Annotated in this window: 82 protein-coding genes, 1 tRNA gene, 1 other RNA gene and 1 pseudogene (1 of these 85 only partly in view); 56 read left to right on the top strand and 29 right to left on the bottom strand. The window is 44.4% G+C overall.

Translation table 11 applies throughout. The annotated features are described in order from the left end of the window. Positions 1-119 precede the first annotated feature (119 nt). The gene (locus EGV92_RS06220) at positions 120-2,096 is read left to right on the top strand and encodes a M61 family metallopeptidase (RefSeq protein ID WP_131668366.1); all 1,977 of its coding nucleotides are present in this window, start codon (positions 120-122) and stop codon (positions 2,094-2,096) included. A 449-nt stretch (positions 2,097-2,545) separates the two neighbouring features. On the opposite strand, the gene EGV92_RS06215 is transcribed toward EGV92_RS06220, so the two are convergent. Together EGV92_RS06215 and EGV92_RS06210 are read right to left on the bottom strand one after the other, a co-directional pair. Then, a complete protein-coding gene (locus tag EGV92_RS06215) occupies positions 2,546-3,427 on the bottom strand; it encodes a DUF305 domain-containing protein (protein ID WP_131668365.1) in 882 nt (293 codons plus the stop codon). A 251-nt stretch (positions 3,428-3,678) separates the two neighbouring features. Then, positions 3,679-4,287: a pseudouridine synthase gene (locus EGV92_RS06210; RefSeq protein WP_423227894.1), complete on the bottom strand. Its 609-nt coding sequence runs from the start codon at positions 4,285-4,287 to the stop codon at positions 3,679-3,681. 618 nt (positions 4,288-4,905) lie between these two features. Here EGV92_RS06210 and icd point away from each other — a divergent pair. Continuing rightward, complete coding sequence (icd, locus tag EGV92_RS06205) at positions 4,906-6,165, top strand: NADP-dependent isocitrate dehydrogenase (RefSeq protein WP_131668364.1); 1,260 nt, start codon at positions 4,906-4,908, stop codon at positions 6,163-6,165. A gap of 264 nt (positions 6,166-6,429) precedes the next feature. On the opposite strand, the gene EGV92_RS06200 is transcribed toward icd, so the two are convergent. Then, entirely contained in the window at positions 6,430-8,649 is a 2,220-nt protein-coding gene (locus EGV92_RS06200; RefSeq protein WP_131668363.1) for an NADP-dependent isocitrate dehydrogenase, read from the bottom strand. A 939-nt stretch (positions 8,650-9,588) separates the two neighbouring features. Here EGV92_RS06200 and EGV92_RS06195 point away from each other — a divergent pair. The 4 genes from EGV92_RS06195 to glyA all read left to right on the top strand — a co-directional run bounded on the left by EGV92_RS06195 (position 9,589) and on the right by glyA (position 14,034). Continuing rightward, positions 9,589-10,896 carry a GNAT family N-acetyltransferase gene (locus EGV92_RS06195; RefSeq protein ID WP_131668779.1) on the top strand — a complete coding sequence of 436 codons (1,308 nt, stop codon included), beginning with the start codon at positions 9,589-9,591 and terminating at the stop codon, positions 10,894-10,896. Positions 10,897-11,049: 153 nt separating this feature from the next. Continuing rightward, positions 11,050-11,547: a chorismate--pyruvate lyase family protein gene (locus tag EGV92_RS06190; RefSeq protein ID WP_131668778.1), complete on the top strand. Its 498-nt coding sequence runs from the start codon at positions 11,050-11,052 to the stop codon at positions 11,545-11,547. A gap of 412 nt (positions 11,548-11,959) precedes the next feature. Further along, positions 11,960-12,439 carry an SH3 domain-containing protein gene (locus tag EGV92_RS06185; RefSeq protein ID WP_131668362.1) on the top strand — a complete coding sequence of 160 codons (480 nt, stop codon included), beginning with the start codon at positions 11,960-11,962 and terminating at the stop codon, positions 12,437-12,439. 338 nt (positions 12,440-12,777) lie between these two features. Further along, positions 12,778-14,034, top strand: coding sequence for a serine hydroxymethyltransferase (gene glyA, locus EGV92_RS06180; RefSeq protein WP_131668361.1), 1,257 nt, complete (start codon positions 12,778-12,780; stop codon positions 14,032-14,034). Positions 14,035-14,403: 369 nt separating this feature from the next. Here glyA and EGV92_RS06175 read toward each other — a convergent pair whose 3' ends face one another. Then, a complete protein-coding gene (locus EGV92_RS06175) occupies positions 14,404-15,102 on the bottom strand; it encodes a ZIP family metal transporter (RefSeq protein ID WP_131668360.1) in 699 nt (232 codons plus the stop codon). Between the two features lie 301 nt (positions 15,103-15,403). Continuing rightward, positions 15,404-16,705 carry a glutamate-5-semialdehyde dehydrogenase gene (locus EGV92_RS06170; RefSeq protein ID WP_131668359.1) on the bottom strand — a complete coding sequence of 434 codons (1,302 nt, stop codon included), beginning with the start codon at positions 16,703-16,705 and terminating at the stop codon, positions 15,404-15,406. A 489-nt stretch (positions 16,706-17,194) separates the two neighbouring features. Here EGV92_RS06170 and EGV92_RS06165 point away from each other — a divergent pair, with 489 nt between their 5' ends. The 10 genes and pseudogenes from EGV92_RS06165 to EGV92_RS06120 all read left to right on the top strand — a co-directional run bounded on the left by EGV92_RS06165 (position 17,195) and on the right by EGV92_RS06120 (position 28,432). Beyond that, entirely contained in the window at positions 17,195-17,602 is a 408-nt protein-coding gene (locus EGV92_RS06165) for a hypothetical protein (protein WP_131668358.1), read from the top strand. A 435-nt stretch (positions 17,603-18,037) separates the two neighbouring features. Then, positions 18,038-18,820 carry an ABC transporter ATP-binding protein gene (locus EGV92_RS06160; RefSeq protein WP_131668357.1) on the top strand — a complete coding sequence of 261 codons (783 nt, stop codon included), beginning with the start codon at positions 18,038-18,040 and terminating at the stop codon, positions 18,818-18,820. Between the two features lie 442 nt (positions 18,821-19,262). Next, positions 19,263-20,060: a transporter substrate-binding domain-containing protein gene (locus EGV92_RS06155; protein ID WP_131668356.1), complete on the top strand. Its 798-nt coding sequence runs from the start codon at positions 19,263-19,265 to the stop codon at positions 20,058-20,060. 168 nt (positions 20,061-20,228) lie between these two features. Continuing rightward, complete coding sequence (locus tag EGV92_RS06150; protein ID WP_242678636.1) at positions 20,229-21,182, top strand: transporter substrate-binding domain-containing protein; 954 nt, start codon at positions 20,229-20,231, stop codon at positions 21,180-21,182. A gap of 168 nt (positions 21,183-21,350) precedes the next feature. Continuing rightward, a pseudogene (locus EGV92_RS14345) lies at positions 21,351-21,539 on the top strand (hypothetical protein); the annotation flags it as partial. Positions 21,540-21,943: 404 nt separating this feature from the next. Then, positions 21,944-22,663 (top strand): ABC transporter permease, encoded by a 720-nt coding sequence (locus EGV92_RS06140; RefSeq protein WP_131668355.1) that lies wholly within the window; start codon positions 21,944-21,946, stop codon positions 22,661-22,663. Positions 22,664-22,671: 8 nt separating this feature from the next. Then, the gene (locus tag EGV92_RS06135) at positions 22,672-23,397 is read left to right on the top strand and encodes an ABC transporter permease (protein WP_131668354.1); all 726 of its coding nucleotides are present in this window, start codon (positions 22,672-22,674) and stop codon (positions 23,395-23,397) included. A gap of 155 nt (positions 23,398-23,552) precedes the next feature. Continuing rightward, positions 23,553-24,245, top strand: a complete 693-nt coding sequence (locus EGV92_RS06130; RefSeq protein WP_131668353.1) for a fumarylacetoacetate hydrolase family protein — start codon at positions 23,553-23,555, stop codon at positions 24,243-24,245. Between the two features lie 232 nt (positions 24,246-24,477). Beyond that, positions 24,478-26,670: a PhoX family protein gene (locus EGV92_RS06125; protein WP_131668352.1), complete on the top strand. Its 2,193-nt coding sequence runs from the start codon at positions 24,478-24,480 to the stop codon at positions 26,668-26,670. Between the two features lie 295 nt (positions 26,671-26,965). Then, on the top strand, positions 26,966-28,432 hold the full coding sequence (locus EGV92_RS06120; RefSeq protein ID WP_131668351.1) for an alpha/beta fold hydrolase: 1,467 nt from the start codon (positions 26,966-26,968) through the stop codon (positions 28,430-28,432). 310 nt (positions 28,433-28,742) lie between these two features. Here EGV92_RS06120 and EGV92_RS06115 read toward each other — a convergent pair whose 3' ends face one another. The 5 genes from EGV92_RS06115 to hslO all read right to left on the bottom strand — a co-directional run bounded on the left by EGV92_RS06115 (position 28,743) and on the right by hslO (position 36,001). Then, positions 28,743-29,966 carry an alpha/beta hydrolase gene (locus EGV92_RS06115; protein WP_131668350.1) on the bottom strand — a complete coding sequence of 408 codons (1,224 nt, stop codon included), beginning with the start codon at positions 29,964-29,966 and terminating at the stop codon, positions 28,743-28,745. 308 nt (positions 29,967-30,274) lie between these two features. Then, complete coding sequence (locus EGV92_RS06110) at positions 30,275-31,000, bottom strand: hypothetical protein (RefSeq protein WP_131668349.1); 726 nt, start codon at positions 30,998-31,000, stop codon at positions 30,275-30,277. A gap of 127 nt (positions 31,001-31,127) precedes the next feature. Next, positions 31,128-32,858 (bottom strand): alkaline phosphatase family protein, encoded by a 1,731-nt coding sequence (locus EGV92_RS06105; protein ID WP_131668348.1) that lies wholly within the window; start codon positions 32,856-32,858, stop codon positions 31,128-31,130. A gap of 193 nt (positions 32,859-33,051) precedes the next feature. After that, positions 33,052-34,647 (bottom strand): alkaline phosphatase, encoded by a 1,596-nt coding sequence (locus tag EGV92_RS06100; protein ID WP_131668347.1) that lies wholly within the window; start codon positions 34,645-34,647, stop codon positions 33,052-33,054. A 421-nt stretch (positions 34,648-35,068) separates the two neighbouring features. Next, positions 35,069-36,001, bottom strand: coding sequence for an Hsp33 family molecular chaperone HslO (gene hslO / locus EGV92_RS06095; RefSeq protein ID WP_131668346.1), 933 nt, complete (start codon positions 35,999-36,001; stop codon positions 35,069-35,071). A 603-nt stretch (positions 36,002-36,604) separates the two neighbouring features. On the opposite strand from hslO, the gene EGV92_RS06090 reads away from it, so the two are divergent. Then, on the top strand, positions 36,605-37,870 hold the full coding sequence (locus EGV92_RS06090; RefSeq protein ID WP_131668345.1) for an FAD-dependent oxidoreductase: 1,266 nt from the start codon (positions 36,605-36,607) through the stop codon (positions 37,868-37,870). 29 nt (positions 37,871-37,899) lie between these two features. Here EGV92_RS06090 and EGV92_RS06085 read toward each other — a convergent pair whose 3' ends face one another. After that, on the bottom strand, positions 37,900-38,361 hold the full coding sequence (locus EGV92_RS06085; protein ID WP_131668344.1) for a hypothetical protein: 462 nt from the start codon (positions 38,359-38,361) through the stop codon (positions 37,900-37,902). A gap of 487 nt (positions 38,362-38,848) precedes the next feature. Here EGV92_RS06085 and EGV92_RS06080 point away from each other — a divergent pair, with 487 nt between their 5' ends. After that, a complete protein-coding gene (locus EGV92_RS06080; protein ID WP_131668343.1) occupies positions 38,849-39,313 on the top strand; it encodes an energy transducer TonB in 465 nt (154 codons plus the stop codon). 15 nt (positions 39,314-39,328) lie between these two features. On the opposite strand, the gene EGV92_RS06075 is transcribed toward EGV92_RS06080, so the two are convergent. The 3 genes from EGV92_RS06075 to EGV92_RS06065 form a co-directional block, all read right to left on the bottom strand. Then, complete coding sequence (locus EGV92_RS06075) at positions 39,329-40,105, bottom strand: 2-keto-4-pentenoate hydratase (protein WP_131668342.1); 777 nt, start codon at positions 40,103-40,105, stop codon at positions 39,329-39,331. A gap of 82 nt (positions 40,106-40,187) precedes the next feature. After that, positions 40,188-40,922 (bottom strand): pantothenate kinase, encoded by a 735-nt coding sequence (locus EGV92_RS06070; protein ID WP_131668341.1) that lies wholly within the window; start codon positions 40,920-40,922, stop codon positions 40,188-40,190. A gap of 116 nt (positions 40,923-41,038) precedes the next feature. Beyond that, the gene (locus EGV92_RS06065; protein ID WP_131668340.1) at positions 41,039-41,950 is read right to left on the bottom strand and encodes a biotin--[acetyl-CoA-carboxylase] ligase; all 912 of its coding nucleotides are present in this window, start codon (positions 41,948-41,950) and stop codon (positions 41,039-41,041) included. A gap of 349 nt (positions 41,951-42,299) precedes the next feature. Here EGV92_RS06065 and EGV92_RS06060 point away from each other — a divergent pair, with 349 nt between their 5' ends. The 6 genes from EGV92_RS06060 (at position 42,300) to EGV92_RS06035 (ending at position 53,598) form a co-directional block, all read left to right on the top strand. Continuing rightward, positions 42,300-43,115, top strand: a complete 816-nt coding sequence (locus tag EGV92_RS06060; RefSeq protein WP_131668339.1) for a sulfite exporter TauE/SafE family protein — start codon at positions 42,300-42,302, stop codon at positions 43,113-43,115. A 154-nt stretch (positions 43,116-43,269) separates the two neighbouring features. Continuing rightward, the gene (locus EGV92_RS06055) at positions 43,270-45,447 is read left to right on the top strand and encodes a type I restriction-modification system subunit M (protein WP_131668338.1); all 2,178 of its coding nucleotides are present in this window, start codon (positions 43,270-43,272) and stop codon (positions 45,445-45,447) included. Then, positions 45,440-46,810, top strand: coding sequence for a restriction endonuclease subunit S (locus EGV92_RS06050; protein ID WP_131668337.1), 1,371 nt, complete (start codon positions 45,440-45,442; stop codon positions 46,808-46,810). Before EGV92_RS06055 ends, EGV92_RS06050 begins: the two co-directional genes overlap by 8 nt. Before the next feature lies 1 nt (position 46,811). Continuing rightward, complete coding sequence (locus tag EGV92_RS06045; protein ID WP_131668336.1) at positions 46,812-48,314, top strand: hypothetical protein; 1,503 nt, start codon at positions 46,812-46,814, stop codon at positions 48,312-48,314. Positions 48,315-48,435: 121 nt separating this feature from the next. Further along, positions 48,436-52,188 (top strand): chromosome segregation protein SMC, encoded by a 3,753-nt coding sequence (gene smc, locus EGV92_RS06040; protein ID WP_131668335.1) that lies wholly within the window; start codon positions 48,436-48,438, stop codon positions 52,186-52,188. Between the two features lie 375 nt (positions 52,189-52,563). Further along, positions 52,564-53,598, top strand: coding sequence for a cell division protein ZipA C-terminal FtsZ-binding domain-containing protein (locus tag EGV92_RS06035; RefSeq protein WP_131668334.1), 1,035 nt, complete (start codon positions 52,564-52,566; stop codon positions 53,596-53,598). Positions 53,599-53,659: 61 nt separating this feature from the next. Here the strand turns inward: EGV92_RS06035 and EGV92_RS06030 are convergent, their stop codons facing one another. Together EGV92_RS06030 and EGV92_RS06025 are read right to left on the bottom strand one after the other, a co-directional pair. Beyond that, positions 53,660-53,866, bottom strand: a complete 207-nt coding sequence (locus EGV92_RS06030; RefSeq protein ID WP_131668333.1) for a hypothetical protein — start codon at positions 53,864-53,866, stop codon at positions 53,660-53,662. 367 nt (positions 53,867-54,233) lie between these two features. Beyond that, positions 54,234-57,701 (bottom strand): autotransporter domain-containing protein, encoded by a 3,468-nt coding sequence (locus EGV92_RS06025; protein ID WP_131668332.1) that lies wholly within the window; start codon positions 57,699-57,701, stop codon positions 54,234-54,236. 1,443 nt (positions 57,702-59,144) lie between these two features. Here EGV92_RS06025 and ligA point away from each other — a divergent pair. Beyond that, positions 59,145-61,136, top strand: a complete 1,992-nt coding sequence (gene ligA, locus EGV92_RS06020) for an NAD-dependent DNA ligase LigA (RefSeq protein WP_423227902.1) — start codon at positions 59,145-59,147, stop codon at positions 61,134-61,136. A 59-nt stretch (positions 61,137-61,195) separates the two neighbouring features. On the opposite strand, the gene EGV92_RS06015 is transcribed toward ligA, so the two are convergent. From EGV92_RS06015 to EGV92_RS06000, 4 genes are all read right to left on the bottom strand, one after another. Next, the gene (locus EGV92_RS06015; RefSeq protein ID WP_131668330.1) at positions 61,196-62,461 is read right to left on the bottom strand and encodes a DNA cytosine methyltransferase; all 1,266 of its coding nucleotides are present in this window, start codon (positions 62,459-62,461) and stop codon (positions 61,196-61,198) included. Continuing rightward, a complete protein-coding gene (locus tag EGV92_RS06010; protein ID WP_131668329.1) occupies positions 62,461-63,477 on the bottom strand; it encodes a hypothetical protein in 1,017 nt (338 codons plus the stop codon). The genes EGV92_RS06015 and EGV92_RS06010 overlap by 1 nt, the downstream gene beginning before the upstream one ends. Before the next feature lie 357 nt (positions 63,478-63,834). Continuing rightward, positions 63,835-64,053 (bottom strand): hypothetical protein, encoded by a 219-nt coding sequence (locus EGV92_RS06005; RefSeq protein WP_131668328.1) that lies wholly within the window; start codon positions 64,051-64,053, stop codon positions 63,835-63,837. 44 nt (positions 64,054-64,097) lie between these two features. Continuing rightward, positions 64,098-64,661, bottom strand: a complete 564-nt coding sequence (locus EGV92_RS06000) for a hypothetical protein (protein ID WP_131668327.1) — start codon at positions 64,659-64,661, stop codon at positions 64,098-64,100. Positions 64,662-65,723: 1,062 nt separating this feature from the next. On the opposite strand from EGV92_RS06000, the gene EGV92_RS05995 reads away from it, so the two are divergent. Further along, positions 65,724-66,212, top strand: coding sequence for a GNAT family N-acetyltransferase (locus EGV92_RS05995; RefSeq protein ID WP_131668326.1), 489 nt, complete (start codon positions 65,724-65,726; stop codon positions 66,210-66,212). Between the two features lie 121 nt (positions 66,213-66,333). Here the strand turns inward: EGV92_RS05995 and EGV92_RS05990 are convergent, their stop codons facing one another. Continuing rightward, on the bottom strand, positions 66,334-66,801 hold the full coding sequence (locus tag EGV92_RS05990; protein WP_131668325.1) for an Lrp/AsnC family transcriptional regulator: 468 nt from the start codon (positions 66,799-66,801) through the stop codon (positions 66,334-66,336). A 282-nt stretch (positions 66,802-67,083) separates the two neighbouring features. Here EGV92_RS05990 and rarD point away from each other — a divergent pair, with 282 nt between their 5' ends. Next, complete coding sequence (rarD, locus tag EGV92_RS05985) at positions 67,084-68,115, top strand: EamA family transporter RarD (protein WP_131668324.1); 1,032 nt, start codon at positions 67,084-67,086, stop codon at positions 68,113-68,115. 137 nt (positions 68,116-68,252) lie between these two features. Here rarD and smpB read toward each other — a convergent pair whose 3' ends face one another. Next, the gene (smpB, locus tag EGV92_RS05980; protein ID WP_131668323.1) at positions 68,253-68,726 is read right to left on the bottom strand and encodes an SsrA-binding protein SmpB; all 474 of its coding nucleotides are present in this window, start codon (positions 68,724-68,726) and stop codon (positions 68,253-68,255) included. A 362-nt stretch (positions 68,727-69,088) separates the two neighbouring features. On the opposite strand from smpB, the gene coaD reads away from it, so the two are divergent. From coaD to pdxJ, 17 genes are all read left to right on the top strand, one after another. Continuing rightward, entirely contained in the window at positions 69,089-69,601 is a 513-nt protein-coding gene (gene coaD / locus EGV92_RS05975) for a pantetheine-phosphate adenylyltransferase (RefSeq protein ID WP_131668322.1), read from the top strand. A gap of 341 nt (positions 69,602-69,942) precedes the next feature. After that, the gene (locus EGV92_RS05970; protein WP_131668321.1) at positions 69,943-70,203 is read left to right on the top strand and encodes a YfhL family 4Fe-4S dicluster ferredoxin; all 261 of its coding nucleotides are present in this window, start codon (positions 69,943-69,945) and stop codon (positions 70,201-70,203) included. Between the two features lie 107 nt (positions 70,204-70,310). Beyond that, positions 70,311-70,689, top strand: an RNA gene (rnpB, locus tag EGV92_RS05965) — RNase P RNA component class A. A gap of 93 nt (positions 70,690-70,782) precedes the next feature. Next, positions 70,783-70,859: transfer RNA gene (locus EGV92_RS05960), tRNA-Met, on the top strand. 243 nt (positions 70,860-71,102) lie between these two features. Next, positions 71,103-71,918, top strand: coding sequence for an ABC transporter permease (locus EGV92_RS05955; RefSeq protein WP_131668320.1), 816 nt, complete (start codon positions 71,103-71,105; stop codon positions 71,916-71,918). 12 nt (positions 71,919-71,930) lie between these two features. Beyond that, the gene (locus tag EGV92_RS05950) at positions 71,931-72,602 is read left to right on the top strand and encodes an ABC transporter ATP-binding protein (RefSeq protein ID WP_131668319.1); all 672 of its coding nucleotides are present in this window, start codon (positions 71,931-71,933) and stop codon (positions 72,600-72,602) included. After that, positions 72,580-73,686 (top strand): KpsE/RkpR family capsule polysaccharide export protein, encoded by a 1,107-nt coding sequence (locus EGV92_RS05945; protein WP_165525572.1) that lies wholly within the window; start codon positions 72,580-72,582, stop codon positions 73,684-73,686. Before EGV92_RS05950 ends, EGV92_RS05945 begins: the two co-directional genes overlap by 23 nt. A gap of 225 nt (positions 73,687-73,911) precedes the next feature. Further along, positions 73,912-75,684, top strand: a complete 1,773-nt coding sequence (locus tag EGV92_RS05940; RefSeq protein ID WP_131668318.1) for a polysaccharide biosynthesis/export family protein — start codon at positions 73,912-73,914, stop codon at positions 75,682-75,684. Between the two features lie 20 nt (positions 75,685-75,704). Beyond that, positions 75,705-78,134, top strand: coding sequence for a capsular polysaccharide biosynthesis protein (locus EGV92_RS05935; protein ID WP_242678635.1), 2,430 nt, complete (start codon positions 75,705-75,707; stop codon positions 78,132-78,134). Between the two features lie 421 nt (positions 78,135-78,555). Then, a complete protein-coding gene (locus EGV92_RS05930) occupies positions 78,556-79,758 on the top strand; it encodes a capsule biosynthesis protein (protein WP_242678634.1) in 1,203 nt (400 codons plus the stop codon). A 482-nt stretch (positions 79,759-80,240) separates the two neighbouring features. Then, positions 80,241-82,040: a translation elongation factor 4 gene (gene lepA, locus EGV92_RS05925; RefSeq protein ID WP_131668317.1), complete on the top strand. Its 1,800-nt coding sequence runs from the start codon at positions 80,241-80,243 to the stop codon at positions 82,038-82,040. Between the two features lie 230 nt (positions 82,041-82,270). Continuing rightward, positions 82,271-83,173, top strand: coding sequence for a signal peptidase I (lepB, locus tag EGV92_RS05920; protein ID WP_131668316.1), 903 nt, complete (start codon positions 82,271-82,273; stop codon positions 83,171-83,173). A 446-nt stretch (positions 83,174-83,619) separates the two neighbouring features. After that, the gene (locus EGV92_RS05915) at positions 83,620-84,015 is read left to right on the top strand and encodes a DUF4845 domain-containing protein (RefSeq protein ID WP_131668315.1); all 396 of its coding nucleotides are present in this window, start codon (positions 83,620-83,622) and stop codon (positions 84,013-84,015) included. Positions 84,016-84,099: 84 nt separating this feature from the next. Then, complete coding sequence (gene rnc / locus EGV92_RS05910; RefSeq protein WP_131668314.1) at positions 84,100-84,885, top strand: ribonuclease III; 786 nt, start codon at positions 84,100-84,102, stop codon at positions 84,883-84,885. Between the two features lie 361 nt (positions 84,886-85,246). Further along, complete coding sequence (gene era, locus EGV92_RS05905) at positions 85,247-86,284, top strand: GTPase Era (protein ID WP_423227901.1); 1,038 nt, start codon at positions 85,247-85,249, stop codon at positions 86,282-86,284. A gap of 39 nt (positions 86,285-86,323) precedes the next feature. Beyond that, a complete protein-coding gene (recO, locus tag EGV92_RS05900) occupies positions 86,324-87,040 on the top strand; it encodes a DNA repair protein RecO (protein WP_131668313.1) in 717 nt (238 codons plus the stop codon). Positions 87,041-87,092: 52 nt separating this feature from the next. Next, positions 87,093-87,839 (top strand): pyridoxine 5'-phosphate synthase, encoded by a 747-nt coding sequence (gene pdxJ / locus EGV92_RS05895; protein ID WP_131668312.1) that lies wholly within the window; start codon positions 87,093-87,095, stop codon positions 87,837-87,839. A 49-nt stretch (positions 87,840-87,888) separates the two neighbouring features. Here pdxJ and EGV92_RS05890 read toward each other — a convergent pair whose 3' ends face one another. Next, positions 87,889-88,434 (bottom strand): pilus assembly FimT family protein, encoded by a 546-nt coding sequence (locus EGV92_RS05890; RefSeq protein ID WP_131668311.1) that lies wholly within the window; start codon positions 88,432-88,434, stop codon positions 87,889-87,891. Between the two features lie 1,000 nt (positions 88,435-89,434). Here EGV92_RS05890 and EGV92_RS05885 point away from each other — a divergent pair. The 3 genes from EGV92_RS05885 to mscL all read left to right on the top strand — a co-directional run bounded on the left by EGV92_RS05885 (position 89,435) and on the right by mscL (position 93,742). Further along, complete coding sequence (locus EGV92_RS05885; RefSeq protein WP_131668310.1) at positions 89,435-90,760, top strand: OmpA family protein; 1,326 nt, start codon at positions 89,435-89,437, stop codon at positions 90,758-90,760. A 327-nt stretch (positions 90,761-91,087) separates the two neighbouring features. Beyond that, positions 91,088-92,935: a translational GTPase TypA gene (gene typA / locus EGV92_RS05880; protein WP_131668309.1), complete on the top strand. Its 1,848-nt coding sequence runs from the start codon at positions 91,088-91,090 to the stop codon at positions 92,933-92,935. 363 nt (positions 92,936-93,298) lie between these two features. Then, positions 93,299-93,742, top strand: a complete 444-nt coding sequence (mscL, locus tag EGV92_RS05875) for a large conductance mechanosensitive channel protein MscL (RefSeq protein ID WP_131668308.1) — start codon at positions 93,299-93,301, stop codon at positions 93,740-93,742. A gap of 557 nt (positions 93,743-94,299) precedes the next feature. Here mscL and EGV92_RS05870 read toward each other — a convergent pair. From EGV92_RS05870 to cysM, 6 genes are all read right to left on the bottom strand, one after another. Beyond that, positions 94,300-94,728 carry a hypothetical protein gene (locus tag EGV92_RS05870; protein ID WP_131668307.1) on the bottom strand — a complete coding sequence of 143 codons (429 nt, stop codon included), beginning with the start codon at positions 94,726-94,728 and terminating at the stop codon, positions 94,300-94,302. Between the two features lie 131 nt (positions 94,729-94,859). Next, on the bottom strand, positions 94,860-95,819 hold the full coding sequence (gene mutM, locus EGV92_RS05865; RefSeq protein WP_131668306.1) for a bifunctional DNA-formamidopyrimidine glycosylase/DNA-(apurinic or apyrimidinic site) lyase: 960 nt from the start codon (positions 95,817-95,819) through the stop codon (positions 94,860-94,862). A gap of 114 nt (positions 95,820-95,933) precedes the next feature. Continuing rightward, the gene (locus EGV92_RS05860; protein ID WP_131668305.1) at positions 95,934-98,564 is read right to left on the bottom strand and encodes a RelA/SpoT family protein; all 2,631 of its coding nucleotides are present in this window, start codon (positions 98,562-98,564) and stop codon (positions 95,934-95,936) included. A gap of 813 nt (positions 98,565-99,377) precedes the next feature. Then, the gene (gene rlmD, locus EGV92_RS05855; protein ID WP_131668304.1) at positions 99,378-100,919 is read right to left on the bottom strand and encodes a 23S rRNA (uracil(1939)-C(5))-methyltransferase RlmD; all 1,542 of its coding nucleotides are present in this window, start codon (positions 100,917-100,919) and stop codon (positions 99,378-99,380) included. Positions 100,920-101,071: 152 nt separating this feature from the next. Continuing rightward, the gene (locus tag EGV92_RS05850) at positions 101,072-101,878 is read right to left on the bottom strand and encodes a 3'-5' exonuclease (RefSeq protein WP_131668303.1); all 807 of its coding nucleotides are present in this window, start codon (positions 101,876-101,878) and stop codon (positions 101,072-101,074) included. Between the two features lie 227 nt (positions 101,879-102,105). Further along, positions 102,106-103,053 carry a cysteine synthase CysM gene (gene cysM / locus EGV92_RS05845; RefSeq protein ID WP_131668302.1) on the bottom strand — a complete coding sequence of 316 codons (948 nt, stop codon included), beginning with the start codon at positions 103,051-103,053 and terminating at the stop codon, positions 102,106-102,108. Between the two features lie 357 nt (positions 103,054-103,410). Between cysM and EGV92_RS05840 the strand changes: the two genes are divergently transcribed. The 9 genes from EGV92_RS05840 to rpsB form a co-directional block, all read left to right on the top strand. Further along, positions 103,411-106,746 (top strand): ATP-binding protein, encoded by a 3,336-nt coding sequence (locus tag EGV92_RS05840; RefSeq protein ID WP_131668301.1) that lies wholly within the window; start codon positions 103,411-103,413, stop codon positions 106,744-106,746. Positions 106,747-106,755: 9 nt separating this feature from the next. Further along, positions 106,756-107,568, top strand: a complete 813-nt coding sequence (locus tag EGV92_RS05835) for a crotonase/enoyl-CoA hydratase family protein (protein WP_131668300.1) — start codon at positions 106,756-106,758, stop codon at positions 107,566-107,568. 280 nt (positions 107,569-107,848) lie between these two features. Continuing rightward, positions 107,849-109,024, top strand: coding sequence for a multidrug effflux MFS transporter (locus tag EGV92_RS05830; RefSeq protein WP_207401762.1), 1,176 nt, complete (start codon positions 107,849-107,851; stop codon positions 109,022-109,024). Positions 109,025-110,117: 1,093 nt separating this feature from the next. Next, positions 110,118-111,014: a substrate-binding periplasmic protein gene (locus EGV92_RS05825; protein WP_131668298.1), complete on the top strand. Its 897-nt coding sequence runs from the start codon at positions 110,118-110,120 to the stop codon at positions 111,012-111,014. 63 nt (positions 111,015-111,077) lie between these two features. Next, positions 111,078-113,258, top strand: a complete 2,181-nt coding sequence (locus EGV92_RS05820) for an ATP-binding protein (RefSeq protein ID WP_131668297.1) — start codon at positions 111,078-111,080, stop codon at positions 113,256-113,258. A gap of 53 nt (positions 113,259-113,311) precedes the next feature. Then, a complete protein-coding gene (locus tag EGV92_RS05815; protein WP_131668296.1) occupies positions 113,312-113,674 on the top strand; it encodes a response regulator in 363 nt (120 codons plus the stop codon). 2 nt (positions 113,675-113,676) lie between these two features. Further along, complete coding sequence (locus EGV92_RS05810; protein WP_131668295.1) at positions 113,677-114,126, top strand: chemotaxis protein CheX; 450 nt, start codon at positions 113,677-113,679, stop codon at positions 114,124-114,126. Between the two features lie 31 nt (positions 114,127-114,157). Next, complete coding sequence (locus EGV92_RS05805; protein WP_131668294.1) at positions 114,158-114,607, top strand: chemotaxis protein CheX; 450 nt, start codon at positions 114,158-114,160, stop codon at positions 114,605-114,607. A gap of 452 nt (positions 114,608-115,059) precedes the next feature. Further along, positions 115,060-115,343, top strand: the 5' portion of a protein-coding gene (rpsB, locus tag EGV92_RS05800) for a 30S ribosomal protein S2 (RefSeq protein WP_131668293.1). It continues 535 nt past the right edge of the window; the window shows 284 of its 819 coding nt (coding positions 1-284); its start codon is at positions 115,060-115,062; its stop codon lies beyond the right edge, outside the window.

The raw sequence follows: 115,343 nt of genomic DNA, 5'->3' as shown, positions 1-115,343 counted from the left end.
TGGCTTAAGCTCATAAGTGATACCAGCAGAGTAGGCTATTTGACAGTCTTATTACTGGCTTGGCACTATTATAATCATAGCTATTTTCTTATATTTTTACCTGACATTAAGATACTATTATGACTACTACCTCCTTAACCGCCGCATCCAAATCTACTGATAATGCTAGCCGAGAGGCGACACTAAGTGCCGCAGCGATTCACTACCATTTAGATTTTGAGCGCTATACTCAGCATCTGGTGAACGTTCAGATCACCTTTGTGGCTCAATCGGCCGCGCCTATATTCTGGCTGCCTTCATGGATTCCGGGCAGCTATCTGATGCGCGAGTTTGCGAGGAATATTACGGCGGTTCAATATACGATTAGTGCGCCAGAACAAGAGTCAGCAGAACAAGATGTAGTTATAGAAATAGAAGATGCGGTAGAAGAAGACTTTGATATCGCGCTTTGCCGTGGTCAAAAAATCAGCAAAAACGAATGGCAATTGACGGAGGTCAAAGAAGGCGACCACGTCTGCGTCACCTATGAGGTGTATTGCTATGACCTATCTGTGCGTACCGCTTACGTCGATCAGTATCGACTGTACGGCAACTTTACCTCATTGGCCCTAACTATCGAGGGTCAAAGCCAGCAGCCCGTGCAAGTTACTCTTAGTGTGCCAGTGAGATTTTATCAAGATAAAGTAGCTGATAAGGTGACGCTGGCTTGTGGCCTAGCCGCGACTCACTTGCAGATGGATGATACTCACTATTATCAGCTACAGGCGGACAGCTATGAGATGCTGATTGACTATCCTTTTGAGCTTAGCGAGCAGCTAGAAGGCACGTTTATCGTCCATGATGCGCAGCAGAAGTCGCTGGTGCATCGTCTATTTATTGCGGGCAAGCACAATACCGATATCGCAAGGCTACAGCAGGATCTGGCGACCATCTGTCAATGCTATGTCAGCTGGCTTGGCGACACGCCGTTTAGTGACTATACCTTTATGACCTATGCTAGCGGCAATGACTATGGCGGCTTAGAGCATATCAACTCAACAAGCCTCATTACGCCGCGTCGGGATCTGCCCACAAATGAGCCTGTAGAGCCGCTTGAGCCTTATCAGCGCTATTTGGGTTTGTGTAGCCATGAGTACTTCCATGCTTGGTGGGTCAAGACCGTACGCCCTGATGTCATGATGCAGGTTGATCTACGCGCCGAGGCCTATACACCGCTGCTGTGGGTGTTTGAAGGCTTCACCTCTTATATTGATGACTTTATGCTGCAAGCGTCGGGGGTGATCAGTCACAATAGCTACCTTAAGCTACTGAGCGAGCAGATTAACCGCTATACCCAAACGCATGGTCGTCAGCTGCAAAGCGTGGCAGAGTCTAGCTTTGATGCGTGGATCAAGCTGTACCGTGCTGATGAGAATACCGGCAATGCTGGTATCAGCTACTATAATAAAGGCGCTTTAGTGGCATTATGCTTAGACCTATTATTGCTCAAACATAGCGATGGGCAGTATCGGCTCTTTGATATCGTCAAAGCCTTCTACACGCTAGCCAAAGAGCAAGGCAACCGCCGTATCGGTATGACCTCAGAGCATCTGGGTGAGGTTGTCAGTGGCTTTATAGACGCTCAGATTTGGGAGGATTTCATCAGCCATTATATTAACGGCGTTGACGCCTTGCCTATCTTTGCACTGCTAGAGGCCAATGGAGTCAAGGTCAGCGGCGTCAAGAAAGACAACACTCTGCCTTGGGGTATCCGCTGTGAAGAGTCGCCAGAAGGACTGAAGGTGAGCAAAGTACTGCGTGATAGTGTTGCCGCCGCCGCCGGACTGTCCGCCAAGGACGTTATCGTTGCCATCGACGGTATTAAAGCCGACAAAGCACAGCTCCAACATATCGCGGAGACTAGCTCGGAGCAAGTCACCTGTCACGCATTCCGCCGTGATGAGTTATTGACCTTCAGCGTGCCTGCAAAATTGACTATTGAGGACGAAGAGGGGCAAAGTCATGAGCTGCTTGCCAATCCAAGCCTAGAGAAAATCAGTCTGTCATTACAAAAGTCAGGCTGGGAAGCATGGCTGAATGTCTTTAATAAACAATAACGAATGGTAGCTAATCCCGCTTTTCGCTTGTATCTGCAAGTCTGAGCGAGGTAGTGGCTAAGGTTTGCCGTGTCTCTTGCTCCGCGTAGCCACGACAAAACCAAGCCCCTACAACTCGCTCAGCCCAGCAGGATACCGCTACAATCGGGGCTAAAAAGCCTTGCTATAGCATCGATTACTATTCATTTTAAACTTGGCTTTAGGATGAGACTTCGAGACGCGTAACCTCAAAAGGTTTGCTAACAGGTAGCTTTTAATTCGCGTTTATTTGACAGCAGCTAAGTAAATGGCAAGAGTAAACCAGTACTATTTAACTAAGTCAGCTTAACATGGGCATTGTAAGAGTGCTTTAATATGAGCAGTCTTTATATGGTAATTCGTCGCATTATACCGTCAGCTAAAAATAGCCGAGCCTGTATAAGCTAGCTCTTATTGTAGTCATTAGACTATCAGCTGGCTTCTGAAGCAGCAGCCGTGTCTGTCACACCTTCTAGCGACTCTGCATGATCTACTACTGACTCAGTACCATCAGCAGGTAGTAACCCCTCTTCATCTTCAACAGCGATAGGCTCAATCAGTCGCGGATTATCCTTAATACCTTGAGTGGCAAGCCATGCTCTAAGTGCCTCTATCTCACCGAGCTGCTCATCGATAATCTGCTCCGCAAGTGCACGCATCTCTTCATTCTTACCATATTTGAGCTGGATTTTTGCCATTGATTCAGCGCCGCGGTGATGAGCTAGCATCGTCTGAGCAAAGATAATATCTGGATTTTGTGCCGTCGTCCCTGCCAGCATTCTTTGATGCATCGCTTGCAGGGCATAGTGATAAGCCTGCCGCGCTTTAGTGGTGGAAGGCCCTACATCGCGAGTGTCGGGGTGCGAGGCCAGCCACTTACGTAGAGCATCAATCTCAACTTGCTCGGTGGTCATAATATCACTGGCCAGAGCGCGTAAGCTTGGATCTGAGCCGTAGCGCTGCTCTAGTTTGGTGAGATCTGCCGCGCCGCGGTGGTGCCCAAGCATACCCCGAGCAAAGGCCACATCGACATCATTGATAAAGAAGGTCAGCTGCACCTCTTCATGCATATGAGCAATAGCTTTATTATAGTGTTGTTGCACCTCGCTGATTTTAGAGGCGCTGGTATTAGAGGGCGGTTGCTCAGCTAAGTCATCTTGATCGCTGGGCAAGCTTGGCTCAGTTTTAGTCTGTGACTGAGCCTCCGTCGTTGCAGTGCTATGGTGACTATCGGCAGTGGGCTGGCAAGCGCTGAGTGTGGCGGCAGCAATACAGAGACTAAAAACAGACAATAAATATAAAGCGGGCGGCATGATAGATCCTACAATAATGCGGGGATGACGATAATCTAAATAGCCAAAGTAGTATGGCAAAAAAGCTTATTCATTATAATACGCGATACATGGCCTTTAAACTAGGGTCGAGTTTGACCTACAGTGCTAAACATTTGGATGCGTTATGTTTTTAATGAGTATTGAGTTGTCATCATTACTCTATATCGCCAGTCACGTCAAAGGCTGTTTGGGCATCATTAAGAATGAAATCATAGTTAGTCAAGGCGAGCTTAGCGGGCGAGACCTAACTGACGAAGGCGCGCCGCGTTTAAATGCACCCGTACAAAAGCGCCCACTTCTAGCTGTCCTAGCTCGAAACCGGCGACGGACCAGCGAATAAGTCGTAAACAAGGCAGTCCTACATGAGCAGTCATACGCCTTACCTGACGGTTTTTCCCTTCAAAAATAGTCAGCATCAGCCACGATGTCGGCACACTTTTACGCTCGCGGATAGGCGGATTTCGCGGCCAAAGCGGCATCGGTAGTTCGTTGTCTTCAAGGTATCTAACCATGGCAGGTAAGGTCAGGCCATCCTTTAGTAGCACACCTTGCGCCAGCTCTGAAAGCTGATCATCATTGGCGATACCCTCGACTTGCACCAAGTAAGTCTTGCCTTGCTTATTGCCGTTATTTACCTTAGGCGGGTGCGTAATAGCTCGGTTCACCCGGCCGTCGCTCGTCAATAGCAATAGCCCCTCTGAGGTGGCATCAAGTCTACCAGCCACACGCAGCGACTTATCATTAAAGTAATCAGCCAGCGTGGCAAAGTTATTATTATCATCATGGCGAAACTGACTGAGCACACCGTACGGCTTATTAAATAAAATAACATCGGACATTGTGATTAGCGCTCCTTGAGGCATCGGTAAAAGCAAATCTGAGCGCAGTCTAGCATGTCTAAAAATGGATTAATAATGAGGGCAAAAAAGAATTTACCGCCGAGCCACAAGCTGAGGCATTGAGCAATAATTTATAACTGAAAATAACCATTATCTTATAAGGGTATTTATTATATTAATACTATCACTGAGCCTATATAAAAGAAAATTACTAATTAAGCCAGTATTTTCGTTACTATATTAGTAGACAAATTTGCAATATTTTTATCCCACAATTTCTCTATTCTCTTTTCTTATTTTGCTCAGTAGTCCGAGAGCAAGGCTTGGTAGCTTGTACTTGGTAACTTGTACATTAGTCTTATCATACTGCTATAGACATAGCAGAACTATGTTGCCATATTGACATTGGTGTGTCAGACGTAATCATGCGCAGGCTCGCTATGAGGCTTAGACGATTGCGCTGGCTCTATAAACTAGCTGTCCTACAGACTGATCACGATTGTATTGATGTAAGACCATCATAAGCGCTCAACACTGCTTTGCAGACCGTAGCTGACTATAAAGACAGCTGACTACTAAAAACGGATCTCAATTAACATCATCAAGGAGTTTGATCTCATGCCCTATGACAAGGTAACTGTGCCAAGAGACGGCGAAAAAATTACAGTTAACGCTGATCTATCATTAAACGTCCCTAATCATCCGATTATTCCCTTTATTGAAGGGGACGGTATAGGTGTTGATATCACACCAGTAATGAAAAAGGTCGTTGATGCAGCTATTGATAAAGCCTACCACGGTAAAAAGTCTATCGTTTGGATGGAGGCTTACTGCGGCGAGAAGGCGTCCAAAATCTATGAAGGCGAATATATGCCAGAGGAGACGCTGGAGATATTACGCGAATACGTCATCAGTATTAAAGGTCCACTAACCACGCCAGTAGGCGGCGGCATGCGTTCATTAAATGTGGCACTACGACAAGAGCTTGATTTATATGTCTGTCAGCGTCCTGTGCGTTGGTTCGAAGGCGTGCCAAGTCCAGTCCAGCATCCTGAACTCACTGATATGGTTATCTTCCGCGAAAACTCAGAAGATATCTATGCCGGTATTGAGTGGAAAGCGGGCAGTGATGAGGCTAAAAAAGTCATTAAATTCTTAAAAGAGGAGATGGGCGTCACTAAGATTCGCTTCCCTGATGACTGTGGTATCGGTATCAAACCAGTCTCAAAAGAAGGGACGCAGCGTCTCGTGCGCAAAGCGATTCAGCATGCTATCGATAATGACTTACCAAGTGTGACTTTGGTGCACAAAGGTAACATTATGAAGTTTACTGAAGGTGCATTTAAAGACTGGGGTTATGAGCTTGCTGCCGAGCGCTTTGCTGCCCAGCTACTAGACGGTGGTCCGTGGATGACCATGAAAAACCCAAAAACGGGCAATGAGATTATCATTAAAGATGTCATCGCTGACGCCTTTTTACAGCAGATATTGATGCGCCCTGCTGAGTATTCAGTAATCGCTACCTTAAACCTAAATGGTGACTACATCTCTGATGCGCTAGCAGCAGAAGTCGGCGGTATTGGTATTGCCCCGGGTGCTAATAAAGGCGGCTCTATCGCCGTATACGAAGCCACGCATGGTACGGCGCCTAAGTACGCAGGCCAAGATAAAGTAAACCCAGGGTCGCTAATATTGTCAGCTGAAATGATGCTTCGCGATATGGGCTGGATTGAAGCGGCGGATCTGGTCATCAAGGGTATCCAAGGCGCTATTGCAAATAAGACGGTCACTTATGACTTTGAGCGTCTCATGCCAGATGCTATTCTGTTGAGTACTTCTGAGTTTGGCAAGGCGATAATCAAGCATATGGATGACTGATTATGCATTGTAGGCGAGCAATACAGTAACTCCCTTGTACTCCTAAAATTGCGGTGCAATTGTCATACGGAGCGTGGGGGAGAGTTAATAGGTGAGGATTTATGGGCAGTGATCCCAGTAGCTTCGCTGACAACTTAGCCTGCGAAGATTTTGTCATTATAGTCGTGTCATTATAGTTTAGTCATAAAAAAACACCCCAGAGGCCTCGGCCTTTGGGGTGTTTTAATTGCTAAGCAGGCTTTAAGGGTAGCCCGCCGAGCTGGATTACAAAGAAGCTAATGCTTCATTGAATAGTTTGCTTGGACGCATGACTTGCTCAGCCACTGCTGGATCAGCAAGATAGTAGCCTTTAAGGTCCACAGACTTGCCTTGAGCTTCATTAAGCTCTTTTATAATCGCCTCTTCATTGCTCTCAAGCTTCTGAGCCAGTGGGGCAAATTTATCTTTAAGCTCGCTATCTTGGTCTTGAGCAGCAAGCTCTTGGGCCCAGTACATAGCTAGATAGAAGTGGCTACCACGGTTGTCAAGTTCTCCAGTCTTGCGAGAAGGTGACTTGTTATTTAATAGTAGCTTCTCAGTCGCTTTATCTAGCGTATCAGCCAATACTTTGGCCTTAGCATTTTGGTCATTCTCTGCTAAGTGCTCCAAAGACACGGTCAACGCTAAGAACTCACCTAGTGAATCCCAACGTAAGTGGTTCTCTTCTACAAGTTGCTCGACATGCTTTGGTGCAGAGCCACCAGCGCCAGTTTCAAACAAGCCGCCACCTTTCATTAATGGTACTACTGACAGCATTTTAGCACTGGTGCCAAGCTCTAGAATCGGGAACAAGTCTGTGAGGTAATCGCGCAGGATGTTACCAGTCGCTGAGATAGTATCGAGACCACGAGCCACACGCTCTAATGTATAGCGCATCGCACGAACCTGAGACATAATCTCAATGTGTAGACCTTCGGTATCATGATCTTTTAGGTAAGTTTTGACCTTTTTGATCAGCTCATTCTCGTGAGGACGGTATGGGTCTAACCAGAAGATAACTGGAGTGTCTGACTCACGCGCACGGCGTACGGCAAGTTTTACCCAATCTTGGATAGGCTCATCTTTGACCTGACACATGCGCCAGATATCACCCTTTTCAACGCGCTGCTCAAGTAGGACTTCACCGCTATCCACATCGACGATACGTGCCATACCAGTATCGCTAGACTCAAAAGTCTTATCATGTGAGCCATACTCTTCAGCTTTTTGCGCCATCAAGCCGACGTTAGGGACAGTACCCATAGTGGTAGGATCAAAACTGCCATGCCATTTGCAGAAGTTGATCATTTCTTGATAGATACGGGCAAAGGTAGACTCTGGCATGACCGCTTTACAGTCATAAAGCTTGCCATCAGCGCCCCACATCTTGCCGCCATTTCGAATCATAGCTGGCATAGAAGCATCGACGATAATATCGCTTGGAGAGTGGAAGTTAGTGATGCCTTTAGACGAATCAACCATAGCCAGACGTGGGCGATGCTCTTGACAGGCATGCAAGTCTTGCTCAATCTCTTCACGCTGACTGGCAGGCAGTTCGGCAATTTTTTCATATAAGTTTGCCATGCCGTTATTGACATTGACACCTAGCTCATCAAAGACAGCACCGTGCTTCTCAAAAGCTTCTTTATAATAAATTCTGACCGCATGACCAAAGACGATTGGGTGAGACACCTTCATCATCGTGGCTTTGACATGCAATGAGAATAAAATTCCGGCCTCGCGGCAGTCTTCCATTTCACGCTCATAGAAGTCAAGCAGTGCTTGTTTGCGCATGAACATCAGATCGATGATTTCTTTATCAAGCAGCTTAATCTCTGGCTTTAAGACCTGAGTTTCGCCGTCATCAGTCAATAGCTCCATACGAACGGTGCGCGCTTTGTCTAAGGTCAAAGATTGCTCGCCATCATAGAAGTCGCCACTGTGCATGTGCGAGACATGCGTCTGTGACCACTGCTTCCATTCACCCATAGTGTGGGGGTACTTGCGGGCATAGTTTTTGACCGCTTTGGGCGCGCGGCGATCTGAGTTACCTTCACGCAGGACAGGGTTAACAGAGCTGCCTAGCGCTTTACCATAACGCTTACGGATTTCTTTTTCTTCATCAGATTGTGGGTCATCTGGAAAATCTGGGATGGCGTAGCCTTTACTTTGTAGCTCTTTAATCGCCGCTTTGAGCTGCTGGACTGACGCACTGATATTTGGCAGTTTGATGATATTGGTATTTGGGTCCTGCGTGAGTCTGCCCAGCTCCGCCAGATTATCAGGAACGCGTTGTTCCTCTGTTAAGTAATCAGGGAATTCAGCCAATATGCGAGCGGCAACCGAGATGTCGCTAGTCTCGACGGAGACCCCTGCAGATTTGGTAAAGGCTTGCACAATAGGCAACAATGATAGCGTTGCTAAAGCTGGTGCTTCATCAGTTTTGGTATAAATAATTTTTGACATTATAGTAGTATGTTCCTTTAGGTTAGGGTGAATATTAAGGCTTAAGTATTATGTTGGACATATAGGTCTATAAATCCATCAAAATACGACAATGTCGCTTTATACACTTATTTGCATTGTCTGCACTTGCTTGTCTTCTAGTGACTCATAGTAAATGGACGATAGTACCGATGATACTACGCAAGAATGGACCATATGGTTAGATCAAGTACAAGCTATGTAGTCTCTTAGAAATTATCAAGACGGTTTATAGCGTATCTTTTGCATACTTTTAACTTTTGTTATCAGCAAACTTACACGACTTAAAGTGGCGCATATCTCATCGGCGCAGCCTAAAAAGGACTGTCTAGAAACGAGCAGCTGGTAGCCTATTATAGTAAATCCACTATAATTTCGCTACGATGTCAATATCGGATGATGAACTAAGTATACTATTGTCGCTCATATCCTATATATCTTAATTATATTAAGCTGATAACGCGCTTATTCTACCAGTCATCAGCCGCGATATCATCTTTTCCCTCACTTTTTCTCTCTGCAGCAGTATCTTTATCTATCCTGTTCTCTTTATAGTTATGGTCTTCATGTGACGCTGCACTTACGAGCCGCCTTTTATTGAATAGGCAGCTTCAGTCGTTCTAATATCGATATTTCAAGCTCATCGGTCAGCTTGGCTTCATTGCCTTTGCTAGTGACCTGATGGTTGGCGGCTTGCTCGGACGTAGATGAAGCGCAGGCGGATAGAGCTAGACTGACCCAGCATAAAATCGATAGGGTATGGGGCGGATAAATAATAGCTGGTTTGGCAGTAGTAACAAGCTGCTGATTGGTAAATTTCGCTATAAATTACCGGGGTTATCTTTGCAAATTGTGACAGCAATAGTTGAAAGGTTTGCTAGTCTCATTGTATGGTAATTAAAAATGACTGATGTGGCGCTTATGACCTATTGCTATTCACTAACTCGGGACTTTGATTGGCAGCTTAAGTCAGACTGGCAAGTGCCTGATACACCATTTATGAGCTTTGCTTTTTGGCAGGCATTGAGTGATTCCGGCGCTATCGGCGAGGAAGCAGGGTGGCTGCTGATATTTGTAGAGGTTCATCAATCCCAAGCTCCGGAGCTACCTGTCGCGGTTATGCCGGTCTTTATTAAAGGTCATCACCGAGGCGAGTTTGTCTTTGATCATGCATGGGCTGAAGCCTATGCTCGCTATGGTGTCGACTACTATCCACGGCTGGTCACCAGCGTGCCCTTTACCCCGATTACCGGTCAGCGCTTGTGGCTGACAGCAGGGACTGAGCTGACAGCAGATATCTTAGCTGCTGCACTGTCTGGGGTAGAAAACATTGCCGCCCAAGTCAACGCCTCAAGCTGGCACGGACTATTCGTCACCGAGCAGCTAGCAATGTGCGCTCAGCGTCTCAACTCGTCCGAACATGCTGCTGAGCATCATCCTAAAGATCATTTGGGGCACGATGTTAAATTTAATTCTGCAATCAACTCTAAGCTGCCTCTTACTTTTTTGCCGCAACTGTTTGAGCGGCAGGGTTGTCAGTTTTTATGGCAAAATCAAAACCTGATGAACGACAGCAAACCCTTTGCTAATTTTGATGAGTTTTTGATGACTCTCACGGCAAAGAGGCGTAGAACCATTCGTAGTGAGCGTAAAAAAGTCGCTAAGCAGAATATTCGTTGTGAGCTAAAGACTGGTACTGAGATAACGGCGGCAGACTGGTCAGCATTCTACCAGTGTTATGTAATGACCTATGCGGTACGCGGACAAGAGCCTTATCTAAACGCTGATTTTTTTACTCAGCTAGGTCGCACAATGTCAGAACATCTTATGCTGGCGCAAGCTTTGGACGACACTGGTGCAATTATCGCCAGTAGTTTGTTTGTGTATGACGAGCCGAATAGTCTAAACTCAACGCTTTATGGTCGCTATTGGGGCGCGCTAGATGACTATGATAGCCTGCATTTTGAGCTGTGCTATTATCAAGGGATTGAGTTTGCGATAGAAAAGGGACTGGATTATTTTGACCCCGGTACCCAAGGCGAGCATAAACTCATCCGCGGCTTTGTCCCGACAGTGACGCATTCATTGCACCGAATCTATGATCCGCGCTTTGCGCCCGCAATAGGTGACTTTTGCCAGCGTGATATAGAGCATATGCGCCACTATCGGCAGCAAGCGCATGAGGCATTGCCATTTAATGCGGATAATATGCCGACATTTAAGGGCTAATACTTAAAGCCCCAACGGTTGAAGCTAGTATAGTCTTTATAAGCTAGTATAGTCTTTATAAGTCAGCTGCGGACACGGTAAGTTATAACAATGATAATCAAGCGTCCTATGATGACCCATTTGTACCAGCAGTGTGGTGCAAATAGGGTCAATATGGTGAATCTGAGCGAGCAAGCTAAGAAGCGTTTTGAGTTGCCAGCGGCCCTGCGCTACTGGCTGCTTTGTGGCGGCTCTCTTACTGCTTTACTAGAGAGTAAAGCAGGTCAGCCATTAAGGGTTGAGCGTAGCTTTGAGGGTTACCGGCCATTGACACTTCTACAAAAGCGCCAGCTTGGCTATCGAGGGTCTAAATTGAATCGGCCGATGCAAGCTTGGGTACGTGAAGTGCTGCTGTATGGTGATAATGAAGCGCCATGGATTGCAGCGCAGAGCCTATTTCCTGTACCCAGCCTTCGCGGTGAGGCAAGGCGCTTACAACAGCTGAAAGGCACACCGATTGGCTACGTGCTGTTTAAGCGGCAGCGTACTTTGCCCAATCAGCGTTGGATTCGGATGACTAGTGAAGGCTGGCAGCGACAAACGCGGTATGACTGGCACAAGCGGCCTATTTTAATAAGTGAAACCTTTTTGCCGGCATTTTTAATCGCGTGAAATATATTGCTAGGGCGTGTTCTCAATTGGCGCATGAGGCTTAAAATGAGACAGATTTTTGTCAATGAAAGGAAATTTTGTAGAGAATATAGATATATTGTCTACAAATTTGCAAAAATTGATGGGAATATAACCTTTTTAAGTCCATCAAACGTCAGTTTCGGTAAATGAGGTCACACCCTAGTATTCAGCTTGCTGTAAAAGCCTAAAGTCGTTCATAGATCAAGCGCCGTTTATCAGAAAAACGCTTGTTGAGAATTTTGCTGATATGGTATAACTATAAACCCAACAACATTTAATTTAATACAATCTAATAAGTTAACTTTTTAATCGGTGATAGCTGGTCTGCGATTGCTAGCGGATGTCTGCTAATCCATTGTTGAAAGATAGCTTACATGACTAGGAATCTACTATGTCTATCTCAATCGATAACTTTATCCCACAGCCTTTAAAGCTAGCTGGATTAATGGCGCTTACCTCGATGGCCCTAAGTTTACCCCTTAGCGCCAACGCTGGGTTTTTGGATAGTCTGTATAACGCGCAAAACTCAATTCGCTCTATTGGCCAAACGGCAGATACCATTCGAGGAAGTAAACGTGCGGTAGAGGGCTTGGGGGAAGAAGTCGGCATCACAGCTCAACCTAAATCTAATGCTGCTACTGTTCAGGGTGCGGTAGTGACAACGGGACAGGTAGTAACTGGCGCTGTCTTAATTGGTAAGCTAAAAAATACCAGCTTATATTCTATGCCAGATAAGACCTCAAGCCCAGTTGCCAGCTTGAGCAAGCAAGACATTATGATCTACATGGGTACTGAGCAAAATGGCTATTACCATGTACAAAGTGATAAGGGTGAGGGCTGGGTTGCTAAGCCATTAGTCGCTGTTCAATAGTTAACCCATAGCGGGAGCTGGATATTAGCTGAGTAATGACGTTTTGCACATTATCCACAATAATAGCGCTAATAAGCCAGCTGGTCGCTGAATTATACTGACCTTGCTACCTTAAAAAGAGTCATCTTAGCATGACTCTTTTTTGCCATGTGGCGGGTGGATTTCATGTTACACTTAAGCTTTAGCTGACCTTATTAAGGCGAATTATCGCTTTGATAACGCTATAATAAAGCGCCAATAGAGTTTGATAAAGTTCAAGCTATTGAGTAACTTTATTTATAAGACTCTTTCCATAAGCCCTTTTTGCTAGACACTTTTTAGACCAATAGGACTCAACCATGTTTAAAGATATCTCTATTAAGGATTTTGATCCAGATCTATATGAAGCAATGACCGCTGAGAGCAGCCGTCAAGAGTCACATATCGAGCTGATCGCCTCAGAGAACTACTGCTCGCAGGCCGTAATGGAAGCGCAAGGTAGTGATCTAACCAATAAATACGCGGAAGGTTATCCAGGTAAGCGCTACTATGGCGGCTGTGAGCATGTTGATGTAATCGAGCAGCTGGCTATCGACCGTGCCAAAGAGCTATTCGGTGCTGAGTACGCTAACGTCCAGCCACATGCCGGCTCACAAGCCAACTCAGCAGTATTCTTAGCTTTATTAGACGCTAACGATACGGTACTGGGTATGAGCTTGGATGCAGGTGGTCACTTGACTCACGGCGCGCATGTCAACTTCTCAGGTATCAATTATAAAGCGGTGCAGTATGGTCTTAATAACGAGACTGGCGAGATCGACTATGAGCAAGTAGAAAGCCTAGCGCGCGAGCACAAGCCAAAGATGATCATCGCTGGTTTCTCGGCTTACTCACAAGTCGTCGATTGGGCGCGATTCCGCAAAATCGCTGATGAAATCGGCGCGTATCTGTTCGTCGACATGGCCCATGTCGCAGGTCTGGTCGCAGGTGGCGTCTATCCTAGCCCAGTACCTTTCGCTGACGTCGTTACCACCACTACGCATAAAACCTTGCGCGGTCCACGCTCTGGTCTGATTTTGTCGCGTGATGACAAGCTGGCTAAAAAGCTGAACTCTGCTGTCTTCCCAGGTAACCAAGGTGGTCCATTGATGCATGCCATCGCTGCCAAAGCTGTCTGCTTTAAAGAAGCCTTGCAAGATGACTTTAAGGCTTATCAGCAGCAAGTGGTGAAAAATGCCAAAGCTATGGCAGAAGTTATTCAAGATCGTGGTTATGACGTCGTCTCTGGCGGCACTGAAAACCATCTCATGCTAATCAGCTTAATCAAGCAAGAAATGACCGGTAAAGAAGCGGACAAATGGCTTGGCGATGCTTACATCACCGTTAATAAAAACGCCGTGCCTAACGATCCAAAATCACCGTTTGTGACCTCTGGTATCCGTATCGGTACTGCTGCTACGACCACTCGTGGCTTTAAAGAAGACGACTCACGCGAACTAGCGGGTTGGATCTGTGACGTTCTCGATAGCCGTGGTGATGAAAAAGTTATCGAAGAGACTCGTGAAAAGGTCAAAGCTATCTGCAAAAAACTGCCTGTTTATGCTAAAAATCAATAAGGTTTGATTTTATTAAACCATTTAAGTTTTTAGAGAACGTTTTTAGAGAACTTTGATTAGATCAATAAAAAACCGCCTAGCAACTGCTAGGCGGTTTTTTGTTGGTCTAGCCAGTAAATTTATCCCAGTGATGGCTCTATGTAGATGGTTCTATGTACCAGTTTTAAATAGATTGACTATATCAAGTGCCTGCTTTTTATAATTTTCAATAAGAAAATGTATGTAGAGAGGCTCTACATGTATCGCTGGTCAAACTCTAATTAATTAAGCTAGATGTAATACACAATTACTGGGTAAAAAAATCTTGCGAGTTGTACGCAAAGGCCATAAAAATCTTTCTCAGTCGGACTGTGGGGGTCTTAAAGTGACCTAGCCACCAAGTTGATTTAGCCCTAAGGCCAAGATTAAGCCGATGGCAGTACTAATTCCGGCCCAGTGGTTGCCTTCTTTAAAGGCTTGAGGAAAGATTTCAGTAGCGAGCGAGGCGATGACTGCACCAGCAGCGAAGCAATCTATCCAACTCAATATCGACTTTGGCACGCCGCTGAGTAGCATCTTGCCTGCTATCGCAGCGACGGACAGCAACACAGCGGCGCCTATCCAAAGCATGAGTATTTTTTTATTGCTACTACCGCTTTCTTTCATTTGCTTAGCGCCGCCGGCAGCTTCAGGTAGGTTAGATAACAAAATGGAGCCAGCCAATGCGGCAACCTGCATAGCGTTACCGCTGATTAATGACACGCCAAGTGCTAAGTTTTCGGGGATGCCATCAAGAGTAATGGCTGCTAAGAGACCGCCACCACCTTCGCTATCGAGCTTTTCATCAATCAGATAGTCAATGCCCGTAAAGACCGCAGCACCAAGCATGGTAAAAGCGATGGTAGACCATAAGCCTGCATGCGACAACGCCGGCTGAATCATCTCCAAAACGACAGAGAGCATCAATGCACCGCCAGCGATAGCCAATAAATTACCTTGAAGCCAACTTGGTAGCGAGCCATAGATACCCCAGAGCGCCCCTACAATTAGTGCTCCCGATACCACTAGAATAATCAAAAACACCATCATAATATTATGAGTCCATTGTAGTTATAAGAGTATTATAGTCGGCCCACAATAAAACTGTTATGGTGTCATCCTCACTAACCATACTACTGTATAGCCTGCGCTCGGATTCCTTGTACCAACATTATTATGGATTGGCTATAGCTTAACAAAAGTTTTGTTCTGGTATCGTTATTACTTGGTGTTAATTGGGCTAGAATAAAAAAACGCCAGCGATGTGCTGACGTTCATTGTAAAGGTAAACTCAGAGTAGAGGTTAGCGAGTAGTGAGGGTTGCCACTTATCGCACAGCGTAAGCATGGGGTCAGCCACGCACCTCACCATGACCGTAGACAATCCACTTCTGAGACGTTAAACCATTAAGACCAACAGGGCCACGGGCATGAATCTTGTCTGTAGAGATGCCTATTTCGGCGCCAAGGCCATACTCAAAGCCATCGGCAAAGCGGCTTGAGGCATTAATCATAACGCTAGAGGAGTCAACCTCACGCAAAAAGCGCTGAGACTTGCTGTAGTTATCGGTAATGATAACGTCGGTATGGTGACTGCCATGAGTGTTAATATGGCTTATCGCCTCATCGATACCGTCTACTACCTTAATGGCGAGGATAGGGGCCAGATATTCAGTATCCCAGTCGCTCTCGGTGGCATCGCTTAGGTGCGATTTAAGAGCGGCATCAGTGGATAGGAGCGATTTGGACTTGCTATCAACACGCAGCTGCATCGCGTCATCAGCGTCTACTATCGCAGCAGCTATCTTTGGCAGTAGCGTCTCGGCCACCGCTTGATCGATCAGTAGTGTCTCCATAGTGTTACAGGTGCCGTAGCGATGCGTCTTGGCGTTTACGCTGACCTTGATAGCGATTTCGGGGTCGGCATCGGCATCGATATAGGTGTGACAATTGCCATCTAAATGCTTGATAACGGGTACTCGGGCATCACGGCTGATGCGCTCAATCAGCCCTTTACCACCACGCGGAACAATGACGTCGACATAGTCGGTCATGGTAATCAGCTCGCCTACCGCAGCGCGATCAGTCGTCTGCAGCACTTGGACCGCATACTCGGGTAACCCCGCGCACTGTAAGCCTTTTAAGATGCAGCGAGCAATAGCCTGATTGGATTCAAAGGCTTCAGAGCCGCCACGTAGAATGATGGCATTGCCAGACTTCAAGGCCAGTGAAGCCGCCTCCAAGGTAACGTTAGGGCGCGACTCATAGATCATACCGACCACGCCGAGCGGCACACGCATCTTACCCAGCTGGATGCCAGAGGGGCGATAGGTCATATCGGTGACTTCACCGATTGGGTCTGGCAGAGCCGCCACGTCCTTTAGCCCTTGTAGCATCCCTTCAAAGCGCGCGTCATTAAGCTCTAAGCGGTCAAGAAGTGCGGCCTCAAGATCGTTCTTTGTGCCTTTGTCCATATCGATTTTATTGGCCGCTAAGATTGCCTCTTTTTCACTAACTAGGGCATCATGAATGGCCAGTAAAGCAGCGTTTTTTGTGCCAGTATTGGCGGCAGCTAGCAATCGTGAGGCTTCTTTAGCTTGCTTGCCAACTTGCTGCATATAAGTGGGGATATCGTTGATTTGCTCAGTAGTCATTATTGATACTCCTTAAGTTAAGAATACGTTCAGCTTAAAGCCAATATTAAACCTTACCTTTAATGATAACGTAGTGCTAATTTGGGACCTTGTATAATAGGAGGTATAAAACTGGATGGTCCTAAATTAAGTCAAACTGCGTAGCGGTTTGTTTTATAAGATCCTGTCACGCGCGCTGCACTGACTCAGTGGTAGTGAATAATTGATTAGTAAGGTTAAGATGTCATTAACATAGAGTAGATACTGGCTAGAGTAAAGGGCAAATTTATCTGATTAACCATAATTAGATACCTAAAAATAGCTGCCAGACACCTTATAGTGAGTCTGTCTCGACCTCACGCGCGGCTGGTAATGACAGTTACGCTTTTTAACAAAGAGATTGGATAATAGTTAACGCTCCAGCATCACTAATGGAGTAAACTAGAAGCACTGACAGTAGGCTTTAGGAGCCAATTGCATCAGAACTCTAATAATTAGAAGGTATTGAATATGAATCTATCAATGTTCTCTCTTAGCAAAAAAGCCATGTTTGTCCCTATGCTCGCCTCCGCTCTATTACTCGGCGCTTGCGCTGATAAAGAAGCCGCAACCAACGATGCGGCTCCGGCAGATACTACAGTCGATGCTCAAGCCCCTGTTGAGCAGGCAGCCACTGATGTAGATACTACTGCGACCACAGATATTGATCCTGCAACGACCGATGTAGCTGGTACTGACACAGCTCAAGACGGTGATCTTGTTGACATTGAGCAGCAAGACATGCCAACGACTGATGTCGCTACTGACGGTGCGGTTGTTGAAACACCTGATGCCGTAACCACTGATGATGTTGGTTCTAGTAATGGTGATGCCGTGTTAGATGGTACTGAGCAAGAAGAACACGTTTCAACAAATTAATAGAGACTAGAGTTAGTAGAGACTATTGGTCAAAGCCAGTGGCTTAATGTCGTTAGCTTAAGAACTGATCAGTTGCAATAGGCCCTAATAGCTGTCATTAAAACCGAGACCTCTGAGCTCGGTTTTTTGCATTTTTGCTAAAGTCAATTTATAGCCTTCACTACTTAAGTCTTCATATAGGCGCTGCTATAGCATAGCCCGTAGTTTAAAGTGGCTTTGCTCTAGAGAAAATTTGCCTTTTTACGTCTATTTAAGAGACAATATGGCACTTTAATACGTATATAATAGTCGCAGCTTGTATCTTGATCATCATAACGACTATTGATAAATCCCGTAATTACGGCATGTTAACTCTCTAATAGATATCTAGCTAGCCAATGGCCATCTGAGCTGGGCAAGACTAAATCACCTTTTATAATGGAAACTACCTTCACCATGTCCGATTCTGCTAATCGTCCGGTTGCCTTAACGCTTGAAAATATTCACAAAAGCTATGGATCGCTTGAAGTTTTAAAAGGGGTGTCACTGACCGCTTATGATGGCGACGTCATCTCTATCTTAGGCTCATCAGGATCTGGCAAGTCCACACTGCTGCGCTGTGTCAACTTATTAGAAAAACCTAATCAAGGTACCATCATGGTGGGTGATGAAAAGCTACTGTTAAAGCCTGGCAAGTCAGGCGAGCTACAAGCGGTCAGTAACCGCCAGCTTGAGCAGCTACGGGCGCGGGTAGGGTTTGTCTTTCAGAATTTCAACTTATGGCCACACCGCACTATCATTCAAAACATCACTGAGGGACCGACCCAAGTTCTGAAAATCAAAAAAGATCAGGCCATTAGTGAAGCCGAGCAGCTGCTGGATAAAGTGGGCTTGTTAGATAAAAAAGATGCCTATCCGGCTAACTTATCAGGTGGTCAGCGCCAGCGCGTTGCTATTGCGCGGGCGCTGGCTATGCGGCCGCGAGTACTATTGTTTGATGAGCCAACCTCGGCGCTTGATCCAGAGCTGGTCAATGAAGTGCTGGCGGTCATGCACGAGTTAGCAGAAGAGGGACGTACCATGCTTATCGTCACCCACGAGATGCGCTTTGCCCGTGAAGTCTCAAGTCAAGTGGTGTTCCTGCATCAAGGCCGTATCGAAGAGATAGGTAGCCCAGAGCAAGTATTTGATAATCCAAAGTCTGAGCGCGTACGTGACTTTATGTCGTCACACCGCTAGTTAATTTGCGAGATTAGGGTTAATTGGTATCTAGTATAGCCTATATATTTTTGAGCGGCCATAATGAGCAAGGCTGAGGGCATTATTGCAGCCAGCCCCCCAGCTTAGACCGCTTTATTGAAGTTTAGATAAGTTAAGAGACAGCATCGTTATGCTGTCTTTTTTGCTATAAGCCTGCAGAGTGTTAGCCACAACCAAGTGAATGAGCGGCAGTAATCAACGTCTCTGTCCCCTTATCAGGCTTATCTTATCACCGCTTGCCTCTACAAAATTCTCATGACAATAGAATGACAGCTAACACTTAAAGCGTTTGTTTTTGATAATCAGCTCAGGTATTATCACTTTGATTACATATTGCAACGCTTCGTTAGTAATCGTTATCCTCATGTTCGCTATAAATAACTGAGGGTCGACGTAGCTAGCCGCATTTAAGGAACGAAATATGCTAACTTCACGACTGCTTTGGTCTACTTTATCACTATCGGCGGCGCTTGCTCTTAGCGCTTGTAACTCCTCTACGACGGACGCTCCTGATACCGACGCTGATGCTGCAACGACTGATGCTAGCGCAAAAGTCATTCGCATTGCTACTGAGGGCGCGTACCCTCCTTTTAACTATACCAACTCTGATGGCAGTCTTGGCGGCTTTGACGTAGAAGTGGCTCAGGCGCTTTGTGATCAGATGCAGGCTAAGTGTGATATTGTCGCTCAAGATTGGGACGGTATCATTCCTGGGCTACTTGCGAAGAAATATGACGCTGTCGTCGCTGGTATGTCTATCACCCCAGAACGTCAAGAAAAAGTAGACTTTACCGAGCCATACTTCACCAACACGATGGTGTGGCTAGCGCCTACTGATAGTAAATTTGATCCTAATAATGTCGCAGATGTAAAGCTTGGTGGTCAACGCTCGACGACCCCTGGCGCTTATCTACAAGACAACTATGAAGGCAAAAATGGCACGATTGTCCAGCTATATGATAGTTATGATAATGCCTACCTTGATCTAAAGTCCGATCGTAGCGATGCGGTACTAGCCGAAAAAGTATCCGCCGTCGAATGGCTGAAAGATAACCGTGAAGGCTTCGCTATCGTGGGTGATGAGATTGATAACGATGATAAGATCGCTATTGCTGTACGCAAAGGTGATCCACTAAAAGACGAGTTTAACCAAGCACTAACACAGATCCGTGACAATGGTAAGTTGGCTGAGCTTGAGCAAGCAAACTTTGGTCAATAGCTGTAATTAGAAGAAAGCTGCAAGAGGCGACTGCAAAAAGGCGATAATAAAATAGAATTGCTCCTATTTTAAGACATTTATAGTTGAGTCGTTTGCTATCAGCCGCTTGTTATTGAACCAACCTTTATTAAATTAGCATTACGGTTAAATATATTAAGGAAATTAATAATGACCACATTATCTATGTCAATGAAATCAGTTATGCTTGCCTCGCTTGGTGCCTCTGTCTTAATGCTAGGTGGCTGTAATAAGCAAGCAGCAAATGAAGAGTCAACCGCGGTAGAGGGCGCAGCCAATGACACAGCCGCTCTTGATATCAAAATCGCGACTGAATCGAGCTACAGACCATTTAGCTATACCGATGCTAATGGTAAGCTAGTCGGCTATGAGATCGACCTAGCCAATGCCCTTTGTGAGCAGATGAAGGCCAATTGTGAGATTATCTCACAAGATTGGGATGGTCTGATTCCGGGGCTAAATGCTAAGAAGTTCGATGCTATTATCGCCGGTATGTCGATCACCCCTGAGCGTCAAGAAGTGGTCGAATTCTCTGACCCTTACTTCCACAGTGGTATTATCTTGATCGGTAAAAAAGGTGATGACATTAGCATTGATGGCCTAAAAGGTATGCCAGTGGCTTCGCAGCGTTCAACGGTTTCATCACAGTATCTACAAGACAGTCATCCTGAAGCGGATATCAAGCTTTATGACACCCAAGACAATGCTTACCTTGACTTAACTTCTGGTCGTGTGCGGGCCATGATGTCAGATAAAGTGACAGGCATTGACTGGCTGAAGACCGAAGCCGGACAAGGCTACGAAGTCAAAGGCGCTGAGATTAGCTCAGCAAATGGCGATGCTATGGGTATTGCCTTTAGAAAAGGTGACCCTTTAGTCGCTAAATTTAATGCTGCGCTTAGTGAGCTAAAAGCCAGTGGTAAATATGATGAAATCACTGACAGCTACTTCGGTACCAGTAGCACTGCTGCTGCGCAATCGGCTGCCAACACTAGCGCTGCTACTGACGCAGTAGATCAAGTGGTGGTTGTAGAAGGCGAGGATGCTGATATCGATGGCAATGAGCTTGTCGCTGCTGAAGAGCAAGTAGAAGCGGCAAACTAATGGCTCTTTAGCCCAAGCGCTCAATGGCTACTACACCCCGAATTATAACGGGTCTATGAGTGTGTCTAACCCAAGTAAAGGTTTTCCTGCTTTTACTTGGGTTTTTTAATGGCTTTTAGATGGCATTGAGTATTCTCTAATTAAAATCAACGCAGCGAGTATGAGCAAAGCAAAGCTCACCTGACATGGGATATCTCGCAGGATGCTACTTCAGGCCAGTATCGCCTTTATCATCATGGGACTTATAAAAGGATATTAGTGTCAAGCTTATCCCTTTTCAGGGCTATAGCCAGACTTTTGATGTCCTTTAAAGCGTGCAACAGGGCTGAGCCGCTTGTTAACGATGACTACTTATAGATGAATGCTCAATAAACTATTGCTGCACAAATTCAGTATCTAGATTGGAGCAAGCAAAATAAGATTGCTATTAACCCCTCGATTGTCATCTATGCTAAAATCACGGGTCATTTCGATTCAGCCAGTTATCTTAGAGATATCAGTCAAGAATTTGGTTAGTAGTCTCACTATGATGAACCCATGATTAAATCGTGAGTAGCAGCCAGTCGCTGCAAGGTCATAAAAGTCGATATAATAGCAAGTGATTGCTAGCGGCACTTTTATAGCAGTAGTGGCTAACTAGCGACAGTTTTAATCAACGACTATAGTTTTGATTAACGACCAATAGAGGCACAGGAGCTTGAGCCTGTTGTGCCATAACCATGATAGCTAAGATAGCCTTAATTAACATTGAGTAGATAACCGTGTTTGATTTACAAGGCTTTGGTGCCTTACTACTAAGCGGCGCTGTCGTGACCATCAAGCTTGCTTTGACCAGTCTCGCCTTTGGTATGGTGCTAGGTCTACTTGGGGCGACTGCCAAACTGTCCAAAATCTGGATTCTGCGTAAGATTGCGACCATCTATACCGCCACCATGCGCGGCATTCCTGAGCTGCTACTGGTCTTATTTATCTATTATGGCGGCTCCATATTGCTCATGAGCATTTTGGCGTACTTTGGCTATAATGATTACGTCGAGATTAGTGCATTTTGGGGTGGGGTGATGGCCCTGTCTATCGCTTTTGGTGCCTATGCGACCGAAATATTTCGAATGTCGATCCAAGAGATCCCTGCTGGGCAAAGAGAAGCTGCCGAAGCTATTGGTATGCGTCCCTTTCAGACTTTCTATCGAATCATCCTACCGCAAGTTTGGCAGATTGCTCTACCCGGTCTTGGTAATTTATTTTTGGTGCTACTAAAAGATACCGCGTTGGTCTCTGTGGTGGGTCTTAAAGATATTATGTATCAGTCCTCACGGGCAGCGCAGTCTACCCAGCAGCCGTTTACCTTTTATATGGCAGCGGCCATCATATACTTAGGGCTTACGGTGCTGATCACAGGCTTTATGATGTGGCTTGAGTGGCGAGCCAATCCAGCCGCTCGCTATTCCAAAAAACTTAACCGTCAAACGACATCAGGGTAGGGGGACGCATGGACTGGAATTGGCAAGTCATCTTCGATAGCATCCCAGACTTACTGGGCGGCTCTGTTATCACGATTCAATTAGTGCTGATCTCTGGCATCATAGGGTTGTTCTTTGGTCTTGTATTGGCTTTATTGCGTCTATCTAAAAGCTGGCTGGTACAAGCATTGCCCTTTGCTTATATCTTCTTTTTTCGCGGGACACCGCTATTGGTTCAGATATTTTTGATTTACTACGGACTGGGGCAGTTTCAATCAATTCGTGAGTCTTGGCTATGGCAGCCCGTGCTAAGCCAAGCCTATTGGTGCGCGATTATTGCTTTTACTATGAACACCAGCGCTTATACTGCTGAGATTATCCGCGGTGCTATCCAAGCCATTCCAGTTGGTGAGCTAGAGGCGGCTGACGCTATCGGTATGTCAAAATGGCAGCGCTTAACTCGGATCACGCTACCGCGTGCCTTTGGCATCGTCTTACCTGCCTATAGCAACGAAGTTATCTTTATGCTCAAAGGTAGTGCGCTGGCCTCGACCATTGCCTTGATGGATATCACCGGTGTGGCACGGACCATTAGTGCGCGTACTTATACCCTTATGGAGCTGTTCTTCGCTGCGGGTATTATCTACTTATTATTATCTTGGGTGGTGTTATTCACCTTTAAGCTGCTTGAGAAGAAGCTCAACCGTTATATGACTTATGAGCCGCCTGATGTGGTCACGCGCACAATCTCTTAACTTAACCTTGAGAATTTAAGGATTTGATAGTTTAAGGATCTAGTTGATTAATTTAAGGAACTAGACAGTATAAAAATAGGGGTTAACCGTGAAATGAGGTATGATGAATAAACTCTCATTTCATTATTAATAACCACAAAATTGAGGTTACCCCTATGACCACCACCCAACCTTCCTCAACAGATCTCTCATCTGACAATTCATTCATTAATCCTTATATTGGTAAAGTCGTCTGTGTGGGCCGTAACTATGCAGCGCACGCTGCTGAGCTGGGCAATGAAGTGCCGACACGGCCGATTTTATTTATCAAGCCTGCTTCTAGTATTGTCGGCTTTGATGAGGCTATTCCCGCGATGTTTGTCGATAAGCGCCGTGGTAAGTCTTATCCGCTGCACTATGAGGCTGAGCTGTGCGTACAGATTGGTACGGATCTCAAGGACGCCACCCTCGATGAGGCCAAAGCTGCTATCAGTGCTGTGACTTTAGGCTTAGACCTTACCTTGCGTGACTTGCAAAACGAGCTAAAAGACAAAGGTCATCCGTGGGAGCGGGCCAAGTGTTTTGATGGGGCGACGGTGCTCGGTGAGTGGATTACTCCTAAAACATTCGGCGACTTTAGTAGTGTGAAATATCAGTTATTCATTAACAATAGCTTGACTCAAGAGGGGGATACCGCACTCATGCTATTCCCAGTCTATGAGTTGTTGGTAGAGATTAGCCATGCCTTTAGCTTAGAGGCAGGTGACGTGATTATGACGGGAACGCCAAGCGGTGTTGGTGTATTGAATGCAGGTGACGATGTCAAGCTAACGTTGGGCGGTCACACTTGGGAGACATGGGTCGAGTAATGAGAGCCAAATAACCACTATTTTAAGGTAGTTGTTAATCTTAGCTAAAAGCATAATTTTCAGAACCACCATAATCAAGTGTTTGATTATGGTGGTTTTTTTATTGTCATCTAATTGTCATAAATATTTCAATTTTATGTCATCAAAGCTTAGTAGTCTGACGCCGTAGCTCTAGTCCTTATGTCAATAACGACCTTTACGTCCACCCAGCCCAACAGCAAGGTAATTTACTATGACACCTCTTAATTCTAAGCAAAGTCTTGCCCACGATATTGGCGAAGACTCGAACCCTACTAATAACACTGAATTTCAAACTATCATCAATCGCCGTATGAACCGCCGTAGTGTGCTAAAAGGCGGTACGGGTCTGACGGCAGCGGCTTTTTTTGGGGCGTTACCACTGGTAGGCTGTAGCGATGATGACAATAGTAGCATCACTAACGATAGCAACCCTGCTGTACCAGCAAGTGGTGATTTAGCACGGCCAAATGCGCTTAACTTCACAGCAGTGGCGCACTCAACTGCTCCAGAGATGAGTGTCGCTGCAGGCTATAAAGCAGAAATTATCTTACCACTTGGCACCCCCCTTATCAGTGGCATTGACGATTGGAAGGACAATCGTGAGCAGTCTGGTGAGTCTTTTGAGCATCGCATGGGTGATAACCACGACGGCATGTGGTTCTTTGGCAAAAGTGGCAATGGCTATGCAGCAAAATCCTCAGACAATGGCTTGCTGGTCATGAATCATGAATATGTCAATAGTAGCGAGCTTAGCCCATTTGGTTACAAAGTAATTGAAGATAAAGATGCCGCGCCTATCTTTCAGCAGCAGCGCTTAGCCTCAGATGTCCGCCGTGAAGTTAACTGTCATGGTGTCGCAGTAGTCGAGCTAAAGCGCCGTGCTGATGGCAAAGGTTATGAGATGGTCAAAGACTCGAAGTTTAACCGCCGCCTTACCAGTAGCTCAGAGGCGCAGCTTACTGGGCCTGTAGCGGGTTCTGATTGGGTCAAGACCAAGTATGATCCTACAGGGACTAAAACGCGCGGTATCAATAATAACTGCGGTGCTGGTCTGTCACCTTGGGGTACGTATCTCACCACTGAAGAGAATTTTTTAGGTGTCTTTGGACGTGGCTTGGATGCCGCCAAATTAAGCACTGCAGAAAACTATGGCCGTGCTCGTTACGGGGCGACTGAAGGGTTTGCTGGTTGGGGCTACCTATGGCATACGCCGCCTGCTAAAGATGCGATATTCATGGACGAGTTCTCACGTTGGGACATGACTGCTGTGGGTGCGACCGCACTTGATGACTACCGTAATGTTTTTAACACCTTTGGCTACATTACCGAAATCGACCCATTTGACCCCAATGCTATGCCGCAAAAGCGCACGGCTTTAGGTCGTTTTGCTCATGAAAATTGTGCCTATGCGCCTGTTGAAGAAGGCAAGCCTGTGGTCTTTTATATGGGGGATGACTCACGCGGTGAGTACATCTATAAGTTTGTCTCCAAAGCGCTATGGTCCAATAGCGATATCGGTGGCGGTCTTAGAGCCGGTGACAAATATATGAATGACGGCACGTTGTATGTTGCTGTCTTTAATGAAGATGGTAGCGGTGAGTGGAAGCCGCTATTACAAGGTCAAAATGGTCTTGATAGTACCAATGCCGAGCTGCCATTTAATTCGCAAGCTGACGTGTTGGTCTTTGCCCGTGCTGCTGCCGATGTCCTTGGCGCGACTAAGATGGACCGCCCTGAATGGGTGTCGGTCAGTCCCATTACTGGCGAAGTCTATGTTACATTGACCAATAATAAATATCGCGGTGTCCGTGATGATCATCCTGTAGATGGTGCCAACCCACGTAGTTACGAAGTGAATGGCAAAAAACGCGGCAATGATAACGGTCACATTATCCGTTGGCGTCAAACCAATGGCGACCATACTGCCATGACATTTGAATGGGATATTTACCTGTTTGCCGCGCCCAGTGACTTAACGGCAGAGAATCTATCTGGCCTCAGCGCTAGCAACGATCTGTCATCCCCTGATGGTCTATACTTTGACCCACGCGGTGTGCTGTGGATTGAGACCGATGACGGTGCTTATACGGACACCACCAGCTGTATGCTGCTGGCGGCTCTACCAGGAAAGGTCAGCGATGGGGAAATCAAAACCACCTCCGCTGGTCAACAGACTCGCGTCGGTATGCAGGCCAATGACAACAATATCAAGCGCTTCTTTGTTGGTCCTGAAGGCTGCGAAGTTACCGGTATCACGATGACACCTGACTTCAAAACGCTATTTATCAATATTCAGCACCCAGGTAACACTTGGGGCGCAGTGGCAGGTGGTAGTACGCCGCGCTCGGCCACAGTGATGATCACCCGTGAGGATGGTGACGTCATCTTGGCAGAGTCTTTTTAATCAATCACTAATATGACTCAATAGCTGATTTAGCTGTATTACTATTTGTCTCAAAGCAAATTTTGCTCAGTTCAGTGCAAAAATCCCAAGTTGCGGCTTGGGATTTTTTTATTCATCTGTCAAATAGAGTCAGCCAGCTATAGAGCTGCCCCAGCCACTCTGTAGCAAGTTTAAAGTGGTTTAGCATAGCTGTAGGCGACAACAAAATTACTTAAAAGATAACCTATTGTATTCTTATTTCCCTATATAAAAGATAATATATAAAACGAATGCTATCGTTAAAGCTGCCAAAATTATGTCTAATTCTAAGCCAATGGGTACTTCCGATGACTGGCTCGCTACGACTCAGCATACTCGCAAGGTTGATTCTAGTAGTCACTATCAGGGCGCGGTATATGAGCAGATGACTGAGCTGGACTATATGTATGTGGAGGAGATGGCGGACTTCAATGTAGACGACAGTTATAGGTTAGACAGGCGCGATCTTATCTCTATGGCTGATTTCTTTGAAGGGCTAACTCAGCTTGCGACCATAGGGGTGGTCGAGATTACCGATATCGTCGAAGCGATTCACCGCGAGATTCTGCTACGACCATTAGGGCGCTTTAACGAAGGCCATCTAAATAAATGGCAACGCAGCATCACCGGCCGACTCTATGGCACGATACGTACTATCATGTCAGTGGTGGGCAATAATCTCACATTATCATTAAAACTGTACAATCATATCCGTAGCCCAAGAGACGTTAAGCCTCTACCGCAAAGTCTAAGACGGCTCGTTAGTGTCTTAAATGGGGTCATGGGTGATCATCTGGTCAGCCATCATAATCCACTGGCTGTCTCTATGCTGCTATACGATAGTAATGGCCAGCTGCAACGCGGTGAGATATCCGGACGTATTATTATTTTATGTCATGGGCTTTGTCTGAGCCATCTAAGTTGGGGAGTATCTAAGATTGGTAATCTAGGCAAAGAGATACGCCGCAGTCAGCCACAATCTACCGTTTTGTACCTAAACTATAATACCGGCCAGCGCATCTCAACCAATGGACGCGACTTATCCAAAGTGCTGCAAGCATTGCTCAATGACAACCCAGACATCACGCAGATTGATCTGATTGGTCATAGCATGGGCGGATTGGTGGCGCGTAGTGCGCTGTTTTATGGCAGAGAACAAGGCTTTAGTTGGATAAAGCGGGTGGGTAATTTGATCACTCTAGGCTCACCGCATCAGGGCGCTAGTCTGGAGCGCATTGGTAACTTTGTGCATGAAAGGATCGCCAAGCTTCCCTTTGCTGGAGCATTGGCCAAACTAGGTAACTTGCGTAGTGCCGGCATCATTGATCTGCGTTATGGCAGCATTTATGAAGCTGACTGGAAGTCTTTAACAAATCGCAGTGTCGTACCCGCAGACTTTCGCCATCCTACGCGTCTGCCTTTGCATGTGCGTACTTATTTGGTGGCTGCTACCTTGGTCGAGGGGCACTACGAATCGAAGGCCACCAGCTTATTAGGTGATGGGTTGGTCACGATAGAGTCGGCATTGGGTGAGCACACTGGCGAGCATGCCTTGGCCGTACCAGAAGCGCATAAAGCGGTCTTTTACGGGGTAAGCCATATCAACTTGATGTACAGTAAAAGAGTTTGTAAGCAAGTCGCCGCGTGGCTATTGGACAATGGTCAGAGTGATGATGGGCAAGGCGGCGTCAGCCTTGACTCACGAATAAACTCTTACCCCAGTGACTTAAGCGTGATGCTCTAACCGCTGTCAGGGCATCAGCAGCTCTCAAGGGTCGGAAGATTAAACAATGACAATGGGCGTTGGGAATAGTGAGCTGAGAGTCGGTAGCTAATCCTGCCGACCGCTATTATCTGCTTAGCCAATGGCGTGCGGACTTATGCGTCTGGTAGCGTTCCATCTAATCGAGCGACCACTCCCAGCCGCAGTCCGCAGCGCCATTGTCGTCAGCAGGATAACCGCTAACGTCAGGGCTAAAAAGCCCTACGTAAGTTAAGCCGTGATTGCTGACCAACCATATCGCCTAGGGCAGGTTCGTGAAGCGTAACCCGCCCTACGATTGCTGCTCAACATTATCGTAGTAAAATGCTTTCATATTCTTGATTATATCGATCGTCGCGCAGCGCGCGCCAGCATGGACGCCAGTTAAATTAACAAAGCCATGCGGTAGACTTGCTACCTTCTGAATTTTGACATGATTGCCACTCTCTTTGAGCCTTTGCGCATAGGTCTCACCCTCATCAACCAAGATATCTAGCTCCGCAGTGACCACATAAGCAGGTGGCAACTCACTTAGACTGCCGTGCAAGGGAGAGGTTAGCGGATCGGCTTTATCCAGCTGACTTTCGCCCAAGTAATACTTCTCGCACAGCACCTTATCTTTTAATGAAAACAGTGACCCTTCAGCGTAAGTCTGCTGGCTTGGATAGCTGCCTTCATTATCAGTAATGGGATAGATGAGCCACTGCATTACTGGCGGTATCGTCTTCTTCGTAGCTGACTTATTTGCAGGCTTACTCACCAATTCGTCATTTGCGTCACTAGTCGATTCATTATTGGCTTCATTAGCCATTTTGACCAATTGCTGGCTGACCGTGGCCGCTAGATTACCCCCAGCGCTATCACCGGCGACGATGATATTGCCTGGCTGCATCCCAAGCGCCTTTGCGTGCTCTTCTGCCCAGATAACCGCATCGATACCATCATGGACGGCAGCAGGGGCAGGATGCTCTGGCGCCAAGCGATAATCTACGCTAAGGACAGGGAAGCCAGAATAATGACAGAGATAGTGACAAAATTCGTCGTGGGTATCAATATCGCCGACCACAAAGCCGCCGCCATGAAAAAATACCACCAGCGGTAGCTCATGGATGATATCGGGGTCGGCCAATATCGGCAAGTAGTCTCTGAGCTTAATAGCTTGACCGTCTCGGTTATTAAAGCTTAGATCGGTGGTGGTCTGAATAGCAGGCTTAACGCCTTGTAAGGCCGTGACCTTATTATGAAAGATCTTGCGCGATCTGTTGACGTCTTCTGTGACCATACCATCACTCGTGATGCTATTCACTGCCATAATCAGCTGCATCAGCGGGTCCGCTTTTTTATAGGCGGGATTGGAGCCGATGAGTTTGACTATAGTTGATAAGGCAGGGTTAGGCAGCTTTCCCAGTAGCCTAGTGGTTCGCGCTTGAGCTTGCTGTGATACAGGGCTGTCGGCTAGCTTTGACATTGGACCTGTGAGTCGTTCTGTAAGCGGAGAGAGGGCAGATATTTTCATAAGACATCCTTGTAGTCGGGCGGGTCAAACAATGATAGTAGCAGCTTATCGCCTAGAGTAATACCAATATCCATTTGATCTTGTGGCGATTCATCACTTGTATATAGCGTTGCAAAAAATCACAGTCGCGATTAAAGTGCGAGTGCTTCAATAGTATTACAAGTTACAGGACAATTGTATGGTTTGTAATCACTTTATTTTTATCAGTACTAATATCTGCCCAACTTATAACAACTACCTACCGTTATTCCACTCGATATCTATAATAGCGCCACCGAAAAACTCATACCGCTCTGAGTCTATTACGATTAATGAGTGTAACCTTGGTCGCCAGTGTGTGAAGGTTCTGCGTGCTCGATAAAGCCCATCGTAATCATTTTGCTCACGAAGGGATCGGCCTCATTATCGCCAATATCGGCAAAGTCCATCGCGTCATAACGGCGATATATTTTCAGCTTTTGTTGAAGCTCGTGCGAGTACGCCCATGCTTTTAGCGTATAAGTTTGGCGCTTATCACCATTAGTAAAGGTCATGCTGGCAGGCAGCTTAAGGCGGTTATAGTAGCGGATGTCTTTATGAGCGTCTTTATAAGTGGCAATACTTTTACAATCCGCGCTTTGTTGACTTACAGGCGATTCACCCTGCAGATCAATGACGCCAAACAGCTTGTCCCAGTGCTCGCGGTTATGGACATTTCTTAGATCAGCACTGGTATATTCAATAGCGCGCTTAGCAGTAGAAAAGTTGCGGCTTAGCTCAAGCTGATTGTTTTGTGTCAAAGTCCAAAGGTCAGCCAGTCCTTCGTCAGGATAGACATAAAGTGCATGCGTAGCGTCGCGATAAAAGGTAAATGGATAGCTCGCCACTTTGCGATCCTTGATAAAGGTGCTGACCTCATAGTTGGCCTTAATGGGTTTCGCCTGACAGGGGTCTGACAGGGTGGTCGAATTGGAAGTCAAATGGCTAGTACTAGCTTCGGCATTCGCCAACGGCGTGACCATCAACGCCAGTAGCAATAAAAGAGGGTGTTTCATAGTAAGCTCTAATGTGGGTGATATTTATGTTGTGACAATAAAAACAGATAAGGCTAAGCGAGTGCCTTATCTATCTAGTCATAGGGTTAACCAATCAAAATACTAGCGCCGCTAACCACTTCGGCAGCTATTTTGCCATTACGCCGCGCCGTGCACTCTCAATCAAGTCACCAGCGAAGTTCATGATGTGGAAAATCTCATTTTGCTCGCTGGTGCTGGTGACCAGATGCGCGCCAGGACCTCTAGCATAGATACCGACATCTTCACCGGCATGGGTCTCGGAGTCGAGAGGAACGAGGGCTTCTTGATGATAGCCTGAGGCGGTAGTGTCAAAGGCAGTGATATTCTTTCGGCCCGCCTCAGCAGGGCCGTTATAGACGATATCGGCGTTGGTTTCGCTACCAAAGTTGCGATGACCAAGGCCATTGGCATAGCCCAAAGTAGTGTAGGGCATGTCATCTTTGGCAAGCGTTGGGGTAGGCTCTGGCAGGCCATTTTTGTCGTTGCCCACGACTTTACCTAAGATAGGGTTGCCGCGTGTCGGGTAGCCTGCCATCGTAAACACATGGCTGTGGTCAGCGGTGACGATGATAAGCGTGTCCTCGGGTGAGGTCTTCTCCATCGCCGCTTCTACCTCGTGATCAAATTCGATGGTATCCGTTAGGGCGTTATAGGCGCTGCCTGCATGATGGCCATGGTCGATACGGCCTGACTCAACTAACATAAAGTAGCCGTCTTTATCGCGGCTGAGCAGATCAATGGCTTTGGTGGTCATCTCTGTCAACGATGGCTCACCTGCTTTGTCATTCTTGCGGTCGGCCTCGTACTGCATGTGGGATGAGTTAAATAGCCCGAGTACCTTGCCCGCATTATTAGGAATCGCGTCAAAGCCTTTTTGGTCTTCGACATAGACGCCGCCGGTCTTTTGTTGCCAGATTTGGCGCAAGTCTTTACCGTCTTTACGTTTGCCATTTTTGCCTTCTAAGTCAGTGACCGTATCGGCGATAAAGTGGCGACGACCACCGCCAAAGGCAACATCGATATAGGGTGACTCGACGAACTGGGTGGCAATGTCTTTACAGCCATTGGCGCGGGCTTCATCAGTCAGCTTGTCATCACTTTCCCAGTTGCGCTCAGACGTTTTGGCAAAGGCGGCGGCTGGCGTGGCGTGAGTAAGTCGAGCAGTGGTGACAATCCCCGTTGCTTTGCCTGCCATTGAAGCCAGCTCTAAGGCGGTGACCAACTCGCTGCCATGCTCGCCATGAGCGCCACTACAAGTCGCACGATTGGCGCGGTCGGTGACGCCTAATACGCCCGCTTTGGTCTTGACACCTGTCAGCATAGCGGTGGCTGTGCCTGCCGAATCTGGCGTTTGCTGGTTGGTATTGTAGGTTTTGATAAGTCCGGCAAAAGGCATCTTGTCGAAGGACAGCTCGTTTTCTTCGCCCATCATGCCTTTGTTTTGACCGGCTAAGATTCGCGAGGCAGTCACGGTAGAGATACCCATACCATCACCGACGAACAAGATGATATTCTTCGCGCGGCCGCGTTGGTTGATGATGTCCTCGACTTCTTGAGCGTTTTTGGCGACTTCAATCGCCCCATCTTGGAACCACTTCATGCTTTCTTTGTCGAGATTAGCTGTTACTTTGCTTCTTTTTTGGATAGATGTTGCTTGCTCGTTAGCAATATTGGCTGCAGGCGTGGTCGCTACTGGTATGGTAGCCGTTGGTGCAGTGGGGACTGGCACAGCATTGGTACTACAACCACTGACATAGCTGATGACCGCGCTACCAATGGCAGTTGCTAATACGGTTTTTCTCAGTGTTGTTGTTATTATTCGATTGAGGTAAGTCATCGTAGAGGCTTCCTAATAAAGTTATGAAATAGTATGCAAGGTATTTGCTCGTTGCGTCATTTGCACCTCAGATTGACTATGAACTGATGAACTAATGGTCTGTTGGTTGTCAGATCATTCAATGACAGCTCATTAATTGACAGCCTGTAAATTGACCGCGAATGACGCTAAGGTAAACTTAGTCATTTAAGGTCTAATAAGCATTCAGTGCTAAAGCTTTATTAATGACATGAAACACTGAGTTTTGTTCCATCACGCCTTGCACGAAGGCAGAGCCAGGACCAGTCGCGTGTAGGCTAATGTCTTCACCAGCGTGCGTCTCTGAATCTAGCGGTACGAGCGCGTCTTGGTGGAAGCCAGGGGTTGTCGTATCGATGTTGGTCAAGTCGTGACGGCCTGCGGCAGGGCCAGCGTCATAGGCCACATCGGCGTCCGTCTCGGTCCCAAGGTCACGGTAGCCCAGACCATTGGTGTAGCCTAGCGTGGTATAAGGCAGGTTATCGCTGGCCAGCTTTGGTGTGGTTTCCGGCAGGCCATTTTTATCAGTACTGACCACTTTGCCTAGGATAGGGTTGCCACGTTTGGGGTAGCCTGCGATGGTGAAGACATGGCTGTGGTCGGCGGTGACCATAATTAAGGTGTCATCGTCTGCGAGCTTCTTGGCAGCATCGACAGCTTCAGAATATTCAATCGTGTCTTTCAATGCGTTGTAAGCGTTGCCCGCGTGGTGTGCGTGGTCAATGCGGCCGGACTCTACTACCAAGACATAGCCTTTGCCCGTCTTTTGGCTACGATTTTCTAAAAGCTTAATGGCTTTGGCGGTCATTTCACTCAAAGAAGGCTCACCCGATTTGTCATTTTTTCGGTCAGATTCATAGTGCATGTGCGAGGCGTTAAACAGCCCCAGCACCTTGTCAGCGTTGTCAGGGATAGCATCGAAACCGCGCTGGTCTTCTACATAGACGCCACCAGTATTGGCTTGCCAAACTTGCGTCAAGTCGATCCCATCGGTACGTTTGCCCGTCTTGCCCTCTAAGTCAGTGACGTCTTTACTAATGAAATGACGACGGCCACCACCAAAAGCGACATCGATACCGTCGCTGTTTTTTATATCAGAGCCAAACTCTACAAACTGCGTGGCGATATCTTTGCAGCCGTTCGATTTTGCCTCATCGGTTAGCTTGTTATCGCTCTCCCAATTACGCTCTGGCGTCTTAGCATAAGTGGCGGCGGGGGTGGCATGAGTTAGACGGGCGGTGGTCACGATGCCAGTGGATAGCCCTTTGGCCTCCGCGAATTCAAAGATGGTGGTCAGCTCATTGCCCTTGCTACTGGCACAGTTGGCGCGCAGGGCTTTGGGCGCGATATTGAGAACACCTGCTTTGGTCTTCACGCCCGTCGCCATTGCAGTCATCGTTCCGGCTGAATCTGGCGTTTGTTGGTTGGTGTTATAGGTCTTAATCAATGCGGTATTGGGAAACTGCTCAAAGCTCAAAAAGTTCTCCTCCCCCAGCATACCTTTTTGCTGACCGTCCAAGATTCGCGCGGCGGTCAAGGTCGATACGCCCATGCCATCGCCGACGAAAAGGATGACATTCTTAGCTTGACCTAGGTCTTTTTTACTCGCGACTTTTTTACTGACGCTCGCTTGGGCGTCTTTGTACCACCCGTCATTGAGTTGGTAGGCAGGTAGGACATCAGCGCTTGCTGAAATGCCCACTAATGACAGGCTACTGGCAATAAGTTTTGGCAGGAATTTTTTGATAATTTTCTTTTTGTTTATTGTCATATTACTATCCTACTGGTCAGTTAATAAATATTTCATTATGTAGTTTTACCAGTAAGGTGTTACAACTTTGTGAATCACCCCCTCCATGCGTCAAAGCTAGGTGAAAATGCTAGACACGATATTTAACCTTAAGCAACGCTTAATAGTTGTTGTAAGCTGATTTAGCAGCGACAAGGCTTAAGAAGCTCACTCGTCTGTTATGATAGCTATAATAGTAGCTTGGCTGTAGAGATGGGCACAAAGTAAAGGCTTAGGAAGATTATGTTCTAGCGTAAGAATAAACCTAATCCATAAAGCCTCACTCATAAAAAAAGGCAGGCAAATTGCCCACCTTTTGGTTAATTAGATTAGTTATCAAGAATGGTTAATTAGACCAGCTATCTAGCAGCAATAGCGCGCCAAACCTTAGGTCAATTTATTGCTAAACAAACACATCACGGACATCATCTTTATCAAAGGTATAGACCGTACCGCAAAAGCCGCAATCCATCTCAAAGCTGCCGCCTTGCTCTGCCACAATCTCTAGCGCCTCGGCCTCCCCAATCTGCTCAATGGCCGCTACACACTTCTCACGTGAGCAAGTACAGCCAAACTGTAGCGCTACGGGCTCAGGGGCGACGACATTTTCTTCGTTATATAGGCGGTAGATGATTTCGCTGGCATCGAGTCCGGTTAGCTCTTCAGGTTTCACGGTGCGGGTGAGAATACTCAATCGCGTCCATAAATCATCATCGATACCGGCGTCTTCGTCTTGCTCAGCCTCTAGCGACTCCTGTGCTGTGCGTGGTAGGAGCTGCACGAGGATGCCGCCTGCTTGCAGACCATCACACGCGAGGTTGATGAGGGTCGGAATCTGCGCAGACTGACGCTGATAATGTGCTAAGCAGTCGGCAAGATTGTCATAACTGCGCTCAACGATACCCTGATAAGCCTCGCCGCCCTCAGGATGAATATTGATAAATAGCACGCCTTTGCCCACTTCACCCAGCTCGTCAAACGCGTCGTTAGCACTGGTCTTATCTGCCCAAGCTTGCTGCTCTCCCTCGCTCTCGCCTTTCCAGCTAGCAAGCGCGCGAATGATACCGGCGTGGTCACATTCAGCCATCGCCCAATTGAGCAGGCTGCTCTCATCAGAGGACTGCAACTGGATGGAAAGCGTGCCGTTGATTTTGAGCGTGCCGATTAGCAGGCTTGCCGCGGTGAGCATCTCGCCAAGCAAGCGCTTGATAGATTCAGGATAGTCTTTTTGTGCAGCAATAGTGGCATAGCTACGCTCAAGTCGTACCACGTCACCGCGGACAGGCGAGTCTTGAATAAAGAAGCGTTGGCGAAGGTCGGTATTGGATGTCGTCATAGAGTGGCTCTTAAAATCTTATATTAATCTGAAATAATTTGCTCATTTGCTTAATTAATGGGGGCGTCGCACGTTTTATCAATAAGCGATAGCTTGAGCAGGTAGCATTTATTGAAAAAGCCCATTGCAAGTGTTAGCCATTACAAAGGTACTTAGAGAGAGGCAAGAGGTAGTGACTATTCTATAGTACGTTCATTATAAAAATGCTACCGCGGTACTGGGATGAGTTTTTCGCAGTCTCTATCGGCGAGCCCGCAGCAAGCCAGAAAAATTTATACCAGTTCCGCATCACCTTATGATGACTCTATTTTCTTTAGACTCGACTATATATAAGTTGTTATATAAGTTGTTCTGCTGCTTTGGCGTGAAAAGGGACGTGACGGTAAGGTTTTGAGCAACTTGTAATAAGTGTCCAATTGTTTACTGATAAAATAGGATATAAACTGTTTTATAAGGGTAGGGGCTATCTTTGCTAGATTGGTCAAAATGCGGCAGGATGGACCAGTCACCGTTTTAATATTTGTCTTTGCCGCTTAGCTAATATTGTCCCATAACCCGTAGTTCGAAATAATCAGTGATTCGAATAAAATATAAGGAATATTTATGCCAGTAGATGCAAACTTAGAATCCACGCAAAACCAAAAGACAGATCAGACAATAGCCTCAGTATCTGCAACACACTCCGGAGCGGGTGTTATCATTGTCGGCGCTGGACTGGCGGGGTGGGGCGTCGTCGATGCGATTCGCGCTAAAGACCAAGATATCGCCATCACCATGATTACCGCCGATAGTGGTGATCGCTATCACAAGCCGATGCTTACCATGGCGATCAGCCAAAATAAATCCGCCGCTGATCTCATTCGCGCAACGGGTGTAGACGCAGCAGAAACCGCCAATATTAAGCTCATGACCAACACCCGAGTAACGCAAATTGACGCTGACAACCAGCAGGTGATGGTGGCGGCAAACCGTGGTGACAATCAGGTCACGCAAGCGCTTGCTTATGACAACCTGGTACTGGCGATGGGGGCGCACCCTGCGTTTCCAAAAAGCTTGCCAGAAGAGCTGGTCTGGCATGTCAACCACATCGAGCGTTTTGCTCAATTACAAGCTGAGCTGGCGAACAGCAGTCAAAAGATTGCTATCGTGGGTGCAGGTATGGTCGGCACAGAAATCGCCGAAGACTTATTAAAAGCCGGGCATAACATCACCCTAATTGACCTAAATGACGCGCCACTGGCTCAGATGCTACCGCCTCAAGCGACGAGCAGAATTAAAGATGCCGTGCGCTCGCAAGGGATTGAGTTTTTAGGCGGCTGTCAGGTTACTCAGGTCACCGCCCTAAATGACGGTCAGTATGAAGTGGCTGTGGCAGGATTAAAGAGCAATACTGATAAAGCCGATAGTGGCAATATTAATAAAGAGAGAAGTATCATCGTGGATCATGTGATTGCCAGTACTGGGCTATTGGTGGATGACAAATTACCAGAGTCAGCTGGCATTGAGTTTGATCGTCGTACTGGTATTGTCGTTGATGAGCAGACGCTTGAGACCTCGCAGCCACACATCTATGCCATTGGGGATTGTATGTCGATTGGTGGCGTAGCGTGTAGATACGTAGCACCGCTTCGCGCGCAAGCTGCTACCATAGCTGACTCAGTATTAGGTAGAGATCATGACGGCTATACACATAAGCCGCCTATGATTCGCCTAAAAAATAAAGCCATCTCGGTTATGGTAACTGGCGTGCCAAATGGCGGCGCGACTTGGCAGACTGTCACTGACACTGATGAGGAGTTGGTGATGGAGCAGCAAGATGATAAAGAAGAAATCGCCGCTACGGTAACCATTAAGTTACCAGCAGCTTAATCCTTCACTTTGACTTTACTAGGGTTAGATTAGTAATCTCCAACGACAAAGCGTAATGCAGGATCGATCTCAATCTCATCATCAAGTTGTGATGAGGTTGATGATAGAGCCGCAGCAGCTGTGAGCTGCGAAGTTTCTGTGCCAAGAGGGGTAACTTTGGCGGCTGAGTCATTGGGAGGGTTGTGAGTCGCTGTTACTTGGGTGTCCTCTGCGCGCGCTCCCTCGTTATTAGCGCTTTGTGCTTTGTGAGTGGTCGTGGACTCTTCGTCTGCTCCACAATCGATGATATAGCCTTTATCGATAAGTTTGGCAATATCAACTTTGGCATAAAGATGCGCGCAAGCCTTTCGACTTAAGGCATCGCTACGATTTAATAAAAGACAAAATTGCCTTTCTCTTGCGGTCATATCTACTGACTCAGTCATTGCTTTAAGACAATCTTGGGTGCAAATTAATTGAGTTAATGGTGGATTTGCTTCAGGGCAGTCCATAGCATTCCTTGATTGATAAAATTAATGTAATAACTATAAAATTAATGTAATAACCATATTAGAATTTGAGGTTAGACGTTACCCAAGCATTATAAATTAATTTTTAATAATCATTTTCTTAATTAACTTTATCATAAAATTTATATCTAATATAAAAACAAAAGGTAAACGTATCATTAATAGTGACTCGCTGACTCTAAAGAGAGTGTCAACATGCGTAATCCATACAGCCTATTATATCCATCGTCATAACTAATAACCAATGAGTGGTAAATTACTGTTGGTCTAAACCAAAAGAGTGATTAAATATGCTAATTAGTGATAAATAATGTATCAATTTGCTAGTCTAGAGCTATGGTTAATCTAATCAATAATTTTATTCGAAATTCAGGCCCTAGACCTTTATTCTACGTACAGAAGTTGATATATACTACGATGACAGCCAGATTGTCATCGTCGTTTTTTTATAAAAGTGAGTACTAACCTTATGAAGCTAGCCAACTGTCGCTACCGCCGCTTTAACCCATGTTTTATCCTCGCCGCCATGATAGTCGCTACTGTATTTGCAGCGCCTGCACAAGCCGAGCTTATTGACTTGTCTTCTGGCGAGCAGAAGATAGAGTTTGCGACGATGAGTGCTAGCTGGGCAAGAAAACCAGATATGAGCCGTGTTCATCGCTATCTGCGCGGCGACGCTTTTGGCTGTACGTTTGATGAGGATCGGGGCTATATCGAACCGTGCCAAGCGGATTATATAGACGTACGTTTTAAGCTCTTAGTCGATGAACAGGGCAAGGTATTACGGGTTGATATGCTTGATAGTAGCGGCATAGCGCGTGTGGATAGAATAATCATTCAGGAGTTACAAAAGTCGCGGGTTAACCCTTTCATTAATAAAGGTAAGGCGGTAAAAGGTATGATCATGCTGCCCATTAGAATTATGAGACCTTAAAGCCTATTAATATGTCTATACTACTCGCAATCTTACTGTATCCGTTTGCTGAAACTGACCCACATATTCGCCAGATTTTAACGGTACGGGCATGCCAAACGAGCCAGAAGATACCACCATACCTGCGTCAAGCTTGAGACCATGAGACTCAAGCTTTTGTACCAGCCATTGAACTGCTTTGGCAGGATGCTTTAGCACTACGCTAGCAGGTTCGGTCAGTAACAGCTCACTGCCGTGTGTGAGTTTACCAAGCTCTGCACCAATTTTATCGACGCTCATTGATTGGGCGTCGCCTAAACATAGATAGCCAGCGACAGCGCTATCTGCGCACAGATGCTCTTTACTCATATTGGCAAACCAATCTTGATAACGGCAGTCAGGGACTTCCAACGCAGGCGCGATTAAGCATTTACGGCAAATGTCTTCAATATCATCCGTTGGCAATACTATCTCTTGAACAATAAAGGCCAGCTCAAGCTCGACTAAGGCATCGTTGACATCTGTATTTAATGATAATTGCGCATTATTTTCTAATAATTGTCTATCAGTCAGCTGACCATACATAGGGTTGGTAGAAGCAAATAGCGCCATGGTACGCTCGCTGGTCATACTAATCTTATAGCCTGCTAGAGTCGCACCGTTAGCTACTTTTTGCGCCGTCACTTGATGCTGAATTTGGTAAGCTTGTTCGACATCCATATCATCGATAAATACTGACTTTGGTAGGGATAGCTGGTCACGGTAAGCATTGTACAGCTGCTCTGCAAGCTGCTCGGGCGTCAAAGTAGTCATAGCATTTTCCTTAATGGTTCTTCACTACTTGTAGAGATATTATCTTTTTACTTTATTCTCACTCTCTATCGTTGGTTGCCACTTATTGGTTTAAATGCGATTTAAAAAACCGCGCCAAACCATCCAATAATAAATCATCACGAATACAGACAGGCCGAGCGATGTGCTGAGCAATAATTGCGGCGTCACCACCGGTCAATATTAGCTCAAAATTACCGTGGCGTTGGCTAATCTCATTGATTGCGCCGATGATGGACAGCAGGATACCGCGATGCACCGCATCTTGGGTGGTCATTCCCGGTGCGATACTGTCAAACTCTCCGTTTGAGATAGTGATTTGCTTAGTACCCGAAAATAGCGACTCGCGCTGTAGATAAATACTGGGAAAGATATAGCCACCGAGATGCTCGGCATGGTCGATGAGGTCGATGGTTACCGCCGTGCCGCAGCCAACGACGCATTGGCGCTTCTTACGATCGACCACCCCCAGCATTTGCAGCCAGCGATCGACCCCAAGCTGATTGGCATCGTAGTGACTACGCATAAGTGGATGAGCAGGGTCCACATGGACAAATTCAAAAGGAATGCTCAAATGGCTTAAGGTCTGCGCGACCAAAGTGTTAATTTGCTCACCTAGGACCGAGGAGATACCGATAAAGTCAGGGGCGAGGCGCTCAAAACGATCGGTCAAGCCTATAAGTAGCTCGGCAGGTGCTTGCAAATGCTGTTTGGCATCGTGGCTAATGACTTGGCCGACATCGTCAGTCAGCCAATATTTAAGTCGAGTATTACCAAGATCGAGCCAAAGCGTGGTCATAGGCAGTTGTCCTTCGTTTAGGTCTGTGAGTCAAAAAGCGGATTAAAATAAAGAGGGCTAAGTCAATAAGTTAGCAAACGATTTGGCAAAGTAAGCTAGGGTGCAAAGTTTAAGGCTTAACTATCAAACGTTTCAAGCACGTCAATGCGACCGGTAAATAGCGCTGTTAGCGTAGCGTCATCAAAGCGCAATTGCAAACAGCCGTTTTGGTCTATCCCCTCGGCCTTGCCAGATACCGTCTCTACGCTGTCTTTTATTTGCTGACTGACCTGAATGTTATGACCCGCTAAGGCATCCACTTGGGCAAATAGTGGTAAAAAATCCTCAATAAGCTGTGGCATGGCGGCTATCTGCTCAAAGCGAGTATTTGCAGTCAATAGCGCCTGCGCAATCTGCTCGTAGACCGTACTGAGGCTTGGTACGGATGAAACTGAGCTCTCGGCTCTCATCCATAAATCCGCCAAGCTAACCGCCTGATAGCTCATGCCCTCTAAAGTCTGCGCCGTCAATCTGGGCGTAGTAGTAATATTCATGCCGACACCGATGACGCCGCCTAACAGCTTGCCTGACTGCCATACCGGTTCAATCAAAATCCCTGCAAGCTTATTAAATAACAGATGGCCTTGTGGGTTTTTATCTAAGCCGTAAAATCCCAAATCATTCGCCCATTTGACGCCTACCGTGGGCAGACTCAGTGGCTGGCGCTGAGTATTTAATTGCTCAATTAACGGCATTTTTGCCAGCTCATAACCGACGACTAATGACAGTAACCCTGTCATCGGCGCAGTCATGGGCAGGTACAGCGACAGATAGACATTGCCTTTAGGCGACTGCCAACTGCGACCATGCTGACCACGGCCTGCACTCTGGCTATCAGCCGTCAATAAATGCGGCGCACGCGGATCAAGCTTGGCAGTTTTAAGCTCGTCTATCAGCTGAGAGTTGGTAGAAGCCGTGCAGCTGATATGACGGTGATTTAGCCGCTCAAATAGGGGTGTAGGGTGTAAGGGCGTAGGAGGTAGGGGCATAGGGTAAAGGTACTTCGTGGTGGTTAAGGTCAAATAGATTAGATAAGTCTCAAGACAAATGATAGTAATAATAAGGCAGTGACGACTAATCTTCTAGCGTTTGATAGGTGTAAAGCCAGTTTTAGTTTATAAGTTTTAGTGCATATAATTGATATAAGATGGGGTGAAAATAGTAGCACTGCTGCTGACTACTGGCTGATGTTTATGAGTAAAATTAAGTCGTTTGCCTTTGTGGATTATACAATTCTGGCTTTATTTAACTAAACCATTGAATAGCATGCGTATCAAAGAGATGAGCTTTGCTATACTGACTGATTCGAATAAATACAACTATCTAAGGACAGTAACGATGACAATGGTATTGTGGTTTTTGGTAGCTGGCGCCTTCGCTGGCCTTTGTGCAGGATTGTTTGGTATTGGCGGTGGTATGATTATTGTGCCTGCGCTGATTTGGATATTTACCGCTTTTGGTTACTCGCCGGACGTGGTTGCGCATCTGGCCGTCGGCACTTCGCTGGCCACCATTGTAGTGACCTCAATTAGCTCACTGACCGCGCACAATAAACGAGGCGGCGTACGCTGGGAGGTTTGGAAGCGTATGGCAGGTGGTTTGGTCGTCGGTAGTCTATTGGGCGCTGCGGTAGCGGATCAAATTAATGGTCATACTTTGCAGGCACTTATCGGGGTCGCCGCGCTGTTAGTCGCTTGTAAAATGTTGTTTTTGTCCAATAAAGAACAGCTTGGCAAGCCCTTACCTTCTACCCCAGTTCAGGTGGGGGCAGGCTCAGGCATCGGCTTAGCTTCAGCCATCTTCGGCATTGGTGGTGGCAGTCTGACTGTACCGTTTTTGACTTGGGCAGGGTTGCCGATGCGTCAAGCTGTGGGCACTTCTGCAGCTTGTGGCCTTCCGATTGCGCTAGCTGGGGCGGCAGGCTTTGCTTGGTTCGGTCAAGATGTGGTTAATTTACCTGAAGGTGCGATTGGCTTTGTGCATATTATTGGCTTTCTGGCTATTTCCTTCGCCAGCTTTATCACTGCCAAGCTCGGTGCGAAACTTGCGCATCAACTGCCTGCAGCGACTTTAAAAAAGGCCTTTGGTGTGTTGCTTATCTTCGCTGGCGGTCAGCTATTTTGGGGTGGGTTGCAGGGAATGGGGGTGGTTTGATAGATGACCCATTTAAAAATCGATATAGAGAATAGCTCATTAACCCCGAACTAGCGAACTAAAAAAGTTGATTTTCCAAAACTTATGCTACTATTTGGGCATTAACATTATTATCAATAAAACATTATTCATTCTTAGTATTTAAGGCTATAGCATGTCAGAAGAAACCGTAGACAATTATTTTCAACAGGGCTTGCGTCAAGGTATTATTGAATTAAATGATGAAGATAACCGCATCACTTACTTTGGCTACACTAAAAGTCGCTCTTACCTTAATCCAGAGGAGCGGGTTCAAGCCGAAATATTCTGTCAGTTAGTTATTAAGTATGGCTATCCCAAGGAACGTATCAAATGCTTTGTGCCTGTTACGATGGGATCAAGTCAGCGTGAAGCAGACATCGTTGTTTATAATGATGCTGCCTGTCTACAGCCACACATCTTAGTAGAGTGCAAAAAACAAGAAGTATCAGAAGCTGAGTTTAAGCAAGCTGTCGAGCAAGCTTATTCCTATGCATATTCATTGCCTAATAATACCAAATGGATTTGGGTGACCTCTAAGATCAAGAATATCTTCTTAAAGGTTGATAAAAGCCAGCAAACCAGAGAAGAAAGTCCAGATATTCCAGCTTATGGCATCAAAGAAGTGGCGCCTTATAAGTTTGTAAAATACGCTGAGAGGTACAATCAATCCCATCAGGATCAACACTTTTTTGATCTGTCTGTCGTTATAGAATCTGAGCTGACTCACCGCTTTAAACAAGCGCATAATGCACTTTGGGCTGGTGGTCAATTAAACCCATCAGAGGCATTTGATGAGCTAGACAAACTCATATTTTGTAAGATTTGGGATGAAAGAAAACCGCGAAAAGCAGGCGTGCCTTATGATTTTCAGGTGATTACTGAGCAAGGCACTGGCAAGACAAAGGAAGAAAGACAGAAGGATGCTATACAAAAAACCAATAACGCCCTATACGAGAGGGTAACAGCACTTTATGAGGAAGGCAGAAAAAAAGATCCAGAGGTTTTTAAGGATGATATCCGCCTAAGCCCAAGCCGAGTTCGTACTATTGTAGAATACTTGCAAGATATTAATTTAAGTGAGACCGATCTAGATAGTAAAGGCCGCGCATTTGAGACCTTTATGGGATCGTTCTTCCGAGGTAATTTCGGTCAATACTTTACCCCAAGACCTATCGTTCAGTTCATCGCCGATGTGTTACCCATTAAGCAAGACGATTATGTATTAGATACGTCATGCGGTAGTGGGGGGTTCTTGCTGCATGCGTTAGAAAAGATACGTCGTCAAGCCAATGAGTTTTATGAGCCAGATAGCAAGGAGCACTGGCAATACTGGCACGATTTCGCTGAAAAGCGCTTGTTCGGTATTGAGATTAACGAGCAGATCAGCCGCGCTGCGAAAATGAATATGATTATTCATGACGATGGTCATACCAATGTTATCACCGCAGATGGCTTGCTAAATGATAAAGCCTTACAGTCATTATCAGGTAACAACGATTTCAAGTACAACCACTTCAGTTTTATCTTAACCAATCCGCCGTTTGGCAGTAGTGTCAAACAAACTGAAAAAGCTTACTTAGAGACTTATAACTTCGGTCAACGAGATACGTCATGGCTGGATCTAAAAAATAGTGGAGTCAAAGATCGAGGTACACAAAGCACCGAAGTGTTGTTTATCGAGCAGTGCTACCAGTTTTTAGCTCCCATGGGCTATCTAGCTATCGTCCTACCCGATGGCGTGCTTACCAATAGCTCACTACAGTATGTCCGTGATCAGATAGAGGAGTGGTATCGTATCGTGGCGGTGGTGAGCTTACCGCAGACAGCATTTGCGGCAACAGGCGCTGGGGTCAAAAGTAGCGTATTGTTCTTACGCAAATATCCCCAAAGCTATTCCGATAAATTACAAGAGCAAAAGCTAGCTTTGCAAAGCTCGCTAATGCAAGAGCAAGATTATAAAAAGCAGATTAATACTATTGAAAAAGTCAAAAAAGACGCTTTAAATAATCCTGATATTAACTATGATGGCGAGTTAAAAACGTTCAAAAAGACGGCACAGTATAAAGCTTGGAAGACCGAAAAAACAGCTGAGTATACCGAGCAGATTAAGCAACTAAAGCAAGATATGGAAGATCTCTACTTAGAGCGTAAACAGTCTAGCCTGCCAGACTATCCTATATTTATGGCGATAGCTGAAGATATCGGCTATGACGCAACAGGCAAGCCCACGGCTGTTAATGAGCTGGATATGATAACTGCCGAGCTAAAAAGGTTTATTAGCGACGTAGTAGAGGGGGAGACTTATGAGTAGCACCAGCCTAAATCATACGTCATTTCAGATTTCGGACAATGTGCACCCTGATAAAGTATTCTTGGTCAATTTAAGTGAGATTGAAGGAAGGATAGATCCTCAATATTATTTTGCAAAAAATAAGTTAGAAATAGTAAAAAATACGGTTTATCCTGTTGAAAAAATAAGTAACGTACTGGATATGCAGCGAGGGAGGTTTGGACATCGACCTCGTAACGACCCAAAGTTTTATGACGGTGTTTATCCATTTATTCAGACTGGAGATGTTGTTAAAGCTCATTTGAACAAAAGCAAAATTGAATTTAGTCAGACTCTAAATGAAAAAGGACTAAAGACTAGCCGATTGTTTAATGAACAAGTAGTTGTGTTTACCATTGCTGCTAATATTGGGTATACAGCTATCCTAGATTATCCAGCGTGCTTTCCAGATAGCTTAATTGCTATAAAACCTAAAGATGATAAGTTGCTTTTAAAGTATGTCGAAATTTATCTATCTTTGGTTAGAGAATATATAGAAAGCTTAGCCCCTCAAGCAGCCCAAAAGAATATTAACTATCAGCAGTTATCATTGATTCCGTTCGTAGTTCCACCAGTCGAGATTCAAAGGAAAATTATAGAAGAAAATAAGCATTGCGTAAGTATATATAAAGAAAAGAAGATAGAAGCCAGTCGATTATTAGCCAGTATCAACGACTACCTACTAACAGAGCTGGGAATTACGCTTCCCGAAATAGATAACAGTTTATCTAGTCGAATATTTACTATTCAAGCGAGTCAATTAAGTGATAATTACGACCCATCTATATTTTTTAATAGACAATATCAGGCAGAAGGGAAAAAATTCAGCAATGCTCCATTAGATAAAGCAGTAAACTTTAGCAAAGGAACAAGTATTAGTTCCTCTAGGGTAGTAAAAGGAGATTACCCAGTCGTAGCAGGAGGAAAGACTAGCCCTTATAGTCATAATACCTACAACTTTACAGACGAGACTATTACCATTAGTGCAAGTGGTGCTTACTCAGGATATGTTCGATATCATGATTATCCAATATTTGCTTCGGACTGTATCGTTCTAACAGTACAAGATAAGGATATATACCTAGCTAGGTTTGTATATGAAATTTTAAGTTTCAAACAAGCTGAAATTTACAGATTACAGAAAGGTGCGGGTCAACCTCATGTATATATTAGAGATTTAAAAAAAATATTGATACCCCATCCACCTATAAATAAACAACAAGAAGTTGTTCAACATATTGACCAAATTAGAACAACCGCCGCGCAGTTGCAGCAACAAGCGGACGAAATATTAAAAACGGCTCAACAACGGATAGAAGACTTGATATTAGGGAATATAGAATAAAATGATAGTTTTAAGAGGACTACTAGAGAATGTATTAGGCAATTATCCATGTATTAGGGGCTACGCTACGCTAGGTGATCTGGCAAAAATATCTCGAACAGATGTAAGCTTTCAAAGAGAGATTAACTCTGAACATAAACAGGAGATTGCTGACTTCTATGAGAGAGGTAAAAATGTATTTTTTAGTGAAATTATCATGGCAATAGATATAGATGACCATGCCACTAATTTTTCAAGCAATCCTAATTCTAAAGATATACTGATAAAAGATGATACGAAAGGATCACCTATTGAGCTCACTGCTAATCAATCCAAACTTGTGGATCAAAGTTCTGATAACCCAAAAATAGTAAGAAATGTCGCTCTAAGGTTAGATACAGATTATGCTCTAGAAGAGAAGCCTTTTACCCGAGTAGATGGTAATCATCGACTGCAAGCAGTTGATGGGTTGGATCAGTCACAGCTTAATAAAATGTGTCCTTTTTGCATCATTTTATTTAGTTCGGGCGGCTATGATATTGGTCAAGTTCAGCAAAGCGTTATCTTTCACAATATCAACTCTAAAGGCTTGGCATTAACTTCTGAGGAAACATTAAAGGGAATATTTGAAGCATCAGGTTATGATGATGGCGATCTAAAAATTGATATGGGCTGGGAGTATGTATTAACTCGAAAGATTCATAGTGATTTAGGCTTTGATCATTTGCAAGATATCAAGCTGGTGTTTGAACAAAAGGCAAGAAGTATCCTAGTAGACATTATTAAATTCTTCCATGAAGAAGGTATAATAGAAAACGACTTAGAGGATGTATCGATATTTAATAAAAGTATTTCTTTAGTTAATCAGTTGTATGGTGAAAGTCCAAGTCTTAATAATGACAAAACCATTTTTATAGCTATATTTTATTACACTTACCGTGAGTTTAAAAATCATCCTGAACGTAGTAATACTTTAAATAGTCAGCCTGCTAAATGCTTTATTAAATGGTTGGTTAATAATCACATGTGTAAGGTAGCGTTAGAAAGCCCTAAGGAGCTAGTTAAGATTTATAATGGTTTACATGATAATGAAGTCAAAATATTTATGGCAATGCCTTATTATAGTGAAGCTAAAGTTACAGACTATAATGAGGCATTGATTACAGTCGTTCAGAAAATACGAAAGGAAAACCCACATATCAATTTATCGAACTATTCTATTATGGCGAACCATTCCCCAGCCCATAATATTATTGTCGATATATTCAAAAAAATTGATAATTGCCAGATTTTCATTGCTGATATAACCAATAATAATGCCAATGTTTTGTATGAATATGGCTACGCAAAAGGACGAGATAAACGATGTATTTTGTTAGAGAATCAAGAAAAGAAAGAGGAGGCTATTAAGTCAGACTATGGTAACGACTTAAGATTTATGTTTAATGGGGATAGTGATTTAAGAAATCATTTGAGAACTGAAATATATAGTGTATTAGAAGATTTGGGTTATGAGCTAAATTGATATATTCTTGATTGTAAGATATAACATTCTCAAATCTCGCCCAATCTAAGGTAAAATACGCAATCTTAATTTTCCAAATTCCATCACCCTTTTATAAGTTCTTTAACATTATGCGGCCTTCATGCGACTAAAATCTCTCAAGCTGGCAGGCTTTAAATCCTTCGCCAACCCAACTACCTTTACCTTCCGACATGGCATTACGGCCATCGTCGGGCCGAATGGCTGTGGCAAGTCCAATGTGATTGACGCCATTCGCTGGGTGCTGGGTGAATCCTCTGCCAAGCAGCTGCGCGGCGGGGCAATGAGTGACGTGATATTTGCCGGCACTCAGGACAGAGCTGCCAAAAGTATGGCCAGCGTCGAGCTGACCTTTGAGCATACCCAAGATGAGCAATCAGGCATCCGCCATGAGCTCAACCTCTACCAAGAGCTGTCTATTCGTCGTCAAATTAATAAAGAGGGTAAATCCGATTACTTTATTAATGGGACACGCTGTCGCCGACGAGACGTTATCGATGTATTTCTAGGGACAGGTCTGGGTTCAAGAAGCTATGCCGTCATTCAACAAGGTATGATTGGGCGCATCGTAGACTCAAGCCCGATGCAGCTGCGCGAGTTTATCGAAGAGGCTGCTGGCGTGTCGCGCTATCAAGCTCGCAGAGAGGAGACACAAAAAAAGCTAGAGAGCACTGAGGACAATCTTGCTAGATTGGATGACGTGCGTAGCGAGCTGGCGCGTCGGCAAAAGACCCTTATCAAGCAAGCCGAGAGTGCACAAGCTTATCAAGCTCTCAAAGATGAGCTGGTTGATGTGCAGCAAAAACTCGCTATAGCACAGCTGACCGAAGCGAAGGTGCAAGAGCTAGCGTTTAAGGCTGAGCAAGAGCGCATTAGTAAGCAAGTCGCAGAGTCAGAAGCTAAGATAGCGACGCTAAAAGCCAAGCTTAGCAAGCTTGACGCACGGATGGCGGAGGCGCAGTGGCTCAAAGACGATGCTCAAGACCGTTACCATCAGCATGAGTTGGCGCGGCAACAAGCGACGCATCAGCTCACGACATTGCAAGATAAGGTAACCCAAGGCGAGCGCCGGATGGATAGCTTGCAGGCACAGCTTGAGCGCAGTGATAAAGAGTCAGTAGTATTGAATGACAAGCACACGGCCCAGACAGCGAGACTGGCCGAGCTTAACCCAAAATTTGCCGAGCTTGAGACGCAGTTAGCACAGCAGCAAGACAACCAAGCGCCGTTAGAGGCTAAGTGGCAGACCCTTCAAGCGCAGATCGATGAGGTACAGGCACAAATCCGTAAAGAGCAGCAGCAGCAAGCCTTACATGGACAAGCGCAAAAGCAGCTTAACCAGCAGCGCGATAAATGGCAGCGCCAAGATAGCAGATGGCAGAGCCAAGTATCGCAGCCTTCGGCATCTACCTCGGTAGACGCATTAGATGAGCAGATTGGCCAAATTAACGCCACGCTTAAGAGCCTAAGTCGGCAGCAAGAAGACTTGCAAGAGCGCTTGGCAAGTGCACAACCCAAGCTCAATACGCTTGCGCAAACTTTAGCGGATAAACGTCAAACACAGCAGGCTCTAGAGAAGCGTCATGCCACCTTGTCTGGAGAATACGACAGCTTGCACCGAATGCTGCATCCACCTAAGCAATCTAGTGGCCAGCAGCAGACGACTAAGGCAGCAATGCAGCCGGATAATTCTTCACCGTCTTCAATCAATGACAAAATTGCTCATTTAGTACAGCAGCCCAAACTAAGCGAACAGCTTGAGTTAAGCGCGGCAGGTAAGCCCCATGCTGAAGTTTTAGATTATTGGTTAACGCTATGGCTAGATAGTATCGTTGCCTCAGAGTCTTTGGAGTCGCTACAAGCGCTATATTCAGTAGCGCCAGATGCAAAGTGTACAGCAGGCTCAAAACCCAACTCGCCTGCAAAAGCCGCCGTACCGATTAATAGTGTGTTATTCGCAGTAGATTCAGCTAATACGACGCAGAGTCCGGCGCTGCAGACGCGAAATGTCGTTGGCTTAGATGAGCTGATTGCCAAACCGCGATTGGCAATCTGGCAGCACTGCTATCTATATACAGGTACAGTGCAAGAGGAGGCTGCCCTTAAAGCGACTCTCAATCAGTTGCCTAAAGGTGCATTGTTACTCACTGCAACAGGTTGGCTGATTAGTCATGCTGCGGCGCTGCACCTGACTAAGCTCACAGGCGAGGATAGCGCGGTAACTAACGCGCAGTTTTTGACCCAGCGCTTGCAGCAGTCAGAGCGTTTGGCTGAGCTAGAGGAGGCTTTAACCGAAGTTGAAGATGAGCTGGAGATTAGCAATAGTGAGATTAAAGCGGTGCAGTCGCAGCACGATGAGCTAGCAGTGACGGTTCAAGAGCTGACAGCGCAGGCGACGACGCTGACGCATAATGAACATAACCAGCAACAGCAGCTCACGACTTTAACTGCTAAGTTTGAGCGGCAACAAGCAGAGCAGGCTCGACTACAAGTTGAGCGCGAAGTACTGGACGCTGAACAGCAAGAGCTGGCGCAAGCCCAGTCAGAGCTAGACGCGCAAGTGGCGCAAACTGCTGACGTGCTCGCGGCACTGCAGCCGCAATTAGCCGATTTACAAGGCAAGCGCAGTCAATTAGCCGCTGAGCGTGACAAGCAGCAGCAAGCCTTGCAAGCAGACAAAGATAGACTGCAAAATCTACGTTTTGCGATAAAAGAAGCCAAGCTCGCGGCCAGTCATGCTAGTGAGCAATTGAGCAAAATTACCGCCCAGCAAGAGCAACTAGCAAATACGCTGCAAGCTGCTGAGCGTCAATTAGATCGTGACCAAGCCAAGCTGCCAGAGCTACAAGCTATGCAAAAAGCCGCTGATACTGCCTGTCATGAGCAGCAAGTGGCACTGGACGAGTATAAAGCCAGCTTAGCCGCGCTCAAATCTGATCACGATAATGAGCAGCAGCAACTTGAGCAAGGTCAGGCTAAGCTGCAAGCCCAGCAAGCTCACTTAGCCGAGACCAGCACCCAAGTTGCGGTGTTTGCCGAGCGAATCCATGATGCCAGTGAGCGGCTAGAAGCGACTGGCGCTGCAGTCAGCCCATCTACCATATTGGCAGAGATTATTGCTTTTGGTGGGCATCATCATAGAGCAAGTAGAGCCGGAAAGCACGTGGATGAGCAACAAACGCTGCAACAGCGTGAGGCCAAGCTCACTGCTAAATTAGCAACTATGGGTGCGGTGAACTTAGCTGCCGCCGCCGAGCTTGAAGAAGTGAATACGAGGTTACAGCCGCTTGAGCAGCAAATTGAAGATATCACCGCCAGTATGGATACCCTTAATGATGCCATCGCTACCATAGATACCAAAACCAAGATTTTATTTATGCAGACGCTTGAGGCTGTCAATCAGGACTTATCGAGTCTGTTTGCCAAGGTGTTTGGTGGCGGTCAAGCGCAGCTTAGCTTACAAGATGATGATAGCCTGAGTAAGGACAATAAATGGCGCGCTGGGATTGAGCTAATGGCGCAGCCTAAAGGCAAAAAGAACAGCCGCTTGGCGGTACTCTCTGGGGGGGAAAAGACCCTTACCGCATTGAGCCTGATCTTCGCGATATTTAAGCAGCACCCCGCACCGTTTTGTGTGCTCGATGAGGTTGATGCGCCGCTAGACGATGCTAATGTTGCGCGCTTTACCGGACTAATCCATGAGTTGGCTGACGAGGTGCAGTTTATTTTTATCAGTCATAACAAGCTGGCCATGCAGATTGCAGATGAGCTAAAAGGCATCACCATGCCCACAGCAGGCATCTCTACTTTAGTTAGCGTCAGCTTAGAAGAGGCAGAGCGATACGTCGATGCTTAGTAAGGTTCTTTACTGCGGCTACAAGGGCGGATTGACGGTTATCCTATAGCGGTACAGCGTCCAACCAATAGCCGCTTTAACCCTTTCTTTATAGCGCGACTATCGAGGGTTACGGCCATGCTATTACCTGCTAGCACTTGTATTGCCAATCTTATCTAACATTTTTGCGCGCTGTGGTGACGACATCTGTCAGTCATGGTAGACTATTGCCATTTATATGACTTTTATTTTTTAATCTTATACCATCTATAGCGTATCATCTATCTTGACAGCTCATAACCCGCACTACCTTGTCATATCAGTGCTCAGAGCCAAGAGTAGATATCCTATAGATTTGGTAGCATATTGCCACAGGCGCTAGGATGTAACGACACCATGACCACGATTCAGTTTATTTTGATTGTCATTGCTGCACTGATTATTTTAGCAGGGTTATTTATGGTCATCCGCAGCCTCAAGCGCCGTAATCATGATGAGGTAGCGGGTGACGTCGAATTTGACAAAAACGGTATTCCTATTATCCCCCGTCATGAACGCAATCTTATCGATAAGCCAGACTTTGATGACACCGTCGCTGGCGAGACGACGATTGCCCCGAGCCGCACACACTTATCAGCGGTGATCGAAGACGAGACAGACGATAGCTCCCAGACATTTGCGCCCGATCAAAGTCAGCACTCTCAAAGTGCGTTTCGCCGTCATGAAGAAGCGCCTACTGATGATCCGGAGTATAGCGAGTGGCAGGCCCGTCAGCATCAAGCCGACGATGAGGAGTTTAAGCAAATTGCTACTGAGCTTAATGGTCATGAGCCAAGCGAGCACGACGCATTCTCCACCTTGGTCTCAGCGACTGACAACCTTATGCCCGTCATTGATACTGCCGAAGAGCCGACCTTCACGGACAATAGCCCTGTACTCGATCAGCATCTTTTGGCCGCTGCTGACCAAGATCAAAATAGTCCGCTGAACAATGCCTCTGATAACGTTAACATCACCATCATGCCCCGGCACTACGCCGACCAGCCCTTAGCTATTATTCGCGGTGAAGAGTTATTGGGCCTCGTCGACAAGTTCGGTCTTAAATACGGCGCTATGAACATGTTTCACCGCTACGAGAACAAAGACGGTACGGGCATTCTCTGGTTTAGTATGATGGGCATTACTGATGATGGCATCGCCCCTTTTGATCTTAACACGATGCCGCAGACGGCCTATAGCGGTCTGGTCATGTTCTTGTCCTTGCCGCACCCCAAAGCGCTACAAGGTTTTGATAGCATGATGAGTATCGCCGGTCTTATGGCACGTGAGCTTGACGCTGTTATTTTAGATGAAAACAATGACCAGCTGACCAGCGACCGTAAAGCTCAACTACGTACTGAAGTTCAAGACTACCGCCTAGCGTCTCATTAACTCATGCGCGACAAATGACTAATAAGGGCCAATAGTAGTGACTATTGGCCCTTTTTTATGGCTAACCATTCTCTAGCTCACCCCAACCCACAACTCGATATACAGTGCCCTTGGTAGCCAATCCCGCTATCCGCTTGTATCTGCCCATCATGGCGGGGCGGTGACTAAGTCTGCCCGACGTTCCTTCTACCGAGAGACCGCCGCCCAGCCAGTCACCGAACCCCGCCCTGATAGGCAGGATACCGCTCCTATCGGGGCTAAACCGCATCGCAAGGCAACTTCACTAGTAGTTATTTCAATCGGTGATGGTATTAGCCTTTACGGAAATCCTATTTAAAGGATTTCCCTTGCGAGCCTAAAATTGCAGTGCAATTTTTAAACGGCTCTCAGGGGCTAAACCGCATCTTGTAGCCACTATAATAACCTTTGTTGCACTTAGATAAGATATTAAGTTCGCAAGAGAAATTCTGCGATTCGTTAGCAGTGTTGTGTTCTGTCTTTTAGGGTCAAAACATAATTATTTGCTGCATTTGCCCATAAAAAAGGCCGAGTATCACACTCAGCCTTGTTTGACTATCAGACGATTAAGGTACTCATTAATATTGACCTTAAGCCAATAAACTAATGGCTACCTATTAGAATTTCGACTGCCACACTAAAGAGACCGCTTGATCTTCATAGCCATCTTCACGCCAGTCTGCTGACACGTTGGCTGAGATGTCGCTATTTGGCGTGACTTTATAGCTGACGCCCAGGCCAAGGTTGGCTAGAGTGTGACCTGTCTCTAAGCTTTGCGTGACAAATTTCTCGTTTGGCATACCAGCGAAGCTCGCGGTAGTGGTCGCTTTACGATCACCATTGTCAATACCGACAGCCGCAACGCCAGAGAGGCTCAAGCGCTCGGAGACTGCTTGCTTACCAGTGATACCGGCGCGCCAGATTAATGACTTTTGCTTGCTGTCATCGACATTTAGATTCAAGGCACCAGCTTTAGTCTCTTGATAGCCTTCATTATCTATCTGTGCAAAATCAGCTCGAACAAATGGTGCAATGTAGCGGTCTTCTTGACCAATGCGCTGACTGACTCCCACACCAGCTTGAAGTATGGTCGCATCATAGTCAGAGTAGGCAATACGGTTGGCAAAGCCAATGTGACGCTCACCTTTAATACGGCTGTTACCACCACCTGCTTGGAAGTCAACGATAGTATTACCGGCCTGATAGTCACCATAGCCTAAGACGCGCCAAGTATCGGCAGTCATCTCGTGATTGATTAAGTGACCATCCGTGTCAGCATCGCTCTGGTTATAAGCGACAGCCGCGCCAAGACGCCAGTTACTATCTAACATAGTATCAGCACCTACAACGACACTTAAGTCATCGTTTTGATAACCTGGCAAGCTACCATTAGGGTCTTGCTGACCACTATGACCCGTGATTTTGCCCCAGACATTGCCTTCAGGACGGATGCTACGATCGATACTACGCTGCGCCACTGTATCAGTGAGGTGTCTTGAGTCATCGAGCAGTAGGCGCGAGACCATTCCTGTGAATAATGGTAGTGTCTCACTCGCAGCGTTGGCACCTTGCTCAGTTGTTTTTATACCGACAAATGACTTTGCTAATTCGCCATCGGTATCCGTTTGAATAGCCTTGTCTAGCACTCGTGCGACATCGCGGGCAGCATAGTTGTTCTGAGCGATAACGTCTTGACTGATTGTCTCAGGCTTGGTCTCAGGCTTGGTTTCAGGCTTGGTTTCAGGCTTGGTTTCAGGCTTGGTTTCAGGCTTGGTTTCAGGCTTGGTTTCAGGCTTGGTAGCAGACACTAATTTTAAGTCAACGGCGTTAGCTTTTGTATAGTCCGCCTCAAGATTAAAGTAGCGACTATTATCAGAGACCTTTTTAAACTCGCCTTCACGCTTATTCGCACTGACCACATCGGCCAACACCCCATCTTCCACCAAGTTTTGTGCATCGGCAGCGTCAACGAACAGCTCACCTTGAGTTAATTTTGCCTGACCACTCACTTGCAGCTTGCCGTAGTCGCTCATATTGTCCACACCGATGGTCAGCTTCTCACCTTCGGTCATGGTGTAGTCGCCATCGAGCTTTAAGATACCCTTTTGAATATTGGTACCGCCTTGCCAATCTTTACTGGCGGTTTTCATACTGAGTGTACCGCTGCCAAGCTTGGTCAATTGACCTTCGCCACTCAGCTTAGCAGTAGCAATACCCGCGTCATAACTTTGAGTATCAATGGTGGCGCCACCAGCTTTGATGTTGACGTCACCCCGAGTTCCAAACAAAAAGCCATCGAATAGAGCATCTTGATTGCCGGATAAGCGCAGTATGCCACCGTCAAAGTTCACCTTTGCGCCTGTGGTATTTGGCGCAGTCAGTGATTGGGTAAGTAGAGTACCCTTGTTGTTTAAGTTAATGTTGCCGTTACCATTGTTGCCGACGATAACTTTAGGTGACTCGAATACACTGTTGTTATCCACAGTCAGAGTACCGGAGGCAAATGAGTTATCACCAATAACGGCCAAATCTTTCACTTTAACATAGCCTTTATCATCGACCACCACACCGCCACTAGCTTGGCTACCTATAGCCAATTGGTTGGTAGTTAGCTTAGAGTCTGATCCCGTTACGTTGATGACACCTGCGCCAAAGCGCTTTAGTCCGAGCAATGTTTTATTTGCTTCTGCAGAGGCGCCATTATTAATATTTAGCTTACCGATACCCTCAAAGCCAACTTGAATCTCGTCAGCAGTCAGATTAGAACCTGCATCTGTTACATTGATAGTACTATTATTTTTTATGAAGTTAGCTTGGCCAATACGTGCAAAAGTGCTGAATTCAGCGTTACCGCCCTTAGTGATATTGAAGACACCTTCACCCTTATGACCAACAACAAGATTATCTCCTTTAAACTTACTGCCTTTACCGGTAATATCGATTTGACCTTTACCAGACAATTCTCGGCTAACTATAGTTAAGTTATCGATAGTGACTTGGCTGCCCGATTGAACCTTTAACGCTCCAGCTCCTTCATCACCAACATACAACTCAACTGCTGATAATTGAGAGCCCGCATCGGTCAGTTGTATCTCACCATCTGCAGTGCTTTTTGTTCCAATACTTGCCACGCCATTAGCAGTAACTTTGGCTCCTTTGTCAATCTTAAGCCGCCCTTTACCGTCATTACCTATCAAAACTCGCTCTGCACTACCTGTAGATTTTTCTCCAGAGATAGTGGCTGTACCATTAGAGCCATTAGCGACACCAACGACAAAGTCAGTTTTTGCTTTAAAGCTTGCCCCATCCTTTACAGTTAAGTTCCCTTGGCCTTGATTACCTATCAGTACGTTTCCAGAATTTAAGGTAGTTCCTTGGCCCGTTATAGTCGCATTACCATTACTAACGTTTCTGTGGCCTACGATAGTATCAGTTGCAACTTGAACGTCTGCGCCTTTTTCTACTGTTAATGTCGCTGAACCTCTATTACCCACGCCCAGTAATTTAGCGCTTAGAGAGGTATTGTCATCAGTCAAAGTTAAAGTACCCGTACTACCTTCTATAAGTGCTATAGCTAGCGAATCTGAAACTGAAGTTTTTGCTCCTTTTTCAGCGTGAAAATCTCCAGTGCCAATTTCACCCACATTCACATTCTTAGCACTGATAGTTGTGCCTGCACCGCTAGCTTTTATACTACCATTACTGCCTTTTTGCAGGGCCACACCAATAGATTCGCTAGCATCAAAGTGGCTATTGTCATTAATAATTAGCGCACCTGTACCTTGGTTACCAATACCGACATTGGTAGCGGTAACAGTAGAACCATTGGTCACTGTCAATGTCTGATCTACACCGACATCACTTGGTAGAGACGTTGTTTTCCCATCATCATAGGTAACATCCGCTATTGCAGGCGCAGAAATAGCCAGTAGCGCCAGCGTTAAAGGCTTGAGTGCCAAGCTTCGCTGACTGGATGAGGATTGGGTTTTAGAATGTGAGCGTTTGCCCATGGATTTTGCGGTCTCAGCCACACATTGCCACATGCCTAAAGTGCGGTTCCAAATAATACGATATACGTGGTTCATAAATTATCCTAATTACAGTTAAAACAATCCATATCGGCATTTAGCATTATCGAGATAATGCCAAAATAGCGAAAGCACTAGATTGGTTGGTATCACTAATTCAGTTGGTAGTGAACTATTCCTTGACGATCGAATCACACAGTTATAGCAGTATTTAATATCGCTACACCTTTGTTAACTACAGCTAATAAATTAGTTAACAATCGTTCATTTATCATATGAGTATAGGAGTAAACCGAGGTTTTTTAAAGATATTTATAAAGTATCGTTATGAAAATTCCTTCTAATTATGTCCAATAACCTGACAATAGGGACTAAGCGCGTAGGGGGTAATCGATAATCATTACGTTACTAGATGCACCTATGGAGGCGCAGGTAATGGTAGATATTTTAAGGAACTAAAGGAGAAGGGAGTCGTGAGACGGTAATTTAAAGAATTTATTGCTCTAGAAACTAATCAGGAGTTAAAGACCTATAACATAGGTCTAAAAGAGTAGTGACTTCAATAAAATATGAATCAATGAATAAGAAGGCTAGCGATGCCGCAATCCACTTGTATCTGCCCATCATGGCGAGGTGGGGTCATAGTTTGAGATCCAGCTTTGCAGGCTCCTTGATCATCCCTATACCAATACTTAAGCTAGCCGCTGTTATCAAAATAGTCTTGGACTTACCCACCTGCTGTTCTTTCAGGAGTTTTAGAGTAGTGGCTGGGTTTAGCAAGCTTTTAGCACTTGCCACTTTACCTTTGATGAGGTGTTAAAGATTACTGACGATAGCGTTTTGCAGCGAATATCCTTATAAATATTAAAGTGCGCTTTCTGCACTGGTTTTGCAGGCTCGGCAAAGATTGGCGAGTAGTGAGCAAGTTGTTAGGCAGAGATACCTCTTAACTCTAGCCCTCAGTGCCGAGCAAGCCAGGTAAGATAGTTGTCAGCTTGATGATATAAGTGGCTATATTTAGTCATTGAGCGCCAACAGTCGTGGCTGATAAGCCTCTAGGATAGTCGTTACATACTACATACCACCTAAAATATAAAATTTCCCTCTTTCTAGCAGCAACAGTCATAGTATCCACAATTATCTATCAAAATCATCATGGCATAATTTGCCAAACTGCTATTCAGATAGCCTGACTGCTAACCCCTGCTATAGCAGCATTGAAACGCTACCTCCATAGGCAACGATGCCTCCTGAGCGAAGATGACTAGGCGTAATAATGTACGAATAACAACTACTTTTATACCGCTCTCTCGTGCCATCCACGCTGCAATCTTGCTATCATATCGTCATCTGAATATTTGACTGAACATCCCTTATAAGCCACCATTAAAATTCAAAAAGACCGCGACTATGACCACTAATAAATCTGACAGCAAGTCCACTACTGCAACAAACAACTCAACAAACAACTCAACAAACAACGACGCCATCATCACCCAAATGCGCAGTCTTATCAAAGCGCTGCGCATTCATAATAATGCCTATTACGTGCTGGATGACCCGCAGATTAGCGACAGCGAATACGACCAACTGCGCCGCAGCCTGATTGAGCTTGAAGAGGGCTATTCCGACCTTATCCAGCCGGACAGCCCGACCGGTCAGGTGGGGGATGCACCGCTAGCCGCCTTCTCGCAGGTCACCCACGATATCCCGATGCTATCTTTAGGCAACGTGTTTAACAAAGACGACCTCGTCGACTTTATGCGCCGCGTCAATGACCGACTCAGCGAGGCGCAGAAAAACCCCGCCTACGAGATGGAGTTAAAACTCGACGGTCTCGCCGTCTCTATTAAGTACGAGAATGGCAAATTCGTGCAAGCCATCACTCGTGGCGATGGTCAGACGGGGGAGGACATCAGTCAAAATACCAAGACCATTCGCAACCTGCCGCTGGTGCTAGAAGAAGCGCGTGATATCGACCTATTAGAAGTGCGCGGCGAAGTGCTCATGCCCAAAGCCGGGTTTGAACGCCTTAACCGCCAAGCTCTAGAGAACGACGGCAAGACCTTTGCCAATCCGCGCAACGCCGCCGCTGGAAGCCTGCGCCAACTTGACCCTAGCGTGGCCGCCAGTCGACCGCTAGCCTTCTATGCCTACTCGGTCAATCAAGGCTTACCAGATAGCATTGCTACCCAATCAGACGCGCTAGCTTGGCTCAAAGACTTGGGCTTTACCGTCAGCGCCGTGCAAGTGGTGCAAGGTATCCATGAGGCGCAAAGCTACTACGAGTCCGTTATCGAGTCGCGAGCAGATTTGCCGTTTGAGATTGATGGTACGGTTATCAAGGTCAATGATTTAGCGCTGCAAAGCCAGTTAGGATTCCTCTCGCGTGAGCCACGCTGGGCGACGGCCTATAAATTCCCTGCCGAGACGGTCATGACTACCCTTAACAATATCGAGTGGCAAGTTGGTCGCACCGGTCAGATTACCCCAGTCGGTAAGCTCGAGCCTGTACAAGTCGGCGGCGTCACCGTGAGTAATGTGACCTTGCATAACTTCGGCGAGATTCAGCGCTTGGACGTGCGCGCCGGCGATACCGTCAGCGTGCACCGCGCAGGCGACGTCATCCCTAAAGTCACCCGCGTCTGGCATGACATGCGCCCCGAAGGCACTAAGCCCGTTACCCTGCCTAAAGAATGCCCTGTCTGCGACTCGCCTGTTGTGCTGCCAGAAGGGGAAGCCTTAGCGCGCTGTTCTGGCGGGCTATTTTGTCCTGCCCAGCAGCAAGAGGCGCTGATTCACTTCGTCTCGCGCCGCGCTATCGACATTGATGGCCTCGGCGAGCGCTGGCTCATCAGCTTCTTTGAGCATGGTATCGTCAAAACTGTCGCCGATATCTACCGCCTCAAAGACCACGCCGAAGAGCTGGTCACTTTTGAGAAACTCGGTGAAAAGTCCGTCGCTAATATCCTAGCCGCCATTGAAGCCAGCAAAAAGACCACCTTACCACGCTTCATTTACGCCCTCGGCATTCGCGGTGTGGGCGAGACCACCGCTCGCAATCTTGCCGAGTACTTTGGCGATTTGCCAGCGATTATGACCGCCAGCATCGAAGCGTTAGAGGCTGTGCCCGATGTGGGCACCATCACAGCCGAGCTTATTCATGACTTCTTCCGCGCTGAGCACAATATTGAGGTGATTGAGGCGCTACAACAGGCTGGCGTACATTGGGACAAGATCGAGCAAATCGCCTCCGCCGACCTACCGCTTGATGGTCAGACGTGGGTCATCACCGGCACCTTATCGAGCATGGCACGTGATGAGGCCAAGGCCAAGCTGCAAGGCCTAGGCGCTAAAGTGTCTGGCAGTATCTCCTCTAAAACTACGGCATTGCTGGCAGGGGAGAAGGCAGGGTCAAAGCTTACCAAGGCCGAGAAGCTAGGCGTAGAAGTCGTTGATGAAGCAAAGTTTTTAGCGTTGATTGGAGATTGAAATATTATGTTTGACAAAGGTATATATAATTAGATATATGAACTGCTAACCTTTTAAGCTTATTTAAAAAGGTTAGGGTTATGAATCATAACATCTTTAACAAGTGCTTTGATTACAGGAACGCTTACTGCATTACCGAATTGTTTATAAGCACAGGTATCCTTAGGGTGTAAGACATAAGAGTCAGGAAAGCCTTGTAATCTTGCACATTCTCTAGGTGTAAGACGCCGCACACGCCCATTATGGTATACACCTAACCGATTAGAATCAGAGGCCGTTAATGTGATGGAGATACTATCAGGGTCAAGAAATTTGAAAACTTCAAATGACATATTACCTGCAACCAGATTATATAGCCCATTCGCTTCCTTAATATAGCGTTTTTGCAATAGAGAACTAATAATTGAGTCAATATCATCATAAGGATAAAAAGTTTCTATTTGTTTTTTACTAAGGGCTTTACCATCTTGGTGCGTACCAAAAATTTTTTTTCGACGATTAGCGATTAGCAAATCCATAAATTCTATTTCATGCACTGAGCATTCACCGCGCAGACCTAAATCCCACGAATGAATGGAGTTGCCACCTCGACTATCGATAAGGCGTATACCATGTAGCTTATTTAGATCGCCTTCTAATACCTTAGTTAACTTCTTAGTAAATTCTTCAGAGCAGTCATATTTAGCATTCGGATTGTTTTCTAGAATATCTTTAACTAATACTGATTGATGTTCATGAAATAAATTACCATTCATCAAGTTATTTTTAAAAGCATGAGAGTCTACAGCACCAACATCATTAGCTAATGTAAGTATTGGAGAAAAGTCTTTGACTGCTACTATGTAAATACGTACACGATTTTGAGCTAACCCATAGTTACTAGAGTTTAGTAATCTATACTCAAACTTATAGCCTAAATCGCTTAAGACATTTTTAATAGTCTCAAAAGTTCTTCCTCTATTGTGACCTACTAAACCTCGTACATTCTCGAGAATACATAGTGATGGCTGTTTACTTTTGATTAAACGAGCTACATCGAAGAATAAAGTACCTCTTGTATCTTCAAACCCTAATCTTTTTCCTGCAGAAGAAAAGGCCTGACAAGGAAATCCTGCAAGAAGAACATCAAAGTCTTCTACCTCAGACAGTTGTGTAATATCACAGTAGGCGTTTTCACCAAAATTTGCCTCATAAGTTTTACATGCTTCTTTATCTATTTCTGCGCTCAGAATACATTTTGACTTTATACCTAGCTCATTTAGGGCTTGTTCAAAGCCAAGTCTGATACCACCTGTTCCAGCAAATAAATCTATAAATCTTATCATTAAACATTATCTTTTATATAATTAGCCATTTTTAACAAACCATTCTCAGAAAAATTAACAGTGCAATCACTATAGTTCAGTATGTTTTGAATAGCACTTTTTCTCTGAAAGTTACCCGAACCATCGATAATATAGCCAACTTTATGACCATTCTGATGGGCAAGTTGTTGTCTGTTATTAGCATTCTGTGCCTTTCTCTCAATAACAGAGTTAGTAGTAACTTGGAAACTGATTTCTATGCCTATAGAGCGGTTTGTTATAGAATTTAAAACAACTAAATCAAATTTAGTAAGTTGGGTATCATTTAAAGTGACGTTTTCTAACGTATGTCCTGCAAGATTATAATGGTCTGGTAGTAAATTCTCTAATTTGTCCTTAATATACGCTTCACAAATATAACCCAGATCGTTAGCTGTAGAACCACCAATTTGGCGACTGACAAATAAATAACGCTCTTTGACATATTTATCTAACTTATCGCTATTACCAATTAAACTGCCAATAATTGCTTTTTCTAAGATTTCATCTGGTAGGTATATAGGATTAGTCGTATTAGCGCCCCAAATTAATAACATACAAACATCAAGCATGTCATCAGTAAATATCTGTCGCTCTTCTAGTAATAAAGATTTTTCGACTCTTAGCTTTTTATTATTCCAAATACGTTTTTTAGGTTTGCTAAACTCATAGATGTGATTAGTATCATCATATACAAACTCTAATACTCCTTTTGGGAACAACTGAGAAAAGTCTTTAGCATAGCGTTGTAGACGCTCACCACCTAGATCAGTAAGTACCATTAGGTGCTTCAAAAAAACATTAGCCGATAAGGACTTAGTTTGAGTAAGCATATCCTTCCATGCATAAGGAGTGGCATCAGCAACTTTTAAAAGACTTAGAAAGGTATCTTGAGTTTCTAGAAGCGGAATCAAAGTGCTTTTATCAGCGGCTTCTTTCACTAATTCAGTTGGCCAATAATTACAGGCATCTTGAGCCAGGTCTTCAATAGTCTGCATGGAGTAATATATTCTCTTGTGATAGGTAAGCTATTTGTAGCCGTGATTCTACCATTGTAGGCATGAGTTATAAACACGTATATAATTAGTTATGTAGGTATGAGATAAAGTAGGCTGTTAAATCTAAATGCCCTCTGTCTCGTCTTTGTTCAATCGTTAGTCGTACTCACAGACAAACCTATCCCCAAACCCATCCCAATTCCTATATAGCCAACCAAAGCATTCAATGCTTAGCGTCATTCTCACCACGAGATGACCATAAGTCAGCATCATACAATAGCAATGATAAGCCATAGCATAGACCAATAAAGACAGCCAGTGCTGTCTTTTTTATTTTCCAAGACTAACCAATATGACTTAGTGATACTGATTACTGATCACAGAAGGATTGGCAGCGCTTAAGTAAAATGGATCGACCGAGGTATGATAGTCATAGCTTTGAAGCAGTCGTACCTTTCTCGCTTCTACATCAGTCGCAGGTCTTGCTTCGCTAAGAATAGCCTCTAATCTGTTGCCAAAGCCAGCTTGAGTATCAGCTGCTACTGTCCGAATCTCATTATCAATAACCGTAGGCAATGTACTGATAAAAGGCGATTTACCGTCAGTAGCTCTCGCTCCAATTATTGATTGGGCCGCTTACTACCATCAGGTTGAATAATGATCGGTAGACTTAGCCCGCGTGCAAACTCATCTGCAAAGACATAATCGTGGCGACTGGGAGCAACGTCAGCTGTGGTATGAATAATGAGCTTAATATCATTGCCGTCGGTTAATTCGTGTGCGACATAGTGGTTACTCAATTGATCCAACACTCGAGATAGTGCCTCATTACTCGCCATGCCGACCGTAAGATTATGCTGGGCAGTCGGTGCATCGACATCAAAAAAAGACATATAAGAGGTGACAGGCTGACTGTCTAGCGCAAAGGGATAGTCATAGTTGGTTGCCGCAATAGGAGAAACGCCGCTATCGATCTTCGACCAGTCGACTTGCAGCACTGAGCCAGGCTGCTGGATCTCAGTCTCAGTTGGAGGTTCAGAAGTTATCTCAGTAGCCGCAAGGTCATGACCCTCAGTCGTTGTCACGTTAGGGTTCTGACGCTCATCATGCATCTCAATCTGTACCGAGTCTTCAGCGCTAGGGTGACTAGCATCTTGGCAGCTTGTGAGCATCATCAGTGCCATGGTAGCGCTGACTAAAGCGCTCGTCTTAGACCCTAAATGCACAGGACTAGTATATGGAAACCAGCGTTTATACCTAACAATAGGAAATGTTGAATCTATCAATGGGTTTACCTTTTTATAAGTTTGTTGAGGGTCATGGTCAAGGCTCTTGCTTTGTGGGCTAGTGCTTACACCTAAAAATTTTGTATAGGAGCAGTTGCTCTCATGCTCAGCAATTAGCTTCTCAAAGTCACAAGAGTATAGATGGTGCGAAACGTAGTGGCTCTATAAGAAATTAAGTTTATAGGATATGGATATAGTATAGACCATACCTGTGCTTATTCATCACTGTTGGCGAAAATGGCTATATATAGTCAATCCATTTTAGATTTGACACAAAGTCGCTGGAATACATTTATGCCCACCTCCGTTATCTCATAACTGCTAGTCAGTAAATTTACACCAGCTACTCTTTTATGAAGCAGTTTTATCTCTTAGCTTTCAGGGTCTAAACAGCGCTTGGCAATAAAATAATTATTTTATATCTTATAGAGCTAACTTAACCTATTATAAGGGCGTATTATTTTGATAAAAAAATAATATTATATATATCAATGACTTTAGTGAGTAAAATTAGAGGTGTCTTTTGGCATTATTTTTGCCTATGAATAATTTTAGCTAATTTTAAGGCATTATTGATTAGACTAAACATATAATTAGTATTATTTTATTAAACAATTGAGTGGAGAAACAGGTAGGATACGTTATACCTGATTCTAAGAGAAACTAATGGAGGGGATGAAGAAGATGGGTGGTCATTAATACAGAGGTGTATTAAACAGAAGTTATTTTTTGCAGTCTGCGTTTGAAGGTCAATAATGAAATTACATTTAGCGACTTAAGGAGTAAATAAGGCAGCTGCATAAAAAAGGTTAATATCAACCAAAATTGCACACTTATAGTGCAGTTATTTTGTAATCACTACAATGGGGCGATATATCTGCACCAAATATTAAAGAAATACTTAGTTCAGGTTCAAGAGTATGATCAAATTAGATAGGCATAATAAGCTAGGAGTAAACATTGAATAACAATAATAATAACAATAACAATACCGTACAAACCTACCCATTGTCTGAATCGCATTATGAGAGTTGGTTAGAGTTATGGCAGCGCTATCTTAGCTTGTTTGAGACTAAGCTGCCCAAAAGCACGATACAATCAACATGGCAGCATTTGTTAGGAAGCGATACTTTAGTCTATGGTTTCGGTGCTTGGCAAAAGAATGCAGCAGATCAGGATACTTTGGTTGGTATCACTCACGTGATATTGCACCCCAATACTTGGAGTACGTCTTTTTGCTGTTGCCTTGAAGATTTATTCGTCAGTGAAGTAGCGCGTGGTCAAGGAGTAGGACGCGTTTTGTTAGAGCAAGTTTATGATTTTGCGACTGTTAATGAATGCAATCACGTATATTGGACGACTGAAAAGGATAACTCCACTCTTCGGACGTTATGCGATAAGTTAGCGACTAGAACCCATATGGTGCAGTACCGAAAGGACTTACTGTAAAGAGAATAATCAGCCTTTGCTTTATTATCTAGGCATAATTCTTTTTATTAGAGGCTAGCAAATAGTGCGTGTTACCAAAGTTAGCCGTTGTAGTTGACAGAGCTCACGACGACTGGGACTTTTAGTCCAAAAAGATCTTAGTGCCACTTTTGGTAAAGTTCATAACAAACTGACTCTTAAAAGTGCGCACGTTGTTCTCATAGGTTAGGATGTTTCGGGTAAATCTGTGGTAGTCACTCATATTTTTGGCATTGACTGCCAATAAAAAATCAAAATCTCCTGACACTTCATAACAGCTCATCACTTGCGGCTGCTCATGCATCAAACGCTCAAATCGATGTTGCATCGAGGTGTTTGAGCGCTCCATTTCTATCATCACAAATACTGTCAGGCCAAAACCCACTTTATTAGGGTCCACGATAGCCACTTGCTTAGTAATCACTCCTGACTCTGTTAATTGTTGGACACGGCGCTGAGCCGTAGCGACTGAGACGTGGACCTGTTCTGCAATAGACTTTAATGGCAGCGTCGCATCCTCTTGCAGCAAGTTTAATATCGCTTTATCAGTATTGTCTAAAGGCTGAGTCATCAATTTTTACTCAATAAATAAGGGGTATAGGATAAATAAGTGTCTCTTATATAGAGGGTAATTTAATAATGACCTCTTAATAAATGGGGTGTCAGTAGTCTAAATAATGCAGCTAACAGTCTGCAAAGTAATATATTTTTGATATATTAAAATAATATGGTAAAAAATATCTAATTTAGAAGTATTTTGAAAATAAAAACTACTAATGGCGGTTTATAGAGAAATAATATCATGAGATGCCTCTAAAATATAGGTATTCCCTATTATGGTTAAGAGACATTCATGACTATTCAAGCCACGCAGAACTATCAAACACAGCGCGCTTATAAGAGCGGAGTGTTATCTGGTATCTTTGGTCACAGAGATGCGCGCCAACGTAATCTGATCTTAGGGGCTGGACTTGCAGTATTGTCTAACGTCCTGTTTGGTGTGTTGTACACTTATAGTAGCTGGCTTGAGCCGTTATCAGGGACACAGGTCTTTATTTGGCGCATGTTAGCGATGTGGGCGGCGTTGGTCGGATTTCTAACGTTATCAGGACGAATGACGAATAGCCTTCGTCTGCTACGAGGCCTAAAGTCGGTAAAACAATGGGCTTGGCTCTTACTGCCTACACCAATATTTGCCAGTCAGTTTTGGTTGTTTATGTGGGCGCCAGTTAATGGTCAAGGCGTTCAGACAGCGATGGGTTATTTTTTATTTCCGCTAATGATGGTGATTTTTGGTTGCGTGTTCTTTGGCGAAAAGCTATCGAAATTACAATGGTTGGCGGTGGGGCTGGCAGGGCTTGGGGTAGCAAGTGAGCTGATTCGTACTCAGAGCATCTCTTGGGCGACACTATGGGTGTGTACGACCTATCCAATCTATTACATCATGCGCCGCAAGCAAGGTATCTCAGCGCTAACGGGATTGTTGGTTGATTTGACGGTATTAGCGCCATTTGCCATTGGTTATTTATTTATTATTGCCCCAGCGACCTTAGATGTTGTCGTGAGCTCTGGTTACCTTATTGCGATGCTTATAGGTTTAGGCGTCATTAGCGTGCTGGCGATGCAGACGAATGTCGATGCCAGTCAAAAGCTACCAGTCAATGTATTTGGGATGCTTAGCTATCTTGAGCCAGCGTTATTATTTTTGTTGGCAGTTACTGTACTTGGCAATCCTTTTGAGCCAGAGATGTTGTTTAGCTATGGGCTGATTTGGGCAGGGATTGCTTGTCTAATTTGCCAAGGTATTCGCTCCTTACGAAGCACTGAGTCTTTACTTAAGCCACAAGCAGATACTCAAGCGAAGCCTGAAACGGTTGTCAGTTAAGCAGTGGGGATAAGGGTTAGATTAAGGCGATTTGGGTAGGGGTAATAAGCGTAAGAAGCCCTGCAATCTAAGCAGGGCTTCTTTGGGCATCGAGGTTCAACATAGACCAGTTAAAGACCAAGCTTTGTATCCAGCCATTAATCCAGATGCTGTTTAAAGCCGCGTTGTTTATCACGTTCCCAATCACGATCTTTTAAGGTTTTACGCTTATCGTGTAGCTTTTTACCTTGCGCCAGTGCAATCTGACACTTAACCATTGAGCGCTTCCAGTAGCAAGCTAAGGGCACACAAGCAAAGCCTTTTTGATTAACGGCGCCGAATAGCTTATCAATCTCACGACGGTTTAATAGCAGCTTGCGCGTGCGGATGCTATCAGGATCGACGTGGGTTGAGCTTGATAATAGCGGCTGAATGTGAGCACCGAATAAGAATGCCTCACCATTTCGAAAGACAACGTATGCCTCAGTAATGCTCATCTTTCCAGCGCGAATGGCCTTGACTTCCCAGCCCTCAAGTACCAAGCCTGCCTCAAAAGTCTCCTCGATGAAGTACTCATGACGAGCCTTTTTATTGGCACAAATTTGGTTGTCAGGTTTTTTAGATTTTGCCATCGTAACCTCTCTTTAAGCACTAGATTGTAAGTGCTTGACTTTGAGCCTTTGATTGAAGTTGTCATATGGCGACTTCAATCTGGCTGATTCCTCACTAGGCGTGAGTCGAACCTACTATTGTAGCAAACCTAGGCGCAGTCTGAAAAGCCCACCGTCTTACAGTAGGTAAAAGGCAATGAGCATTACGCGGCTACATTGAATACTTGATGTATCCGAATAGAGAAGGTTTAAAAATTCTAGCGAGAATAACTGCGCAAAGGATAAATTAACTTTTAGCCATGTTAACTCATTGGCAAACTTGTTAAGATAGCCGGTAATATTACCTTCCACTACCAATCTGATATGCGCTTATGACCCCAAGTATGCCAACGACTACCAAAGCTGATACTCTCCATACCAAAGTTTTATATCCTGGTACTTTTGACCCCATCACTAATGGCCATATAGACTTGGTCAATAGAGCCGTTAAGCTCTTTGATGAAGTGGTCATCGCCGTAGCAATTGGCCATCACAAAAAGCCCTTATTTACCTTTGAAGAGCGGGTTGAGATGGTGGAGTCGGTGTTTAGCTCGCTACCACAAGTGTCAGTCATCGGCTTTGAAGGCTTATTGGTTGATTTTATGCGGGAAAAAAATGCCACGGCTGTACTAAGAGGGCTGCGCGCTATGTCAGACTTTGAGTATGAGTTTCAGCTGGCTAATATGAATCGCGAGCTGGATGAAAATTTTGAAGCGGTATTTTTGACACCCTCGCAAGATTATTCGTTTATTTCATCAACGATGATCCGCGAGATTGCTAAGCTTGGCGGTGATGTGAGCAAGTTTGTTCCTGATTGTGTATTGACTGGTTTTAATAGAAAACTAACGGAACAGTGAGGCAGCATTCCAGCGACTGGCATCTGTTGATGCAAAGCTTCTATTAATTTTATGCAAAAATTCGTTAAATTATGAATGTAGCTACAGATCCTTAATCGATAGGCCATTATTTGTAGTGGGTAGTCATTTACAATTGCAGTTAGCTATGAACAAAATCACCACCTTATAGAATACAGGTACTTCGGTGTATAATTGCTTTGGTTAATGCTGAGCTAAACTGACAGGCTGCCTAGTCGTTAAACTAACCTTAGTATAGCTGTCTTTAAGATGTGTTAACTGCCCATATATTATTGACAATGCAAAGCGAGATGCTTTAATTACAAGCATCAGGAGAGATTATTATGGCGCTGCTTATCACTGACGAGTGTATCAACTGTGATGTCTGTGAGCCAGTCTGTCCCAACGATGCCATATCTGAAGGCGAAGATATCTACGAGATTAATCCAGATCTTTGTACTGAGTGCGTGGGACATTTTGATGAGCCGCAGTGTGTGCAGATTTGTCCCATCGACTGCATTCCTAAGGACCCCAATCATCCAGAAAGCGATGGTGAGCTATTGGCGAAGTTTAAACGCATTACCGGTCAGTCTACTACTGATTGAGGATAGTATTATTTAAACCTTTAGGTCATGACTGACACTTAACAGACTTATAGGAATAATATAAAAGAATTCAGTATATCTAGGCATTATTTGCTATAATACGCCGCTTGGTAAACTAGACGATCGCCGTTTGAGAGTTTTGCAACTTGTTTGCATAACTGCCAAAGGGAGGAAAGTCCGGGCTACATAGGGCAGCGTGCCAGCTAACGGCTGGGCAGGGTAACCTGACGACCAGTGCAGCAGAGAGGAGACCGCCGCACTACTAATCTTAGCAGTGCGGTAAGGGTGAAAGGGTGCGGTAAGAGCGCACCGCGTGGCTGGCAACAGTTCACGGCAAGGTAAACTCCACGCGTAGCAAGACCAAATAGGCATCGATACGGCGCGGCCCGCGTTCGGTGCGGGTAGGTTGCTTGAGCGGCTCAGCGATGGGTCGCCTAGATGAATGATCGTCCTCGACAGAACCCGGCTTATCGGTTTACCAACCTAATCTATTATAGTAATTCTAGTAAGTTTTCATATTTTTGTTAGTTTAAGGGTTGACGATAGTCACTGTCTTCGGCATAATAGCGACCCTCAAAAGGCGATGTAGCTCAGCTGGTTAGAGCGCACGACTCATAATCGTGAGGTCAAGAGTTCAAGTCTCTTCATCGCCACCAAATTCATATAAGAAGGTCAGCAGCTTAGGTTGCTGGCTTTTTTATTGGGCAAAATTTAATACCGTTGTCCTGTCGGATATTCAAAAGCCTTTCTGCTATCAATTTACTGCTCATAATCTTTGCTAGAACCTTACCCTAAGACAGCACTCTTTAAGCCACTACTGATTACTTCTTGTAACTTAAGCATTGCTTGCTTATCATAGGGGCTGATTTTCCTGCCAATCTTACGAGTCCTGCGGCATTATGTCAGTTAAGCTACCTCCATACCGTCCCGTAAAACACCGTAGTGGCCTCAAGGTCATGGGCGCAGCGTTTCATGCATTATTAATGCGTGAGCTACAGACTCGATTCGGCGGCTACCGACTGGGTTATCTTTGGGCACCTTTAGAAGTCATCTTTCAAGTTGCTATTTATTTAGTAATCTTTGGTGCCGTTATGAATAGAGTAATGCCAGGAATGGATTACAAGCTATTTTTGATAGCAGGTTTGGTGCCTTATCAGATGCTTAGCCGTATTGCCAATCGTTCATTAGGCGCAGTTGAGGCCAATCAGGGTCTGCTGATGTATCGCTCGGTTAGGCATATCGATGTCATTATTGCTCGATCGTTTTTAGAGTTGGTTATTTACTTTTTTACTTTTGTCCTACTGATTGCTTTACTAGTATTCTTCGGAGCTTTTACGATCAGTTTGGCCAATTTACACATCGTTTTATTTTGTTGGATTACGCTGTTTTTGTTTAGTTTTGGTCTGGCCATGATCATGATGGTGATAGGCTATTATGGCGGCGAGATTAGTAAGGTTGTTAGCTTAATTTTTACCGTATTGTATTTTGCCTCTGGCGTTATTTACTCAATTCATATTGTGCCAGAACCTTATTTTAGTTATCTGCTGTATAATCCCTTTATTCATAATTTAGAAATGATTCGTCATGCCTTGGCGCCAAACTATCCTGCCCATCACATTGATATAGGATATTTCTTAAAGTGGATGGTCAGTGTTAATTTTGTGGGACTATTATTATATAAAGCGGTAGAAAAAGACTTAATTCGGTCTAAGTAAGTGGGCTATTCAATGATTGAAATAAAAAATATTTCCAAGTCCTTTTTGACCAAACAAGGTCGTCATTATCTTTTTCGCGATTTAAATTTAACGATTGGCGATAAGCAAAGCGTCGGCTTATTAGGGCGTAATGGTGCGGGGAAGTCAACGCTACTGCGAATTATTTGTGGCCTTGATGAGCCTGATAGTGGTGAGATTATTACCAATTCGACAATTTCTTGGCCAGTTGGGGTAGCGGGCGGCTTCCAAGGCAGCTTAACCGGTCGGCAAAATGTCCGATTCGTTTGTAGGTTATATTCAAGCGGTGATTATATCGACGAAAAGATTCGTTTTGTCGAAGAGTTTGCTGACATTGGTAATTATTTCGATATGCCAGTAAAGAGCTACTCATCCGGTATGAAAGCGCGCTTAACTTTTGGTCTCAGTCTGGCTTTTGATTTTGATTACTATATGTTAGATGAGGCAGGAGCAGTAGGTGACGCGGCGTTTCGTAAGCGCAGTGAAGAGATTTTAGCAGCTCGGCGTGAGCAGGCAGGATTTTTGGTCGTGTCCCATAATTTAGGCGATATTGAGCGTAACTGTGATATCGGCATTGTATTGATGAATCAAACCGCGCATGTGTTTGAGGATACTAAAGAAGCGATTGAGGTGTATAAAGAGCATGTTCACAAAGCGAAAAAATAAGATCATCAACTTTTCGTTGTTGATCGGCCTCGTGATTTTACCTTGGGTATTGATCATATTCTATGTGATGACTTTAGCGCACCCTCGCTACATTTCTACTGCAGATGTGGTTGTGAAGCAGGTGAGTGACACTGCAGTACCGACAGCAGGGGGACTGTCAGCCTTATTGGGAGTTAATAGCACCAGTAAGGAAGATGCGACCTATTTGACCGAATATATCTTGTCGAATGATATGATCAAGCGCTTAGATCAGCGGTTTCATTTTCGTGATGCCTATTATATTGATGGTAGCGATCCTATCTATGAGATTGCACCTGATGCCACACAAGAAGAGCTATTAGAGTATTTTAAAGATCGTGTGCATATTGACCTTGATGAGCAAAGCTACGTGTTGACGGTTACTACTGAAGGCTTTTCACCTGAGTATGCACTTCAGCTTAACCAAGCGATTCTTAAAGAGTCTGAACAATTCGTTAATCGTATTTCACAGCAAGTGGCTCAAGATCAGCTCAGCTTTGCTGAGACCCAACTAAAAGAGGCGGAAGATCGACTTAATTCCTCAAAAGAGCAGCTGCTGAATTATCAAAATGAAAATGAGATATTTGATCCACAAGCCAATGCTCAGCTAGTCAACCAGCTGATAGGCAGCTTGCAAGCTCAACTGGCGTCACTGCGAACCGAAGAGCGGCAATTACTTAGTTATCTTAATCCAGATGCTCCGCAAGTGGTGTCATTAAGAAGCCAAATATCAGCAGTCGAAGAACAAATTGCCCAAGAACAGACTAAATTGACTTCACCGAATACTACTAAGCTTAACCGCCAAGCCGTGCAGTTTGAGAGTATAAAAGCGGATGTAGAGTTTGCCACTGAGCTCTATAAATTGTCGCTATCTTCGCTCGAAAAAGCCCGCTTAGAAGCTTTTCGTAAGATGAAAAATCTGATCGTCATCTCAGCGCCTTATGAAGCAGAAGAAGCTACTTATCCTCGCCATATGTATATTATTTGGACATCGTTAGCGCTGCTGTTGGTGTTATATGGATTTGTGCGGTTAGTCATGGCCGTTATCAAAGATCATCGTAGTTAAGGTGTAAGCTAAAAGCAGTTGGGTGGTAAATCAGCCATTTAAAATTAACAATATTGAGCATCGTAGCTACTAATTATCGTTTAATAATTAGGATGCTAGATAGCTATGATACTAAGTAAGAATACTAAACAACAACGCTACTAACTGATGCTACTAAATGAAAATGCAAATGCCTGGTAGTAAAAATAGTCGTTATTGAGACAGATTAGTTAAGGAAATAGGTTCATGAATTCAGCCCCCCGTCCTACTGCGAGAGTATTGTATCAGGCACTTAGTTTGCTATTGGTTACAGGCAGTGCTTCTGTAGCCTATTCAGCGACCAGTTATGCCGATCAACTGGCCGGATCAAGTTTTGGAACCTCAGCGAATAGTATGACGCAAAATAGAGGCGCTCGTACTCAAGCCTTTGTAGGTGGGGTTCCTGGTGAAGCCTCCGCTCAAGAGGCCGTTCAAGCTTCAAGCTTGCCCTCGCAGTCTCTTATTACGACGACTCGGCCGTATCAAGATGTGAATACAGAAGTTCAGATGTTTGGCGAGCAGCTTTTTCGCGGTGCTTTTTCCACGACTTCTGGTTCGACATTTAATGACAGCTATACCATCAACCCTGGTGACAATGTACAAGTACGCATGTGGGGGGCTTACCAGTATGCAGCTACTATGACGGTAGATCCACAAGGGAATATTTTCTTACCCAATGTGGGGCCAGTACGCATCGCTGGCGTTAGTAACGGCAATTTACAGAATGTCGTTGAGAGTGCGGTTAAGCGCATTTACCGCTCTAATGTCGGCGTGTATGCATCTTTAGAGCAAGCACAGCCGGTGAAGGTATTTGTCACAGGCTTTGTCGAGCAGCCAGGTTATTATGGTGGTCTTGCTGCGGACTCTGTATTGTCTTATTTGGACCGTGCTGGCGGCGTAGACCCAGAGCGCGGCAGCTACATTGATATTCAAATTCGCCGCAATGGTTCGCTCGTACAGCAAGTGAATTTATACGATTTTTTATTGGCAGGTAAGCTGCAACCCTTTGCCTTCCAAGACGGTGATGTCATTACCGTTGCACCGCAAAAGAAAACTTTTCAAGTGTCAGGTCAAGTACAAAATGCTTATACCTTTGAGTTTAATGTGTCCGACCTAACCATTGGTGATGTACTTAGTGTGGCTAATCCAGCAGCAAATGCGACAAATGTTAGTATTACCAGAAGTGCTGGCCGAGCACAAACTGCTGAATACTACACGTTAGCAGAAGCGCAAAATGTGCCGGTGAATAATGGTGATCAGCTGGTCGTAACCTCAGACCGCTATGCTGGAACCATTGCCGTTCAGGTCAAAGGGGCGCATACGGGAAATGGCGCAATGATCCTACCTTATGGCGCACGCTTAAAAGATATCATACCGCAGCTACAGCCCAGCCCACTTGCCAATATGACGCATCTAACCATATATCGCGACTCAATTGCTGACCAGCAAAAACGCCTGATAAATAAGTCTCTTGACCGCTTAGAAGAGATGACTCTGGCGACCCAGTCTACGACTCGTGAAGAAGCGGCACTGCGTCAAGATGATGCCAATCTGGTCAAGCAATTTATTGCTAAAGCTCGCAATGTCCAGCCAACAGGTCAGCTTGTCGTAGTACCTAACTCATGGCAAGAGGTTATCCTGCAGCAGGGTGATGTGATCGAAATTCCAGAGCAAACTTCTGTTATTTCAGTCAATGGTCAGGTTCGAGCGCAAGGTGCATTAACCTTTAATCCTGACTTTACGGTAGGTGATTACATCGCTAAGTCTGGTGGGTTTGATGATAATGCAGATACCAATGAGATTCTTATTATTCACCAAAACGGGGTGAATGAAGTCGTTAACACCGCTTATAGAATCCAGCAGGGTGACGAAATTATGGTCTTGCCAAAAGTCAAAACCAAACGTGTTGAAATTACGCGCGGCGTCTCGCAAATTATCTATCAGCTGGCGGTAGCGGCTAAAGTTATATTGGATCTCTAACGACTGAGAAAAGCCCCTCAATGATAAAAAATAGCTCTGTAATGCGTAGCAGTAGTAATCGAGACGGCAATGAACTTACAGCCTATAGCCGCCTCGATTTAGAGCCAGCGATTCCTAAGCAGTTGGCAGCGGTTGGTAAAGGGATGCTGAATAACAATACTTTGTTAAATCAGGTATTGAGGGCCCATGTTCAGCGTTGGTACCCTTGGTCAAGACTGATAGCATCAAATCCACAGCCTAACGCCTTTATAGGTTGGGGCCGCAAAAAGAGCTTCAAACGGGCTAGCAAAGCTGCGCGCCGCAGTCATGTTCCAGTATTGAGTATTGAAGATGGCTTCGTACGCTCTTTGGACTCAGGGATCTCAAGCAAATACGGTATGAGTGTGGTGGTTGATGATCTTGGCATCTATTTCGATCTCGCAAAGCCTTCACGGTTAGAGCAGTTTATTCTGCAAAACTGTGATAAGTGGTCGTCTTTACCATCTCAAAGCGCTCAGTCAATGATGACGAAGCTTTGTGATAATAATCTTAGTAAATATAACAATACGACCTATTGTCCAGAGCTTAATAGCTCATTGTCGTCTGCCACTAACGCTCGACCTGCCCCTACGAGTAGCTGCTACCATGTGTTGTTAATTGATCAAACCTATGGAGATGCCTCTATAAAAGGGGCGGGGGCTGACGCTAAGCAATTTGAGAAAATGCTAAAAATTGCTTGTCGTACTCACCCGCAAGCGGCTATTTGGATCAAGGCCCATCCTGCTGGCAAACAAGGCTATCTGACCGCGCTTAAGTTGCCTAAAAACGTCAAGCTACTGACTGAAGTACTAAATCCCATTGCCTTATTAAAGCAAGTAGAGCACGTCTATACCGTCAGCTCGCATATGGGCTTCGAGGCTCTGATGCTGGGTAAGCAGGTACACTGCTTTGGGGTTAATTGGTACAGTGGTTGGGGGCTGACTGATGATAGCCATGCGCCTAAAAAGCTGCTTCAAAAGGTACAAAAACGTCGATTAAAGACCAAATCCGTGCCAAGTAAAAATCTAAAGGAGCGCTTCGGGTTTAAGCGTCTGAACAATACTTCAGCGAATGCTACAGCGACAGTTGAACAGTTATTTTATGCTGCTTATATTCAGTATAGTCGTTACGTGGACCCTGCTACTAGGCAGGCTTCCGATCTTAATACCGTTATGGATTGGTTGGTAACGAATCGCCATTGGCAAGATAAGCTGGCAGGCCCGCTAACTGTTTTTGAATTTAGTCGTTGGAAGCTACCGTTTGTTAAGGATTTTGTGAATTTTCCGCAGACAGAGTTGTTTGTTAAGCCTAAGCCGCGGCTAAAAAATCTACTGCACCCTGATCATTTTCGTATGGATTATCATTCCCCGGCCTTGGTTTGGGGCTTGGCAAAACGGCAGCAGTTACAAAACAAACTACAGCAAAAAGGCATTACCGTACCGACTATATACTGTATGGAAGATGGCTTCATCCGCTCCAATGGCCTAGGCGCAACGCTACTGGCGCCGCTCTCTGTGGTTATTGATAAGCAAGGTATTTATTATGATGCCACTCAGCCTTCTGATTTGGAGCAGCTGCTCGGCACTTGTGCCAATTTGAGCACTGAGCAACAAGCTCGAGTGCAGAGATTATGGCAACAGCTACTAACCCAGCGAGTGAGCAAATACAATGTTGGGACTGCTAATAGCAATAACGGAATAAATACAGAGGTAATGGCTAATAAGCGCCGATTACTTATCGTAGGTCAAGTAGAAGATGACCTCTCTATTCAGTATTGCGGCTCGTTGATTAAGAGCAATTCAGCACTTATTGAGCGTGTGCGTGAAGATTACCCTGAGGCTTATCTTATTTATAAGCCGCATCCCGATGTCGAGGCAGGATTACGTGCGGGTATCGTGGATAAAGACACGCTTAAGTTAGTCGATAGTGTGGCGTACGAGATGGCGATGCCAGACTGTCTAGAGGCAGTGGATGAGGTGCATACTATTAGCTCGCTAACAGGATTTGAAGCGCTCCTTCGCGGTTTAGAGGTGGTTTGTTATGGTTTGCCTTTTTATGCAGGTTGGGGATTAACTCATGATATCGATGCTCACCTTGCTCCAAAATCAGATTTTTTGCGGCGTCGACATCGTGATACACCCTTGACGATTGAGCAGCTCATTTATTGTACACTTATCTGCTACCCAATTTATCGTCTGCCAGAAGGGTATGGCTTAGCGCAGCCCGAGCAAGTTATCGACTATCTGTACCCCAGTAAGGATGGTCATAACCCAGTAAAATATTCGAATATAAGCCACTCTACCAATAACACTAAATCGTCTTTCGTTGCCTCGTTAACGTCTAATGTTTTATCGCCTGCTAAAAGACAAGCAAATACCCGATTTATGCAACTGCGTCATCGGTGGCAGCAGCTGCATAAAAATCAAAGCTAACGGTCAATCTACTTTAAATTTGCTCTTGACCGTGGTTGGTGTTGTTAGTGCACTCAGTACTGGCTGGTCAATGAAGACGAGTGCTAACGTGCAATAATATAAGCATGAGTGGCTATCTTTTGTATAAGTGGCTTTTATGTCAAAGTCTGTTATTTAACAACCTTTATTTAAAAGTTTTGAAGTACTAACTTATTGATATCAATATAAATTCAGGATAGTTCACTGAGTTGTAATAGCCAGTTCGATACATTAGATGAATTGCTTTAGTAGCCAAACTGAAGGGTTTATTCGTATGATATTGATAAGGGGTAGAATAAATTATTGAAGTTTAAGTGATAAACCAATTTTGCGCGCTAGCTTTTAGCTTATAATTGTAGCCGCGATCTAGACAAAACGGTGATTTTATCCTATGGCAGCATCAATGCAACACCTTCTAACGCATAATCATGTGCTGTTATTGCAAGGTAAGATGGGCAAGTTTTTTGACCGGTTTGCCAGTTTTTTACAGTCGCAAGATATTCAAGTTAGTAAGATCAACTTTAATGCTGGCGATGCCTTTTTTTATAAGCATAAGCACGCTTATGATTATGTCGGGACACTTGCTGCTTTCACGCCTTGGCTCACTTCATTTATTGCTAATCATCAGATAGATGCTGTGGTTTGCTTTGGCGATTGTCGCCCGCATCACCTACAGGCTGCCCGTCTTTGTGAGCAGCTAGAAGTCTCCTTTTTTGTGTTTGAAGAGGGTTACCTTCGCCCCGATTACATTACCTTACAAGAGCACGGTATTAATGGCTATTCTAGACTAGATGTCGAGGATATTAGTGCCTTAAATAAAGCCAATGACACCCCACTATATACCCAAAACCGCTTTTATCGATTGTGTGTAGCGGCTATTGTCTATTATGTCATCACCAGAGCCTTTAAGCATCGCTATCCCCACTATAGCCATTACCGCGGAATGACGGCTTGGCAAGAAGCAATCGCTTGGCTCAAAGCGCCGTGGCGTAAGCTAAAGAGTTACTGGCCTGATAAAGCGTTGCAACATCGCTTAGCTAATAATGCTGATGGGCAGTATTTTTTGGTAAGTCTGCAAGTGCATAATGATTCACAGATTACTCATCATAGCGATTATTTGGATATAGTGCAGTTTATTGATGAGGTCATCGGTAGCTTTGCTGGTCATGCCCCTGCGGATAAGTTGTTATTATTTAAACATCATCCGCTAGATCGTGGTCATCGAGATTATCGTGCCGTCATTCGCGGTATTGCTGCAGGTTACAATGTTGGCGACCGAGTATTTTACGGCTGTGACATGCATTTGCCGACGTTGGTCAAACACAGCGTTGGTATGATTACGATCAATAGTACGACTGGGCTACAATCTATTTACCATAAAAAACCGACTAAAGTGATGGGAAGGGCAATATATAATACGGAGCGCCTAACAGATCCCCAGCCGCTAGATAAGTTTTGGCAGACGCCAAGAAAGCCTGATCATGAGTTTTATCTACGCTTTAGAGAGTTTTTAATTGATCAAACGCAGCTTAATGGCTCTTTTTATGGCAAGTCGCCTTGGATGCATAAACATGCATCCATCATCTCTGCTAATGACAAGATTTAGGAGCAGGCTCAATCACGAACATAGCCTTGATGTCTGGTTCTCATGCTTAGATTTTAAGTCTAGTTTTTAGGTATAAGTTTTAGGTATAGATTTGACGCTTGGGATGGTGGTTTGCTTATCAAGCTGAAAGCCATAAAGTGGATTCGGATATTACTTTACTGTTAAAGCTGTTAAAATGGGCGGCTATAGAGCTGAGTAACATAATGGTTATTTACCCACGCCATTTGCCCGCGCTATTTTACTGCACAGCGCCATTATCACTTTTATACTTTAGCTTGAAATAGGCAGATTAATGTGAGTTGAACTGCTTTTTTAAAGGACTGTTATTTACTAAGCCTGATAATGTATATAATTTATAATGGCATCGCAGTGGGTGGCGGATATAGTAGCTCACTGTAATCCAGTATGACGTTAGCTGTTATTGATTTAACACTTACCGATTCCATATTTATTTACTGATCCAATATTTAATAGGCGCATTTGTGACCGCATTAGCAAACATTCGTAACTTTTCTATCATTGCCCATATTGACCATGGTAAATCGACCTTAGCCGACCGCTTTATTCAAATGTGCGGTGCACTACAAGATCGAGAGATGCAAGCTCAGGTTTTAGACTCAATGGATATTGAGCGTGAGCGCGGTATCACCATTAAAGCGCAGTCGGTGACACTATATTACGACCATCCTAATGGTGAGCGCTATCAGCTCAACTTTATTGACACGCCAGGTCACGTTGATTTTTCCTACGAGGTATCGCGCTCCTTGGCTGCTTGTGAAGGAGCCTTATTGGTCGTTGATGCCGCGCAAGGGGTAGAGGCTCAGTCAGTAGCCAATTGCTATACTGCTGTGGATCAGGGATTAGAAGTGCTACCAGTGCTAAACAAGATAGATCTACCACAGGTCGAGCCTGAACGTGTTATTCAAGAGATTGAGGACATTATCGGTATTGAGGCCCTTGAAGCACCACGAGTCTCTGCCAAGTCAGGCTTAGGCGTTGAGGCGTTGTTAGAGACCTTGGTAGAGGTGATTCCGGCACCAACTGGTGACCGCGAAGCGCCTTTGCAAGCTTTGATTATTGATTCATGGTTTGATAATTATCTGGGCGTGGTGTCTTTGGTTCGTGTGCGTCAAGGTACCGTGAGCAAGGGTGATAAGATATATATCAAGTCTACCAAAGAGTCGCATCTAGTAAGCTCTATCGGGGTGTTTACGCCCAAACCTTTAGACACTGGGATTTTAGAGGCGGGTGAAGTTGGGTTTATTATTGCTGGGATTAAGGACATTCAAGGTGCTCCTGTCGGCGATACGATTACTCATGCCAAGACCCCTGACGTAGATCGTATCCCTGGGTTTAAACAAATTACTCCGCAGGTTTATGCGGGATTATTTCCTGTAGACTCTAGCGACTTTGAGAAGTTCCGTGAAGCATTACAGCGTTTACAGATCAATGATGCTGCATTGTTTTTTGAGCCGGACACCTCTGATGCACTAGGCTTTGGCTTTCGCTGCGGCTTCTTGGGTATGCTGCATATGGAGATTATTCAGGAGCGCCTTGAGCGTGAGTACGATCTCGACCTAATCACCACTGCGCCTTCTGTAATCTATGAGATTAAGAAAAAGAATGGTGATATTGTCAAAGTAGACAACCCTTCGAGATTACCAGAGGCTGGCGAAATCGATGAGTTTCGTGAGCCTATCGCTCGCTGTCATATCTTAGTGCCTCAAGATTATTTGGGCAATGTCATGACTCTGTGTATGGAGCGACGCGGTGTGCAAGTAGACATGCGGTTTATGGGTAAGCAAGTCCAAATGGTATTTGACGTACCAATGGGCGAAGTCGTCATGGACTTTTTTGATCGCCTAAAATCTGTCTCACGTGGCTTTGCTTCGTTAGATTATGAGTTTGAACGTTATGAGACGGATAAGCTGGTCAAGGTAGACGTGTTAATTAATGGTGACAGAGTAGATGCTTTAGCCATGATCTGCCATCAAGAACAAGCGCGCTATCGAGGCAATCAGCTGGTCGAGAAAATGAAAGAGCTTATTCCGCGTCAGATGTTTGACGTGGCTATTCAAGCAGCGATCGGTAGTCAAATTATTGCTCGAAGTACGGTAAAAGCAATGCGTAAAGACGTCCTTGCTAAATGCTATGGTGGTGACGTGTCGCGTAAGAAAAAGCTACTGTCTAAGCAAAAAGAAGGCAAGAAGCGTATGAAGCAAGTGGGTAGCGTGGATATCCCGCAAGAGGCGTTCCTTGCTGTGCTACAAGTGGATAATTAAGATTAAGCCACTAGTTTGGTTTTGTGCTTTAAAGTTCAAGATTAAACTTATAGAACTAAGGCTGTAATATTAATACCTTATGTGGATTTGAGCTGGCGAAAGTTAGGTTCGAGAGTTAGTGACTTTAAGCTGTTAAAGTTATTGTTTCGGAGCTAAGCTTGTGAGTGGTCGGCGCCGCTAAAATAACAATCGAAGGCACAATTTTATTCTTTTGAATGAAGGGCACGTTGATGGATTTTGATTTTAACTTGATTTTGGTGCCATTAACGTTGGCGTTAGGGGCTATCTGGTTACTAGATAAGCTGGTTTGGAAACAGCGCCAATCTCGAGGCCGAGGCAAAGAGGGGGCCTTAGTACGCAGCGCCTATGACTTTTTCCCTATTCTTGCTGTGGTTCTTATTGTACGCTCCTTTTTGATTGAGCCTTTCAATATTCCTTCCTCATCTATGGTGCCTACTCTATACACTGGGGATTTTATTGCGGTCAATAAATTTGCTTATGGATTGCGACTGCCGCTGACTTATACTAAGTTTCTTGATACTGGCAGTCCTGAGCACGGCGATGTTATGGTATTTCGCTATCCTGAAGACCCAAGTATTTACTATATCAAGCGCGTGATTGGCTTGCCTGGCGATACGGTTAGTTATAATAATGGGGTATTAGCAATCAATGGTGAGAGCATAGATACCGAAGCTGCCAATTATACCCCCGATGCGGATCTGACCGCCCAACTCATACCTGCAGGAGCTACACCAAATGGTGAGACAGTTACAGAAGAGCAGGCAGCAGCGTATGGGCGTGAAGAAGAAGACCATGCTACTTATTATCAGGAAAAGCAAGGCACACATCAGCATCTTGTCCGCTACCTTGAAGACTTCAATAGTTCTCAATATGCGCCGTTCTTGCAAGTAATGTCGCCGAATGTCGTGACATCAGCAGGTACTCAGTGGCAATTGACGGTTCCTGAGGATCAATATTTTGTTATGGGTGATAACCGAGATCGTAGCGCTGATGGTCGATACTGGGGTTTTGTTCCTGATAAAAATTTAGCGGGAAAGGCAGTCTATATCTGGATGCATAAAGCGCCTGGTCTTAATATGCCTAGCTTCAATCGTAATGGCTCGATTGATTGAGTACTGCTTTGACGACATCGTGGATATTATTGACTTAGAGATTAGTATGCGATAATTTTTAACCAGAAGGTAGCCAAAGGTTAACTGTTAACGCATAACAGAGAGTTATTGTAGGAGCTATATGGCGCTAAACTTACACAGGTGCTTTCTTTGCAATGGTATAAATCGCCCTTTACAGGGTAATAGGTGCTATATTATCTTAATATCTAAACCGCTATAAATGTACTTTACTTTTAATTTAATGGCAGTTATTACGTTGCCGCTTAAGCTAGCTTTCGAAGAGTCAACGCTGATTTAAGTCTGAAGTTTAATTATCGGCTGACCTCCTAGTCTTATAATTATTTACGCTTTAGTTGGTCACATCTTAATAGCCTAAAAACCATTAAATAGCTAAGTACTGTGGCAAGATAATAACGAATAACTAATAGTCTTGTAATGGAGTTAGGATGATCTTGCGTACTCTTCCAGAGCAACAGCGTGGTGCCAGTAGTGTGGGGGTTATCCTACTGATCTTTGCTCTTATCGTAGGTGTAAAGCTACTGTTAGCGATACTTCCGGCACAAATTAGTGATTATCAGCTCACCAAGTTATTGACTCATGAGCTCCAAGAGGCAAATGCCAATAAAGTTAGTGCCAAAAAATTTATAGATACCGTTAATAACCAGCTGGCTATCAATAGTAATTACGATATGCAGGCTGAAGATATTTTTACTTTTACCAATAAGCGGGCAGGCGAGCTTGCCATTCACAAACAATATGCTAAGACCAGTCATTTCTTTGCGAATGTAGATATTGTTAATCGTTTTGATAGTGACATTGTGGTCGATGATAAGGCACGATAGCTGCTAGATGATAGAATTAAGCGCCTTAACTTTTTGCGTTTGCTCGATATTTTTAATGATCCATCCTCGTTTAATTAGGACAGCATGAAGCCTGTAGACTCTTTTCAGACAGTATCAAACTCCCCAGTGTCAGCAATTGCTAAAGCAGAAGTGAGCGCAGAGTTTTTGCAGCGGCTAAGTATATTGACGCGGCATCTAGGCTATGAGTTTAACTCTCCTGCTCTGCCTAAGCTCGCTCTAACGCATCGATCTTTTGATAGCAAAAAGAATTATGAGCGTCTTGAGTTCCTAGGGGATGCTTTATTAGGTATGATCGTTGGTGAAGCATTGTATCATCGCTATCCTAATGACAACGAAGGGCGACTGACACGGATGCGTGCCACCTTGGTCAGACAAGAGTGTTTGGTCAAGATTGCTAAGTCATTGACGCTGAGCGATTACCTTATATTAGGGGTAGGAGAGCGAAAAGGTGGGGGCCGTCACCGAGCTTCAATACTGGCAGATACTGTTGAGTCATTGATTGGCGCTATTTACTTGGACAGTCAGGATATTGATACTGTTAGACGCTGCGTATTGGCTTGGTATGGGGATATGATTGACAACGTAAACAATCAAAAAGTCCTCAAAGATGCTAAGAGCCGACTGCAAGAGTGGTTACAAGCCAAGCAAGTAGAGCTACCGACTTATGAGCTTATCGAAACCAGAGGCAATGCACCGCATCAAATATTCGTCGTTAAGTGTCAGGTGAATATCCCTGAATGTCCTGACATCACCGAGTCAGGAGAGAGTCGCCGTATTGCAGAGCAAAAAGCAGCTGAATTGATGGTTGCTCAATTAAATAAGTTGACTGCGTTTTCCAAAAAGCGTTAATTGACTCTAATATAGTTGATGCTATTTAAAACAACGCGCCGCGTGTTGAAGATATAAATTTTTTGGCGATAAGTCTTGATAAGAAAACTCGGCACAAACCTATATCAGTGACTGTAGTCTAAATCTTGAGTGGATTGACTAAGTTCTATCTGCCGCTTTAATCATGCCCAAATAACTTCCTATTGTGTTACCACCAGCCTTGTTTATGCTGTTATTAAGCTATCTACTTCTAATCCCTAATCATCTATAGTTTTCAAATTATAAGGCAAAAATTTTCATAATGAATGACTTAAATATCAAAGACACACCGACTTCTTCATCTATCGCTGCCGATAGTAGTACGACAGATAAGGCAGAATTAATGTCCAGTGAGTCTAGTAATAGTTTCGAGAAGGGCAGCGATTCTGTGGCTAAAGTTGGCACCGAGACGCATAGCGCTATTGATGAGTTTTTTGCCAGTGATGCTTCAGCCGCCACCGCTGAGACTTTTAAGTCAGGCTATGTGGCCATTGTTGGTCGGCCCAATGTCGGCAAGTCTACCTTGATGAATCATCTTTTAGGTCAGAAGCTATCTATTACTTCACGTAAGCCGCAAACAACCCGGCATCGTATTCATGGCATCTTGACGAATGATGAGATGCAAGCGGTGTTTGTGGACACTCCCGGTATCCATCATAATGAAGTTCGCGCGATCAATGAGCGGATGAACAAAGCTGCTTTTTCAGCACTAGTGGATGTGGACTTAGTACTGTTCGTTGTGGACTCAGATCAATGGCGTGATGATGACCTATTGACCTTACAAAAGTTAGGTGATACCAATTTAACTGTCGTACTCGTCATTAATAAAGCGGATACGATTAAGGATAAAGGTAGTATTCTGCCGTTAATTGAAGACTTTAATGAAAGCTTTGATTTTGCAGATATCGTGCCTGTTTCTGCCCTTAAAAATCAAAATCTTGACCGACTAGAAGAAGTCATTGCCAAGCATCTACCAGTCGGCGCGCCTATTTATGACAGCGAGCAAATTACAGATCGCTCAGAGCGCTTTTTAGCGAGTGAAATTATTCGCGAAAAGATCATGCGCAGTGCCGGTGATGAAGTGCCCTATGATCTCACCGTACAGATTGACGGTTTTAAGGATGAAGAGGCGCATAAGGATCCTAAAACAGGGCGAAAGCGTAAGGCTTGTACCTTTATTGATGCCACTATCTTTGTAGAAAGAGAAGGCCAAAAAGCAATCGTCATTGGTGACAAAGGCCAGAGAATTAAGCAAGTAGGTATCGATGCTCGGCAAGATATGGAGCAACTATTTGCCAAAAAAGTCATGCTTACCTTGTGGGTTAAGGTCAAAAAAGGCTGGTCTGACGATGAGCGAGCATTGACGAGCTTGGGCTACTAGCCTAGCCTGTTACTTGATGATCATCTTACTGTTGCCACTATGCGAAACCAAGCGTTAACGGGTTATTTGCTACACCACCGGCCTTATCAAGATAAACGTGCCCTTTATTATATGTTTACTGAGCGCTTTGGTGTCGTCCATGGTATCGGTAAAAGAGGTTTGCCGTTATTTGAGAGCTTACAGCTATTTGCTAGTGGAAAGCGTACGTTAAAGAGCTTCAGCCAAGTACAGCTGAGCGCGTCTCAGCCTCCTATTCGAGGTAGTCAGCAGTATGCCGCGCTGTATTTAAACGAGATATTGTATCGACTGTTACCCATTGAGGACCCTTTCCCTAGCCTTTGGGCTCAGTATGAAGCCAGTCTAAATGCTTTAAGGCAGCCCTTAGCAGCAAATGAGTTAAAGCTTTGCTTACGCGCCTTTGAGCATAGTTTATTTAGTGCATTGGGCTATGAGATATTATTTAGTCATGATAGCTCGGCATTGCCAATCGATATTCATAAATTTTATCGTTATGTGCCTGACAGTGGCTTTGAGATGATAGCAGCTGATGGGGGGGAGCGTGATGAAGGTCATGATGAAAGAGTAGCGGCGAATCGTTTTAGTGGATATGCCTTGTTAGAGATGCAAAAAAAAGGCATTTGTCTGGATACGCTGACTCTATGGTCGCAATTGTATCGCGATTTGATTGATCATTTATTAGACTATCAACCGCTGCAAAGTAGACTATTGTGGCAGCAGCAGTACCGCTATCGGTAACTTAAAATAAACCTATATTATACATCCAATTTTAAATGTGAGACTTAAGGTTATGACGACAAGCCATCGCCCATTATTAGGTGTCAATATTGATCATGTCGCTACGTTGCGTCAAGCTCGGGGCGTACCGTACCCTAGCCCGCTAGAAGCTGCATTACTGTGTGAGCAAGCAGGGGCCGATGGTATCACCTTGCACCTTCGAGAAGATCGGCGTCATATCCAAGATGCTGACGTCTTCGAGATGGCAGATAAGCTGACTACACGGATGAATCTTGAGCTGGCTGCTACTGCTGAAATGGTTGACATTGCCTGTAAGGTAAAACCCGAATGGGTGTGTTTAGTACCAGAGAAGCGTGAAGAGCTAACCACAGAAGGCGGTCTTGATGTTGTGGCTCAGCAATCACACATTGCCGAGGTCATCGCAAAGCTGCATACGGCTGGCTGCAAGGTGTCGCTATTTATCGATCCTGAACCTGCTCAAATCGAAGCAGCTAATGCTTGCCAAGCTGATGCGATAGAGCTGCATACTGGCGCTTATGCCGAAGCAGGGCTAGCTAACGATGCCATAAAAGAACAACAAGAACTGGATAGAATTCTAACAGCAGTAGATTTTGCTAAGTCGCAAAACTCATCACTTATTGTGAACGCAGGTCACGGTCTAACGCGGGACAATGTAACTACAATTGCAAAAATTGACGGCATTTATGAGCTGAATATTGGCCATGCGCTGATTGCTGACGCTATCTTTATGGGACTAGCTGATGCTGTCAAAGCCATGAAGGCCGCGATGAGTCAGTGAAACTTGCTAGCAGTAGCTTTAGTGACAAAGATTCTAATGACAATCCTACCTACTTATCACAACCCGTCGCATGCTGCTGATTTGGTTTATATTTAAGCCCTCCTAGTAGGTTAAATGATACCTGATACATAAGATTGGGGTCGGAGTTGGTTGGACAGTATTTAACGTGGCCTTGATAACCTTTTGGTGTTCCCGTACTACCAAAGAATTTGACATAAGCGTGGCCAGAGGCTCTTAGGCGCAACGTAGCGTATTTTAAATTTAAAGCTTCTTTGAGGATTAATTGATCACTTAAAGTATCAAAGCGTTTATTATTATTTTTATCAACGAATAGTAATAATAATTTGCCATTATCTTTTTGACAAATACCGCTACCTGCGGCCAAACAAAATAAAATGTTCTGTCTGGTAATATAACTCTCTGACCTGGCTTGTTTTAATGTGCTAAATAGTTGCGCTCTAATCCGTTTTGCTTCCATATTGGCTCGCAGTTGCTTGATGCTAGGAGCCGCTAGAGTAAGAACAATGCCTAAAATGATCATCACCACTAATAGTTCTATTAAGGTTTTTCCTTGTTTTTGCTCCACTGAATACATGCTAACTTCCTCATTGTTTTTATTATTAGTGTAGGCGGCGCTTTATTGTCTATATCGAAGCTTTCTCTTAGGGATAAAAGTTGATTTAGTCTAAAATCAGCTAGTCGCTATACGAGCATACGATGCAACTTTTCAAAGTCTTGTGTGCTATTCACAAGATAAATATCTAAGCACTATGATTAATAACAGCATGAAAAATCAGCTAAGATCACTATTCATATACTTAACCGCATAACCACTTCATTACTCAGCCCTTAATTTTATTGAGAGGGTAAATCAAGCAGGCACAGAGCTACAGAGCAAAAATAACGAATATTAACTGGTAAAATTAATTAAAAAATAAGTTTTAATAGTTAATTTTTTTTTATAAGTCTTATTAATACAGGTAATAACAGGTTATTTCAATATTTAGTTATAGGTAGCATTAGTTTTATTGGCGATTAAAGTGAGAATGTCATAATTTGTTTCAAATTAGTTACAATTTAATGTAGCGAGTAGCTTAATTAGTTGATATGGATTAAACTAATAATCTAAGTTTAAAAAGATTTGAAAGTATTGCTAAAGTGTGGTGGGTGAAAGCTAGAAGATAGTTTTGCCTTTCTGTATAACTTTAGCTTCCATAGTAGGTTAATACCAGTTGTTAGTATTATTTTGACAGTAATCGTTTTTTCAATTTTATCGATAACGGTAATATGCCGTTTAATGTAAAAAGCTGATTATTAATGACTGTACCTTATAGGTATTAGTGTCTTAAATTGCTTGGGTTCTCTGTATAATATTGAAAGTTACCTTGCTGATTTAGATACTATTTGTATGTTAAGATGTAATAATGTGTAGCTGCTAACAGAAAAAAGTTGTAAACTTTAATGATAGTCGCTAAGCTACTTCGTAATTGTTTTATAGTGTGGTATATCCCTTTTAGAGGGTAACTTACTATAGGATACAGTTGAAAGTTGGTTTTGCTTAATGCATGACTCAAATCATCCTTTGGAGGAAGTCCATGAAATTGAATAAAATTGCTCTAGCATTAGTTGCAGTAGCTGCAGCACCAATGGCAGCAACTGCTGGTGTTACAGTTAGCCCCCTATTACTAGGTTATCACTATACTGACGAAGCTGCTGACGAACAGCGTGATGTGCTTCGTACCGGTAAAAACTTATATGAAAACGCTAATGGCGATGTAATTGGTAATGGCAATCGTGGTAATAACAACGGTGGCGTTGCTCAAGAAAGCGGTCTTTACACTGGTGCTGCCCTTGGTATCGAATTAACTCCTTCTACTCAGTTCCAAGTTGAGTATGGTGTTTCTAACGCTAATGGCGAAGCTTCAGAAGATTCAGCTAAAGCTGGTGTTAACCGTTTTGACGTTGAACAGCAAACCCTATCTGGTAACTTCCTAATCGGTACTGAAGAGTTCAGTGGTTACACTGAAAGCCCATTCAAGCCATACGTACTAGTTGGTGCTGGTCAGTCTAAGATTAAAGTAGAAAACCAAGAAGCTTATACCGCTACTGGTAATGCCCAAGGTACTAAAGCTGGTCAAAACGTACCTGCAGGAACTGAAGTTGCTGAGTCTACTGACACTATCGGTAACCTAGGTCTTGGTGCTATGTACCGCATCAATGACGCACTAAGCCTACGTGGTGAAGCTCGTGCTATCCATAACTTCGATAACGACTGGTGGGAAGGCATGGCCTTAGCTGGTCTAGAAGTTGTACTAGGTGGTCACCTAGCGCCAACAGTAGCAGTACCACCTACTGTAGAGCCTGAAGCGCCATTAGTTGACACTACTCCAGTAGTCGTTGTAGAGCCAGTTCAACAAGAAGTTGACTCTGATGGCGATGGCGTAATCGATGCTGAAGATGCTTGCCCAGGTACTGCAATGAATGTCGTCGTTGACGAGCGCGGCTGTGCACGTCAAGTCGATCTAACTGACGAATTGAAAATGGAACTTCGTGTCTTCTTCGACAACGATAAGTCTAACATCAAAGCTCAGTACCAGCCTGAAATCGCTAAAGTAGCTGAGAAGATGCGCGAGTATCCTAACTCAACAGCTCGTATCGAAGGTCACGCTTCTAAAACTGGTCCTTCAGCACGCTACAACCAGCGTCTATCTGAAGCCCGTGCTGTAGCTGTTAAGTCTATGTTGACTAACCAGTTCGGTATCGCTCCAGGCCGCTTAAGCACTGTTGGTTACGGTTATGACCGTCCAATCGCGCCAAACGATACTGAAGAAGGTCGTGCAATGAACCGTCGTGTTTATGCCATCATTACTGGTGACAAAACTATGACTGTTGATCAAACTAAAGATATGGTTGTTCAATAAATCTCGCTTTAGTTATTAGTTAGTATTTCAGTAAAAAAGCCACCATAATGGTGGCTTTTTTCTATTGTGCTGAAGGATAATTTAATAAAATTTATTATCAAAAGCCTTATTATAACTAGAGATGGGGTATAGCTATAGGTGGCTAATACCGCTAATTACCTTTATAGTGAAACTCTAGTCCACTTAAGTCACAAATTTATCACTTAATAATGATATACTACCTGCCCTAAGAACTTATAATCGCTTAGCTTGGTGCTGATATTATTTGCACTAATGCTAGGTAGGTTTTAGTTTAAGGTATTTTATATAACCAAAAGAGCACTTTATATGGCGAACGACATTCAGAACCTGCGTAATATTGCAATCATTGCCCACGTTGACCACGGTAAAACAACGCTAGTAGATAAGCTATTACACCAGTCAGGTACCTTTGATGACCGCGCAAATATTGCAGAGCGCGCGATGGACTCAGGGGATATTGAGCAAGAACGTGGTATTACCATTCTGGCTAAGAATACAGCTTTAAAATGGTACAACAAGAAAGATGATACAGAATACCGTATTAATATCGTAGATACGCCAGGTCACGCTGACTTTGGTGGTGAAGTAGAACGTGTTATGTCTATGGTTGACTGTGTGCTACTGGTCGTCGATGCTGTAGATGGTCCTATGCCGCAGACTCGCTTTGTGACTTCAAAGGCCTTTGAACAAGGTCTCAAACCTATCGTTGTTATTAACAAAATCGACCGTCCAGGCTCACGTCCTGACTGGGTAATGGATCAGATTTTTGACTTGTTTGACAATCTTGGCGCTACTGATGAGCAGCTAGATTTCCCAATCGTTTATGCTTCTGCTCTAAATGGTGTAGCGGGGCTGGAAGCTGATGATTTGGCAGAAGATATGACGCCTCTTTTTGAGACTATTGTCAATGTCGTTCAGCCCCCTCAGGTTGACGCCGATGCGCCATTTAGAATGCAAATCTCAAGCCTCGACTATAATAGCTTTGTTGGGGTTATCGGTATCGGTCGTATTGAGCGTGGTCAGGTCAAGACCAATACCCAAGTCACTGTTATCGATAAAGATGGCAAGACCCGCAATGGCCGAATCCTAAAAATCATGGGCTACCATGGTCTAGATCGTATTGATGTTGATAGCGCTCAAGCAGGTGACATTGTTTGTATTACCGGTATTGACGCGCTAAATATTTCTGACACTATTTGTGACCCAAATAACGTTGAAGCGCTACCAGCATTGACAGTCGATGAACCTACGGTCTCTATGAACTTCCAAGTTAACAACTCGCCGTTTGCTGGTCGTGAAGGTAAGTTTGTAACATCGCGTAATATCCGCGAGCGTTTAGAGCGTGAACTTATCCATAACGTGGCCTTACGTGTCGAAGACACCGAATCTCCTGATAAATTTAAAGTTTCAGGTCGTGGTGAGCTGCATCTATCAGTTTTGATTGAAAACATGCGCCGCGAAGGGTTTGAGCTTGGTGTCTCTGGTCCAGAAGTTATCGTAAAAGAAATAGATGGTGAGCTTCAAGAGCCTTATGAAAATGTGATCTTTGATGTTCAAGAAGAGCATCAAGGCGCTATTATGGAGCAAGTGGGTCTACGTAAGGGTGAGATGACCGATATGCAGCTCGATGGCAAAGGCCGTATGCGTATTGAAGCGACGATGCCAGCTCGTGGTCTTATCGGCTTCCGTTCAGAGTTTCTGACTCTGACCTCAGGTAGCGGTATCATGACCTCTAGTTTCTCGCATTATGGACCACAGAAGATCGGTGAAGTAGGCGGCCGCTCTAACGGTGTGTTGGTGTCGATGGCGACAGGTACTTGCCTAGGCTTCGCCCTATTCAATCTGCAAAAGCGTGGTAAGCTATTCGCTGAGCCACAGCTTGAGGTTTATGAAGGTATGATCGTCGGGCTTAACTCGCGTAGCGATGATATGGTGGTGAACCCAACCACTGCTAAGCAGCTAACTAACGTTCGAGCCAGTGGTACTGACGAAGCACTTACTTTGACCCCAGCTGTCAAGTTTACTCTTGAACAGGCTCTTGAATTTATTCAAGATGATGAACTGGTTGAAGTCACACCTAAAGCTATTCGCCTCCGTAAGCGCTATTTGACTGAGAGTGAGCGTAAGCGTCATGCTCGTAAGAAAGATGCCTAAGAGCAAGATGCTTAACATTAGGGTACTAGGATGAGTCGTTTGATTTATTTGCTTAAGAGTTTGTAACTAAATGATGACAATTTACTACTAAACTTTTATTCAGTAAAATAGCGATTATAGGCATACTTGTCCTCTATGTGAAAAACATGCCCGATGTGAAAATTAGTAGCAGCGAATTGGATAGTTATTTTCCGGTTCTTGCTACTATTTTTTTTGGCCTTTTTTTGCTTTAATGTCACTAGAGTAGATATAAATGAGAATCATTATCTATTCGCGCTAACACAGCATGGCTAAATAGTTATGCTAAATCAAACAAGTATTTAATGTATAAAATACTAAATAATACATTGAGGATAATATGCTATGAGTATGATGTCTGAGTTTAAAGAATTTGCCCTCAAGGGCAATGTAATGGATCTTGCAGTCGGTGTTATCATTGGCGGCGCCTTTAGTACCATTACTACTTCACTGGTTGAAGATATCATTATGCCAATTGTGGCGATGATATTCGGCGGCGAATTGAATTTCAAAAACATGTTTGTGGTACTAGGAAACGTACCTGAAGGCGTTGCTAGAAATTACGACGCACTAAAAGAAGCGGGTGTACCTATATTAGCTTATGGTAACTTTATTACCGTACTGATTAACTTCTTAATCTTGGCATTTATTATCTTTATGATGGTGAAAGCAGTTAATAGATTACGCCGTAAAGAAGAAGAAGCCCCAGCTGCACCTGCTGAAGAAATAGTATTACTGCGTGAGATTAGTAGCAAGCTTGGTAACTCTTCAACCACTACTCTCAAATAGTAGGGTCAAAGTATCCACTGCAAGATGTTGGCTATAGAGTATAGATTGTTTAAAGCAGGTTCATGACTACTCTTGCTCTTTAGGCAACTCTTTAGATGTTGAGTGAAATGTGTTATTTCCCAGTTATATAGTCTGCATGTTAAGAACAGTGCTTCAGCTTATAGATTGAAGCAGCATACTAGTCTAAATCTAGAACAAAAGGGCCAACTCAATGAGTTGGCCCTTTTTAGTAGTGTTTAACTGAATTGACTCAAAAGATTGTAGGCTAGTAGAGTTAAATAATTATGAAAGTGACAGTACTAGAAATGTAGTATAAAGAAATATAGGCCAGATCGTTCGAATAAAGCAAAAGTTCTTAGGTAACGGTTATAGAGTATCTACCCTAGCATCATTTACCATTAGCCACTACTAGACTAGTCAATAGATATTAAATTTCAGTAGTATTAACATAGATAGCAGCTTCAACTTGAATCCACTATAGTGGAGCAGCACCTTTATAGGCCATACCAGCTGGATTGTGCTTCAGCCAATGACTAGCCACTCAATGCTTTAATACATTATTGAGGCATAACGATGACTTGGTCATTGGTACTAATTAATATCTCAGAAGGCTTATCGACAACGATACGCACGACATCATCATTATTCGACTGTGACTTATAGTAATTGTCTTCAGCTACAGTGCAGCCTAGGCAGCGACTCATGGCTTGCCATGGCTCTACAAATAGCTTTTGCTGAGCTTGATCTGCATTACCACCAACAGCGGAGAAGGGAAGGCTGACGATATAAGCGGCAGTCCCAGCAACTGCATTTACTAACTGCAGCGGCTTGCCTACAACCGTATCAACTACCATGGTCTCATAAGAGGGACCAAAATTAGCCTCATCAATTTCTATGGCTGCTTGTGCTGACTGCTGTGTCAGCATCAAAGCTATGACGGTACTAAGGGCAAGTATATTTTTTTTAATAGGGTGAACTACCACCATAATAGAATCCTCAAAGTTGCATATTGTCTAAGCAAATTTAAATAACCAATGCGCACCTTGCGACTGCTCAACTTGAGCTTATTTGGCTATAGTAGCTATTAAAACAAGTTGTTAGCATATAAGCAAGACAATTAAATGGGCAATGAAGCCAAGGGTTGACAGTGTGGACAAAAGACACTGGCTCTACCGCCTAGCTTAAGGTTATCAAGGGTATGACCGCAGTGCAGGCAAGCCTCACCTTGACGACCATATACGTGTAGCGTCTGCTGGAAGTAGCCGGTCTGACCACTGGCTACCGTAAAGTCTTTCAATGTAGAGCCGCCAAGTTTAATGGACTTAGTCAACACGCTCTTTATATGTTTGACCAATAGCTCAAGCTGAGTTTTCGTTAATACATTAGCTGGAGTAGCTGGATGGATTTTAGCTAAATGCAGACTCTCTGCAGCATAGATATTGCCGACGCCTACCACCACTTGTTGCTCCATAATAACGGTCTTTATGGGTCGTTCTATGGGCCGTCTTTGACGCTTGTTAGTCCTACTTATAGGCTTAGTGCTGTCAGTATTTTTATTTTCAGCCAGGTCGATACGCTGAATAATATTATAGAGATATTCTGCAGTAAATGTCTCAGATAACGGTTCTACACCTAAATGATTGAGCAGCTTGTCAGCATAATCATCGTGCCAGAGTACCGCTCCAAAGCGTCTCGGATCGTGATAATGAAGCTGGGTCTGCGCTCCAGAAGCATCCGAAAAATTGAGGATTAAATGGTCATGTTTTCGAATAGCACTGTCAGCTGGGTACTGTTGCAGGCTACCGGACATTCCTAAGTGAATAAGCAGACGTTTGGTCGGTGGCACTGTAGTATTAGCGTCCGTCTCAGCTTTGATACTCGGATCTGGCTTAAAAGTTAATATAAGGTATTTGGCCCTTCGCGATACGCTTTGCAACTGATAGCCGACTAGACGGTTTAAGTCTGATGGCATCGACCAGCGTAGCTTCGGCTGAAAGACTTGAACCTGGCTAATGGTATGACCAATTAGTGGCGAAAGACTCGCTTTGGTGGTTTCGACCTCGGGTAATTCAGGCATAATTAAAACAAAGTATCCAGAGTATGAGGGCAGTGAGATTCATGATGACTTTAATGGCAATCATCAGCGTTATTGAGAGTTTATGACCTATAAATAATATAGGCCATACATAGGTTATGTGACGTCACGGCGTGCGTGCAGAATTCCAGGTTGCTGCTCAAGCTTGGCCAGTAGTTTGGACAAATGTGATAGACCACCGACTTCGATATGGAATTTCAAATAAGCAATATTGTCATCGGTACTGATGGTCTCAACCTGACGAATATTGACATTCTCATTGTCCATAACCTGAGTTAAATCTCGTAGTAGACCGCGTCGATCATAGGCTTCCAAGCAGATATTTACCGGCTGGTGGCGACCTGACTTTGAATGCCATGTTGCGCTAATTTTACGTTCAGGTTCGCGCTCAATCATACGATTATACTCAGGGCAACCCCTATTATGGATGCTCACGCCTTTAGATTGAGTGATAAATCCCGCAATCGGCTCACCGTGAACAGGGTGACAGCAGCCGGCAAGGTTAATTTCAATATTGTCTAAACCATCGACGCAGATCTTATAAGCATCTAATTTCCCTGTGGCCTTAGGATGCACACTGGGAGTAAATACCTCATCATCTTTTTCAGGCTCAAGCTGAAGCTGCTTGGAGATATGATTGGTTAGTTGGTGCAGGCCTATGTCGCCCGTAACCAGCCCGACCAAGATATCATCAGCAGTATTAGCGTTAAAAAATTGAATATAATCCGCCAAATCAATACTGTTAGGATGTACGGAGAGGCGATCAAGCTCTTTTGCTAGCATCTGCCGTCCAATCTCAATATTCTTATCACGGTCTTGGCGATTGAACCATTGACGAAGCTTAGACCGCGCTCTATTGGTATGGATATAGCCCAATGACGCCACTAACCAGTCTCGGTTAGGCTCACGAGAGGATTTGGTAATAATCTCAACCTGCTCACCAGTTTTGAGCTGATAAGTAAGCGGGACATAACGTTGGTTAACACGAGCGGCCTGAGCACGATTGCCGACTTGGGTATGCACATAGTAGGCAAAATCGAGGACCGTCGCTCCTTTGGGCAGCTCCGTAATATCCCCATCACGGCTGAACACATAGATACGCTCAAACTCACCGAAGTCGACAGTTTGCTCTTCTTCATCAAGCTCTGATAACTCTGCTTCGTCTGAACCATCGTCAAAATTGGGCTTCGCCTGGGCTTTATTATCGCTATTATTAAGGGACAATAACTGGCGCAGTGAGCTTATCTTCTGATTAAGATAGTTGTCCTTTTTATTTTTGAGCCCTTCTTTATAGTTCACGTGAGCGCACATACCCAGCTCAGCTTCAAAATGCATATCATGGGTTCGAATCTGCACTTCTAGTGACTTTTGCTCAGCGATAACGGCAGTGTGTAGCGAGCGATAGCCATTGGATTTGGGATTGGTAATATAGTCGTCAAACTGCTCAGGGATATGACGCCATAAGCCGTGCACCAGACCAAGGACATAATAGCAATCTGCCGGTGTCTCCACTAGGACTCGAAGGGCACGAATGTCATAGAGCTGATCAAATGACAAACCCTTGAGCTTCATCTTGCGATAGATCGAATAGATATGTTTGACGCGGCCTGAAACATCGCCTTTAATACCTGACTGACTCAAGGCATTATTGAGTTGGTTTTGTACGCGGTCAATGTAGGCCTCACGCTCGCTACGTTTTTCTGATAGTAGTTTGGCGATCTCTTTATAACGATCGGGCGCAAGATAGCGAAATGATAGATCCTCTAGCTCCCATTTTAATTGAGCTATTCCTAAGCGGTGGGCAAGCGGTGCGTAAATCGTCATAACCTCACGCGCTACCCGCTGCTGACGTTCAGGATTGGAGAATGATAACTCCCGCATGGCAAAAGTACGCTCTGCCAGTTTAATAAGGACCACGCGAACGTCGTTGGTAACTGAGATGAGCATGCTATAAATATTAGATAGCTGCTCACGTTGGTTATTAGCAAAATGATCTTCTAAGCGCTTGTTACTCTCAATAATCTCAGATAGCTGTCCCATTGATAGGGTATCTTTGACTAACGTATGAATGTCTTCGCCAAAATGCTGACGAATATCTTGCAACGAGATAAGCTTTTTTCGTGCACTACGATAGAGCATCGCGGCAACAAGCGCATCTTCGTCCTGATAAAGGTAGGTTAGGATATCTGTCATCCCAATCCCAGTGACATAAGCTCCTGAGCGCTCTGATTCGGCTGTGGTCATCTGATTGCGAATAAACTCACAAGCGGCCTTAAGCGTCGGAAGCTCCTCATAACCAATTCGCTTGGCGACACCATCAAGCCAAGCTGGCACATCGATGTTAAGCTCAGTGACATCTTCCATATCATCAAGGTCAAACTGAACTGAACCAGAGTGGCGCATTGATGAGTGTTGATGTTCATTGGACTTAAGACGCTGTGATTTGGTCAGCAAGTCTTGACGAGTAATGTCTTTGGCATCATGAGATAGGATGTGTTGAAGTCCGTCGTCATCTTGGTCTTGACGCGTGCGCAATGCTGATCGGTCCAAAGTAGTATGAAGCTTGCGGGTCGCTAACTGCTCTTTAATATCTATCGGCATCTGAGCATAGGCATTAGCGGATTGCTGTGATCGCTGGTTCGCCACTAGCTGCGCCGCCAAGGTCGCACTATCCGTATGAGTGGTTTGACCATCAACTAATGGCAGTCCTTCGCGAATCTTAACCACAGCGTGCTCCTTTTAGCGATATTTGTCGTCTTCTATTGCACCGATAGTCCAGTCGAAAAGCCAGCTGATATTTGCCATTAAATAAAGAGTGATAAGGCAAGAATAGTAAGGTCCTTTAGTGGTATTTCTGGAAAAGTAGTGCAGTTGATTGAGACGCTTAATTTCAATAAGCAATTATTATTGACCATAAATAATAGTGAAGGTAAAAAAGATATTTTAGCCTAGACAACGTAAGGATGACTGGCTGAATAGTCACGGAGAGTAGGATTAACTCCTATTTTGTCTCCATTTAGCGTCATGATGGTTATGGCTAGGGTTTGGGAGTCTAGACGGGGGCGCTTTAAAATATGCTATCTTACCAATACTACTTAGGCTTAAAAGAGATTAAAAAGTAGCCAGTTGAATAACCACAGAGACTTTAATGCTAAGCTTATTATACAAATATATCTTTCTAATTACCAATCTGGTTATCAACAGCCAACCCTTTAGCAATACTAAGGTCTATATGAAGTCCGATTTTAGTAATTCAAGATATTTTAGGCGAACGCTTTAGTCATGTTTATAGACATAAGCCTAGTATTAGAGTCAATTGGTCAGCCACGTAGCGATAAAATAAGCTCGAAGAGAATCATATCAATATTTGATTTAATTCTACAATGGTTAAAATACACATGATGGCAGATTGGGTACAAATATTAGGCCCATAATAGAGTCTACAATTATGTAGCTTAAAATAAGCCCTATAAATCTAAATACTTAAAAGAGCCATTGGCGTCTTATCAAGAAAAAATACCTAACAATCAATGTTAAAGCTTATTTCTCAAAGCGGGCAATAGACTCAACATGACCAGTATGACAGAACATATCCATGACTCCAGCATGGGTAAGTCGATAACCCTGTTCAATAAGGGCTTTGGTGTCTCTAGCAAGCGTCGCAGGGTTACATGATACATAAACGATTCTTGAGGCATTAAAGCGTGGTAGGTACTGCATCACTTCCCAAGCACCAGAGCGAGGAGGGTCAATTAAAATCGCATCGAATCCTTGCTGCGCCCAAGGCTGATCACTAAAATCTTGTGTCAAATCTTGACTATAAAATTGAGTATTGCCCAGATTATTGCGCTTGGCATTAGCCTCAGCTCGTGCGGTCATAGCATCTGAGCCTTCTACGCCGATGGTCAAACCTTGCTGACCATCTTCACCACCGACGAGCCGGGCAAGGGGTAGGCTAAAGTTACCAAGACCACTAAATAGATCTAAGACACGCTCACCGGTCTTGAGCTCCAGTAAGTCGCAAGCCAGCTTAGTCATCTTGCGATTAACCGATAGATTGACCTGAGTAAAATCTGTGGGGATAAATTCGTAGGTAAGGTTATAATCAGGAAGCTCATAGTAAAGGCGACCAAACTGTTCGCTGATATCATCACCGTCAAACAATGGAACGCGGTGAATACTATCTGGACCTTTAGGCTGTAAATATAGCTGCCAGTGCCGTGCAGCAAAGAAGGACTTAAGCTTGTCGATATCGCTCTGTGGCAATGGCTCAAGGTGACGAACAATAAGCGCCACTGGTTGATCGCCATCAGGTAGTTCAGGCTGCGCTTCACCCATAGCCAGCTCAAGCTGAGCGATACTGCTACGCATCTCAAGAGAGCTAATAAGCGCCTTTAAGTTATCAATCTCAAGGCCGATGCGCTCATCTAGAATATAGCAGATCTCAAGATTGGCTAAAAAATTGCTATTGCGCTCGCGAAAGCCCACCAAAGCCGTCTCTTTTTTGGCCACATAGCGTACGCCCAATCGTGCTTTGGTCCGATAACCAAGACGGTCACCGACTAAAGGCGCGAGCCATTGCTCAGGTTGGACGCCAGCCTGATGCTCTAAAAGCTCAGCCAAGACCGTTTGCTTAAAGGCAATCTGACCATCTGGTTGCCAGTGCTGCAGTGAGCAGCCACCACAAACACCAAAATGCGGACAAGGCGGCTTTTGCCGCTCGGGATGAGCATCGGCAGTGACTGCTACGGTATCTGCTTCTTCAAAGCTGGCACGGCTATTGGTCAGTTTTGCTGCTACGGTTTCGCCAGGTAGGGCGAAGCTAATAAAGACTTTTTTACCGTGCTTGTCAGTGATATGACCTTGCGCCTCGTCAAATCCATTGCCATATATGGCCACACCGCGCCCATCATGAGATAGCTTATCAATGGTAAAGGGTAGAGGCGGTGCATCTTTTAAGCGCTTTCGAATCCGGGCGCTAGGTTTGGATTTCTTCTTACTAGGCGCCGTCGCAAGAGAGCTTTTAGTTCTTGGCGTCTCAGTAGAAGTGGTGGAAGAGGGGGTTGAATCGGTGGGTTGCATAAACCTGCCTGTGTCAGAGTCGTCACGCTACATTAGCGAATTTGAGATAATAATTGCGGGCAATTTTACCACATTGTGTACAGAAAATTATTGGAGACTAAACCGTTATTTAACGGCTTAATCGCAAGCCGTTATTCATAACTGTATAGTTGTTATTGCCAATCACTAAGAAATGCCTGATGCCTTGGCGTGCCATCGGCTTCAGTTTTGTTATTAAGATACTCTCGAGACTGCAATTGCCACTGCTCATAGACATCACCAGCTAGTACACCTGTTAATCGCAGCCAGCGCAGGTAGATCAGCCAAGTATTCATGACATCAGACTCACAGTATATCGATAGGGTTTGCCAGTCGTCATTAGCGACCAAGTCGCCAACCATACTGCCATCGACATCAGTCTTGCCGGGTAGGCCATAAAGACTGGCAACCACGTCCATAGCTTCACGGCGACTGGCACCGTATTGGCTAAAGCGGTCCATTAAATCAAGATGGCGAGTGTGAAAGCGGTTGACGTAATTATCAAAGCGCATGTTTTTGATACGCTCGCCTTCTTCAAATAGCCATGGTGCTGATAAGTTATACTGCATAGCTCGGTAGATAAGTACTGGAATATCAAAGCCTGAGCCATTCCAGCTGACCAGCTGCGGCAAATTATTGGTATCGTTAAAAGCGCGGAAAAACTTAGCAAGAATCTCTTCTTCGCTAAATTTGTCTGCCGTCAGTGAAAATAATGAAAACTGGCCGTCTTTGATATAGAGCGCTGAGATACAGACAATACGTTGCAGCGGTAAGCGCATAAAGTCATGTCCTGACTCTTGAACACGCAGACTGGTTAAGGCTGCTAAGGTATCGGTATTGTTTAAGCTTGCGAGCTGCGGGTAGATTCGGCGTGCGCCCTCAACGTCAGCGACGGTTTCGATATCAAAGACTAAGACAGGCGCGTTTGGAAATGTGCTCATAAACAGGTCTACAGAGTGGATAAAAAATAATGAACTAAGCTTACGTGGGGCTTTTTAGCCCCGATAGTAGCGGTAGCTTGGGAGGCTACGGGGCTTATAGCTGCTCGCTCAGCGGTAGTCGCTCAAATGATGGAATGCCGCTGAGCTTAGCAGCTGTGCCCCGCAGACTGCCAACTATAAGCGGATAGCGGGATTGGCTCCAGTATGCTATAGGTTCCGGTCTGTCACTAGTCCTCTACGGCGTACAGCCCCGTAGATAGGTAGCGGTCACCGCGGTCGCAGACGATAAAGGCGATGACAGCGTCTGGCTGCTCTTCTTGAATCTCGGCAGCGACTTGTAGAGCGGCCCAAGCAGCGGCCCCTGAGGAAACTCCTGCAAGAATACCCTCAGCGCGGGCCAGCTTACGCATATAGACTTCAGCGGTCGTCTGGCTAATGTCCATGACGCGATCGACCACGCTGGCGTCATAAATCTCAGGACGATACTCAGGCGCCCAGCGGCGAATGCCGGCAATGGAGGCTTCTTCATCTGGCTGCAGACCAATGATTTGGATATCAGGATTCTGTTCTTTTAGATATTTGCCGGTGCCAGAGATAGTACCCGTAGTGCCCATTGAGCTAATAAAGTGAGTGATGCGGCCCTCAGTCTGCTGCCAAAGCTCTGGACCAGTAGTCAGGTAATGGGCAGCACTGTTGTCAGGATTTGAGAACTGGTCAAGCACGATACCACGGCCCTCAGCTTGCAGCTGTAAGGCTTGATCACGGGCGGCTTCAATGCCCTCATCTACTTCGATAAGGGTGGCACCATAAGCGGCCATGGCATCCTTACGCTCTTGAGTAGATTTGGTCGGCATCAGCAGTATCATCTCATAGCCGCGCATCGCTGCGACCATTGCTAGCGCGATACCAGTGTTGCCACTAGTGGCCTCAATTAAAGTATCACCTGGCTTGATATCACCGCGCTTTTCAGCCTGAAAAATCATGTTAAAGGCAGGGCGATCTTTTACTGAGCTTGCGGGGTTATTGCCTTCAAGTTTAGCGAGTAGCTGGACGCTATCATTAATGCCTTCTTGCTTGGCTAAGCGCTGCACCGTCACCAGTGGGGTATTGCCTACGCAGTCGGCTAGAGTGGTCGTTTTTTGGGTAAAATTGGAAGTAAGCGTGCTGTCAGCCATGATTCGTCTCAGTCAGTTTGCTATGAATAGATAAAATGATGAAATAAAGAAATTATAACACCTCACAAAAGGTTGTGTCGTCAGCTATTGTGCTGAGCAAGTACTCAAAGCCCTACTGTCAATGTCAGTAACAATCGGCCTATTAGTGAACCCTACCTTGAATGGTGATTTTTTTCTGGTGTCAAAGTTATTTGGCTCTGAGCCTTGCGTCTCAGTCGCGCTTTTTGGTTGGTATAGCGTCTGCCCAATAGAGCCAAACCCTGTTAGACTACAAAAGGACTCGATAAAAATAGAGATAGCCTGTATCACTCGGTGTCCAACCATTAAAAGTGAGTATTTAAAAGTAGAGCAACCGGCATGGCTTATAAAAAGAAATTCGGCATGAGTAGTGCCTATGGTCAATTAATTGTTTTGGTGTTTTTACCGATTTTGGTATTGGCACTGGTCGGTGGTGTCTTGGTCTTTTATGAGAGTATGCGGGCGAGTCTATCTGAGCAGCAAGCTCAGGCACAAGCCGTGCTAATGCGTTATAAGCCCATGCTGTCACAAGACTTGCAAGAAATTTTTGCCATTCCTAAAAGTACGGCGGCTCTTGAAAACGACGCTGCAATAGCCAGTGAAACTCCAGAGATATTCAACAATCTGACAAACGTACCGCGGCCAGTCAGCGAAGCTCCTAATGAGGCCATAACCTCCGATGTTACCGACACCAGCGCTAAGCTGACAGATCTACGCAATAAGCTGACTCGAATACGCACAAATCAGCATGTGCAACGAGTAGCCATAGTCGATAATCAAGGCCAAGTATTATTAGCGGTAGGCTACGGTACTGATGAAAAGTGGCCATTATTTGACGGCCAAAGTAGCATAGTGAATGCGTTAAAAACGCCCATTGGTACAGCTTATGGCACCTACCTGGATGAAGTGAATGGTCGCCGCGTCTGGCTGATGGTCGACATGGATAATGAACCATTGCATATAGCTCGCTATCGCATTGCCTTAGCCCTTGCAATTACTGGACTACTGACTCTACTCCTATTATTACTCAGCTTAAATATCTATGCCAAGCGCTGGATTACACCGATTTATGAGCTTCGGCTTCAGCTTCAGCGCACTGAAGTAGATACGCTATATAAACCAATGCCTATTGAGTCGACCGGCGAGCTTAACCTATTGCAGCAAGAAATAGTAAAGACCTTGCGGCGCTTACACACCAGCTTCCAAGAATTAAAAGATCATGCCGAGCAAACCGAAGATGATCTTCGGGTCGCCTTTGATGAGATGGAGATGCAAAATATCTCTATCCGTAATGCGCGAGATGCAGCCATATCGACCAGTCAGGCAAAATCTGCCTTCTTGGCCAATATCAGTCATGAGCTTAGAACCCCTCTCAATAGTATTGATGGCTTTATCAATCTATTGTCTAGAAAGGCAAATTTAAGTGGTGAGCAGGCTCTATATGTTCAGACCATTCGTAAGTCTTCTGCGCATTTACTGGCTTTGGTCAATGATGTATTAGATTTCTCTAAGATTGAAGCGGGAAAGTTGGTATTAGATCGGCATGAATTTAACTTATATGACGCCATCTATGATGTCGCAGATATGCTCTCGCCAGTTGCCGCAGAAAAGCGCCTACGTATGGCCGTATTGTTTTATGACGATGTGCCACGTCATATCATCGGCGATGCTCTCCGACTAAAGCAAGTTTTGACCAACTTAGTAGGCAATGCTATCAAGTTTACTGACAGTGGCGAGGTATTAATTCGGGTAAGTCTCGATGACTATAAGGACAATCAGCTGATGATCGCGGTCCAAGATAGTGGCAGGGGGATATCTGCTGAAGACCAAAAGCTATTGTTCCAAAGCTTTAGTCAAGGGGACCCGTCAATCACCCGGCAATATGGTGGAACGGGACTGGGTCTAGTCATCTCCAAGCAGTTAACTAGGCTCATGGGCGGTGATATTGGTTTTTATGACAATGCTAAAGAGAACATTGCTAAGCAAGGCTCGACGTTTTGGTTTCGCATGCCGGCGCAGGTCGATGTCTTAGAGGCGGTAGATCAGGAGCATTTGCCGTTGCCAGTACTAGCGCCATTGGCAAATGCTAATGATGAGTTTCATCTACTGGCTTGGATTAATCATCCTGCCTCGATGCAGGTACTAAAAGCCAGCTTACGGGCGCTGCCCATAAATTTAACTCAAGCTAACTCATTGCCAGGAGTTTTAGAGTCATTAAAAGAGTTTGGCAATCGTTGGGACTGGGTCATTGTTGATAATGACACTCAGGACGATATGATGGCACTACTTAAGCAAATTCGCCTTCATTATCAAGGCAAGCTAGCCGTCTTTGGTTATCAGGTCAGCTCTGATCAGCGGCTGCTTGAGCGCTATCAGGCGACAGGGCTGTATGAGCCGCTAGACAAAAGCCAACTTTACCGGATGCTTGATACTCAGGCCTCAAAACAGCCACAATTAGCCCCTGAAAAACGCTGGCAAGGTATCACAGTTTTGGCAGTGGATGATCATCTTCCTAATCTACTGGTGCTAGATGCGCTATTGTCTGAGCTGGGTATCAAGGTAGTGACGGTCAATAGCGGCTTTGATGCTATAGAGCTGATGAGTAAGCAGCAAGCGGCGTTAAAGCAACAAAAAACAGACGCAACAAACGATCTAGACATTTATGACAATCACCATCAGCAATCTGATAGAACAGCTAAAAAAGGTAGTGCGTCAACTACCAATGCGCTGTTAAGTAATGACAAAAAGAATCTACAGAAAAATAGCGCTGCCACCTCTGCAAACGCTATTGAAAAACATGCCGTAGCTGAGAGGATTGATCTTATTTTTATGGACATTCAAATGCCAAGAATGTCAGGGCGAGAGGCTGCTGAACAAATCCGCAAAATCGAAGACCCAAAACACAGAACGCCAATTATCGCTTTGACAGCGCATGGGCTATCAGATGAACGCGACAGGCTAATCGCGGCTGGTATTGATGACTACATAGGTAAGCCTATTAGTCAGCCGCAGCTGCTGCAAGTATTGCAAAAATGGCTAGGTAGAACGACTGCAGGAGAGCGAGGTAACTCAAAAGGCGCTAATTTACCTATGCTAACGGCAGAGCAAGCTGGTCTAGTAGACACGCCACTTGAAGACAGCACTCAAGCAGTGCTGAATCAAGTGCGTAAGCCTAAGTCTGCGGCATTTAGTGAAAAGAGCATCGACTCAAACTTCGCATCTCCAGAATCGATAGACATGACAGATAAGACAGAAGCCTTAGAGTCGCTCCCAGTGATTGACTGGGAAGATGCGCTCACGCGCTCTGCGAATAAACCGGAGCTAGCTGCGCAACTTATCTTTATGATGGTTGATAGTATTGAACAAGAAAAGAGTGACCTCGCCCAAGCGTGGGAAGATAAAGACCGCACTCTACTGTCGCAAATCGCTCATCGTATATTGGGCGCAAGTCGCTACGCCGGTGTACCGCAGCTGCGTAAAGCCAGTCAAGATCTTGAAGACAGGTGTCTGCTCAATGTGCAACATACGACGCCAGCACAGTTTGCTATGCTTGCACCAAGTTATGAAGCATTACAAATAGCCCTAGATAACCTCTGCGATGTAGACTTATCTACCCATCCTCAGCTGAGTTATCATAAATTGAGCGAAGACGACATGACTTGGAAAATGATATAAAGGACAACCATGAGTAATGATAAAATGTCTCATTTTAAGACGCTGACTATAGAGACCAGTGATGACATCATAACCCTCACCCTTAATCGACCGAAAAAAAAGAATGCCATGAGCTTTGCCATGATGCGGGAGCTTATTGCTGCTGCGAATGATATCCGTGACAATAAAGCCATCCGCGCGGTTATTCTCACTGGCGCTGGGGACAGCTTTTGTTCAGGTATAGATTTGGGTGATCTCAATCAGCCTAAAAACCAAGCTTTCGCTCTTTGGGAGCTAATCAAGCCTTGGCAAAGTCTATTTCAGCATGCTTGTCTGGTCTGGCGCGATCTACCCGTACCCGTTATTGCAGCGCTTCAAGGGCACTGCTTAGGTGCAGGTCTGCAACTGGCTTTAGCTGCCGATATCAGAGTGGGGCAGCCAGACTGTCAGGTTGCAATCATGGAGGCCAAATGGGGACTCGTTGCCGATATGGGGTTAACTCAGTCCGCTTTAGGTGTCGTGCGCGCAGATGTGTTGAAGGAGTTAGCCATGAGTGCGCGAACTATTGATGGCACTGAAGCGCAGAGACTAGGACTGATAAGTCAGCTAGCAGACGAGCCGTTAGCCATCGCTAGGCAGTTGGCGCTAGAGATCGCATCAAGGTCACCTGATGCGGTGTTAGCGAGCAAGCGTGTCATTAATCATATGTATAGGCAGTCGCCTCTCACCTTATATCAAGAAAAGTGCTGGCAGCTCAAAATGATGCTAAGCCACAATCGCAAACAAGCCCTGAAAAAAATCAAAGAGGCTAGCACCAGCTATGGTAAACGCAAATACCGCTAGCCTTTATTAAGCGGTTGATCATGATTTGACCTTGCCTCAGGCTACATTTAGTAAATTTTATACGCTATTTTTTCTACGTCCATTAGTGTTAAATGCCCTAATGGCGTTTTATTTTTTTATAACAATCTCTTTATGAGTATGTGGTATGCCGTCTAACAAGCCAAAATATTCAAAACCCTCTGCAATTGAGCCGATTACCTCCGAACCTGCTGCAACCAATCCTAGCATTACCCCGTCCAATCAGCGAGTCCGCTCAGCAGACTTGCCTGTAGCTTGGATTATGATGCTAGGTCTAATGGTCGCCATTGGTCCTTTATCCATTGACATGTATCTGCCAGCTCTACCCTCTATGGCGGATAGCTTTGGGGTATCGACTGCATTTATCGCCAACTCTGTCCCAGCTTACTTCGTTGGTCTAGTATTTGGTCAGCTGTTTTATGGTCCTTTAAGTGACAGAGTAGGGCGAGTCAAACCCCTATATATAGGCATGAGCTTATATGTCGTAGCTTCTTTGGTCTGTGCCACAACCAATAATGAGTATGTCTTATTTGTCGGTCGAACCTTGCAGGCACTAGGGGCTTGTGTGGGAGCGGTGGTTACGCGCGCCGCCATTCGTGATCGGCTGACGGCTAAGCAGACGGCCAAAGCGTTCTCTATTATGGTACTAGTCATGGGATTGGCGCCTATCTTAGCGCCAGCGCTGGGTGCCGTATTTCTAAAGTTTTTTAGCTGGCATTCTATCTTTTGGTTTTTGATGGCCTTTGGAGTACTGAACCTGCTATTAACCAAGCTGTTTTTCTTTGAGACGCTGCGTGTAGAGGACCGCAATGCTCGACCAATCAAAGAAGTGTTTAGTCAATATTGGGACTTATTACATGACTCTCGGTTTGGCTATCCGGCGATTGGTGGTGGGCTACTAATGGGTTCAATGTTTGTCTATATCAGCGCCGCCTCTGAGCTATTGATGGATACTTACGGACTATCTGCTACCCACTTTAGCTGGATATTTGGTATGAATGCCGCAGGTTTTATAGGGCTAACGCAAATTAATCAATGGTTGACCAATCGTTTTCGGATACTAACTCTGCTGCGCACAGGCGCGATGATTCAAGTGACGGCTTCTGCAGGACTATTGACCCTTGGCGCGTTGTTTGGTCAAGAAGCTTGGCTACCTCTGGTATTGGTATGTATTTTCTTTTGTATTGCAGGTCTAGGGCTTACCCAGCCCAACGCTTCAGCGATTGCCCTAGCTTTTCAGCGTCACCGCGCCGGAATGGCAAGTGCCCTTCAAGGCTCGCTTATGTTCTCTGTCGGTATCTTTGGTGGTCTGCTATTAAACTTATTCCCTGTAAACCCTGTATTAAAGCTGGGGATAACCATGTTTGTATTGATGAGCTTGGGCTGCTATTTAATCTGGCAGATAGACAGTCGCTTGGATTTGGATAATGTGGATTAAATCCTTATATATTGTCCTACGTAAAATAGAGTTAATACATATTATTATACATTAGCATAATGTTAATAAAATCTTATGGTTAACCCTATTCAAAACTACTATATAAAAGAATAGCTGGTATAAATTTACTGACTAGAAGTCATGAGCTGACTGAGGTGGCGGTAAATTTATACCAGCGACTTTGTGCCGAATCTAAAATAGACTGGTGATATCTTGTTGGCTATGTGATCCTAAAAAGAGGTTTCAGAATCGTGTAAAATTCCTTTTAGCTTCGCTGCGGTAACTTTAAGCTAAAACACCTATCAAAATAACAATAATTTAAAAAAAATAGACAGTCTAGCTTGATAATAAATTAAAAGACATTAGTTTAATAAATTTTAATTAGCTGTATTGCTTACTGTGTTTAATATAATTTAATAATTCGTTAAAACCAACTTTTCAATAAGAGAGTAGGTACTAAGAATAGTGTCTAACAGCTTATGATTCTCCTTTAATTACACATTAGATTTTTAAAAAATACTAGACTGTATTTCTAGTATCTTTCTTTATAAGAGAATATTTAATATAAACCTTTGTTTACTATAATGGCATTAATATTTATCACACATTTTTTATGTGGAATAAGATTGATTCCGAAAAGTTACGATATAATAATAATTTGTTTGCTTTATGTTTTATATTAAATTATGATATAAAAATCAGGTGCTTGCTATGAAGGTTCTTATTATCTTCATGGTAGTGTAACTTAGCATTAAATAAAACAGTTTGGCTATTCATTGGCTATTATAATTTCCCTATTTTTTAGTTTAAGTTTGCTTGTAAGTTGGCTTTACCAATATTTTGATATTTAATTACAATATAATTCTTTATAAACTATTTGATTTAAAAGTTATATAAAAATAGATTAGGCATAATAAGTTGCTTAAATAAATATAAAACTTCACCCACCATTTAACCCATTAATATTCAAAACCACAATTTATTCGTTTATTTAACGTCAGTAATTCATGCGTCTTTTATTTATTAGTTTTATTAAACTTAGTGATAAAAAATAGTTAATTGTTGATTGGATGAACGGATAGCAAGGAGTAGTATGAGAACTATATACAAGGCATTACCATTTGTATTAGGGGTAAGCTTATTTGGTTGTGACCAAAAGCTGCAAACCGAAGAACAGTCTACAGTTAGTAAAGAACAAAACAGCTCAGAGACTGATTTTGTCAGTGAGTTACCCGACTCGGCGCCTGTAGTGAAAGTGGGTACTGAAGCAAACTACGCCCCTTATGAATTTAAAGATGAGTACGGCAATGTTACCGGATTCGACTTAGAGCTTATTCGTGCTATCGGCGAAGATCAGGGATTTAAAGTTGAAGTTTATAACGATCCTTGGAATGAGCTATTTGATAATTTAGATAGTAATAGCCGCGATATGATTGCAGCAGGGGTAACTTACAGCAAAGAGCGATCTGGTAAATATTTATTGTCTGATGATTATGCCCCGCTTCCTTCTACACTAGTTTATCTTGATGATACTTTAAATATCCAATCATTAGATGGTATCAATGGCCTACGAGTAGGGGTGCTGAGTAACTCTGCACCGTATCGGCTCTTTACTGAAAATGACTATTCCCTCAAATCTTTAGAGCAGTATCCAACGACTTTTTTGGCAGTACAAGCTATGGCGCAAGATAAGGTTGATGTCGTCGCTGGCGACTCAGGGGTACTGCGCTATACCATGAATGATTTACCAACGCTAAACCCAAAGTACTTTGATTATGAAAGCTTGAGTGATAATGGCGCGCGAAAAGTATTTTTAGTAGACAAAGAGCAACCTGAACTTCTTCACAAAGTTAATTTAGGCCTTGAGGGGCTAAAAAATAATGGTAAGTATGGTGAACTTACGACGAAGTGGTTTGGTAAAGATTTAACAAAAAACTCGCAAGCGCAACAAAAGATGCTTGATAAAAACTCTGTGGCTCAAGCGCAATAGACCATCCTATCGTAAAGATACGGATTAGGTTTGAACTCATTAATATATTAAAAGGAACGAGCTATGGCTGTTGCCATGAAAAACAATAACTCGCGCTATCGTAGTCTGATTTTATCAATTGCAGTCTTTTTAGCGCTCATTGGTGTCTTGCTTGCTTTTACGTTTTATACGTCAAGTGTCTTAGAGCGCAATACGGCATTAGTTAATGTGTCAAATAAGACAGCAAATAATGCTCAAGCTGTTATTAAAGACCTGTTTGATTTGCAAAGTAGTGTGGGTGAACATATTAATTCCCCTCACCAGAAGCGCGTTAGAGAAAGGTTGGCAGCCAACGCTAATGATATCGATCAACTATTAAGTGGCATGGATAGTGGGGCTGATTATGTAGAAGGTCATGCCCAAAATATTCCAAAAATTAATACTGAAACTGGGTTAGCCCAACTTAAAGAGGTTCAAAACGATTGGAATAGACTAAAGCCACGTATTGAAGCTTATCTTGAAGGAGCTGATGATATTCGTGTCGATTCATCAGATGAGTTGTCTTTGGCCTATGAGCAAGCTAAAACATCAAGCCTACGAATGAATGATGCCCTAAATTCACTCACTAAAGAAGTATATGAAGACACCAAGCAGCAAGCAAATACTATTCGCTTAATCCAGATTTTGGGTGTGGCAGCAATTCTTGCCTACTTTATTATATTTGTATTCTTCTTTGTGCGTCGTCTACGTGAGTCAGATGCAGAAGCGCTAGAAGCTCGCCGTGAGACTCAAGAAATCATGCAAACGGTTAATACAGGACTTTTCCTATTGGATAAAGACCTTAATATCGGTCAACAGCATTCAAAAGCTTTATCCAATATTTTAGGTACTGAGCGTTTGGCGGGTGAGAACTTTACCAATGTCTTACGTGGCAGACTCTCTGAAAAAGATTTGAGTACTACCCGTCAGTTTATTGAGCAGCTGTATAACCCTCGCGTAAAAGAAAAGCTGGTCGATGACTTAAACCCGCTACATAAGGTCATGCTCCACAATAATTCTCCTGAACAAGTCAGTGATAACCGTTATCTTGACTTTAAGTTTTCACGAGTTTATGAAGGCAAAGACATCGCTAGGATTTTGGTTAACGTTAATGATGTCTCTGATGCGGTTCGCTTAGAACAACGCTTAGAGCAAGAGCGCGCCCAAAGTGACATGCAGATTGAGATGCTGGCGACAATCTTGAATGTAGAGCCAAAGATTATTAACGACTTTATCGTTAATACCAAGCTACATATCGACAGAATGAATAACATCTTGAAAAATCCAGGCAGCAACCAGTTTGAGCTTGAGTCAAAGCTCAACTCTATCTATCGTGAGATGCATAGCTTAAAAGGGGAGGCGTCGGCTCTAAAGCTACACTCCTTTACTAAGATTGCCTCCGATGCAGAAGATCAGCTACATGGTATGCAAAACCAAGGCAAGCTATCTGGTAACGACTTCTTGCCTCTAGCGGTACACCTAGACGAATTATTAAACCTCTCTAACACTATTGAGACGTTAGGTGAGCGTATCAATCAATCCTCTCCTGCAGCAGCAGCAAGTCGTCAGAGTGGTGTTGCTACTAGATCGGCCAATGCTACTGAACAGTTTGCTAGTAACCGTTCAGCGAGTAGTGCGCTTCATAGCTCAGCGGTAAGCGCAAATGAAGAAGATGCAAGCTTGACAAAATACTATCAAGAGTTTGCCCAACAAATTGCTGATAGACAACAAAAGCAGGTTCAGCTTGAGACTAAGGGATTAAAGTCATCAATCATTCCCGATAGCCTAAGCCAAGTGGTCAAAGAGATAAGTATTCAGCTGTTAAGAAACGCTATTGTTCATGGTATAGAAACACCTGCTGAACGTGAAGCTGCTGGCAAATCTGCTACTGGCCACATTCAACTTACTGTTGAAAATATCGATCAGAGCTTAGTGATGACTTTGAATGATGATGGTCAAGGCATTGATTACGAGACTATCCGTGCACGCTTGGTCGCTTTGGAACGATATAGCCAAGAGCAGGCCAATGATTTAAATCAAGATCAGCTATTATCTGAGCTCTTTTCTTCAGGGTTCACCACGAGACAGAGTGCTGATGAAGATGGTGGCCGAGGTGTTGGCTTGGATATCATCAAAGAGCGAGTTCAGGAGCATCAAGGTCATCTTAATGTAAGCTCAGATCAAGGCAAGATGACACGCTTTGTTATTACCCTGCCCCTTCAATAGAGGCAGGTGTTAACAAGGTATACGATAGAATTAACTGAGGATAAAATATTACGATGTTTAAATTAATGGTAGTCGATGACTCTAATATCATTCGTAATCGGATTCAGCGCGCATATAACTCAGAGCAGTTTATGCTCGTGGCAACGGCGACAAGTGGTGTGGATGCGATCGAAAAATTCAATACCCATCGTCCTAATGTGGTGACCATGGATTTGACCATGCCGCATATGGATGGTCTTGAATGTATTGAGAAAATTGTAGCAATTGATCCAGAGGTCCGTATCTTGGTCGTGTCCGCGTTATCCGACAAAGCCACGGGTATTGAAGCTCTATCTCTTGGGGCAAGTGGATTTTTGACCAAGCCATTTTCTGAAGAAGAATTGGTAGAAGCGCTTGACGAATTAGTACAGGATTGATTATGAAAGAACAAAAGCTACAAATATTTGTGGATATTGTAAAACACTACTTTGATCAATTTACGACTGAAGAGTTGGTTATAGATACCCCTTACTTGCTTGAGAACAAACAACCTCGAATACATGACTATTCAGGTGTTATTGGTATCTCAGGGGCACAAAAAGGTGTGGTCTATTTTACCGCTACTAGAGCGCTGCTAGATGGTATATTAGACAGTATGGGAGAGACCGATAAATGCGAAGATAATTATATCGATCTTGCTGGTGAGGTGGCCAATACTATCTCAGGAAATGCTCGTAAAGAGTTTGGCGCGGAGTTTCATATCTCAGTACCCTTTGTCTTTAAAGGCTCACCGCAGAGCGTTATTCTTCCTAAAGCAGGGCACTCATTTATTATTCCAATTACATGGCAGTCGCAGCAAGGCGAAATTGTTGTATGTCTACAAGACTAGACTCTTATTAATACTTGGAAAGTAGAAGATTATGGTTAAAGCCGAAAAATTAGGGGTGTTTGTCAACTCTGTCGCCGCATTTTTCTCGCAAATTGGCGAGACATTGACAGACATTGACACCCCGTACTTGCATGATAACGCCTCTCCTATAGGCTACGACTATAGTGGCGTTATCAAAATTACTGGTCCATTACAGGGTAGTGTCTACGTCAGTGCACCGAGTACCATGCTGCGCTCCTTACTCACAGTAATGAATGAGCCTGATAGCTCCTTAGCTATTATGAAGGATTTGTTAGGGGAGATTGCCAATACCGTCTCGGGCAATGCGCGGACGGAGTTTGGGTCAGATTTTGTGATTTCTCCCCCTCAAGTCGTTGATGGCGTGCCCAGTCATGCGTTTTTGCCTAAAGAGCGCCGAAGCTATATTATTCCGTTTCATTGGCATGGCAGTAATGCGGTAATAGGTATCTGTATCGCGTAGAATGGATAAACAATAGCCATGCGTTTGGCAAATTTTGTTAGACAATTCGCTAAAAGTGGGTTGTTTAATGGCAATCTTGACCGCGCGTAAATTTAGTAGTCTATGATAGGTCGTTTATGCTATAATTCTACCGATTAACTATTGATTATAGTAAACAGTTGGTCGATTATCGATTAATCATTGCTAAATCAATAATTAACTCACTAAGAGAGATGAAGCCTCATTACCTAATGGGGCTTTACTATTCTTAAATTAACGGAAATTATAGTTAAGTATTATCTTAAATAATTTTCACCAACCAATGACACACACATCACCATAAAGAATTACTGGGTGTTCGTTGATTTGACTAATTTGCTGTCCTCTTTAATGAGCGACAATAGCAGATGCGTGTCGATGAATCGGTAATTTTGTGATGTGGAGGCATAACCCATCTTAAAGGATAAATGAACATGGCAACTCAAAACCCAACACAAATCGCAATGCGTGATTTGCTACAAGCAGGCGCTCACTTTGGTCACCAAACTCGCTTTTGGAACCCAAAAATGGGACCTTACATCTTCGGTGCTCGTAACAAGATTCATATCATTAACCTTGAGCATACGGTTAAAGCATTCAATGAAGCGTTAACTTACGTAAACAACCTAGCAAGTAAGAAAAACAAAGTCTTATTTGTGGGTACTAAACGTGCGGCAAGCGGTATCATCCGTGAGCAAGCTCAACGCGCTGGCATGCC

Source organism: Psychrobacter pygoscelis (assembly GCF_004335015.1).
In the GTDB taxonomy this organism is placed as follows: domain Bacteria; phylum Pseudomonadota; class Gammaproteobacteria; order Pseudomonadales; family Moraxellaceae; genus Psychrobacter; species Psychrobacter pygoscelis.
Note: the sequence above shows the minus strand (reverse complement) of the source record. Positions and strands in the feature narration are given on the sequence as shown.

Excerpts from the sequence above, each read along its gene's own strand:
- EGV92_RS06220 (WP_131668366.1), top strand. The coding sequence starts at position 120 with ATGACTACTACCTCCTTAACCGCCGCATCCAAATCTACTGATAATGCT.
- EGV92_RS06215 (WP_131668365.1), bottom strand. The coding sequence starts at position 3,427 with ATGCCGCCCGCTTTATATTTATTGTCTGTTTTTAGTCTCTGTATTGCT.
- EGV92_RS06210 (WP_423227894.1), bottom strand. The coding sequence starts at position 4,287 with ATGTCCGATGTTATTTTATTTAATAAGCCGTACGGTGTGCTCAGTCAG.
- icd (WP_131668364.1), top strand. The coding sequence starts at position 4,906 with ATGCCCTATGACAAGGTAACTGTGCCAAGAGACGGCGAAAAAATTACA.
- EGV92_RS06200 (WP_131668363.1), bottom strand. The coding sequence starts at position 8,649 with ATGTCAAAAATTATTTATACCAAAACTGATGAAGCACCAGCTTTAGCA.
- EGV92_RS06195 (WP_131668779.1), top strand. The coding sequence starts at position 9,589 with ATGACCTATTGCTATTCACTAACTCGGGACTTTGATTGGCAGCTTAAG.
- EGV92_RS06190 (WP_131668778.1), top strand. The coding sequence starts at position 11,050 with ATGGTGAATCTGAGCGAGCAAGCTAAGAAGCGTTTTGAGTTGCCAGCG.
- EGV92_RS06185 (WP_131668362.1), top strand. The coding sequence starts at position 11,960 with ATGTCTATCTCAATCGATAACTTTATCCCACAGCCTTTAAAGCTAGCT.
- glyA (WP_131668361.1), top strand. The coding sequence starts at position 12,778 with ATGTTTAAAGATATCTCTATTAAGGATTTTGATCCAGATCTATATGAA.
- EGV92_RS06175 (WP_131668360.1), bottom strand. The coding sequence starts at position 15,102 with ATGATGGTGTTTTTGATTATTCTAGTGGTATCGGGAGCACTAATTGTA.
- EGV92_RS06170 (WP_131668359.1), bottom strand. The coding sequence starts at position 16,705 with ATGACTACTGAGCAAATCAACGATATCCCCACTTATATGCAGCAAGTT.
- EGV92_RS06165 (WP_131668358.1), top strand. The coding sequence starts at position 17,195 with ATGAATCTATCAATGTTCTCTCTTAGCAAAAAAGCCATGTTTGTCCCT.
- EGV92_RS06160 (WP_131668357.1), top strand. The coding sequence starts at position 18,038 with ATGTCCGATTCTGCTAATCGTCCGGTTGCCTTAACGCTTGAAAATATT.
- EGV92_RS06155 (WP_131668356.1), top strand. The coding sequence starts at position 19,263 with ATGCTAACTTCACGACTGCTTTGGTCTACTTTATCACTATCGGCGGCG.
- EGV92_RS06150 (WP_242678636.1), top strand. The coding sequence starts at position 20,229 with ATGACCACATTATCTATGTCAATGAAATCAGTTATGCTTGCCTCGCTT.
- EGV92_RS06135 (WP_131668354.1), top strand. The coding sequence starts at position 22,672 with ATGGACTGGAATTGGCAAGTCATCTTCGATAGCATCCCAGACTTACTG.
- EGV92_RS06130 (WP_131668353.1), top strand. The coding sequence starts at position 23,553 with ATGACCACCACCCAACCTTCCTCAACAGATCTCTCATCTGACAATTCA.
- EGV92_RS06125 (WP_131668352.1), top strand. The coding sequence starts at position 24,478 with ATGACACCTCTTAATTCTAAGCAAAGTCTTGCCCACGATATTGGCGAA.
- EGV92_RS06120 (WP_131668351.1), top strand. The coding sequence starts at position 26,966 with ATGTCTAATTCTAAGCCAATGGGTACTTCCGATGACTGGCTCGCTACG.
- EGV92_RS06115 (WP_131668350.1), bottom strand. The coding sequence starts at position 29,966 with ATGAAAATATCTGCCCTCTCTCCGCTTACAGAACGACTCACAGGTCCA.
- EGV92_RS06110 (WP_131668349.1), bottom strand. The coding sequence starts at position 31,000 with ATGAAACACCCTCTTTTATTGCTACTGGCGTTGATGGTCACGCCGTTG.
- EGV92_RS06105 (WP_131668348.1), bottom strand. The coding sequence starts at position 32,858 with ATGACTTACCTCAATCGAATAATAACAACAACACTGAGAAAAACCGTA.
- EGV92_RS06100 (WP_131668347.1), bottom strand. The coding sequence starts at position 34,647 with ATGACAATAAACAAAAAGAAAATTATCAAAAAATTCCTGCCAAAACTT.
- hslO (WP_131668346.1), bottom strand. The coding sequence starts at position 36,001 with ATGACGACATCCAATACCGACCTTCGCCAACGCTTCTTTATTCAAGAC.
- EGV92_RS06090 (WP_131668345.1), top strand. The coding sequence starts at position 36,605 with ATGCCAGTAGATGCAAACTTAGAATCCACGCAAAACCAAAAGACAGAT.
- EGV92_RS06085 (WP_131668344.1), bottom strand. The coding sequence starts at position 38,361 with ATGGACTGCCCTGAAGCAAATCCACCATTAACTCAATTAATTTGCACC.
- EGV92_RS06080 (WP_131668343.1), top strand. The coding sequence starts at position 38,849 with ATGAAGCTAGCCAACTGTCGCTACCGCCGCTTTAACCCATGTTTTATC.
- EGV92_RS06075 (WP_131668342.1), bottom strand. The coding sequence starts at position 40,105 with ATGACTACTTTGACGCCCGAGCAGCTTGCAGAGCAGCTGTACAATGCT.
- EGV92_RS06070 (WP_131668341.1), bottom strand. The coding sequence starts at position 40,922 with ATGACCACGCTTTGGCTCGATCTTGGTAATACTCGACTTAAATATTGG.
- EGV92_RS06065 (WP_131668340.1), bottom strand. The coding sequence starts at position 41,950 with ATGCCCCTACCTCCTACGCCCTTACACCCTACACCCCTATTTGAGCGG.
- EGV92_RS06060 (WP_131668339.1), top strand. The coding sequence starts at position 42,300 with ATGACAATGGTATTGTGGTTTTTGGTAGCTGGCGCCTTCGCTGGCCTT.
- EGV92_RS06055 (WP_131668338.1), top strand. The coding sequence starts at position 43,270 with ATGTCAGAAGAAACCGTAGACAATTATTTTCAACAGGGCTTGCGTCAA.
- EGV92_RS06050 (WP_131668337.1), top strand. The coding sequence starts at position 45,440 with ATGAGTAGCACCAGCCTAAATCATACGTCATTTCAGATTTCGGACAAT.
- EGV92_RS06045 (WP_131668336.1), top strand. The coding sequence starts at position 46,812 with ATGATAGTTTTAAGAGGACTACTAGAGAATGTATTAGGCAATTATCCA.
- smc (WP_131668335.1), top strand. The coding sequence starts at position 48,436 with ATGCGACTAAAATCTCTCAAGCTGGCAGGCTTTAAATCCTTCGCCAAC.
- EGV92_RS06035 (WP_131668334.1), top strand. The coding sequence starts at position 52,564 with ATGACCACGATTCAGTTTATTTTGATTGTCATTGCTGCACTGATTATT.
- EGV92_RS06030 (WP_131668333.1), bottom strand. The coding sequence starts at position 53,866 with ATGCGGTTTAGCCCCGATAGGAGCGGTATCCTGCCTATCAGGGCGGGG.
- EGV92_RS06025 (WP_131668332.1), bottom strand. The coding sequence starts at position 57,701 with ATGAACCACGTATATCGTATTATTTGGAACCGCACTTTAGGCATGTGG.
- ligA (WP_423227902.1), top strand. The coding sequence starts at position 59,145 with ATGCGCAGTCTTATCAAAGCGCTGCGCATTCATAATAATGCCTATTAC.
- EGV92_RS06015 (WP_131668330.1), bottom strand. The coding sequence starts at position 62,461 with ATGATAAGATTTATAGATTTATTTGCTGGAACAGGTGGTATCAGACTT.
- EGV92_RS06010 (WP_131668329.1), bottom strand. The coding sequence starts at position 63,477 with ATGCAGACTATTGAAGACCTGGCTCAAGATGCCTGTAATTATTGGCCA.
- EGV92_RS06000 (WP_131668327.1), bottom strand. The coding sequence starts at position 64,661 with ATGGCACTGATGATGCTCACAAGCTGCCAAGATGCTAGTCACCCTAGC.
- EGV92_RS05990 (WP_131668325.1), bottom strand. The coding sequence starts at position 66,801 with ATGACTCAGCCTTTAGACAATACTGATAAAGCGATATTAAACTTGCTG.
- rarD (WP_131668324.1), top strand. The coding sequence starts at position 67,084 with ATGACTATTCAAGCCACGCAGAACTATCAAACACAGCGCGCTTATAAG.
- smpB (WP_131668323.1), bottom strand. The coding sequence starts at position 68,726 with ATGGCAAAATCTAAAAAACCTGACAACCAAATTTGTGCCAATAAAAAG.
- coaD (WP_131668322.1), top strand. The coding sequence starts at position 69,089 with ATGCCAACGACTACCAAAGCTGATACTCTCCATACCAAAGTTTTATAT.
- EGV92_RS05970 (WP_131668321.1), top strand. The coding sequence starts at position 69,943 with ATGGCGCTGCTTATCACTGACGAGTGTATCAACTGTGATGTCTGTGAG.
- EGV92_RS05955 (WP_131668320.1), top strand. The coding sequence starts at position 71,103 with ATGTCAGTTAAGCTACCTCCATACCGTCCCGTAAAACACCGTAGTGGC.
- EGV92_RS05950 (WP_131668319.1), top strand. The coding sequence starts at position 71,931 with ATGATTGAAATAAAAAATATTTCCAAGTCCTTTTTGACCAAACAAGGT.
- EGV92_RS05945 (WP_165525572.1), top strand. The coding sequence starts at position 72,580 with ATGTTCACAAAGCGAAAAAATAAGATCATCAACTTTTCGTTGTTGATC.
- EGV92_RS05940 (WP_131668318.1), top strand. The coding sequence starts at position 73,912 with ATGAATTCAGCCCCCCGTCCTACTGCGAGAGTATTGTATCAGGCACTT.
- EGV92_RS05935 (WP_242678635.1), top strand. The coding sequence starts at position 75,705 with ATGATAAAAAATAGCTCTGTAATGCGTAGCAGTAGTAATCGAGACGGC.
- EGV92_RS05930 (WP_242678634.1), top strand. The coding sequence starts at position 78,556 with ATGCAACACCTTCTAACGCATAATCATGTGCTGTTATTGCAAGGTAAG.
- lepB (WP_131668316.1), top strand. The coding sequence starts at position 82,271 with ATGGATTTTGATTTTAACTTGATTTTGGTGCCATTAACGTTGGCGTTA.
- EGV92_RS05915 (WP_131668315.1), top strand. The coding sequence starts at position 83,620 with ATGATCTTGCGTACTCTTCCAGAGCAACAGCGTGGTGCCAGTAGTGTG.
- rnc (WP_131668314.1), top strand. The coding sequence starts at position 84,100 with ATGAAGCCTGTAGACTCTTTTCAGACAGTATCAAACTCCCCAGTGTCA.
- era (WP_423227901.1), top strand. The coding sequence starts at position 85,247 with ATGTCCAGTGAGTCTAGTAATAGTTTCGAGAAGGGCAGCGATTCTGTG.
- recO (WP_131668313.1), top strand. The coding sequence starts at position 86,324 with ATGCGAAACCAAGCGTTAACGGGTTATTTGCTACACCACCGGCCTTAT.
- pdxJ (WP_131668312.1), top strand. The coding sequence starts at position 87,093 with ATGACGACAAGCCATCGCCCATTATTAGGTGTCAATATTGATCATGTC.
- EGV92_RS05890 (WP_131668311.1), bottom strand. The coding sequence starts at position 88,434 with ATGTATTCAGTGGAGCAAAAACAAGGAAAAACCTTAATAGAACTATTA.
- EGV92_RS05885 (WP_131668310.1), top strand. The coding sequence starts at position 89,435 with ATGAAATTGAATAAAATTGCTCTAGCATTAGTTGCAGTAGCTGCAGCA.
- typA (WP_131668309.1), top strand. The coding sequence starts at position 91,088 with ATGGCGAACGACATTCAGAACCTGCGTAATATTGCAATCATTGCCCAC.
- mscL (WP_131668308.1), top strand. The coding sequence starts at position 93,299 with ATGAGTATGATGTCTGAGTTTAAAGAATTTGCCCTCAAGGGCAATGTA.
- EGV92_RS05870 (WP_131668307.1), bottom strand. The coding sequence starts at position 94,728 with ATGGTGGTAGTTCACCCTATTAAAAAAAATATACTTGCCCTTAGTACC.
- mutM (WP_131668306.1), bottom strand. The coding sequence starts at position 95,819 with ATGCCTGAATTACCCGAGGTCGAAACCACCAAAGCGAGTCTTTCGCCA.
- rlmD (WP_131668304.1), bottom strand. The coding sequence starts at position 100,919 with ATGCAACCCACCGATTCAACCCCCTCTTCCACCACTTCTACTGAGACG.
- EGV92_RS05850 (WP_131668303.1), bottom strand. The coding sequence starts at position 101,878 with ATGAGCACATTTCCAAACGCGCCTGTCTTAGTCTTTGATATCGAAACC.
- cysM (WP_131668302.1), bottom strand. The coding sequence starts at position 103,053 with ATGGCTGACAGCACGCTTACTTCCAATTTTACCCAAAAAACGACCACT.
- EGV92_RS05840 (WP_131668301.1), top strand. The coding sequence starts at position 103,411 with ATGGCTTATAAAAAGAAATTCGGCATGAGTAGTGCCTATGGTCAATTA.
- EGV92_RS05835 (WP_131668300.1), top strand. The coding sequence starts at position 106,756 with ATGAGTAATGATAAAATGTCTCATTTTAAGACGCTGACTATAGAGACC.
- EGV92_RS05830 (WP_207401762.1), top strand. The coding sequence starts at position 107,849 with ATGATGCTAGGTCTAATGGTCGCCATTGGTCCTTTATCCATTGACATG.
- EGV92_RS05825 (WP_131668298.1), top strand. The coding sequence starts at position 110,118 with ATGAGAACTATATACAAGGCATTACCATTTGTATTAGGGGTAAGCTTA.
- EGV92_RS05820 (WP_131668297.1), top strand. The coding sequence starts at position 111,078 with ATGGCTGTTGCCATGAAAAACAATAACTCGCGCTATCGTAGTCTGATT.
- EGV92_RS05815 (WP_131668296.1), top strand. The coding sequence starts at position 113,312 with ATGTTTAAATTAATGGTAGTCGATGACTCTAATATCATTCGTAATCGG.
- EGV92_RS05810 (WP_131668295.1), top strand. The coding sequence starts at position 113,677 with ATGAAAGAACAAAAGCTACAAATATTTGTGGATATTGTAAAACACTAC.
- EGV92_RS05805 (WP_131668294.1), top strand. The coding sequence starts at position 114,158 with ATGGTTAAAGCCGAAAAATTAGGGGTGTTTGTCAACTCTGTCGCCGCA.